The organism is Syntrophotalea acetylenica (assembly GCF_001888165.1).
GTDB lineage: Bacteria > Desulfobacterota > Desulfuromonadia > Desulfuromonadales > Syntrophotaleaceae > Syntrophotalea > Syntrophotalea acetylenica.
Genome location: NZ_CP015455.1, coordinates 2,469,435 through 2,580,551, shown reverse-complemented (window position 1 = coordinate 2,580,551; position 111,117 = coordinate 2,469,435). Strand labels below are relative to the sequence as shown.

The window sequence follows — 111,117 nt, the reverse complement described above, 5'->3', positions numbered from 1 at the left end:
CCGAGGCTCGCTGCTATGATCAAACAGGCTATCGCCCGTGTCGTTGAAGGGGAGAATCTCAGCGAAGCGGACATGATTGAAGTCATGAACCTGATCATGGGGGGGGAGGCGACCTCCGCCCAAATCGGGGCTTTTATCGTGGCACTGCGCATGAAGGGGGAGACGGTCGATGAGATTACCGGTGCGGCCCGGGTCATGCGTGACCATGCGACGCCGGTAAGGGTCGGCAAGGTACTGGACATCGACCGCGAAGAGATCAATCTTGATCAGGAGACCATGTCAGCTGTTCTCGATACCTGCGGTACCGGCGGCAGTGGCACGAAATCCTTCAATATTTCAACGACGGTTGCGTTTGTCGTGGCCGCCTGCGGCGTGAAAGTCGCCAAACATGGCAACCGCAGCGTTTCTTCGCTGTGTGGCAGCGCCGATGTGCTGGAGGCCCTTGGCGTCAACCTGGATGTCAGTGCGCAAACGGTGGAACATTGTATCGCCGAGACCGGCATCGGTTTTCTATTCGCGCCGGCTTTGCACGGGGCCATGCGTTACGCCATAGGCCCGCGGCGGGAAATCGGCATCCGTACGATTTTCAATATTCTCGGCCCTCTGACCAATCCGGCTGGTGCCGACCGCCAGGTGCTTGGAGTTTACAAGGACGACCTGGTGCCCACGCTTGCGGAGGTGTTGTGTCGGCTGGGCTGCCGACGGGGATTTGTCGTCCACGGGCTGGATGGCATGGATGAGGTGACCCTCACCGCTGGGACGCGTGTTGCCGATATTGACGATGGCGTTTTTCAGCTGAAAACGATCACCCCTGAAGACTTTGGCCTGAAGCGCTGCCGCCTTGAAGATCTGACCGGAGGCGATGCCCGGTGCAACGCCGAGCTCGTGCGTGCGATACTGCGTGGCGACAAAGGTCCCCGGCGCGACATTGTCCTGTTGAACGGTGCTTTTGCGCTGGTTGCCGCCGGCATGGCCGATTCCATCGGGAAAGGCCTGTGTATGGCCGCCGCCGCCATCGACGAGGGCCGGGCAATGGAAAAACTCAACGCATTGATCAGGATGACGCAGACGTGATACTCGACAAGATACTGACGCATAAGGCCGGGGAGGTTCAGGCGGCCCGGCAGGTGCTGCCGCTGGCGGATTTGCAGGCCCGGCTGCAGGAATGCGACGCGATTCGACCTTTTTCAGAAGCTTTGCGAAGGCGGGCTCAGAATGGCACGGCGGTAATTGCCGAGGTTAAAAAAGGGTCACCTTCCAAGGGCGTGATCCGCGCTGATTTCGACCCCGTGGATATCGCATGCCGTTATCAGCGCGCGGGGGCTGCCTGCCTGTCCGTGCTCACCGATGCGAGGTTTTTTTTCGGGAGGATCGATTATCTGGCCGCTATCCGGCATGCGGTCCGACTGCCCTTGCTGCGCAAGGACTTTATCATCGATCCTTACCAGGTTTATGAGGCTCGGATATGTGGTGCCGATGCCATTTTGCTGATCGCCGCCGCGCTGGACGATGGGGCCCTGGCCGATCTGGCCGGTCTGGCCGCGGAGCTGAAAATGGACGTGCTGCTGGAGGTGCATGACCAGGCGGAGCTGGAGCGTGCGTTGCGGGTGCCGACGCCGATGCTCGGCATCAACAACCGGAATCTGAAAACCTTTCATACCGACCTGGCGGTGACGGAGCGACTTTTGCCGAGCGTCCCGGCCGACCGGCTGGTGGTCTCCGAGAGCGGTATACATTGTCGTGAAGACATCTGTCGTTTGCAACGTGCTGGTGCCGATGCATTTTTGATCGGCGAAAGTCTGGTGCGCGAACAGGATATTGAAGGCAAGCTGGCTATGTTGCTGGGCGATTCTCTCGCTTGAGGACTGCCCGGCACAGATTTGTAAGGGAGGCCGGTTCGGGCGTCGCGATCGACACCGCCTGTCGCTTCGGGCCTCTGAAGGTGAAAAAACGTGAATCCGACCAGGATTAAAATATGCGGCATAACCCGCATCGATGACGCAATACATGCCGCGCGTTGTGGTGCCGATGCGCTCGGATTCGTGTTTTATGAACGCAGCCCACGCCATGTTGAACCGGCGCGGGTGCGGGAAATTGTCGAAGCACTGCCGCCTTTCGTGACAACTGTCGGGCTTTTCGTGAATCGGGAGGTCGGGCAGGTGCGGCAAATTGCCGATTTCTGCGGGCTGGATGTCATTCAGTTGCACGGTGACGAGTCCCCTGCCATCTGTCGTCAGCTGGCTCCCTATCGGGTAATCAAGGCGTTGCGCTTGCGCGATGAAAAAATCCTGGACCGGCTGGACAGCTATCCCGCGAGGGCGATTCTTCTCGATGCATACGTTCCGGACCAGTTCGGCGGTACCGGGCATCGCTGCGATTGGCAGCTTGCGGCACGGGTCGCTCGGGAGTATCCCGTTATCCTGGCTGGTGGCCTCGATTCAGATTGCGTGGCCGAAGCGGTAGCCAGGGTACGGCCGTATGGCGTTGATGTCTCCAGCGGGGTGGAGCAGGCACCCGGCATCAAGGATCCGCACAAAGTGGCGGCCTTCATTCATAAAGTTAAAAGCGTTCGCAATTGCGGCGCATCAGCATAGGGTGAACGCCCGGTCTGTACCCACCGGAAATCGGGCTGCGATCACTTCCCGCCGAATAATTTTTCCACCCGGGGCGATGATCGGCTGTCCAATGGGTTCTCTTTTCTAATCCTTCATATCTCAAACACAGGAAGCTTTTCCGTCCATTTCGGGCGGAGGCCAGCCATAGGAAAATTTTATGCAGTTTACCGAACTCGATCTTCCCCAGCAGGTGCAACAGGGCATCGATGCCATGGGTTTTACCGTCCTGACTCCAGTGCAGGAACAATCCATCCCTCTGGCGCTCGATGGCAAGGATGTGGCCGCGCAGGCGCAGACCGGCACCGGCAAAACCGCCGCATTTCTGATTTCCCTGTTTGCCCGGTTGATTGCCGAGCCCTGTCCGAAACCAACGGCGCCGCGAGCGCTGATTCTTGCTCCTACCCGGGAATTGGTTGTGCAGATTGCCGAAGATGCCACCGGACTTGGGCGCTTCAGTAATTTTACCATTCAACCGATTTTCGGCGGTGTCGATTATGAAAAGCAGCGACAGGCCCTGCACGGCGGCGTGGATATCATCATCGCAACGCCTGGCCGTCTTATCGATTATGTCAAGCAAGGCGCCGTTTCTCTGGGCAGTATTCAGACTCTCGTCATAGACGAAGCGGATCGCATGTTCGATATGGGATTTATTCGGGATCTAAGGTATATTTTGCGTAAATTGCCGCCCTTCGAACGTCGACAGACCATGCTTTTTTCAGCCACTTTGTCCCAGCGGGTGATGGAACTTGCCTATGAGTTCATGAACCTTGCCGAAAAAGTCAAAGTGGCGCCGGAAATGGTTACGGCCGAACAGATTGAAGAGGTGCTCTACCATGTTGCGCGCCGTGAAAAGTTTGCCCTGTTGATGGGGCTGCTGAAAAAGGAACCGGCAACCTGCGTGATGCTGTTTGTCAATACAAAACGGGAAGCCGAACGTCTGTCCGGTCGTTTGCGGGCCAACGGCTTCAAGGCTGCCCTCATCTCCGGTGACATCCCCCAGAAAAAGCGGATGCGCATCCTGGACGATTTCAAGGAAGGCCGCATTCATTTCCTCGTCGGCACCGATGTGGCGTCCCGGGGGATCCATGTCGACGGCGTTACCCATGTCATCAATTACGATCTGCCCCAGGACCGTGAAGACTACGTGCATCGCGTCGGGCGCACGGCGCGCGCGGGTGCTGCCGGCAAGGCCATCAGTTTTGCCGATGAGGATACCGTTTTTTACCTGGCCGACATCGAAGACTATATTGGCCATCGGGTTCCCTCCGTGTTCCCCGAAGACAGCGATTTCTGCCATGATTTCAAATCCTACACACCTGCGGCCAAAAAGCCCGTCCGGCCCCGCGGAGGGGCCCCTGCCGCAGGCGCCGGCAAGGACAGGCCACGGCGGCGGCGCCCGTCAGGGCGAACCAGGAAGACCTCATCGCAGGCTTCGGAAAAAGACAAGCCGTGAGCGGTTACGATCTGGAAAAACTTTCGGATTGTAGCCGTTGTCCCAGACTGGCTGGTTATATGAGCGAACTTGAGCCGGCGAAGGGGCGGCAGCGCGTGGAATACTGGAATCGGCCAGTGCCCGGGTTCGGTGATCCCGCCGCGCGGGTTTTCCTGCTGGGCCTGGCGCCGGGTGCGCATGGCGCCAACCGTACCGGCCGGCCGTTTACCGGGGATGGCGCGGGAGATTTCATGTATCCGTTGTTGCATGCCGCAGGTTTTGCCAGCCAGCCGCAAGCCGAACACCCCGGAGACGGACTGACGCTGCAGGATCTTTATATCAGCAATGCGGTTAAATGTGTGCCGCCACAAAACAAACCGCAGCATATCGAATTCAGACAATGCCGGCCCTTTCTGGCCGCGGAACAGAAGCGCCTGAAGAATCTGAAGGTGGTAATGGCTCTGGGCCGTGGGGCTTTTGACAGTTACCTGCGTCTGTGCCAGGAGTCCGGAATTGTTGAGCGAGCTGCCGATTATCCCTTTGCGCATGCAGCATGCTACCAGTTGCCGACCGGGCTTTGGGTCGTCGCCTGCTACCATACCAGCCGCTACAATGTGAATACGGGGCGGATCAATGCAAAGATGTTCATGGATTTGCTTCGGCAGGTACGTATTCTGGCAGAAAACGGTTGAAATCGCTTTGAGTCTTTCATAAAGTTACGTTTTTTGACTGATCAGTGCGGGAGTTGCCATTCGACCGGAGGGCTCCCCCGGTGGCCCGATGCGGGATCCGGGGCGCTGTCTGCCGATTCCGAAACTCATCGTTTCGCATCCGGACACCTGGATAGAGACGACAACGAGGTGAGAGATGGCCTGGTTTAAAAAATCAAAGGCGCCAATTGTGCCTGTCGAAAGCAAAAAGGTTAAAATGCCTGAGGGGGTCTGGCGAAAATGTCCCCATTGCAATGAAATTATTTATGCCAAGGAGATCGAACGCAATCAGAACGTCTGTCCCAAATGCGATTACCATTTTCGGATTTCGGCGCGTGAGCGTATTGCCCTGGTATTGGACGATGGTTCCTTTGCCGAACGCGATGCCGCCATGCGTTCCGTCGATTTTCTCGACTTCAAGGATGGCAAGCGTTATCGGGATCGCATCGGTTCGGCCATTAACAACAGCGGCCTGAATGACGCCGTGATCTGGGGCGAGGGAACGATCGACTCCCTGCCGGTGGTGATCGCCGTATTCGACTTTTCCTTCATGGGTGGCAGCATGGGATCCGTGGTCGGTGAAAAAGTCACACGGGCGGCGGAGAAAGCCCTTGAAAACCGTTGTCCCTGCCTGGTTTTTTCATCTTCCGGTGGCGCGCGCATGCAGGAAAGCATCATGTCGCTTATGCAGATGGCCAAGACCAGTGCGGCTCTGGCCCGGCTCAAGGAAGCCGGCCTGCCTTTCGTTTCGGTTTTGACCGACCCGACCACCGGCGGCGTCACGGCGAGTTTCGCCATGCTCGGCGATATCAACATGGCCGAACCCCGCGCCCTGATCGGGTTTGCCGGCCCGCGTGTTATCGAGCAGACCATCCGGCAGAAACTGCCCGAAGGTTTTCAGCGATCCGAATACCTGCTGGAGCACGGCATGGTGGATATGATCGTGCGCCGTCCCGAAATGAAGGCGCGCCTGTCGCAGATACTGCATATTTTCATGAAGCAATAACCTATGGATTATCAACAGAGTCTGGATTACCTGTATGGTCTGCAACGCTTCGGCATCAAGCTGGGACTGAGCAATATCCAGACCCTGCTGACCCGCCTGGGGCACCCGGAGCGGACGATGCGCATCGTCCATGTGGCCGGCACCAATGGCAAGGGTTCCGTATCGGTGGCCACGGCCTTGATGCTGCAGTCGGCCGGGTTGCGCACCGGATTGTATACCTCCCCCCATCTGCATTCCTTTACCGAACGCATACGGATCGACGGTCGGGCGATCCCCGAACCCGATATGGTGGCGCTTGTCGATCTGGTGCGCGCCGTGGTTGGTACCCTGCCGGTTACCTTTTTTGAATTTACAACTGCCATGGCGCTGCTGCATTTTCACCGTGAAAGGGTCGACTTTGCGGTGCTGGAAGTCGGCATGGGGGGACGCCTCGACGCCACCAATGCTGTAATGCCCGAAGTCAGCGTCATAACTCCCGTGTGTATGGATCACGCTGAACATCTTGGCCCGGACCTGGCCGCTGTCGCCGGGGAGAAAGCCGGCATCATCAAGCCGCAGGTGCCGGTGGTCATAGGCCCTCAGCAACCTGAAGCCAAACGTGTCCTGTTGGCACGGGCCGAGCAAAGCAATGCTCCGGTCTGTCTTTGGAATCGTGATTATCGGATTGTCGAGCATCCGCCGTGCTTCGATTTTCATCATGCCGACCTGGTTGTCGAGAATCTGCGTCCCGGTCTTGAAGGGGGCCATCAGCGCCAGAATCTTGCGGTCGCGCTGGCTGTCGCCACAGTGTTGCGCGATCACGGCCTGCCCTTGCCGGTAAAGGCTTTGCGCGACGGGGTGGAAAACGTGCGTTGGCCGGGCCGGCTCGAATGGTGGCGTGGAGATACGGATGTGTTGCTCGACGGTGCGCACAACCAGGGCGGGGCCCTGGCTCTGGCGCGTTATCTTGAGGATCTGGGCCTTGGCAAAGTGCGTTGGGTGGCGGGGATCAAAGCGCCGAGAAACCCCGATGAGCTTCTTGCCCCGTTGCTTCCCCATACGCTTCGCTTGTATGCGACCGTGCCTCCGGTTGCCCCCTCGGTCGAACCCGATAAACTGGTTCAAATAGCGCGTCGCGCAGGGGTTCCTGCCGCTGTCCATGAATCTTCTGCCGAGGCTGTGGCAGCGGCTCTGGCCGATTGTGAAAAGGGGGAAGTTGTGCTGGTGGCGGGCTCCCTGTTTCTGGTTGGCGAAGTGCGGGATTTTTTGATGAATATGGAGAGGACCCGGTGAAAGACTTTTTCCCTGTTATGAAAGTGGCGGTGCTGCTACTGGCAAGTATCCTGTGCGGCAGTGGCCCTGCCTGTGCCGTCGAGGAAAAACAAGCTCCCCTGCCTATTGCGCTTGAAGCCGATGAACTGGTTTTCGATCAGAAGGAAGGGGTTTATCAGGCCCAGGGGGATGTTCATCTGCGCCGGGGGGAAGCAACCCTTGCCGCGGACCGCATGCAATTCAATGAAGAAACCGGCGATGCCCAGGCCTTTGGCAATGTGCGGTTGCTGGATCCGGAAGCCGTGGTTAGCGGCGAGGCTCTGACCCTCAATATTGACAGCGATGTCGGTTCGGTTCGCAATGGGCGTATTTTCCTGCCGAAACCGAATTTTCACGTGGCGGGCAGCGAGATCGAAAAGCTCGGAAAATATCAGTACCGCATCGCCGATGGCACTTTTACCACCTGCGATGGCGAACGTCCTTCCTGGAAATTCAGTGCCCGGCAGCTGGATGTGACTGTCGGTGGTTATGCCTGGGCCAGGCACGTATTTTTCCATATTTACGATGTGCCCGTATTATATCTTCCGGTCATGGGCTACCCGGTCAAGGTCGAGCGGGAATCCGGCTTTCTGACTCCGCGCTTCGGCCTGTCGGACAAACGTGGCACGGAGCTTTCCCTGGTCTATTATCAGGTCCTCGACCGCCACATGGATGCGACCTTTTTTCTCGATTATTATTCGCGGCTCGGTGTGGGTAAAGGGGTAGAGTACCGATATTTCCTGGGACACGACAACGATGGCCAGGCCAAGTTGTACCATGTGTCCGGTCTGGACGGGAACAGCGATCAGGTTGCTCTTGCCTGGCAGCATATGGGGACCTTGCCGGGGCAGATATGGCTGACCGCGGATGCCCAGTATGTCAGCAGCCGCCGCTATTTTTCCGATTTCGGTGAGGTGGCCGGTGAATATAATCGCGCTCGTGCCGAATCGGTGATCGCCGCCAGCCGGCATTGGGGCAATGCCAATCTTGCCGGCCAGTTCCGCTACCTGCGTCAGTTGAATGAGGACGACGAGGAACTGCCGGTTGATGACGATCTGACTTTACAGCGCCTGCCAGAGGTGCGCTTCGATATCTTGCGCCGCCGGTTTGGCTACACACCGTTTTATTTTCGACTCGATTCTTCAGCTGCGTATCTTTGGAAAAAACAGGGAGAGAAGGTCGGTCGCATCGGCTTGCGCCCGGAAATATCCGCGCAATTCAATCCGGGCGGCTGGCTGGAAATCGGGGCCTCCATGGGCTATCTCGAGAGAGTTTATGCCTGGGATGGCGAGCAGGAACACAAAGGTGTGCCGGATGCGAGCCTGCGCCTCGGAACCCGCCTGAGCCGGGTTTATGCTGTCGATGGTGAAGTCGTCCGTAAGCTTCAGCACGTGCTGCAACCCGAAATTATCTACGAATATGTGCCCGGCGTCGATCAGGAGGATCTGCCTCGACTTGAGTTTGAGGATTTCATCGGCCGGCGCAATACTGTCAGTTACGGCCTGGTTAACCGCCTTATCGCACGACAGGAATCGGAACAGGGCCAGGTTGACTATCATGAATACCTCTATCTGCGCCTGGCCCAGGAGTACGATATTTCCCGATCCGATCACAGCGATCTGCTGGCGCCGCAGCGGGATGAAGCCGAGCGCTGGAGTGCTCTGCGTACCGAACTTGTCGTCCGCCCGACGCGGCACAGTTACCTGGATATCGATTCGCGTCTTGCCACCAGCGGCGGCGGTCTGGCAACCTTTCATGCCGAGGGTGGACTGGAGGACGGCCGGGGCAATGGCCTGGCGCTGCGGTATCGATACTGGCGTGACGAGCAGGAGTATCTGAGCGCCAACCTGGATTTGGCCTGGCTTAAACCTGTTTATATCAACTACGAACAACGTTATTCGCTCGACTCGAGCGTAACCCTGGAAAATGTTCTCAATCTGGAATACCGTGCCCAATGCTGGAGTCTGTTTCTATCCTGGCGGGACCGCCGCGATGAGCAGGAAATATCATTCAGCTTTGCTCTGACCGGCATCGGCAAGACTTCGCATCCAGGCAGCCGGCTGGATGAAACCTTGTAATCGGTGCCTGTAGCGTGCCTTCTCCTTGCAGAAGATGTGTAAAATTTCATTGACGGATAATATGAAAAGATGTTAACAACAATGTGCCCGTTTATATTTCTGACGGGCATGCGGGCTGTCGGCATCTATCAACCGTAAGGAGGCACGATGAAAGTACTGGTAAACTGGCTGTTGGTGGTGGTATGTTTTCTCATTGTTGCACCCGGGGCCGCTTTTTCAGCTCCGGCCGCATCCGAGAAAGCGCCGTCGGCGGCTGTATCCATGGTCGCCGTCAACAATGCCGGCGTTAAGCAACTGCGGGCCCTGCCCGGTATTGGCGCGGTGACGGCTCAGCGTATTGTGGATTACCGTCAGGCGCACGGCCCTTTCACCAGGGTGGAAGATCTGCTTAAAGTCAAAGGCGTCGGAAAACAGACCCTTGAAAAGATTCGCGGGCGGATTTCCCTGAACTGATTGTTTTCCAAATGCCGGCATCCATGGATGCCGATCCGGCTTTTATCTGGTAAACTCTGGTGCGAGCCTTGGCAGGAGCACGCGCATGGCAGCCACTAAAAATACATCCAGCGAAAGTGGTTCGGGCCGTCGGATCCCATGGCTGCCTGTGTCCATCATTCTCTTTATTCTGGCGGCTGCGCTGTTTGGCGAAAAGGGTGTTCTGCGCATGTTGCAGTCGCGTCGACAGAAAGTCGACCTGGAGCAGCAGGTTGCCGAAAAACAGAAGACAATCAGCGACCTGAAGACCGAAATCAGCAAACTCAAGACAGACCGCATATATATTGAAACTCTGGCCCGCAAGGAGTTGGGCATGGTCGGTGACGGGGAGATCGTTTACCAGTTTCCCGGTGAGGCCCCCCCGTCTTCCGGTACGGCAGGCAACTCTGGAACTTTACCCTGAGATGGGCTTGCTGCGAAAAGGAAAAAGCTTCACCCGGCCTCGGCCGGGTTTTTTTATGGGCATAGCACCGGCTTGACAGGAGCGTAGCCGCAAGGCTAACATACGACGTTTGAAAATGCGGCCCGGCGGGCGCCGCAAGGACTTTTCCCGCGGGTTTCTACCCATGCCGGAGAGGACAATGGGGCAGCATCTCCGCGGCCTGTAAATATTCCCATACAGAAAGTAGCTTTCATGAAAGAACGGTTGCGTCAGTACATTGGTCAGGCCTTGCAAACCTGCTTCGATCAGCAACAGCTGCATTCCGGGCAGATCCCCGAGATCGGATTGGAAGTGCCGGCCCATGCCGAGCACGGCGACTTTTCCACCAACGTTGCCATGATCCTTGCAAAAGCAGAAAAAAAAGCTCCGCGCAAAGTCGCCGAGGCCATCGTGGCGGCACTCGGAGAAGGTGCTGGAATGTGGAACAGGGTCGACATCGCTGGCCCGGGATTCATCAACTTTTATCTCTCGCCACGATGCTGGTTCGGGGTCCTCGACGAAGTGGTGCGCCAGGGTGAGCAGTACGGCCGAACTCATTCCGGCGCCGGGCGCAAGGTTCAGGTTGAATTCGTCAGTGCCAATCCAACCGGGCCTCTGCATATCGGACACGGGCGGGGTGCGGCTACTGGCGATGCGGTGGCCGCAGTGCTCTCCGCCGCCGGTTATGAGGTGCAGCGCGAATACTATATCAACGATGCCGGTAATCAGATGCTGACGTTGGGGCGATCCCTCATGTTGCGATATCTGGAGTTGCTCGGTGAGACGGTCGATTTTCCGACGGATTGTTACCAGGGTGTTTATGTTATCGATCTTGCACGGGAAATTCTGGAGCGTGAAGGGGATCGTCTACAGCATTTGCCCGAGGAAGAAGCCCTGCGTTTTTTCGCGGAACAGGGCGGCGGAAAGATTCGTGAAGGCATTGAGGAAGACCTGGCGGCCTTCGGAGTGCGCTTTGACAACTGGTACAGTGAACAGAGCCTCTACGATCGGCAGTCAGTGGATCGAGGCATCGCCCTTCTCAGGGAGCGTGGCCTGACCTACGAAAAGGAAGGGGCAATCTGGTTTCGCACCACGGATTTCGGAGATGACAAGGACCGCGTGCTGGTGCGTTCCAATGGTGTCATGACCTACTTCGCCTCGGATGTGGCTTATCATAAGGAAAAATTCGAGCGCGGCTTTGATATGGTTATCGACGTCTGGGGGGCTGACCACCACGGTTATGTTCCCCGCATGAAGGCTGTGCTTGCCGGCCTCGGACGCAATCCGGAGGATCTGCAGATTATTCTGGTACAATTGGTCAATCTGTTGCGGGATGGCCAGCAGGTCGCGATGAGTACCCGCTCCGGTGAATTTGTAACGCTGCGCGAGGTTATCGACGAGGTTGGCCGAGATGCCTGCCGGTTCTTTTTTCTGATGCGCCGTTCCGATAGTCAGCTCGATTTCGATCTTGAACTGGCAAAAAAACAGAGCAACGAAAATCCGGTATTTTATGTTCAGTACGCCCATGCCAGGGTCTGCAGCATCAACCGCAATGCCGTGGAGCAGGGTCTGGCTGTTCCGGAGATGGGCAAGGTTGATTTCGAGGTTCTTGCTCTCGAGGATGAGCTGGCGCTGGCCAGGCTTCTGTCTCGCTACCCCGAAGTCGTCGATGGGGCCGCTGCACAATTCGAACCCCACAGGGTGGTTTTCTATCTCCAGGAACTGGCTGCGCGCTTTCACAGTTATTACAATAAGGGCCGGGTGCTGGTCGAGGATCCCGAAGTTAGCCGTGCCCGGCTCTATCTGGTCAATTGTGTGCGGATTGTTCTGCGTAACGCGTTGCTCTTGCTCGGAGTTTCCGCTCCCGAGCGGATGTAGACAGGAGGAAAAGTCATGAATCGTCAGGTCGTATCCCGCTCACAGAGGCGCCTTGAAAAAAAACAGACGATGGTCCTGATCGTTCTGGGACTGATCATCTCCCTGGTCAGCTACGGGCTGGGCGTGATGGTTGGTCGCAGCGGAGAGGATAATGTCATCGTGAAGGAGGATCTGACGACTTCCGGGCGTATCGCCATAGCCGTGCCGGAGGCCGGAACCGAAACCGGGGCGGCCACAGCCCCTGCCGAAGAACCAGCGGCGAATCCGGCGTTGACCTTCTACGAAACACTTCCCGAAGGAACGCAGCCTCCCATGGGCAGTGGCATCAACCTTCCGCCCCAGCCTGCCGAGGTGACTCCTGCTCGCGTAGATAAGTCGCGAGATTCCGCGCTCCAGCCGCCGTCCGCAGTGGCTAAGCCGGTCGTAGCGGAAGCCCGACCCAAGGTTTCCGCACCCAAGGTAGAGCCGGTTACGGCTCCGTCACCCAGGCCCGTCACGGCCAGCGCTCCGGTGACATCATCCGGTGGTGGGTTCATCATTCAGGTCGCTTCGGTACAGAAGCAGGCCAGTGCCCAGGATCTCAGTTCTCGTTTAACGAAAAGCGGTTACGCCGCCTACGTGGAAAAAACCGATCTTGGAGCCAAGGGGATCTGGTATCGTGTGTATGTTGGACCATTTGCCTCTCGGTCAGCTGCCGACGGAGCTGCTTCCACTTTGAAAGCGGCGCGTCTGGCAAATGCCCCCCTGGTGAAAAAACGCTAGATACAAAGTAGTATCCTCAAGGGGTTGACATGTGCCAGCTAAAAGCGTATAGTTCATCTTCTTGACGCGGGGTGGAGCAGTTCGGTAGCTCGTCGGGCTCATAACCCGAAGGTCGCAGGTTCAAATCCTGCCCCCGCTACCAAAACATTCAAAGGACCTGCCAACCGGCAGGTCCTTTTTTTTGGACTCATCGTACCTTTTGCCGGCGGCGTATATGGAAGAAAGAGTAGGGTGCCCGTGCAGAAGCCTCCAAAATAAGGAGCGAATGGGCAGGTCGGGCTAGCCCGCCCCGGGCTGGCTCGCCCGGGGCTGGGCCTGCTGCGGCTGAATGGTGCCATCCGCAAACTCCGGATTGGCGCCGCACGGCGGAAAAGAGCCGTTTCTGGCTGAAGACTAATTGGCGGGACTTTGCATAAGGGAGGCGGCAATCTGGCGATAGGTTTTGCTGGTTTCCGTTTCCCCTCGCAGGGCAAGATAGGGTTTGCCATTGTCGCCGGCCTGTACCATGGCCGGGTCCATGGGAATCTTGCCCAAAAACGGAGCCTTCATGCTCTCCGCAACCTGGAGGCCACCGCCCGATTTGAAAATATCAATGACTTCGCCGCATTTGGGGCAAACAAAACCGCTCATGTTTTCGATGACGCCGAGGACCGGCATCTCCAGACGTCGGCAGAAGGTGATTGATTTTCTCACGTCAAGCAGGGCGACTTCCTGGGGCGTGGTGACGATAACCGCGCCGCTGTTCTGATCATTTCCCAGCAGCGTCTGGACGGCGGTCAAGGGTTCGTCGCCGGTGCCGGGCGGACAGTCCACAATTAGAAAATCCAGGTCACCCCACTGCACGTCACGCAGAAACTGCTGGATGAGCCCTGTTTTTGCCGGGCCTCTCCAAACCAGGGCTTCATCGTCGCTGCTGAGCAGAAATCCTACCGAAATAACTTTCAGGTTTTGCAGATATTCGATGGGCAGAAGTCCGTCGGGTCCGTTTCTCAGCTGCTTCCCCTCCAAACCGAGCATTTTTGGAACACTGGGGCCGTGCAGGTCGATATCAAGCAGTCCCACCGCATAACCCTCCTGGGCCAGCGCCAGAGCGAGGTTCACGGCCGTGGAACTTTTGCCGACGCCACCTTTGCCTGACATGACAAGAATCTTGCGGTTAATGCGTCCAAGGCGTTGCTTCATTTTGGCTTGCAGTTCGCATGCGGATGGTTGCCCGGAGGCGCATTGGTCGGATGAGGTGCATGAATCCATAATCCTTTTCTCCTTCTTCTCAGAACCGCCATTGGGAAATAAGTTGCATTTTCGTGGCGGCGACAACAATGTTCCGCCCATCTGGCGGCCGGTTTCTGTCAGTGATCGCAGCAGTTTTCTCCGACTTCCAGAGTGTTCTGCAGATAGGCGTTAACAAGCTTTTCAGGGGCGTCCGCTGCTGCGCCAACGACCACCTTGATGCCGTTTTCCGTGAAAAGTTCCTGGGCGCGCCGGCCCATGCCACCAGCAATGATTACCTCGGCGCCGAGTTGATTGAGCCAGCGGGGCAGCATGCCCGGTTCATGGGGTGGCGGTTGGTGCAGGCTTTTTCCGGTAATCGTTTTGGCATCGGCGCAGATTTCGAGCAGGACGAATTCCTCACAGTGACCGAAATGTTGACTGAGTTTTCCTCCGACCAGGGGGATGGCGATTTTCATAATAGGTTCTCCTTTGTTGTTGCGGAACATGGTGTTCGCAGTACGGGATTTTTACGTTCCAGGGTGCAAAACTTTTTGTACCGAGTGCCACAGATTTTCGAGGTCGGCTGCGGCTGGTGCTTCGGCCAGCTCGACCACGGCCCGGCCCCGGATTTGTGCTTCAGTGACGCATCGGTCATATCGAATCCTTCCACCCACCATGAGATGGCGGTGGGCAGCGGTTGCCTCGATGCGCGAGGTCAGTTCCGGATTAATGTCCCATTTGTTGATGGCAATCATCGTCGGAATCCGAAAGTGCTCGGTCAGATCGGCGACACGTTCCATGTCATGCAGACCACTCAGGGTCGGTTCCGTTACCAGCAAGGCGAGATCCGTGCCGGTGATGGAGGCGATAACCGGACACCCGGTGCCCGGCGAGCCGTCGATAATAATGGTATTGCGTTGTTGCCGGTTGGCAATTTTGCGGGCTTCGTCTCTTACCAGCGAAACCAGTTTTCCGGAATTTTCCTCGGCAATTCCCAGCCGTGCATGAACCATGGGACCGACCCGCGTTTCCGAAAGGTACCACTCACCGTTTTGGGCATCCTCGAAACGGATTGCTCCGGTTGGACAGAATCGGGCACAAACGCCACAGCCCTCGCAGGCTGTGCCGTCGATGCTGCAGGTCTCCCCTGAACAATGCACTGCTTCGAATCGGCAGAGTTCCACGCAGTGCTGGCACATTGCGCAGATGGATGCGTCAATCCAGGCCTGTTTGCCGCCGCTGAAGGGCTGCCGGGACAAAATCCGCGGAGCCAGGACCAGGTGCAGGTCGGCAGCGTCCACATCACAATCGGCCATTACCACCTTCTCCGTCAGCACCGCCAGGGAGGCTGTCACCGATGTTTTGCCAGTACCGCCTTTGCCGCTGATAACCGTCAGCTGTTTCATGGTCGCTCTCCGCTTACGGTGTGGCAGGCAACCTGCGGTAATGACAGCAGGGTATCCAGCAGTTCGGCAAACGGTTGTGCAAAGCCGGACACGGCATCGGCGATAAGTTTGCCGCGCGAGTAGGCCTCGGCCGCTTTGCGGTCGTCGGGCAGGCTGGCCAGTATCGGCAACTGCCGCGTTTCACACCAGGCCAGGGTTTCCCGGTCGTTGTCGGAGGCACGGTTGATCACCACCCCGCAGGGGATATCCAGTAGTCGTACCATGTCGAACGCCAGGCCGAGGTCGTGCAGGCCGAAGGGCGTCGGTTCGGTCACCAGAACCACGAAATTGCAGTCGCGAAGGCTCTCTACCACCGGACAGGATGTGCCGGGAGGCGAGTCGATGAAGGCCATGCCCGTGGTCGGCATCCGGCTTTTGACGGCGCGAATCAACGGTGGGCTTTTTGCCTCTCCAATGTTCAGACACCCGGATATAAAATCAGCCTGATCCGCACGGCCTGACTGGCAATAGCCGATGTCCCTGGTTGTCTCCTGGATAGCGTCTTTCGGACAGAGCAGCCGGCAGCCCCCGCAACCGTGGCAGAGTTCAGGAAACAGCAGGGTCTGCTCGGGCAGGCACAGGAGCGCGTGGTACTGGCAGAAGCGCGCGCATTCGCCGCAGTGGTCGCAACGTTTCTCATCCACGGCCGGAACCGGCACACGCACTACTTCCCGCTGGGTTATTTCAGGACGCAAAAACAGGTGGCCGTTGGGAGCTTCGACGTCGCAGTCAATATAGGCTGCCTGGTAGCCCCTTTGGGCCGCCATCCGCACCAGGTTGGTGGCGACAGTGGTTTTGCCGGTACCGCCCTTGCCGCTGGCGATCGCGATTTTTATTGGCATGGCGAATCCATGGTTCGAGGGGCGCGGGCGACTGTCCGCAGGTCGCGGCAAGTGAGCTTGCAGTGCCCGGGCGCTCTGCTTGATGGGGGTGCGCTCAAACCCCGCCCGTTGCATCCTGTTCAGAGGCCTCTTTGAGTTTGCCGGCCTTGAAGGCGGCAAGGGCCTCTTGCGCGGTGCCGGTCGCACCATGATAGATACGTATGCGGCCGGCCGTCAGGGAGGTAAAGGCCTTGGGTCCGATGGCTCCTGTAATCAGCGCTTCCACGCCATGGTCCGCAACCTTTTGCGCGGCTTGAATGCCGGCTCCATGGGCGGTGTCACGCCCGGCGATATTGTCGATGCTTTCCCAGCTGTTGTCGCAATCATCGTGGATCAACAACCAGGCGGCGCGACCGAAGCGCGGATCCACGGTGCTTTGGGGAGTTTGGCCTTGGGCGGTGATGGCAATCTTCATGGTTTTTTTCTCCTTGGGCAGGGGGTGTTTGATATTTTGTTTGATGCCGCTGCATGCTGTATCCGGCAACAACTCACGAAACCAAAGCCATCGGCCAGCTTATCAGGGTGCTTTTCGGCATCGAGCCACTGGTTCAGGACCGCTTCTATTTCTCCGCGGAATCCCCACGCCACCCACATGCCTTTGGCTTCGAGAGCGATTTGATAACGGGGGTGAATGCCGCCGCACAATACCCCTTCGACGCGCTGCTGTTGCAGCCATGCCGGCAGGTCCATCGGTTGGCTTGACTCCCAGTTCTTCTCGGTAATGGCCGTGATCTGTTTTTTGCTGCGATTGATATCCGCAAAGATGAAGGTTCGAGCCATGCCGAAACGGGGCATGACCCTGTTTTCATAACAGGGCAAGGCGATGCGGCACGTTGATGTTTGTGGGGAGTGCATGTCCATGACCTGCTTGTATAACAATGATCATGCCAAGTTTTATCAAAGTGGAAAATTTTAAAATACGAGTAAAAACGGCATGTTGGGATGGTTGGTAGGGATTCTTTCGGAATTATGCATCGGTGCTGTTCGTTGCAACACTGCAACATTTAGGACTTTGTTGTTTAAAAACAATAGGTTTAGCGTTGCATTGGGTGTTGCACTTGTTGCGTATATTTGCAACGGTCAATCGCCTGTTTCCAGTCGTTTGAGCCAGCGCCATAGCGTGGTGCGGTTAACTCCAAGTTTTTGAGCGGCGGCGGCGCGATTGCCGTTGCATTGCGCCAGCAATGCGTGCAGTTGGGAGCGGGAGGGGGTTGCGGGTGATCTGTTCTCGTCGTTTTTGCGGGTCAAAGGCGGGGTGCGCAGCCCTGTGGGCAGGTGCTCAGGCTCGATCCATTCTCCACGGCACAGTATGGCTGCACGTTCGACGATGTTGAGAAGTTCCCTTATGTTGCCGGGGTAGTCGTGGTCCATCAGCACAGACAGGGCTTCCGGGCTAAATCCGCGCAGTTTTTTGTCGTAAAGGGCATTGAACCGGTCCAGGGCCATGTCGAGGAGCAGCGGGATGTCCTCGCTGCGCTCCCGCAGGGCAGGGATGCGTAGCGGGACCACATTGAGGCGGAAGTATAGATCCTGCCGGAAAAGTTTCTGCCTCACCATGGATTCCAGGTCCTGGTGCGTGGCGGCCAGAAACCGCACATTGGCTTTGCGCGGGCGCCGTGCGCCCAGTGGCTGATACTCCCGATTTTCAAGAACGCGTAACAATTTTACCTGCAGGGGCAGGGGCAGGTCGCCGATCTCATCAAGAAACAGGGTGCCCCCTTCGGCTTGCTGCAGACGCCCGGGCCTGTCTTCGGTGGCGCCGGTGTAGGCTCCCTTGCGGACTCCGAAGATTTCAGCCTCGAGCAATTGCTCCGGCAGGGCGCCACAGTTGAGAATCACCAAGGGGTGGTGACGGCGGGGACTGAGGTTGTGGAGAGCCCGGGCAAACAGTTCCTTGCCGGTGCCGCTGTCTCCCTGAAGCAAAACAGTGGCCTGGCTGGCCGCAATGTCGGGCAGAACATCGAACAGCTTGCGCATGACGGGGTTGCGGCTGACCATGTCCTGGAAACGATGCTTTTCCGAAACCTCTTTCTGCAGAGCATGGATGCGGCTCAGGTCGCGAAAGGTTTCAACGCCGCCAACCGGCTCTCCCCGGGTATTGCGCAGCACCGAGGCCGACACGGAGATGGGGATTTCACGATTGTGTCGATCGAGGATGTCGATTTCCCGGTTTTCCACGTTGGAGCCCGTGGCCATGGCCTTGCGCACAGGACATTCGGAAAAACAGATGGAGCTGCGGAAAATTTCACAGCAGCGCTGCCCCAGGGCTTCTTCGCGGCTGAATCCGGTAATGCGTTCCGCAGCGTGGTTGAACCAGGTTATGCGCATTTCGCTATCGACGGTAAAAACGCCGTCGGCAACGCTGTCAAGAATTGTGGACAGGTGCTCTTGTAAATCGCAGGTATGTTCACTCATACGCCCAGCATAGCCAATTTTTCGGTGAAGATCCAGTGTGGGGCATCCCGGATAGCAAAAAGCCCGTACCTTTACGGTACGGGCTTCGATACGGGTTGTTGGGGTGGCATCAATTCTGTTGTTTCAGATACTCGTCGATGGCCTGGGCTGCCATTTTGCCGTCGCCCATGGCCAGAATGACGGTGGCGCCGCCTCGCACGATGTCGCCGCCGGCAAACACGCCGGGCAGGCTGGTGGCGCCCCGCTCGTCGGTTTCGATATTGCCCCACTTGTTCAGTTTGAGATCGGGTGCCGTCGCTGTCAGCAGTGGGTTGGCACGGGTGCCGACGGCGTTGACCACCACGTCGACATCCAGAACGAAGGTGTCGCCTTCAATGGGCACCGGGCGGCGCCGGCCGGAAGCGTCGGGTTCGCCCAGCTGCATGCGCTGGCAAAGCAGTCCCTTGACCCAGCCTTTTTCATCGCCGAGAATTTCAAGCGGTGCCGCCAGCAGAAGGAATTCGATGCCTTCTTCCTTGGCATGGTGGATTTCCTCGACGCGGGCCGGCATTTCGACCTCGGTGCGCCGGTAGACGATGATCGAGCGCTCCGCGCCGAGGCGCCGGGATGTGCGCACCGCATCCATGGCGGTATTGCCTCCGCCGATGACCGCCACCCGCTTGCCACGAATGATCGGGGTGGGGACGTCGTCGCGCCAGGCCGCCATCAGGTTTACCCGAGTCAGGTATTCGTTGGCGGAGTAGACCCCTTTGAGGTTTTCGCCGTCAATGTTGAGCATTACCGGCAGGCCGGCGCCGTTGCCGATGAACACGGCATCGAATTCCTGACGCAGTTCATCGAGGGTGACGGTTTTACCGACCACTACATTGCACTCGATCTGCACACCAATGTCTTGAAGGCGTTTCACCTCGATATCGACGATGCGCTTGGGCAGGCGGAACTCGGGAATGCCGTAACGCAGCACTCCGCCGGTATCGTGCAGCGCCTCGAACAAGGTCACGGCGTGCCCTTTGCGCGCCAGTTCGCCGGCCATGGTGAGCCCGGCCGGTCCAGAACCGACGATGGCGACTTTTTTGCCCGTGGGTGCCGGCAGGATTTCCTTGTGCAGCTTGTCAGGATGGGCAAGCGCCCAATCGGCAACAAACCTTTCCAGGTAGCCGATGGCCACCGGCGCCCCCTTGGCTCCGCGTACGCAGACCTGTTCGCACTGGGTTTCCTGTGGACAGACCCGTCCGCAGACGGCCGGCAGGGTGTTGTCCGCCAACAGGATGCGCGCCGCTTCGGGCAGGTCGCCCTCGGCCAGGGCGGCAATGAAATCAGGGATGCGCACGCGCACCGGGCAGCCGGCCACACAAGGGCGGGACTTACACAGCAGGCAGCGTTTCGCTTCCTGAATGGCCTGCTCTTCGGTGAGACCCTGGTTGACTTCCTCAAAATTACCGATGCGGCGCCGGGGGGATTGTTCGGGCATTTTTACCCGATCAATGGCCATGCGTTCTTTGGGTTTCAACTCATTTGTCATGATGGATTATCGTTTCACCTTGATGATTTTTTCACGCAGTTCCTCGGGCAGTTCCGCCAGAATCTTGGCTTCGGTGTCCCGATACATGGACAGTCGGTCCATCAGCAGTCCGAAGTCGACCAGATGGCCGTCGAATTCCGGGCCGTCGACGCAGGCGAATTTGGTTTCGTCACCGACCTTTACCCGGCATCCGCCGCACATGCCGGTGCCATCGATCATGATGGGGTTGAGGCTGACGATGGTTTTGATGCCATACGGGCGGGTGAGTTCGGCGACGGCGCGCATCATCGGCACCGGGCCGATGGCGAACACCGCGGCCGGACGCCTGTCCGGGGCATCGATCAGTTCCTGCAGGACGTGAGTGACAAAGCCCTGCCGGCCGAGACTGCCGTCTTCGGTAGCGACGAGCACTTCATTGGAAAACGCACCGAGTTCATCGGCCAGAATGATGAATGGCTTGGAGCGCCCCCCGATAATGGTGGTAACTTCGTTGCCGGCTTCCGCAAGGGCTTTGGCCAGAGGATACAGAACCGCGGTGCCAAGGCCACCGCCGACACAGACAACCCGTCCCCATTGTTCTATTTCGGTCGCTTTGCCCAAGGGGCCCGCGATGTCGCGCAGGGAGCTCCCAACGGGGGTGTTGACGATCTTCAGGGTCGAAGCTCCGACCGCCTGAATAAACAGGGTGATGGTGCCAGCCTGCGGATCGGCATCGCCAATGGTCAGGGGGATGCGCTCACCACCCGCTTCAGGGTGGACAATGACAAACTGGCCCGGTTGCCGGGCTTTGGCGATGCGCGGGGCGCGAATGACCATGCGGTGCACGTTGGGCGCCAATATGTCGTTTTGCAGAACTTCGAACATGTTCTCTCCAGCAGGTTGAGAAGGGTCGGCTAAAACTTCCGCACTCAAGTTTAAAAAATAATCAAAATTTGTCAGATTTGCGGGTTTTAGCCCAAAAAACAGGCAGTCAAGCGGAAAAGTAAACGTGCGGATCATAGCAGTTTGGCAGGGGCAATTCAACCAATACGTTGCGTTGCGGACAATTTATTGTATACGGTGTGCGCCCTGAAATAGGAAAGGTTCTCTTTCGTGTGCGGTTTTTCCGTGCTGCGGCCTGGCTTTTCGGCCATTATGGCAGACTTCCCGAAGAGATAAAACGATGTTTTTATTCTGGGGCGTTGTTTGCCGGGAGCTTTTCTGCTACGTTTTTCGGAATTGTTTTATGCTGACTCTATTTCGGGCATGCGTGATTATCTGCCGTCAGGTGGAGGGGGCCGATCGGTTTCGCACCATGCCGTGATAACCAGAAAAGGTGAATGGTGATGCTGGAACGCCGGCGACAGGTTTTGCAGGAAGCGTTGCGCGACAAGGATGAGGAGGTCCGGGTGGCGGCGGCCGAGGCATTGGAGCGCCTGGAAGCGGTGCAGAGCCTGGATGATATCCTTCAGGTTCTCAGGGCCGGGAATCGTGGCCAGCAGGTGCGGGCTATTTTCGCGCTTGAAAAAATCCACAGTCCGAAGGTTTTTCCGCCTTTGCTGGCGGCGCTCAGGGTCGCCGATGCCGACCTGCGCTGCGCAGCTATTCAGGTGCTTGGTGAAAAAAGGCATATCAAGGTGCTGGAATTTCTTGTGCGTCATCTCAAGGATCCACACCCGGCGGTGAGGGTGCATGCCGCAACCGCTCTGGGAAATTTCTGTGATCGCCGCCTTGTGCCCTGTCTGTCGACCGCGCTCGCGGATGAAGACGAGGAGCTGGTTGTTGCGGCGCTGGAGTCGCTGGCACGAATCGGTTTTGCCGAAGCCGAAGGCGCCGTGCTGCGCCTGGCGGACGACAGCAGAACCCGGGTAAGATGTACTGCCATGAAGGTTCTGGGCTGTTTGGGGGGGGGCGGCGCCGGTTACGGCTGAAGGTTGAGCCTTGACCTTGAATCTGGCCATTGCGCACTACAGGTAGTCGACGACATCGACGCCCTTGAGGAACGGATCGACTTCGGAAACGATCCGTTTTTTTTCGTCCGCGGCAAGGTTGATCAACCTCGGTTGATTCAGCTGCGCACCTGCGCCGTCGAACAGAATTTTCACCTGGACGCAATCGGGGTTGTCGGTGCCGACGCGGCCAACGACTCCGATTTCGTTGCTGTCGAGGCGCACCAGGGTTCCGACCGGGTACGTGCCGAGGGAGGCGACGAACTTTTTCAGATAGTCCGGATGCAGCATGGTTCCGGATTCTTTCATCAGATGCCTGATGGCTTCGCGCGGGGTGGTGGGACGCTGATAGGGGCGCAGGGTGGTGATGGCGTCATAGCTGTCGGCGATGGTGGTCATGTCGATCAGGTCGTAGGATCCGCTGATTGTGACATCGCCGGGATAGCCTTTGCGGTCGAAGTGCAGGTGGTGCCCAAGGACAATGGCGATTGCCGCTTCGATCACATCCCCCATTTGCTGAATTATATCGGCTCCGATGCGTGGATGTTTGCGGATTTCGGCAAATTCGCTTTCAGAAAGCCTGCCCGGTTTATTGATGATCGATATATCGATTTTAAGTTTGCCGATATCGTGCAGCAGGCTGCCGATGCCAAGAATGCGCAGTTGTTCTTCCTGTAAACCGGCTGCCCTGCCGATGGCCAGAGCAAGGACGGACACGTTCACAGAGTGGGTGAAGGTATAATTATCGTAATTTTTCAGAAGACTCAAAGCCAGCAGTGCATGGGGGTCGGCCAGGGTCATGCGGGCCATGTCTTTGACGACTTTGTGAGCTTCAGCCGAGGACGGAATGCGGCCCATGCGCACATCCTTGAAAATAGTGTTGACCACCTTCAGCGCCCGGCCGAAGATTTTGCGCGCGGATTGGCGGTCATCGTCCTCCTCGGCTTCATCCGGGAGAAACCGGATATGGCGCACCTGGTGTTTGTCGAACAGTGCCTGAAAATCTTCCTGGCCCAGAGCCGGGCTGTTCATGAACTGCAGAAAATGCCGGAACTCAAGTTCTGGAATGCCCTTCAGAAACTCCAGCCCGGCAAGCTGCTTTTCCTGAAACAGGCGGCACAAGCTCTCCGCGGCAGGATGCGGATCGGCAAACAGGTGGTCGTTGATAAACAGGGTGTCCTGCAGAACGCCGATGCGCAGATGTTCATGTTCCTGTAAAAGGGTGCCCGCTGCGCGCGCTGTTTCGCGCAGCTGTTTCTGGATGATCGGATGTTCGACAGGGTAAAGGCGCAGCCCTTTGAGTGCGCCGGACAGATTGTTGGCGAGTTGTTTCAGGGGATCAAGATGCATGTTATCGGTCCGGCCACAGTTTCAGTGTTCTTGCCGCGCATTGGGCGATACGCTGATCGCGCTCCTGGCTGATGGTTTCCAATACCGGACGTGAAGCAGGAGCGCGGATCTGGCCGAGTGCAGCGATGGCCTGAATACGCAGCGCGGCGCGCCGTCTGTCGCTCCAGAAAAACCGGCGCTTCGCCATGCGTTCCAGGTCGGGGGCCGCATCGATGCAACCGATGCGGCCCAGCGCTTTTATGGCTGCAATTTTCATTTCGGTTTTTTTCCGAAATGGATCGCGGCATGTCATGATCCCGACCAGCTTTGATACGGCCATCGGATCGCGCATGATGCCCAGGGCAATGATGGCTTGAGGATAAAGGTCTTGCTGCCCGCTGTCAATCAGTTGCAGCAGGGCTTCGAGCGCCTGCGCGCCTCCGATTCGCGCAAGAGCCCGGACCGATTCCCGAGCAATGCGCAGATCCTTGTGCCACAGCAGGGGCTTTAAATAGGGCACGGCGTGCTGACTTCCGATCTGCCCCAGAATGGCGACGATATTGCGGATCACATACCAGCGCTCGTCCGTCATGATCCTGAGCAGGTCGGGTACGGCGGGAGTGCCGATCTCCACCAATGCTGTCGACAGGAATTTGCGTGCCAGCGGATCATTTTCTTCTGTCAGTCGCTCGATCAGTGGCAGGATGGTTCTGTAGCGCAAGAATATGAGCGTTTGCATGGTTTGCAACCGCAGATTCTTTGCCGAGGTACGGTTGCACAGGGCTTCGATCAAAAAGGCGATGATGTCGGGTCGGGTCAGCAGGTCCAGACACTTGATGATTTCACTTCGCCGGGACTGGTTGATTCGCCGGTTGCCGTGTAGTCCGGCAAGTGTTCGATAGGTCTGCAGAACCAGAGTCAGATCCTTATTGACAAGCTGCCGGCGCACCAGGTCCGGAAGCACGCCGAGCAGTTGCCGGAAACGGTTTTCCGAGGCTTCCCGGGGAAGCTGGACGAGGACCTGTTCCAGAGATAACTGGTCGAGCAGGTGTTTGTCGAAGGCAGTTTCCTGGCATGCTTCAGTTGCTATACCTTCCTGATGCAGCATCGGGTTGTCGCTTTTGTTCTCCGATTCGGAAGTTTCTTCGCTGCCGGCCGAAAGGGCCTCTTCCCGCTGTTGCAGCCGCTGTTTGACGTCGCGTATGACGGACAGGTCGATCTCGTTGATCCATATGCCTGTGGCCTGTTCCGCCAGCAGCGCTTCCTGCAGGCCGCCCTGCTGCTGAATGTCAGAGGTTTTGCGAACCACATTCCGGGAAAACACCATCAGGTCCCTGACCGTCAGTTCGGGCAGGAATAGCAGTTGTTGGATGCGCCTGGCAAACAGAAAGTGCGCCAGGCTGCGGATTCCCCCGTGGGAGCGCCCGATTGTTTCGCCCTGGTGCAGAATCCCGTCCTTTCGCACCGTTACCGCAAGGTTGCCGTTTTGCAGCAAGGGCCGAAATGCTTCCAGTGTTTCGTCTCCAACCAGTTTGAGGGTCGGGTGCTCGGGTGGGTAGAAACGTACCGCCTTGATCAATTTGATCAAGCGGGTCAGGGCTGCCAGCGCCAGGTCCAGAGATTGTTGGGGGGGCTTTCTGTGGTCACGGGGCCGTTTCCAGAAAAACTTGTGTTTTTTAATTGAATCTTTACCTTAGCGTTTCGTGCGGTGGTTGTAAATAGCTTTTGTGTCGGGCAAAATAGGCCATCGGCGGGCGGTAGGCAAGAGGCGGTCTGAAAGGAGTTGCCATGATGATTCTGGGTTTGACTGGCGGCATTGGCAGTGGCAAGAGTGTTGTGGCAAAGATGTTTCGGGAGTTGGGGGCTGACGTGGTCGGTGCCGATGGCCTGGCTCGGGAGATTGTCACACCCGGTGCGCCTGTTCTGGTTTGTCTTGTTGAGCGTTTCGGCGACGCGGTGCTTTGCGCGGACGGATCCTTGAATCGGTCCTGGCTGGCGCAAACGATTTTTTCCGATTCCCGGGCGCGCCGTGACCTTGATCGCATAACCCATCCCGCCATCGCCGAACTGGCCCGTCAGCGGTTTGCCGAACTGGCGGAACACGGCGCTCGGATTGTCATCTATGATGCGCCGTTGTTGTTTGAAGCTGGCGCCGACAAACAGGTCGACGCCGTGGCGGTCGTCGCAGTCAGGGAAGATATTCAGTTGCAGCGCCTGATGGCCCGCGATCATCTGGACGAAGCCGCCGCGCGCGCGCGCATCGCCTCCCAGATGCCCCTGCCGGAAAAGATTCGCCGTGCTGACTATGTCATCGATAACAACGGCACCCTGGCACAAACCCGTCGCCAGGTGGTGCTACTTATGGCGCGCCTGGTTTCAATGGCCGGGGAGGGTCCAGTGCGGCCAGAAAACGCAGAATGAGGTCCAGCATGGCTTGCCAGGATGGCTGGTCGGGGGCGGCCAGGCCATGCCCGGTCCCGGGGCCGAACATGTGGTATTCCCGGCAAGGGCTGGACAGTCGCTGAAACAGGGCGTAGCCACTTTCAGCGCGGACCGTGCGGTCGCCAAGGGCGTTGATCGCCAGGGTCGGCGTGGTTATGCGGGGCAGGAGCGGTTTGATTTTGCCGATCAGTCGGCAGATCTGATAGATGCCGTTCAGGGGGCGGCGGTCGTAATAATATGGAGAGAGATGATCGGGCAGCTCGCGGTGCTGGTAAGAGCGGAAATATCGCAGCAGGCCGGTTAGAGGCGCAAGCCGGTGCTGCATGGCCAGAAAAGGCGACAGCAGGACCATGCTGCATAGCTCCCTCTCGGCGGCCAGCGCCAGGCAAACCAGGGCTCCGGTGCTCAAACCCATAGCGTGGACCTGACCAACTTCTCTGCCCAGGATGTCGAGAGTTTCGCGGGCTGCCGCGATCCATTCCTCACAGCGGCGCCGGCAGAGGTCTTCGGGGCTGGTGCCATGTCCCGGCAGGCGGACGGCAGCGACATGGTACCCGGACCCGCACAGATGCTCTGCCAGGGGGCGCATTTCCCAGGGGGAGGCGGTAAAACCGTGTATCAGCAGCACGCCCGGTTTGCCTGATTGTGCCGGGCGCAGCTGAAATGCCTGGTTTTCTGCGATGGGCTGGGGGCAACCCGGTGCATTTTTTTTCCCGCGTGTCATGCTTGCTCCGCAAAAAGCGATGAGCCGTTTCCCCTGTTACATTACGCAACGTGAAAAACGGCTCTATATGGTGCAGCCCGGAACATTTTCGGGCTGCTGGCATATGTTCCGGTGGTACGGTTGGCGGTAGTTTTCAGCTTTTATGAAAACCCAGGCGGGTGGAGAGTTCGTCAGCAGCCTTGACCACCAGAGGCATGAGTTCTTCCTGGATACGTTCGTCGGTAAACCGGATGGACGGTCCGGAAATGCTCAATGAACCGATGATCCTGCGGGTGTAGTCACGAATAGGCGCGGCTACGCAGCGGACTCCGAGGTCGAGTTCCTCGTTGTCGAGAGCATAGCCTTTTTCCGTGACCTCCTTGAGGTTTTCCTTGAGCTTGCCGCGGTCGGTGATGGTGTATTCGGTATAGGCCTTTAGTTCTTCCGTGGGCAGCAGGTTGTCCAGTTCTTCTTCCGACATGTAGGCCATGTGCACTTTGCCGGCGGCGGTGGCATATGCCGGCAGGCGGGAGCCTACGCGGGAGACGACGCGCACCGTAAGGTGTGTTTCGACCACGTCAAGGTAGACGATGTGGCCTTCCTTGAAAATTGCCAGATAGGCGGTTTCGTTGCACGCCTCCACGATACTGTCGAGTACCGGCTTGGCCTGGTGCAGCAGGCCCATCTTTTTGATGAAAGTCTGGCCGAGTTCAAGAGATTTAAGCCCCAGGCGATAGTTCTCCGTAACCTTGTTCTGCTCGATGTATCCACGGGATTCAAGCGTCGCCAAAAGCCGAAAAACATTGTTTTTATGTAATCTTAGGCGCTTGCTGAGTTCCGTAACGCCCAATTCGTCCACATCGTCGCCGTGAAATTGTTCAAGCAGGTCGAGGGCATGCGATACCGCTTGAATCATATACTCGGATTTTTCTTTTTTTGCCATGTTTCGGATCCCTCTTGGGTGCAGATTGCCGGCCAATGCCGGATAAATGTAATGTTAGGGGTGCGTGTTGTCTGGGAGGGGGAAGCCGGTTGTTCTAAAATCTTCCCCGCCTTTTCGCAAGAATACTCGAATGAATATTTTTTTGAATATAAAATCATGTTTTACAAATGTCAACAATAACCATGGGTATTTCCCCGACCTTTTTTCTGTGGTGCGCTTTAACCGTTTATTTGCGGAACCTCTTTTGATTTGCAGGCGGAACCAAGATGGGTGAGCAAGTGGCGTGCCAGTTTCAGGGGGCTTGATGCTGCTGTTCCGTTTTCATGATTTCCCGTAGCACGGTGGTGGCGAAACAGCCTTTTGGCAGAACGAAGGACAAGATCAGTTGGTCGCTTTCCTGACGCGCGTCGATTTCGGCAACGGGGATTCTCAAAGGTCTGCGTTCGCCGGGCATGGACAGCCCGGTGCCGATGCGAAAGTCTTTCAGGTCGATCGCTTCTTTGCTCAGAAGTGCTTGCTCGAGAATGCCGGCCTGGCTCTCTGCCAATTTGACCTTGTAGCCGAACAGGGGGCAGACGGGCTGATTTCCAGGCGGTCGGCGCGGGGTTGTTCCGCGGCCGGGTCTGTTACCAGAAAGCAGGCGCCGTTGTCGTGCTTGTAGGCAAGATCCCCGGGCCAGAGCGTGTCGAGGCTGTCCAACCGCATGGTTACCAGGCGGTCAAAGAGGTGTGACTGATAGGCGGACAGATACAGCCGCAACAGCTTTGCGGGCAGGCGGCGAAGCGCTTTTTCAGCGCAGGCGCCCTGTTGCAGGCATGTTATGAGGTCGCGCTCGTGGCGCATCCGCCGGGGCAGGGCGGCCACAGCTTCGCTCAGGCGGCCGGCGCAAAACAGTCGGGCGGCATGCTGCCAGTCCGGGTTGGTGATTTTTTCCGGATCGCCGATGATCTGGGCGATGGCTTCTGCATAATTTTGGCGCACGATGGCCTGGCCGATCCTGTGCGAATTACCCAGCACGCCGTAGCGCTGTTCTCCAAAAAAGTTGGGTACACCCGCCATTTGCAGCACATGCAGTATGTCGAGGGCCTTTTCCCGGGCCTGGTGGTCAACCTGCCGCACGGTGATTGTGAAGCGGTTGCCGGCCAGATGCCCCAGGCGCAGCTTGTTGCGGTGCCGGCGGGCCGAAAGAATGCGTATGTCATCAAGATCGAGGGCCAGGGCGCGCTCTTCAGGGCATCCCGGCACCGAGATGAACTGCCGCGTCGTGGCCTGGGCATCCTTGAGCCCGGCGTAGCCCATGTCCCTTTCATTGACCTGGAGCGCGCGTGCGAGGCGTTTGAGCAATTCAAAGGTCGTCAGGCCGCGTTTTTCCACCTCGAGATAAAGGTGATCCCCCTCGCCGCAGGCAGGGTAGAGTGGCAGTTCCTCCACCAGAAAGTCTTCGGGAGATGTTTTAATGGTTCCCCCGATGCCGGGAAAGTTCGCCGTCAGATATCTAGGCATGGTGTTCGCTCCAGGCACTGCGAAATCCCCTGCTCACCGGCTGCGGGGGCATGGCGTGGCCGGTGTCGCCGACCCGCCGCCGATGGTGGATGAAATGGATCGGCTGACCCTGGGCCAGAAACCGGCGCATGTATTTTGATAAGGGGTAGTCAGCCAGTTCAAATGCAACGGGGGCTGACATTCGGTTTTCAAACCCGGGCAGGTTCTGTAGCTGGTCAGCCACGTCCAGAGCATAATCGGCGACGTCGCTGCTGAAAAACAAATCGGCGCCGGGGCGCATCGCGCGCAGCAGGGCCAGCAGGAATTCGCCATTGACCAGGCGTCTTTTGCGGTGGCGCTTTTTGGGCCAGGGGTCCGGACAGTTGATGTAGACCGCCGCCAGGCTTTCAGGCGTCAGAAATTGTGCCAGCAGATAGCGTGCTTCCGTGCGGATGACGCGGACATTGCTCAGGCCGTTCTGTTGGAGCCGGTTGCAGGTTTTTAGACAGCCCTTGTTGTAGATGTCGATGGCAATAAAGTTTCGCTGTGGCTGCCGGGTTGCCAGTTGCGTGATGAAATCCCCGATTCCGCAGCCGATTTCGAGGGCCAGGGGATTCTTGTTGCCGAACACCGCACTGAAATCGGTCGGGATGGCGAGTGTCTCCTCCGCGAGAAACCAGGGCGATGTGATTTCGATCATGCGCTGTGTCATGTTTAATCCTGATCGTTTGGAAAAGCCCGTAGAATATAAGCAGACTTTATTCAAGGCAAGAAGTTTTTGCAACCCACAGCCAGGCGGCCCTTCGTCCGCGTGGCTGAAAAAAGTTGTGTTTCACTGCTTTCGGAGCTAGTCTTGTTTTCATCCGGGAACGGCCCTTTCCCGCCGTGGCGGCGTCAATCCGCAGGTTTGCTTGTGCGGTTCCGCGCAATCCCCTGATTCCCTTGCCACAAGAAATAAATGGCTCGTTTCCCATATGAAAGCTGCGCTGTATCCATCCGGAGCTCGGATCTATGCCAGTCTTGTGTGCGGCTGGAGCCTCGGAGCATGGACGGGCCTTGTGCCCTTCCGGAAAAGGTTGCGCGGCTCGGGTCCGGCGGCATCCTGTTTATGTTACGTTCCCGGCGTGGAGGTTTTTTTATGCTTATCGTCATGCATCACAGCGCGACCGAAGAGCAGGTTCGTTGCGTAGCGCAGGCTGTGGCCGCTCTCGGATTGACGGCCCAGCCGATTCCCGGTGGCCAGCGTATCGCCATTGGTGTGCTTGGCAACCGGGGTTATGTGGATGATGCCACAATCCGTGATTTGCCCGGCGTGATGGAGATTATCCATGTCAGCAAGCCCTACAAACTGGTATCCAGGGATTTTCATCCCGCGCCGACGGTAGTCAGGGTTGGTTCGGTAAACCTTGGTGACGGTTTCCCGCCGGTGGTGATGGCGGGGCCCTGCTCGATTGAGAGCCAGGAACAGATTTTGGAAGCCGCCCGGCAGGTCAAGGAGGCCGGAGCGCATATCCTGCGGGGAGGAGCCTTCAAGCCGCGTACCGGGCCTCACACCTTTCAGGGGCTGGGCGCGCAAGGGCTGGAGTTTTTGCATGTCGCGGCGCGGGAGGTGGGGTTGCCGGCGGTGACCGAGGTGATGCGTATCGAGCAGCTTGAGATGGCCTGCCGTCATGTCGATATGCTCCAGATCGGTGCCCGCAACATGCAGAATTTCGATTTGCTCAAGGAAATCGGAAGATTGCGATTTCCGGTGCTGCTCAAGCGCGGGCTGAGCGCAACCGTAGAGGAGTTTCTGTCGGCGGCCGAGTACATTGTGGCCGAGGGCAACGACCAGGTTGTTTTGTGCGAGCGCGGGATCCGCACATTTGAAACCGCCACCCGCAACACCCTCGATCTGTCGGTGATCCCGCTGGTGCAGTCCCTGAGCCACCTGCCGATCATTGTCGATCCCAGTCACGCTACCGGACGTCGTTTTCTGGTACCGGTCATGGCACGGGCCGCGCTGGTGGCTGGTGCGAATGGCCTTATGGTCGAAGTCCATCCTGCTCCCGAAAAGGCTTTGTGCGATGGTGCGCAAAGCCTTACAGGCGAGGGGTTTTGCCGGTTGATGCATGAGCTGAGGTTTTTGCAGGAATGCCTGGCGGGGATGGCTTCGTCGGTAGCGGGGCCATCAGCCTGAACAGGGTGATCTCCGGAGGGCACAGGCAGCGAACCGGCAAGGCACTGGTGCCCAGACCGCGATTGACGTACAGGGGGGTGCCATTCCGGCCCACTTTGTAGAAACCGGCGACGAAGGCGCCGGAAAACCGTGGCAGATACAGCGGTGGCAACCAGGGCAGCCGAATTTGCCCACCATGGGTGTGTCCGGCCAGAATCAGGTCGATGCGCCCGTCGAGCCGCTGATGGTCGAAGGCCGGGACGTGGGACAGCATGATGTTGAAGCGGTCGGGGCTGCTGGCATGGACCAGGCCGGAAACCTGATCCGCGGAGGAAGGATAGTCAAGGCCCAGGATGGACAAAGCCACTCCGCGTATCTGAATGTCCCGGCGCCGGTTGATCAGCAGGGTGACGTTCGCTCTGGTGAATTGCCGTCTCAGGTTTTCCCCTTCGAGGCGGGCCCAGTACTCCCAGTTGCCCTGTACCGCAAAAATTCCGGAGGGTGCCCTCAGGGTTCTCAAAAATGTGAGCACCCCTTCCAGGTTGCGGCTCTGTTCAAAAAAATCTCCGGTCAGCAGGATGATGTCGGGGCGTAGAGACGCGACCGTCGCGGCGATGCGTTCGTGATACTTTTCCGGCTTGTGCAGGTGCAGATCGGACAGCTGCACAATGCGCAATTCCTTGTTCGCAGGCATCTTTGCGGTGTGGAAGGCGTATCGTTCCACGCGCAGGGCCTGTGGCTGGCGCAAGGTGACGTCCGCCGCCAGCAGGCCGCCGAGCAAGGTCGCCCCGCTGATCAAAAAGCGCCTCCGGGACAGGGGTTTTATGGAAAGCCGGGTGCGAGGCATGGTTGTTTTTACTCCTGACGGCAGCTCTGCCGTTACCTGTGAAATCGACGCTCTACTATAGCATGATCGCGGAACCTGACCAACCCTCCCCAATCCCCTGCTGACCAAGTTTCCGACAGGGGGTGTCACACAAGAATCAGGAGCAGTAACCGATGCGCGGACTGGTTGCAGAGGTGGCGGTAGCGGCCCCCTTGGACAAACCCCTTTCCTATCTGGTCGAGAAGGCCCTGGCCGATTCGTTGCGCATCGGCATGCGGGTGAAAGTTCCCCTGGGGCGGCGCACCGCCATCGGCTATGTCATTGCCATAAGGTCGGGTGAGACGGATCGCCTGAAGCCGCTGCTTGAGGTGCTTGGTGAGGAACCTTTGTTTCCGTCGGGTATGGTCGAGCTGCTTCGCCGGGCGGCGGATTATTACCAGTATCCTCTGGGAGAAGTGATCCGCACCGCCTTGCCTGTCGGCCTCTCCACGGGGAACGAGGCCAGCGTGCTGATGGAAAGCCATTATCAGCCTGCTCCAAAAGATGGTGAACCGCGCGGGCCCCGCCAGCGTACTTTGCTCGCGCATCTGCGCCGCGTATCCTGTGCCTCCCGCACGGATCTGCTGGCGTTGTTCCCCGGCTGCCACGCCAGCCTCAAGGCTCTCGTCGGGCAAGGGTTTGTGCTGGAAGAGCAGCGGGAGCGTTTGCGCGACCCTTTTGCGGACCTGCCGCCGGTTGCCGATGTCCGCCTGGCGATGACCGAAGCCCAGAAGCAGGTATTCGCGGAGGTTGAACAGGCGATGCATGCCGGGGGATTCGCGCCGATGTTGCTGCACGGGGTGACGGGCAGCGGCAAGACCGAGATTTATCTGCGGTCCATTGAAAAGGTCCTGCAGGCAGGACGCCAGGCTCTGGTGCTGGTACCCGAAATTGCCCTTACGCCGCAGTTGGTCAGCCGGTTTCGATCCCGGTTCGCCGGCGATCGTGTCTGCCTGGCGGTGCTGCACTCCGGACTTTCCGCCGGGGAGCGATTCGATGCCTGGCGCAGCGTGGCCCGCGGTGACGTCGATATCGTCATCGGCGCCCGTTCGGCGGTGTTTGCGCCTCTCGGGCGACTGGGAATGATCGTAGTCGATGAAGAGCACGAATCGAGCTACAAACAGGGAGACGGTTTTCGGTATCATGCCCGGGATCTGGCCTTGATGCGAGGGCAGATGGAGGGGGCGTTGGTGCTGCTGGGCAGCGCGACGCCGGCACTGACCACCTTTTACCGTGCCCGCCAGGGCAAGCTTGCCTACCTGTCGCTTCCGGAGCGTGTTCTTGACCGGCCGCTCCCGGATGTGGAATTGATCGACCTGGGCCGGGAACGCCCCGAGGGGATTCTTGCGCAACCACTCAAACAGGCGCTGCTGGCCAACCTGGAGCGCGGTGAGCAGTCTCTGCTGCTTTTGAACCGGCGCGGTTTTGCGCCGTATCTTCTGTGCGCCGATTGCGGCAATGCCTTGCGCTGTCCCCATTGCGACATTACCCTGACATTTTACCTGTCCCAGAAAGTGCTGCGATGCAACTACTGCGATTATCGCCAGCCGCCGCCGGAACAGTGTCCCACCTGCCATGGGGCGGCTTTGCTGCCGGAGGGGGCCGGCACCGAACGTCTCGAGCAGGAGCTGCGCGATTTGCTGCCGACGGCGCGGATTGCCCGCATGGATCGGGACACGACCGGGCGCAAGGGGGCGCATCAGTCCCTGGTGACAGCCATGGAAAACCGCTCCATCGATGTTCTGGTCGGCACCCAGATGGTGGCCAAGGGGCTTGATTTCCCTGGCGTAACCCTGGTGGGGGTGGCGCAGACCGATAACCTTCTCAATCTGCCGGATTTTCGCGCCGCGGAACGCACCTTCACGCTGTTGACCCAGGTGGCGGGCCGGGCGGGCCGGGGCGAACGTCCCGGGCGCGTCTATGTGCAGACCTATGCCCCGGAGCATTTTTCCCTGGCCTGTTGTGCTCGGCACGATTATCTGGCCTTTGCCCGGGAGGAACTGCGCCTGCGGCAGGAGTTGGGGTATCCGCCCTTCGGTTTTCTTGCCCATTGTGTCTTTTCCGGCACGGATCGTCAGCAGGTCGAGTCGATGGCGGAAAGTCTGGCAGAGGGGCTTGCGGACGCGGCCATTGGCCTGGGGGTTGAAATTCTCGGTCCTGCTCCTTGTCCGCTGGCGCGGTTGCGCGGTAAAAACCGGTATCAGATACTGCTCAAGGCGCCTCTGCGCCCGCCTCTGCGGCACCTTCTGGCGCATTTGGCCAGGCTGCGGCGCATTCTGCCGCGCGCGGTGATCCTGACCGTCGATGTCGATCCGCTGGATATGCTCTGAGCATCGCAAAAACCAGTGACATCCGGGCCCATGTCTCTGGCGCAAGGCATGCCTGGTACCCCTTCAGGGACACAAGGGCAGGGGGAAGGTTAGGTGTTTCAGGTTAAGAGAGTCTTGCCCCACGATTGCAGTTGCTTTATTATGGCCCGGGCGACAAGGCGGCGACGGCAAGTCAATCGGAGCGATGCAACGGGTGGCGACGTGAAAAAAATTCTGGTAGTCGATGATCAGCCGACCATCCGGCAATTGCTCAGGATCACGCTGGAAACCGCGGACCGGGAGGTGTTGCTTGCCGAGAGCGGTGAGCATGCCTTGGAGATAGCCCGACGCACATCGCCCGATCTCGTTATCATGGATATCATGATGCCAGGGGGCATGGACGGTTTTGAAACGATTCGCAGCCTGCGGGCCGATGTCCTTTTGAAAAAATGTCCGGTCCTGGTGCTGACGGCCAAGGACCAGAAAGCCGAACGCAGCAGGGCGGAGGAAATGCAGGTGGCGGGGTTTTTGTCCAAGCCGTTTCATCTCGATGAACTCCAGGCTCAGGTTGATCGGCTTATCGTCTGAAGAAGATCAGGTTTTTTGCCGTTTCCACAATGCACATTATATGAAGAGGAGATTCCATCATGAAAAAAGATCTGCTGGAAAAGGGCGCCATTGTCCAGCGCGACCAGGAAACCTTCGCCGTTGCTCCGCATATCCCCGGGGGCATCACTTCGCCCGCCACGCTGCGCAAAATCGCGGATGTGGCCGAGCAGTTCAACGCCAAGGCCCTGAAACTGACCAGCGCCCAGCGCATTGCCATCGTCGGTCTTGCCGAAGACCAGCTTGACGCGGTTTGGGAAGCTGTTGGCGAAAAACCGGGCGCGGCCATCGGCATGTGTGTGCGTTCCGTGAAAATCTGTCCGGGCACCACCTTCTGCAAGCGTGGTCAGCAGGACTCGGTCGGTGTCGGCCTGGAACTGGACAATGCCTACCATGGCATGGAGTTGCCCTGGAAATTCAAAATCGGTGTTTCCGGTTGCGCCAACGATTGCGGCGAAGCCTGCATCAAAGATGTCGGGCTTATTGGCACACCCAAGGGCTGGAATGTAATGGTCGGCGGAAATGGCGGCGGTTTGCCGCGGCTGTCCCAGAAACTCGTGGAACATGTGCCTACCGACGAGGAGGTTATCGAAATTGTCGGCAAGGTCGTTGCCTGGTTCAAGTCCCAGAACCGCAAGGGCCGTATCGGCAAGTTCGTGCAGGAAATGGGGCTGGATGCGTTCCGGAAGGAAGTTCTTGGCGAATAATGCAGCCGTGCGTTGACGGGATCGATCGCGGGAGAGTTTAAAGCTCTCCCGTTTTTTTATGCGTCGCCGGATACAGCGGTGCCGTTGCGGCAGAATTTATAGCCCCGGCCGCGTATCGTGAGAAAATGCCGCGGATGGCCGGGCGTGGCTTCGAAGTATTTGCGCAGCCGCACAATGAAATTGTCCAGGGTGCGGGTCTCGGTGTCCGGAGACAGACCCCAGACCGACGCCAGCAGCTCTTCGCGTGACAGTATTTTACCTTCATTTTCTAAAAAGATCCGCAGCATGCGCACTTCCAGATCGGTGAGATCCAGATTGCCCTGCGCGGTGGTGGCGCGCCGCTGGTGCAGGTAGACACAATTGTCGCCGAAGCGGAAACCCTGAGCGTCCCCGGAGATGTCGCGATACCACCTCGAGCGGTTGACCATACCGCGCACCCGCAGCAGAAACTCGGTCAGGCTGAAAGGTTTGGTCAGATAATCGTCCGCCCCGGCTTCAAGACCGGCGATGCGGTTCTGCTCCTTGCCCATGGCGGTCAGAATCAAAACCGGCAGCCGGGGGTCCAGGTCGCGAATCCGGCGGCAGACGTCCAGTCCGCCGATTCCCGGCAGCATCAAATCAAGTATGACCATCAGACAGCGGTGCCACGGGGCCTGTTCCAGGGCCTGTTCCCCGGAGGTGACGTGTATAACCCGGTAGCCTTCCTGTTCCAGATTGAAAACAAGTCCGCGTGCGATGTGGAGTTCATCCTCCACGAGCAGAATATACGGTTCTTTCATAGCGTGCCCGCCCCCGCCGGGGGGAGGCTGCGGGGCAGCAGGATATGCACGGTGGTGCCCTGGTCCCTGCCCTTGCTTTCCAGCCAGACCTTGCCCCGGTGCCGCCATACCAGGGTGCGCACGATGAACAGGCCGAGCCCCGAACCGCGAATGGTTTCGCCATCGTGCCAACCTCGATAAAACATCCGAAATACCTTTTTCTGCTCCTTGGGGTCGATGCCGCGCCCATGGTCCGCTACGGTCAGGTGGCAGCGGTTCCCGGTTTTGTGCAGCTCGACACGGATGCGGGGTTTGCCATTGGCGTAGAGGATGGCGTTTTCCAGCAGGTTGCGCAGGATGGTTTCAATTGCCAGAGGTTCAAAATAGCAGAACAGCTCCGGTTCAATGGCTGTTTCCAGCAGGCAGTCGGCGGGCAGGGTGGCCGACTGCCCTTCAAGATACTGTTCGATGGCTGCAGACAGGTTGCCGAGACGCAGGTCGAGGCGCGGCCAGCGTTGTTCCAGGCGGTTGGCGGTCAGCATGTTGTCCACCATATTGTTGAGCCGTACCGTATCCTCCAGCATGGTGTCGAGAAACGCCTGCAGGCGGTCCGGATCCGGTTGCCGCATGCGGATGGTTTCCAGGTGCAGCTGCAGCGATGCCAGCGGTGATTTCAGTTCATGACTGACCTGGGATATGAACTGTTTTTGCGCACGATAGAGCGAGACCTGCCGGCGCCAGTAGATAAAGATGACATAGACCCCGGCCAGAATCGCCACCAGCAGCACGAGCCCTTCGACAAGCAGCAGCCAGTCGTAGCGACCCAGCAGCAGCTCCGGGTGGTATTTTTCCGCCAGGGAGCGCAATTTGCGATGGTTCTGCAAAAACCAGGTCACCCACGAAACAACCACCAGCACCCAGGCCAGCTGGATGCCGATCAGCGCCATGAGGGGATTGAAAATGCGTCGCCAAGTTTTCATGGCATCCTGTTTACCATCGCAGGCCGTCCCGGACAAGAGAAAAGGCGGGTGGAAACACCTGTGCCGGTGCGGGGTTTTACACAACTATTACATTTGGCGGCGCGACTTTCTGGTACCATGACGGACGTTACAGTATATGAGAGATTTTTACCCGGAGATGCGATCATGAAAGACACCGCCGTAAAAAAACTGGTCATCGGCCGATATTCCACCCCGTTTCCCCTGATTCTAGGCGGCATGGGGGTGAGGATATCCGGTGGGCGGTTGGCCGGACACGTCGCCCGCTGCGGTGGTTTCGGCACGATTGCGGCCGCCGGAATCGGCGTCAACAGTCCCTACTACACCGGCCGCAATTTTTTCGCTGCCGATATACAGGCCTTCAAGGATGAGATCCGCAAGGCCTACGCGATTGCCCCTGACGGCGTCATTGGCGTCAACTGCATGGTAGCCGTGACCAATTATGATGCTATGGTTCGGGCCGCCTGCGAAGCCGGCGCCAAATATATTGTCAGCGGTGCCGGACTGCCCATGAGCCTGCCGGCCTTGACCGCTGATTATCCCGATGTGGCGCTGATTCCGATTGTCTCTTCGGTGCGTGCCGCTCAGCTTATCACACGCAAGTGGCTGCAGAATCACCATCGCCTTCCCGATGCGGTTGTGGTCGAAGATCCCGATACGGCCGGAGGACATCTGGGGGAAAAGCCGGAAAATATCGGCACCGGTTGCTATGATCAGTATGAAACGGTCCGCCAGGTCAAGGCCTACTTTCAGCAGGTACATCAGCGTCATGTGCCCGTTATCGCCGCCGGAGGCATCTGGGACCGGCAGGATATACTGCAGGCTCTCGCGCAGGGGGCCGATGCGGTACAGATGGCCAGCCGCTTTGTGTGCACCGAAGAGTGCGATGCCGATCCGGCTTTCAAACAGGCCTATCTTGACTGCCGCCCCGAGAACATCGGTCTGATCATGAGTCCTGCCGGCCTGCCGGGGCGGGCGCTGGTCGGCAATATCGACCGCATCCGCCAGCGGGATCTCGACGCCGGCTGCGATTGTGCTTGTGCCTGTTTGAAAAAATGCACTTTCAAGGAAACCGGGGAACGCTTCTGTATTATCGGCGCTCTCGACAGGGCTCAGCGCGGCGATGTCGACACCGGTCTGGTGTTTTGCGGAACCAACGCCTGGAAGGCCGACCGCATTACCACGGTGCAGGCCATTTTCGACGAACTGTTTATGCTGTCTCATCAGCAAAAACAGAGCCTGGCGGTCAATGCCTGATTGCCGGAAAATACAAATCGAAAACGACGGGGCGAGCCATGGCGGACCCCGTTTTTTTATAGGTCCTTGTGCCAGTCTGGCGGCAGCGCTTGTCGCGCCCCCCGGTTGTGATGTACTATTGCGCGATCAGGCCCCTTTTTTCCGGTGAGGATGCCAGTGAGTGATCTCGTAACAGAATTTCTGCCCAAGTGGATTGCCTGGGAAACAACCCGGCGTTGCAATCTGCAATGCATTCACTGCCGTTGCTCCTCCGATTCGCACGCTTCCGAGGGCAATTTTTCGACCCGGGAGGCGTTTGCACTGATCGATGACATCTGCACCGTGTCGCGCCCGGTGATGGTTTTGTCCGGTGGCGAACCGCTGTTGCGCAAGGATATTTTCGAGATTGCCGACTACGGAACCGCCCAGGGCCTGCGCATGTGCATGGCGACCAACGGCACCCTGATAACCGACAGTGTCTGCAGGGACATGCTGGCCACGGGGATTCGCATGGTTTCTTTGTCTCTTGACGGTTCCAGTGCCGCCGTGCATGACGATTTCCGGCGCTGTCCCGGGGCTTTCGATGCGGTGGTGCAAGCCGCCGGCATTTTGCGCCGCAATGGCATACCGTTTCTGGTAAACTCCTCTTTTACGAAGCGCAACCAAAGCGATATCGCCGCCACTTTCCAGTTGGCCAAAAAGCTCGGGGCGCAGGCCTGGTATCTGTTCATGATCGTTCCGACCGGACGGGGAGAGTCCATCATGGAGGAACTGATCAGCGGGCCAGACTACGAAGAGATACTGGCCTGGCACTACCGCCAGGAACGGGACGAAAAGGATATTCTGATGCGTCCGACCTGCGCGCCCCACTATTACCGCATCGCACCGCAACTGGCGCAGGCCGAGGGGCGCTCTCTGGAGCGGCGCAGCCTGTCGTTTTCCACCGGCGGCGGGAAGGGATGTCTGGCCGGACAGAGCATCTGCTTCATCGATGCCTTCGGCGAGGTTAAACCCTGCTCCTATTTTCCACGTTCGGCGGGCAACATCAAAAATACACCTTTCCGCCGGTTGTGGTTCGATGCGCCGATCCTGCGGCAGTTGCGGGATTTCAGCCTTTACCGCGGCAAATGCGGCAATTGCGAATACTTGAGGGTCTGCGGCGGTTGCCGCGCACGGGCCGATGCCGTCTATGGCGATTACCTTGCGGAGGAGCCCTTCTGCAGTTATCAGCCGGGCGCGCGCAATATTCCGAAGGATCAGGTCGATGGCAGAAAATCATGATTTCATACGGGCCTGCTACGGCAAACCGGTAAGCCGCACTCCCGTGTGGCTGATGCGGCAGGCCGGGCGTTATCTTCCCCAGTATCGAACGATCCGGGAGCGGGTTGCGTTTCTCGACCTGTGCAAGACCCCGGAACTGGCCGCCGAGGTCACGCTGCAACCCGTCGACGCCCTGGGTGTCGATGCCGCCATCCTGTTTTCCGATATTCTGATTCCGGTGGAAGCCATGGGGCAGCATCTGCATTACCAGCCGGCTCCCGTGTTGAATCCGCCGGTGCGCACGGCGTCCGATGTGGAATCCCTGCGCCTGCTGCAACCGGAGCAAGATGTGCCATTTGTACTGGAGACCATCCGCTTGCTGCGACGGGAACTGGAGGGACGCGTGCCTCTGATCGGATTTGGCGGCGCTCCTTTTACCCTGGCCTGCTACATGGTTGAAGGCTGCGGCAGCCGCCATTTTCTGGCTCTGAAAAGCCTCATGTTCCGGATGCCCGAAATCTATGCGCGGTTGATGGATAAAATAACCGATGCCAGCATCGTTTATCTGCGGGCCCAGGTCAGCGCCGGTGCCCAGGCCCTGCAGATTTTCGATAGTTGGGGGGGGATTCTGGCTCCGACCGATTACCGACGTTACGTTCTGCCTTACAGCCGTCGGCTTCTGTCCGCGCTCGAGGATCTGGAAGTGCCTCTGATCCATTTTGTCAAAGGCGCCGGCACCATGCTCGATCTTGTCGCCTCGGCCGGTGGACATGTCGTCGGTCTTGACTGGGGAATCGGTCTGGGACAGGCCCGGGAAATTCTCGGTGACGGTGTGGCGGTGCAGGGAAATCTCGATCCCGCGGTATTGCTGGGGACGCAAGCCGTCATCGAGTCTGAAGTACGGCGCATTCTGGATGAAAATGGCGGCCGGCCCGGGCATGTTTTCAATCTCGGCCATGGGATTGTGCCCGAAGTGCCGCCCGCAAACGCTGCATTTCTTGTCGATTGCGTCCATCGCCTCAGTCAGCGTTGAGGGAGGTTGGCATGAATCGCCCCCTATGGCGGACCGAGGCCGGGATGGCCGAAAAGACCGCCCTGGTGCTGCTCAATATGGGAGGGCCGGATTCCCTTCTGGCCGTGGAGCCGTTTCTGCGGAATCTTTTCTCCGACCGGGAACTGATCCGACTGCCTGGCGGGGCTCTGCTGCAGGGTCCCTTTGCCCGGCTTTTGGCGAGACTGCGCGCGCCCCGGGCGCGGCGCGCCTATCAGGCGATCGGCGGGGCTTCACCTTTGCGGCACTGGACGGAATACCAGGCCCGTGGTATCGCCGGGCTGCTCGGCGAAGGCTGGCAGCCGGAGGTCATCATGCGCTACTGGGGGCCGCGCGCGCCGCAGGTTCTCAACCGGCTACGGCAAGAGGGGGTGCGGCGTGCCGCGGTTGTGCCTCTTTACCCTCACTTCACCACGGCCACAAGCGGCAGCAGCATTAACGATTTCTGCCGCAACGCCGTGCGTTTCTGCCCCGATCTTGATTATCGCCTGATTCCCGAATGGTTCGATTGGCCGCCGTATCTCGATGCCCTTGCCGATGCCGTACGGGAAGGATTACGCCGATTTGAGGCCGACCGGCGCCGCCAGGTGGTGCTGGTGTTCAGCGCCCATTCGGTTCCGGAAAGCCTGATTCTGCGGGGCGATCCTTATCTGAACCAGGTGCGGGCCACCATGCGGGGGGTTCTGGAGCGGCTGCCGGAGTGTTCCTCCAGGCTGGCTTTCCAGAGCCGTAGCGGACCGGTGCGATGGATCGGGCCGAGCGTTGCCGAAACCCTCGATGCCCTGGCGGTCGAAGGGTGCCGGCAGGTGCTGATCGTGCCGATTTCCTTCGTGTCCGACCACGTCGAAACCCTGTATGAAATTGACCATGGCTACAAGAAGTATGCCCTGGGAAAGGGCCTGGAGCGGTTTGAACGCATTGCTGCGTTCAATGATGATGCCGGCTTTATGCGCGCCATGGCGGCGCTGGTGGCATCCAGCGTACCCGCTTCCTGGCACAAGCGGCCGACGGCCATCGGAGCTCCCTGCCGGAATGCGCCTTGATCCGCCAGGCGCGTTCGTGGATCACAGGCCGGCTTCGGCCAGTTTTTGCAGGAGTTGCCGCTGCTCCGCCGTCGGTTTGCGGGGTATGGCGATTTCTATGACGGCGAACAGGTCACCGGCCTTTTTGCGGCCGTGGGTCGGCACGCCGTAGCCTTTCAGGCGGATTTTGCCGCCACTGGCCATGCCGGCCGGCACCTTTACCCGTTTTTCCCCTTCCAGGGTTGGCACTTCCACGGTGGTGCCGAGGCAGGCGCCGCTGAACGGAATACGCACCGAGACATAAAGATCGCGATCCTGGCGTGTGAAACGGCTGTCGGGATCGACCTTGATCTCCAGAAACAGGTCGCCGTGTGGTCCACCTGTCGGACTGGCGCCCCCTTTGCCGGCCACGCGCAGTCGCTGTCCCGATTCAACCCCCGGGGGGATGTTGACCTGCAGATGTTCGATCCCGTTTTCGCCGCGGAAATCTACCCGTCGCTGCCCGCCCAGTACGGCCTGGCGAAACGGCAGGTTAAGGTGCATGACGTAATCCTGCCCCTTGACCGCGCGGGCGCGGCCGCCCTGGAAAAAGGATGCGCCCCGGCCGCCGCCGCCGAACAGCCGCCCGAAGATGTCGTTGGTGTCGAAGCCGAACTCACGGAACATATCGCCGACGTCGAAATTGCGGTAAATGTCTTCCTGGCTGAAGCGCTGGTGGAAGCCCGCTTCGCCGAATTGGTCGTACTGCCGGCGTTTGTCGGCATCCGAGAGCACAGCATAGGCTTCGGTGATTTCCTTGAACCGCTCTTCGGCCTGCTTGTCCCCGGGGTTTTTGTCCGGGTGGTATTTGAGGGCCTGCTTGCGGTAGGCTTTTTTGATGGTGTCGGTATCGGCGTCCTTGGCGACGCCCAGAATGGCATAATAGTCCTTGGCCATGGTTTCTCCTGAATAAAAGGCGATGTCACTGGCTAATATAAGTAGCGCAAACCCGTGCGTCAAGGCTCCTGTAATGGCTGATTTGTACACTTGCAGCGGTGGACGTCGACAGGCAAGGGAAAAAGACAATGAATGTAACCATCATCGGCGGCGGTCTTTCCGGGCTGGCCACGGCTTTTGCCATTCAGCAGGGTGCCCGTCGTCTTGGTCTGGAAATCAATCTCACGATTCTGGAAAAGCAGCGCCGTGCCGGCGGCAAGATCCGCTCTGAGAAGATCGGCGGTTATCTGTGCGAATGGGGACCGAACGGTTTTCTCGACAGCAAGCCGGCGACCCTTGACTTGTGCCGGGACGCAGGTCTTGGCGGAGACTTGTTGCCTTCCAGCGACGCCGCCCGCAGGCGTTTCATTTTCTCCGATGGCCGCTTGCAGCGGGTACCGGATTCGGCCGGGGGGTTTTTCCGATCACAACTGGTTTCCTGGCCGGGTAAATGCCGTCTCGTCGCGGAACTTCTGGTGCCGCGCCGTGCCGACGGTGCGGATGAAACCCTGGCGGAGTTCGTGCGGCGGCGTCTGGGGCGGGAAGCCCTTGATCAACTGGTCGGACCCATGGCCTCCGGCATCTTCGCCGGCGACCCTGAGAGCATGAGTCTACGCAGCTGTTTCCCCCGCATTTACGAGCTGGAACAGCAGTATGGCGGCCTGATCCGGGCGATGCTGCGCCTGGCGCGGCGCAAGCGCGCCGAGATCCGGGCCGGCAAAGTGGTGTCCGGGGCGGCCGGGCCGGGCGGCATTCTCACCTCTTTTGCCGGCGGCATACAACAGTTGACCGATGGCCTTTCCCGGCACCTGGAAGGCTGCCTGCGGCTGGGTATCGATGTCGAGGCTATTATTCCCGAAAAACAGGGGTTTGTCTTGCAGTGCCGCGACGGCCAGGTGTGCAGGACGCGGATCGTCGTAGCGGCGCTGCCGGCCATGGACCTGGCTTTGCAGCTTGAAAAATCCGTTCCGGCCATGACCGCGTTGCTGCAACAGATTCCTTACGCACCGCTACAGGTGGCCTGCTTCGGGTACCGCAAAAATGCCGTTCCCCGGGAGCTTGACGGCTTCGGATATCTGGCTGCGCGCCGTTCGGGGCTGAACAGTCTCGGGACGTTGTGGTCTTCCAGCATTTTTCCGCAGCGAGCCCCCGACGGACACGTGTTGCTGCGGACCATGTTCGGCGGCGCCACCCGCCCGGATGCCGCGCAGATTAGTGCCGAGGATGTGCAACGCTGCGTCAGGGAGGATCTGGCACGAACCCTGGGGATCACAAAAGCACCGGATTTTGTTAGAATCATCCGTCACGAGGCGGCAATTCCCCAGTATGTAGCCGGCCACGGCGCGCGCCTGCGGGCTCTGGAGGCCGCGGCCGGTCGTTATCCCGGCCTGTTTCTTGCGGGAAATGCCTTCTTCGGTGTCGGCCTCAATGATTGTGTTGCGAGGGCCAACAGGGTGGCCGCAAGGGTTCTGGAGGCTTTGCAGAACACCCGCTAGGGATTTCGCCCCCGTGAAGAGAAGCATGGCGGCATGATGCTTGCTGCTTGTCCGAAACGTCAACTTGAAAGGACCGGTCCCCGGAGGGTCCGGGACATACGGTGAAAAGCTGAATGATTAATTGGTTCCCAGGACATATGCACAGTGCCCGGAAGCAGATAGCCGGGGACATGCCGAAAATCGATCTGGTGGTCGAGGTGCTCGATGCACGCTTGCCGGTCGCCAGCAGCAATCCGCTTCTGGAGGAATTGCGCGGCGCCAAACCCTGCATCAAGGTTTTGAACAAGAGCGACCTGGCCGACCCCGAAATCACCAAAGCCTGGGTGCGTTATTTTGAACAACACGCCAAGGGGGTCAAGGCCCTGGCTATCGACGCTACCCAGAAAAACGAGGCATCCCGGCTGATTCGCCTGAGCCGCGGCCTGGTGCCGCATCGCGGTGGCCCCGGCAAACCGCTGCGCATCATGATTGTCGGCATCCCCAACGTCGGCAAATCGACGCTGATCAATACCCTTTGCGGCCGCAGGATTGCCAGGGTCGGGGACCGGCCGGCCATCACCCGCACTTCGCAGCAGGTCGATCTGCGTAACGGTATCTTCCTGTTCGACACCCCCGGCGTGCTGGCCCCCAACCTGGAAGACCAGCGCGGGGCTCTGTGTCTGGCCGCCACCGGAGCCATCGGCGACAACGCCATGGAGCATGAGCGGATCGCAATTTTTGTTGGCGATTTTCTTCTGGAGCGATATCCGCTGCAGGTTTCGCAACGCTTTCGGCTGAAGGAGCTTCCCGAAAACGGCGAAGCGCTGCTTGTTGAAGTGGGCCGCCGGCGTGGCTGTCTGGCGGCCGGCGGTGTCGTTGATCGGCAACGGGCCTCTGAACTTCTGCTGCACGAATTGCAGGCTGGCCGACTGGGCCGCATCAGTATGGAAACGCTCGGGGATGTTGCCGCCGAATGATCGTCGGCAATGCAGGGCGGTCCTCTTCATCGACGGCGTTTGCAGGGTGCACAAGGAGAATTGGCGCCCCGATTCATAAAGGTATTTACAGTTTCTCTGACTCAAGGTAGTCTGACGCGTCTTTTTCAGAAACAGTCCTTTTTGCCCCTGGAGGTAAGGCAATGAAACGCACAATGGGAATCTTTTCGATCGCGGCCCTGGTGCTGCTTATGGGCAGCGGTTGTTCCGGCAAGGAGCAAGCAGCCGTCAAGATGGAGTCGCTGCAGGACAAGGTAAGCTATGGTATCGGGTTGCGCATCGGGCGAGACTTCAAGGCCCAGCAGGTGGAATTGAATCCCGATTTGCTCATGAGGGGGATAAAGGATGGCCTGGGCGATGCCGAACCGCTGCTGACCGAGGAGCAGATTCGGGAAACCATGGTAGCTTTTCAGCAGGAAATGATCGAGCGTGAGAAGACGCGCCTTGAAGAAGCCTCGACTAAAAACGCCGCAGAAGGCAAAAAATACCTGGAAGCCAATGCCAAAAAAGAGGGAGTGGTCACTCTGCCCAGCGGTCTTCAGTACAAGGTGATCACGGAGGGTACCGGCAAACAGCCGACCGCCGAGAATATCGTCAAGGTTCACTATCGCGGCACGCTGATCGACGGCACGGAATTCGACAGTTCCTACGAGCGCAATGAGCCGGCCGAATTTCCTGTTGGCGGGGTCATCCCCGGCTGGACCGAGGCCTTGCAGTTGATGAAGGAAGGCGCCAAATGGCAACTGGTGCTTCCCGCTGAGCTGGCCTACGGCGAGCGTGGCGCCGGCCCCCGCATCGGCCCCAATGCCACCTTGCTGTTCGAGGTGGAACTGCTGGAAGTCAAACCGCCCCAGGCGCAGGAATAAGACGCTTTGCGTCCGGATGTGCAATACGAAAAAAGCGAATGTGCAGACAAGAACCTCCGCATCCTCGGGATCCGGGGTTCTTGTTTACAAGGTGCGCGATGCAGCGTGGCTGCATTACGATGGGTTGAGCGGTACCTCACCACGGTTATGGGAAAGGCGGTTTTTTGTTGCCTATGAAAACGACAGCAACCTCATCCAACACCATGCTTTGGGCGGCGGGGTTCATGCTTCTGGTCGCGGGCGCCATCGGATCCTGCTCCGGACAGTTGCTGGCGGCCTGCGTCGCGGCGCTGTTTGCCGTTTACCCCCTTTACGCCTGTCGCAATTGGCGCCGTCTGGCCGCAGCCCTGGTTTTGCTGCTGGCGGTCGGGGTTGTGGCGGCCAGTGTCGATGATTTCCAGCGTGAAATGGAAGGATACAGATTGCGGGCGCGCACGGGACAGCCGGCGGCGGGGCGATAAGGGTGCAGGGGGAGAACAGCAGGACCAAAACGTCGAGACCATGGCCGAGGCCGGCAGCCCGGCCGAGGACTGCCGGCCAGGTTGCTGGCGGCGGACTCCGCTGAATTACGAAGGGTTACTGGTTGTCGGTTTCCACGGGTGTCGGTTCGGGAACATCGGGCACCTGAGGGGGGTCGTAGTCGATGCAGCCGGACAGGCAGCTGCGCATGCACTCTTCATAACCCTTGCCTCTGGCGGCAGAGCAACTGCTGGCGCAGTCGGAACCACAATCGGCAATCGCCTGGGTCGATAGGGCTATCAGCAAAGTCAGCAACAGCAGGCCGGTCATGCATTTTTTCATGGTGTTCACCTCCGAAAAAAGGATAAAGGGCAGCATGGTCGGACCGCCCATCGTGGTGGCTCCCCGACCGTGCCGTAAACAAAGAAAAATATATAGGCAGTCGATAGTGGAAAGCCATATAAATTTGTGGCCTTTGACAACGGTTTTCTGAGATTATCGGTATCACCCGGCGTTTTTCTTGAAGGTGCGGGGTTTTTTCAATCTGGAATGAGAGGCAGGTAATGAGACGGATTGTTTGCAGCGCCTTGTTGGCATGTTTTCTGGTTGCGCCGGCTGTGGCCGGGCAGGATCACCCGGAACTTCTGCTTGGTTTGAATACTGATTTTGAGAACCAACAGATCGTCATCGAAGTGGCGAGCAGCGGTTGCACGGTCAAGCAGGACTTCCGCGCGGAATATAAGGATGCCACCCTGACCTTTTTCCGGCTGCGGCGGGATGACTGCAAAGCCATGCCCCGGAAGATCCCCATCCGCTTTTCCCTCGAAGAGCTGGAACTGTCCGCGCACCAGCCTTTTTCTCTGGGTAATCCCATTGTTGTTAACGAAAATTTCGCCGGCCAGTGGCTTCGTCCCTAGCTCTGGAGGTTTTGCATGACGCGCAAAGTGCATGTGGCTCCTGGCGGATTGACCCAGGTGCAGGCGAAGGCGGGGATAGTAATTGCCGTTCTGTTTCTGTTTTTCGGGCTGATTTTTGGCGGGGTGGTGTGGTACGACATGCCCCGTTCCGAAGTCGCCCTCAAGCTGCTGACGGGCGCCTTCTTTCTGATATGGGTGGTGGCCTGCGTGGCTATCATCCTGTTTAATGCGAAATGGCTGGCGGCGAGCCGACGCTCCCAACCGGACACCTTGCTCGATCTGCAAATCGAGGCCTCGGGCGACGGCCCGGATCAAGACAATATGCTGGATTTCGAACAGCGTCTGCGCAAACTTGAAGTGCTCAAGCGTGACGGACTTATCTCGGATGCCGAGTATGCACACAAGCGTCGCGAGATCCTGCGGCAAAAATGGTGAGAACAGGGCCGGACGACAGGGGGCTGTCAAGGCCCGGGCATCGGGGTGCGCGATATGAAAAAAGGCCGGGACTGTAAGCTGTACTGGTTTTTTGTTTTGCTGATAGCGTTGGGGGCGGGCTGCGTCAGGGACGTTGCGTCGGCGGTTGATATGGCCCGGCCGCAGGATGCCGTTGAGCGGTGGACCCTCGATGAATTTTTCACCTGTGAAGTTCCCGTACAGTGGATCAAAGAGAAATCTTTACCGGAAACCGGCATGACTGTCGGCGAAGGGCATGGCGTGATTCTCCACAGCCCCTGGCCCGGGGAGGTGCCGGTGACGATATCTCTGCATTATTACGCTGAAGGAAGGCCTCGCGGCCATTCCCTGGAAGCGTTTGTCCGGGAACATTCCCGCCCGTTCCCGGGAAACATGGAAAATGCTCGCAGCGAAGCGCCCCGCGAACTGCTTGTTGATGGCAAAAAAGCCCTGAGCTTCACCCGGCAACAATACCGTTTTGTCCCCCTTGTGAATATCCTTGGCCCATCCGGCGAACCGTCCGACACCAGGGATCCCAGGGTTTACGAATCCCGCGAACGCATGGCCCGTGCGGTGACGGTTCTCGAACAGGTGGTGGTTGTCCCGGTATCATCGGGGTTTTATGCCCTTGTGTACAGCGCCCCGGAAGCCGATGCAGAAGTCTTCGGCGGCGTTTTCCGAAGAATCCTTTCCACCTTCCAGACGTTGCAACCGTAGTCAACATCGTTTCCTGCACTGAATTTCCCATTGACATTATTGTAGCGCGGTGCCACTATCATGGCGCCATGCGCCGAATAACGGTGCCAGTGCAATCGGCAGGTCTTCTGCAGGTTGCGGCAGTCTGGGAAAAAGCTCTTCATTTCAGTGTGAAAGGATTCTCTCCATGCGCTCCCTCCTGGTTGTTCTGCTCTTGTCCCTTGCCTTTTGCTCGTCTGCTTTTGCTACGGAAGTCCGGCTTTCCGTGGCGGCGAGTATGACCGATGCGATCAAGGAAATCGTCACTGTCTATGCGAAGAAAGGGGAGGATGCCACCGTCCTGCCTAACTTCGCGTCTTCCGGGGCTCTCGCCAAACAGATCGTTCAGGGGGCGCCTGCGGACATTTATATTTCAGCCAATCCCAAGTGGATGAATTACCTGGTAGAGAATAATCGGGTGCCGGGCAAAGGCGTAGGCACCCTTGCCTACAACACGCTGGTGTTTGTAGGGCCCCAGGACCTGCCGGTCAGCTCCCTCAAGGATATCGCCACGCTGCAACGCATCGCTATCGGCAGCCCCAAAAGCGTGCCTGCCGGCCAGTATGCAGAACAGGCCCTTGGCAGGGCAGGTCTGCTCGGACAAATTCAGCCCAAACTGATTCTTGCCAAGGATGTGCGGCAGGCACTCATGTATGCCGACCGGGGTGAGGTGGACGGGGCCTTTGTTTATCGAACCGACGCTTTGTTGGCCAAAAGGGCGGCCATTTTGCTGGAAGTTCCTCAACGTCTCTACGATGAAGTGACCTATCCCATCGCCCTGACGACGGATGGTGCCCAAAACCCCTCGGCAATCGCCTTTTTCAATTTTCTGAAAAGCGGCGAGGCTGCCGGTTTGTTGAAAAAACACGGATTTGTCGTTCGTTGACAGGTTGAATAATTGTCCGGATGGTGCCCAGTCATGATCGAATTTTCTCCCACGGACATTCAGGCCATTGTGCTTTCCGCCAGGGTGGCGTTTACCGCCACCCTGGTTTCCATCCCCTTCGGTTTCGCGGTCGCCTATCTGTTGGTTTTTTCACGGTTCCCCGGCAAGCCCCTTATTGCTGGCCTGGTCAATCTCCCCCTGGTGCTGCCGCCGGTGGTGGTCGGCTATCTTCTGCTCCTGTCCCTCGGAAGTCACGGCTGGTTTGGAGAAATACTCGCCAGATTTGGCGTGCGTGTCATTTTTACCTGGAAAGCGGCAGTGGTTGCCTCGATGGTGGTCGGTTTTCCCCTGCTGGTGCGTGCCATATGCATCGGCATGGAGGATATTGACGGCCGCCTGATCCAGGCGGCCCGCACGCTCGGCGCGCGATGGTACGATGTGTTGTTCACCGTCATCCTGCCGCTGTCGGGACGGGCCATGCTGGCCGGTGCGACTCTGATGTTTGCGCGCAGCCTCGGCGAATTTGGTGCGACCATTGTCCTGGCGGGCAACATTCCGGGCGTGACCCAGACCATTCCGTTGGCCATTTTCGATTATTCCAGCAGTCCCGGCGGTGACCCCATGGCCCTGGGCCTGTGTCTGGTATCCATCTCCCTGGCGCTGGCTGTGCTGGTGTTCAATGAAGGTTTGATCAAACGTTTTCGGCGGAGAATGCGGCCATGACTCTCGAAGTCGCGCTTGAAAAACAACTGGGTGCTTTTTGCTTCGCTTCAGAATTTTCCCTCAACTGCCGGCGGGTCGGGGTGTTCGGCCCTTCAGGCAGCGGCAAGTCAACCCTGATGCACATGCTGGCCGGGTTGCTCAGGCCGGATCGTGGCTTTATCCGGCTCGACGGCGAGACGCTTTTTGACGGCAGTTCGAAGATCAACCATTGTTCGGAAAAACGACGCATCGGCGTGGTTTTTCAGCATGCTCACCTGTTTCCGCACATGGGGGTTCGACGCAACCTGCTGTACGGTTACAAGCGCCTGCCGGCCCGGCAGCGCAGGATCGTGCCGCAATCCCTGATCGAAGTACTCAACCTTGGTCCATTGCTCGATCGCGGTGTCGAGTCCCTTTCTGGTGGTGAGCGTCAGCGCGTGGCTCTCGGCCGCACAATCCTGTCGTGCCCGCGGCTCATATTGATGGACGAACCCCTGAGCGGTCTGGACGAGGGGCTCAAGTATCAGATTATCCCCTATCTGAAAAAGGTATTTGCCGAGTTCGGCATCCCCTTTATGTTCATCAGCCACTCTCTCAACGAAATGCGGCTGATGACCGAGCAGGTGCTGGAACTCGCCGATGGTCGCCTCTGCTCCCGGACCTCCCCGCATCAACTGGCTCTGCGTCGCATGGGAAGCGCACCGACGGGCTATGTCAACCTGCTGGAGCTGCAGGATCCCCGTCCGCATAACGGTTTGTGCATCTACCGGTGGGGCACGCAGGAGTTCGTTTTGACGGCCGATGAACAGGAGTCCTCGGGTATGTTTGAACTTTCTTCCAGGGAGATAACTTTGTTCAAACGGCACCCTGAAGCAACCAGTGCGCGCAATATGCTGCGGTGCCGCGTCAAAAAGATCTTTGAGGCCGGAAACCGGGTCGGCATCGAACTCGATTGTGGCGACGGGCATCTGATATCCCAGGTAGTCGGTGAGGCCGTCAGGGATTTGGGTCTGGAGGAAGGCGGGGAAGTTGTTGCGGTGATCAAGGCTTCGGCTTTTCGCAGGCTCTATTGACGGTTGTCCGATATTTTTATTTTTTTATGTGTATTTATGCCTTGCTCTTTCAAACCGTACCGTGCTATGGTGCTTTTACTTAAGCAAGTTTGTGTAAGAGTATTACGCTCGCCAGATTGACAAGGTGTCAACATGGATCAAGCACACAAACCCCTTGGGTTGTGTGTTTTTTTATTTTCCGGGTGAGTGTGTTTACACAACAAAAAAGTCCCGATCGGGAGCATGGAGAAAAAATGGCTGAAGGTACTGTGAAATGGTTTAACGACGCAAAAGGTTTTGGTTTTATCGAGCAGGATAACGGACCTGACGTGTTTGTTCATTTTTCTGCGATTCAGGGTGATGGATTCAAGTCCCTTGCCGAAGGTGACCGCGTGGCTTTCGATGTCACCCAGGGTCAAAAAGGCCCCCAGTCTGCCAACGTGCGCAGAATCTAAGCAAGTCCATAAAAGTGGATCATCAAGGAGCCCCGCGAGAAATCGCGGGGCTCTTTTTTTTTCGCTCCAGACCTGGCGCATAGTGCCGTGACTGGCGCGGGCCCTGGTCATTGAAGAATCGAACTCCTGCTATCCCCGCTGTTTCATGCTCCTGATCTTTTGTTTATCTGTATCCTGGCGTATCGGTAAAACCGTCATTTCGGCGAGATTCACCCGCCGAGGTGACGAGAATGGCGCTACGGCCGGGAAGGGGGCACTTGTTTTCGCAGATGCCACAGCCGATGCACAGTTCGTCGACCACGTAGGGCTGCCTGATGGTGACAGCCTGACCCTGGTCGTTGAGGACCGTGGCCTGGCGAAAGCGGATGGCTTTTTGCGGGGTTGGGCAGTGTTCTTCGCAGACCATGCAGGGCACGGCTCTGGCAAAGGGCAGGCAGCGGTTGCGGTCTATGTAGGCCTGGCCGATGGTGACCGCCTGCTTTTCGTTGACCGACAGATGCTTGATGGCGCCGGTGGGGCAGACCTGGCCGCAGAGGGTGCACTGATACTCGCAATAACCGATGCGGGGCACCAGGCGCGGGGTGAACATCCCCTCGACTCCGGCTTCGGTCAAGGCCGGATGCAGAGCATTGCCGATGCACACCTGCATGCATTCGCCGCAGCGCACGCACCGGTTCAGGAACGCATCTTCCGCCAGGGCGCCCGGCGGCCGGATCAGATTCGGTTGCGGCTGCCTTTTGAGGGGGCGCACAGCGAACAGAAAAGGCGTCGCCAACCCCGTCAAGGCTGTGCCGAGGAAGGCCCGCCGGCTGAGGCCTTCGGCCAGCGAAAAGGCAGTCCTGCGTGAGGGGCCGAAGGAGAAGTTCTGCTGTGGGCAATGGATGAGGCAGTCGAGGCAGAGAATGCAGCGCTCGGGGTTGACCTGCCTTTGATGGTTAATAGCGCCGCTTCGGCAAAGAGTGCTGCACTGACTGCAGACGGAGCAGGTCGGCTGGCGGTTGGCAATGCGCCAGGGAGCAAAACGTGCCGCCAGTCCAAGCAGGGCTCCAAGAGGGCAGAGGTTGCGGCAGAAAAAGCGGCGCTGCATCCATTCCAGGGCCAATAGCGTCAGGAGCATGGCGGCAGCGGGCAAAACGTTGGTGAATACTTTCTGCTGAAAGGGCAGCACTGTTTCCCGAAGGAACTGATAGACGGGTTCGCTGGCCGCGTTGAGCCAGGCAGGCCCGTGTTGGTAGGTGATGGTAAACAACTTTTCGATGGCCAGGCCGAAGGCCGGATAGATGGCCATGGTCAGCCCGCGCACGAGGATCGAAAAGGGATCCAGGAAGCCGACCAGGGGCAGGCCGAACAGGGCGCTGACCAGGGTTAAAAGCAGCAGGACATAACGTAATTTCGGCAGGGCGGCGGGCAGGGACCGGTCGCGGCGCCCCAGCAGGGGGCGCGACCAGTCGAAAAGAGTGCCCATGGGGCAGACCCAGCCACAGAACCAGCGCCCCAGCAGCAGGCTGGCCAGCAGCACGAAAAGCGCCGGCAGCAGCAGGGTGATGAAGGTGCGGTTTGCCAGGGAAGTCGCCAGCGCGATCAGCGGGTCGATGCGAAAGATCAGGTTGACGGCGCCGGACAACTCGTCCTGCCCCTGGTAGTCAGTACGCACGAACAGGAACAGGAATGCGGCAAAACACAGAAGCTGGCTAAGGCGCCTCCACAAGATTGGCAGGTATGGCTTCTTCATGGTCCCTCTAGCCGCTGAATCTGGCTCAACCGCAGCGTTCCAAGTCCCATGTTGGCTGCAGCGACCGAGCTTCCAAGATCGTCAGGATCACGTCCGAACAAGAGGGTGGCGCAGGCATCGGCCGCTACTGGATCAGCGGAGGCGAGCACCGTATCCTCGATGCGCACGTCCCGCAGGTCGCCGCCCGACGGACCGTTGCGCAGCAACAGACGGGTGGCGTCGATAACCGTCAGAGAGGGACGGATAACCGTGGCCAGATCGGCAAGATTCTGGTCCAGCTTGTGATGCAGCCGACCCCGATTGCCTCCCAGTACCCCCATGCTGTTTTTGAGACCAAGGGTCAGGCCGGCCAGACCGTGGTGCTTGGCCACCGGTACATTGATATAACAGTCAGCTTCCAGCGCATCGCGATAGATCGACCAGCTTTTCAGCACCCGTCCCCGGGGGATGGGTGTCTCGACGAACTTGCGCCGGTCGATGTACTCGCAGCGCACCTTGCCGCTGTTAAGGGCTTCGATGGCCGGCAGGATGCCGCTGTGAGTATAACAGCGGCGCGCCTCGTTGCAGGGCCGGTCAAAGATGCGCACTTGCCTGGCGCCGGCTTCAAGGGCCATTTCCGCCAGGGTGCGCACCACCAGCGGATGAGTGTTGGCTCCCTGTTCCGGACTGCGGTCCCAGCCAATGTTAGGCTTGATCACCACCCTGGCGCCCGGCCGCACAAAAGCCTGCATGCCTCCGATAAGGGTCACCGACCGACGCACCAGATCCGCGTAGTTCTTGCCCCTGGCGATCCCGACCCGTGCTCGCGGTAACCGGGCCGGCGCGACCTGTGCTTTTGCCCTGTTGCCATTGCAGGTGAAGGGCCATTGCAATACCAGGGAAAAGGTGAGAGACCAGAGGGCTGCTTCCTGCAAGAAACGCCGTCGATTCATACCGTCTCCTCTGCAAAAAAACCATCGTAAAAAGTACAGACGAATTCTCTGGGAGCTGTCGCTCGGGCTTTTCTGGCTGCCTGGTATAGCCTGTCCGGGGAACTCGTTACAAGCTACCCCATAGTCAGAATACTATCACAAGGAAAAGCAGTATTGCCGTTTTGCAGTTGTCCTCTGTCATAATGCGTCGTACCCAATAAAATCCCCCGAACCGATTCCGGGTCGGGGGCGGTTTGCATCCTGGTACTGTTTGTGGCCCACTTTTTGAGTTTATTCCATTAGTTTAACTTCGGCATTAATTGTCATCTTCACCTTGGCCGGGAAGCTCCAATAGTTGTGTATTCCTGCCGATTGGATAAGCTTTGTTGAAGACTCAGTTGTAGGGTTGGTTATCTGTTGTTTTATCGGTACGCGGGGCATCCTCGATCAAGATTGTTTCGATCCGTGGCAGGAAGCGCAGAGGATGCGAGTCGCCGGTGAAAACCAGCGTTGCCAGCATCTGATCATTTTTGGAGCTATGGGAAAGTGCTTTGGCTTGAGCAGCAGAGCCTGAACAGAGGTCGGCGCCATGAACTTCCCGCGAAACCCTTGGCGACCAAAGGTTGCCAGCCTCCATCGTATTAACCTGCGGCTTTTGCTCAGCGTGTTGTTTTCCGGGGTGATCATCTGTTCCGCTTTTGCCCAACGAAAACCTTCCCTGGAAACCAGTGAGTCGCTCTTCACCGAGGAGACCACTCAGGTTGCCGAACGAATCGAGGTTCAGCCGGTCTCCAACGATCAGGCGATCGACACACGCCTGACCAGAATCATGGAGGCGACCGGATGGTTTTCGGACATTGCTGTGCAGGTCGAAGAGGGAGTGGTTTTTCTCGACGGACATACCGGTTCTGCGGACTACCGAACCTGGGCCGGGGATTTGGCCAGAAAAACCAGCGACGTGGTAGCGGTGGTCAACCGTATTCAGATAGCTGAAATTTCTCCTTGGGATTATTCCCCCGCAGTAAATGAGCTGCAGGCCCTCTGGGAGATGACCCTGCAAAGAGTGCCGCGGCTCCTGCTTGGCCTGCTGGTTCTGTTTATGGCCGGAGTCACCGCCTGGATGGTGGCCCACGGGGTGAGGAAAACTTTTGGGAACAGGCTGAATCCTCTTTTGCGCGATGTGGCGGCGCGGTTGCTGGGGGTTTTTGTTTTTCTGCTCGGGTTGTACCTGGTCCTGCAAGTCGTCGGTCTCTCAGGTCTTGCCGCCACGGTCCTTGGCGGCACGGGGGTAGCCGGTCTGGTGGCGGGGATTGCCTTTCGCGATATTTTGGAAAACTATCTCGCGAGCATCCTGATCAGCCTTCGTAATCCTTTCCGGATCGGGGACATGGTGGAGATTGTCGGGCATACCGGCCTCGTGCAACGGGTAACGACCCGCGGCACGGTGCTGATGGATTTGGACGGCAACCACGTACAGATTCCCAACGCGACGGTATATAAGAGCATTATCCACAACTACACCGCCAATCCCAACCGTCGGGAGAACTTCGAGGTGGGGATCGGCTTCGAGAACAGCATTTCCCTTGCCCAGAATTTAGTCAGGGATATTCTCAATGAGCACCCTGCGGTACTCAGGGACCCTGAGTTCCTGGTTCTGGTCGACCGGCTTGGTTCAGCCACTGTGAACCTCAAAATTTACTTCTGGTATGACGGCTCGGCTTACAACGGACCCAAGGTCAAATCCTCGCTGATCCGAATGGTCAAGCGGGTCTTCCAGGAACATGAGATTTCGATGCCCGACGAGGCCAGAGAGGTGCTTTTCCCCGAAGGGGTATCGGTCCGCATGTCGGAGGCGTTGCCTGTCAGGCGAACGGAGGAATCGCCTGCCAAGACCACCCCGCCGTTCGTCGGTACGGAAGCGGACACCACTGAGGCTGAAGGGAATCTTGCCAGCGAAGACAAGCAGCTTCGTGAGCAGGGCCGCAACTCCAGAGTCCCTGAGGAGGGCGATAACCTTCTCGAAGAAAATCCAGCGTAAATGAACTCCTTGACCGACAGGTAGTGGAGCCGCCTGGGTGTGAAGGAGGGTCAGGCAGGGGGTGGCCCTTTTCTGTTGACCCGCTATTTTGAATGATACATCCAAAAAGCGCACAATTTTGTCCGGGGATACTTACAAAGGAGAAAAATCATGAGCATGAAAGAAGCATACCAAAAGAAGCTTCAGGCTCAATTAGACGAGTGGAATGCAGAGATTGACAAACTCAAAGCGAAAGCTGATAAAGTGGAGGCCGATGCACAAATTGAGTACTACAAAAAAATTGAAGATCTTCGCTCCATGCATGAGACGGCCAACAGAAGACTTGCGAAACTTAGGGAAGCCAGTGATGACGCATGGGATGATCTCAAATCAGGTATCGATAGTGCTTACAACTCGCTCGGCAACGCTTTAAAGTCGGCTGTTTCCAGGTTTAAGTAATTAATTATTTAGATTTTGGACATTTAAAGTAGAAATCATTTATTCTAAAGGTCATTTACCCAAGACATGTCAAGGAGATAGCAAATGAAGTACATAAAAACTAACAACTCTATACTCATGTTAGTTGCTCTGCTCTTAATTACACTGACAAGCTGCACAGATACATCTGAAGAAAAAAAGGCGATACCTGAAGACGAAACTTCCATAAATGAGGTGAAACAGGAAACGCAGGATTTGATTCAAACACTTGAGGCCTATACCGCCGATCAGCGGGACGAAGCGGTTCAGAGGGCCAGAACGGCTTTAAGTAATCTGGATGAGCGTATAGATGCACTGGAAAAACGTATCGACGGCAACTGGAATCAAATGAACGAGGCCGCTCGTGAAAAAGCGCGTGCCAACTTGGAAGCCCTTCGCAAGCAACGGAATCAAGTTGCCGAATCGTATGAGAGCATGAAGGCCAGTTCAGTCGATGCCTGGGACCACATGAAAGATGGGTTCTCTGACGCATATAAGGCTCTTGCGGATGCCTGGGAAAAATCTGAAAAAGAATTTAGTCCCTAAAAAGTGTCAGCGAATTTGAAATACAAAAAACAGGCACTTGGAAATTCATCCTAAGTGCCTGTTTTTATTGGAGCCACCCATCGGATTTGAACCGACGACCTACTGATTACGAATCAGTTGCTCTACCAGCTGAGCTAGGGTGGCAATTAGTAATTGATTTAACATTTTGTTTTTACAAGTGATTTTCTCTGTTTTGGTCTACAAAAACGGGCCAAAACATGGCAAAAACCTCTGTATTTTGTACGGGGATTTGTACCCGATAACCGTTTTGGTGTCAAGCACAAAGCCTCGTATGGTCACACCTGATACACCACCTCACCATCCAGGTCGGCGAGGGGGGCTTCGCCGGTGACCTGCAGGCTTCGTCCGTCGGTGCGCAATTCGAGGCGGGCGCCGGTGTTGTAGGTGGTGGCGGCCGGTTTGAGGGCGTCGCGGATTTCGCCTTTGCTGGTGCGGATCCGGACGGTGTGGGTGCCGTCGCGGAGGACGGTGCCGATCAGGATATTGCGTTGATCGATGGCCAGGCGTTTGCGCAGTTTTTTCAGACTCATGTGACGGCCTCGTAATAGGCGATTTGCAGCGTGAAGGTGATATCGTCCTGATCATCGATTTTGCGCTGGATGGCGAGAACTTCGCATTTTTGCGCGGTCATACCGATGGCGGGGCATGTCATGGTGACCACCTGGCCCGTACGCAGGTCGCGGGTCGGCAGGCCGTTGGCGTCGGCAGGCATGACGGTCATGGTGCGGATGTGGCGATGGTAGGTGACTTCGTCGATGGCGAGGGTGCCGACGGCCACGGCTTGTGCATCGGTGACAACCAACGGCCCGGCGATATCCTCCAGCCAGATCACATTGACCCCGCCGACCTGCTCATCGGCTTCGGCGGTTGACAGACCGATGTCGCGGGTGCAGACGACGTTTGGCGGGGTGCTGTCGGTGACCGTGGCGCCCGGGGCCGTCGCGGCGACGAACGACCAGATTCTGCTGACGGTGTTGCCGTCGGCGTCCGTGCCGGACAGCTCGATGGCGACGCGCTCCGCATACCCGCTGCTGCTGCCGGGGGTGTAGGCGACCGCGTAGCCGTTGGTGATGGCGCTGGTGGTCGGGGTGACCGCCTGACCGTTGATCGTGAGGGCGACGGTGCCGGCCTGGATGCCGCCCAGGGCGTCGGTGATTTCGGCGTAGAAGGTCCAATCGCGTCGCACCGCGATGGCATTGGCGCCGGGGCTGATCTGCGCCACCATGCGGTAGCGCTCGTGGGTGTTGTTGTAGATCACAGAGGTCAGGGCGTCGTCAACCCAAACCGCGCTGCAGTCGCCGGAGACAGTGGTTTTGTTTGTCGGTGTACCGCTAATATCCAGAACCCCGAATCGGCCGCCGCCCTCCCCGTCGGAGGTGCCATATGCCAACAACCCGGCAATCAACAATAAATCCATGCAATTTACAACCGCGCCAAGGTCTGTGGCCCCGTAATCCGGCTCGTCGCTTGGAGAGGATAGCCACACGGCAGCGGACTCGACGACGTCGTTGGAGCTGGAGGAGTATGCCGTAAGCCCGGCCCATCCGGACGCGATGCCGTAAATGCTGGTCCCCTCGATCGTCCAACCGATCGGCGGAGGCTCACCGTCGATCCAGATGGCGGCCTTGACTTGCACGGCTCCCGCATCCCCAGTCACCGCCAAGACAATGCAATAGGCGGCTCCGGGAGTAAACGTCATCGTCACCTCGGCTACACCATATAGCGCTCCGGCGTTGTATTGCCGGATTCTCAGCAGGTTGCCGGAGGGGTACCACGTTAAGATGGTCGCTGTTTCCGCGCCAGCAGATCCTGCTCCCCTGGCGCATATCCCACGCTCTCCAGTACTACTACCCATGGTGATACGGTAGAAAAACAGCGCGTCAGACGGCTCGCCAAAGTCATCAAACGCCACCGACCATCTATTATTTTCAGTTTTGTTGAGTTGCAGTTTTTTATCACCGTTATCGTCGACAATGGTGACCGAACCGGCGGTGGTGTTCCAATGCTCCGACCAGTTGTCTGGGATGCCGGGCTCGTACTCCTCAAAATCGGTGTGGACTTGGCCCGTCGAACCATCGGCGACGGTGACCCCATCAGCACATGCTATGTAGAGGTCGCCGTCATAAAATCGTAGACGGTTGGCAGCCCCCCATCGGCATGGCGCTACCTCCGTCAAGGCGCCACCAGCGGGGATGCTCCGCATATAAACGGCCGCTGTATCACACCAGGCCATGTGGGCCGCGTCGAGAGCGACACACCGTGCGCCGCCCGCTATTGACAGCGACTGGCCGATGGACGGGGACGGCAGGTAGGTCACTCCGCTGCCATGGGCGACTGCCAAGGCCGTCCCGTGGCCGGCAATGTCGCGAATGTCGTCGTTGCCGATGAGGCTCCTAAAAACGTTGGTCATATCACCGTTAGCTGCATCCGCGATAGTCAGCGGCAGCCGGTAGATACCGGCATCCGAGGTACCGACATAGATGCCGTTGTTGTTGGCGGCGCCGCAGGTGACGTTGCCGATGGCGGCCCAGGCGACGCGCTGCATATCGCTGGCACGGTAGACATCCACCCCCTGGGTGCTAAACACGATGATGCGCGGCAGGGTCGGATGATTGGCAAACCCGACAACGGTGGCGCTTTGCAAGGCCAGGGTGGTGCCCATATTATCGCTCCTGGGTGGCGAGAAAATAGCTGCCGCCGTAGATCAGCAGCAGGTCGGTCCATGGCAGGTTTAGTACCAGCGTGATGCCCAGCGAGACCCAAAAGCCGAGGCACAGCCGGCACTCGATAAAATGCGGATGCTCCGGCACCGGCCGCAGTCGCGGAGTGCGCCGGACGATCCAGGCCCGGGTGGCGGCAAACAGGCTGCTGCCGGTGATCACGGCGGTGATGATGTAGGCGCCGAAAATGGCGACGATGCGTGTCATCGGATTTTCCCTCCTCCGCAAGCGCGGCATTTTACGGGGGCATGTCGCCCGGACGCAGGGCGGCTGGTGTGCTGCCAGGCTCCCCCGCTGTCTCCTCGGGCCCCGGTCTCGTCCGCGGCCAGCCAGCGCAGATAATCGCCCGGCTCGAAACGTCCGCTGCTTTGCCGCAGATACCGATCCAGTGTCTCCTTGCGGCTGTCGTACTGCTGTGCCGTAATACCGATCTGCGCGGCGGTTTCGCCTCGATAGATTCGCTCAACAATCATGGACATTGCCATTCGTCAATCCTCTGGTGGCTGCGACCGTAGCCTCTCCATCCGACAATCGCTGTCCCAGCGGGGTTATAGAGCACATAACAGTTGCCCGTATAACTGGATGAGTGGTCACAACTCATGGTTCCGGGCAGGTTATGGGATGGTGGGTGGTCGCCGTTTTCGTCCACATAGTAGGCTGGCGCCGGATAAATGATGCTATCGTATCCCAGGCATTGGTTGGCGTAATACGATGTGTACCCGTTGCAGACCGGAACCCAGGTTATTCGATACCGCCTACAGCCAACAATGACGGTCTGGATACACCAACAGCTGTAGATATCGTCGTAATACTCCAACGGCTCGGTGTCCACCTGCACCCATTGCCCGAGGGGGAATCGCACGTCTATGCTGGCGGTGTTGCCGCAGGCGTCGGTGACCGATACCGAGCCGGTACCACAGGCGCCAGACAAATTCGTGACGACGCCGGTTTTTGTGTCGATCTCGCCGGCGCTGATGTGCCAATCGTACGGTGCTTTTCCGCCAGTGGCTGCGTATTTATCCCCGAGGTCAGGAGTATCCGGGCCGGCAACCCTCAGCGGAGGCAGGCCTGCGCACCTTTGGCAAAACACGATTTCCTCCGGCTCTGACGATTGTTGCGCCGGATCGCAAAACACGACCTCCTCCGGTTCCGGCGATTGCTGCGCCGGATCACAAAACGCGATGCGGTCAATCTCACCCATCGCGGCATACCTCGTACCAGCGATCGCTGCTACCGGGGACCCATCGCATGTCGCCACCGGCGGCGACATGGAATGTCGTCTCGATGCCGTCGATTTTGACCGTATGCGAGCCAGACTCGGTCACCGAAAATCGAAAATACCCCTCACCGTCCGTACTGCCGGAATCCTCTCCATCAACGAGGACATCCTCCCCGCAGATCGGCTCGCCGTCACAGTCGACGGCTTGTCTCCGCCCGCGAATGTTGCCGTCGGCGTCCTCCCAGTCCTTGAGCACCAGCCGGCAGATGCGGCCATCGCTGCGGACGTATTCGTCCTCGTCGAGTTTTAGTTTTGGCTCTTGGTCCTGGCTATCGTCTGTTTGCTCCGGGTCGCTGTTGCCGCTGGACACGCTGCCGCTGCTGGTGCCGGCGGTCTGCTCGGCGGCCAGCGGCTGGTCGGTGACGGTGATCGCCACCCTGGCGCGGTAGGGGCCGGCGGTCACCAGCACCTCAAACTGCGCGACGCTGCCGGCGGTCAGGGTGACGCTGGCGGTGCCGCCGCTGGTGGTCTGCTGCTGGGCGCTCAGGGTCGCGCCGCCGGTAGCGCCCAGCAGCTCGAACTTGACCTCGGTGCCGTCGCTGACCGGGCTGCCGGCGCGGGTCAGCACACTGGCGATAATATCACTGGTCTGGTCGGCCTCGTCGATGATCTCGCGGCCGGTGTAGGTGGCGCTGCCCGCGACGCCGGCCGGCGCGCTGGTGGCCAGATAGATGCGGTAGTCACCGGAGGCGGCGTTGTTGGTCCAGCTCAGCACCGGCGCGTTGCCCCAGCCGCTGAGCAGCACGCTGCCGCAGTAGGTGACCAGGTTGTCGACCGCCACATAGATATGCCCGTCATCATCGGCGGCGGTCTGGCAGGCCTCGCCGGTGAATGTCGTGGTGGCGGTCGCGCTCTGTTTGGCGCGGATGGTCTGCGGATCGGCGGTCACCGTCAGCGCCCCGACGGCATCGCCGGTCAGGCTGAGGTTGGCGCTGCCGCTCTGGCCCAGGGCGCTGGCGACAATGGCGATGGTGCCGACGCTGGTGCCCGCGCCGACCGTGGTGCGCGCCTTGCCTTCGGCGTCGCACAGGCTGGTCGCCGGGCTGATGTTGACCGCCGGGGTGGCCTCGTACTGATCGTAATCGACGATAACGGCGGTGCCGGCCGGGCCCGGCGAGATGCCCAGCGTGATGCTGGTGCCGCCCGCCGTGGCGCTGCCGCCGGTGTAGTAGTTGGTGCCGCTGCGATTCGTATCGGTGGCGCGGTAGACGCCGCGCACCGTGCCGATGGCGTAGCTGGTGGCGACGGCCAACAACCCCGCGGTGGCATGCGCCTCGCCATCGATCTGCCGCTGCACATCAGCGCTCGACCAACTGACCGACTCGGCCTGCGTGTAACTGACGATAAACAGCTGGGTGCCATTATCCGGCACGGTGATGGTGGAGGCGTCAAACCCGGTCGGGGCAACTTTGGCCCCTTTGACGGGGCTGTCCTGCGTGCCGGTGTTGAGCCACACGCCGTCCACGGCAAAACATCCGGAAACAGGGATCTGCGTATAGCTGCCAGCACTGATCGCCTCATCGACGATGGCTTTGTGCTGCGCCGGATTGCCGCCGCTGTCATAGACACGCGCCACGGCCGAGGCCTGGTCCGAGCCGTCGGCCTCGATATCGCCCGGCACCAGGGTGACACGCACCACCGGCAGACTCGGCCGGGTGTAATTGAGGACTTCGCCCTGCACGCGAACGGCGTTGGCCGGTTCATCGACGCGGGCCATCTCGTAACTCAGGTCCAGCGCCTCGGTAAAATTGCGCACGGCCGCAGCCGTGAGTGCCCGCGACGGCCGATCGTACACCTCAAGATACCGACCATTGGCCGAGACGCGCACACGGGCCGCACACGCCTCGGCCAATTCGGTGATGATGTCGCGGCGGCGTTTTTTGCTGATCTTGTAGCGGCCGCCAGGGATGGTCGGATCGAGCGATGCCTGCCAGACCACGCCGACCACCTCGCCGGACTGGTTGGCCACATCGCGGTGGGCGACCTGCGCGGCAATGGCGCTGCACAGCATATCCTCCGGCCAGGTGTAGGAGAGCGGCCGCCAGTTGTCGAGCACGCCGGCCCAGGCGCGGCCGGTGACGGTCGGATAGCGCAGGCCCTTCTGGACCGTGCCGGATTGTTTTTCCATCAGGTAATAGGTGGCCAGAGCGCCATCGGTAATGCGGATCCGCGCGCGGGACGGGTTGATCTGCGGATTGAGCAGTGCGGTGAACTCGGCGTCGACATCAGCGGCAAAGGTCAAATGGACGGTCGGGATGATCTGTGACTCGCCGCTGGTACCATCGTTCAGACCGCGCAGCTTTTCGGTCACGTCGATCCACGCCAGTGAGGCATCCTCGATGTGGACGTAAAAATCGGCAGGGATCATTCGGTGCGCTCCGCGTCATCCAGCGCCTGGTCGAGCCCGGCGACCGAAAAACTGCCGCCCCGGCGGCCCGCCGCCTCATTGAGACGGCGGTATTTTGCGATCAACGCTTCAATGGCGCGCCCCTCATCCTGCATGGCGTTGATCGCCACGGCCGAGCCTTCTTTGGCCGCCTCCCCGGTTTCCTTTTGGGCGGCGGCCGCGGTGTTGACCTGGGCCACGAAATTTTTAAACGCCCCTTCCATTTCCGCGACCTTGCGCTTGTAGCCTTCGATCTCCTGCTGCTCTTTGGTGTATCCCGCAATGGTTTGCTGTTGTTTGCGGATCTCCGCGTCGCGGTCGGCATGCAGCTGTTGGGCGACGAGTTTTTGATTATCGGCGAACGATCGCAAATCGTTGATCAGGTCATCTGACTGCCCGAAGATATTGGTGATGGACCAGACCTTGGCGGCGCCCTCGGCGATGCCGCCGAGAACGGATTGCGCGATCCGGGCGAAGCCGAGAAACGCGATCTTCAGTTCACCGATCAGCATTTGCCAGCCACGGAACCCCATGGTGATTTTGCTGATCACTTCCAAGGTCATGATCAGCACTCGCGGAATGCTCTCGACAATCGCCCGGGCGACGGTAAACACGGCTTCGCCGGCCTGCTGGGCCCATTTCTGGAAATCGCCGGCTTTTTTGGCCTCGTTGATTTTGCCGATGACGACCTGCAGTCCGTTTTTGAGCAATTCGAAGGTGCCGCTGTTGGCGATCGCCAGCTTGAATTCGTCCCACAGGCTCTTGGCGGTGCTGGTCAGGCCCTTCCAGGTCGTCCCGAATTTCTCCATGCCGCCCTGGTACTTTTCGTTCCAGATGGCGAGCAGGGTCTGCTGGATAATCTCCGGGCTGTTTTGGGCGACGGTGTTTCGCACCTTGCCCATGGCGTCGACCCAGGTATAGGTGATCTGGTCACCGGCAATCTTTTGCTTGATGCCAAATTCCTTGAGACGCTCCCCTTCGCCCTGCAGGGCGTCGGCCAGGGCTTCGACAGCCTGTTGCAGTGGTTTGCCCATGCTGGCGGCGGTATCGCCGACGGTTTGCATGACGGCAGCGTAGTCGATACCGTAGGCCGACAGGGTCTTGATCGCTTCGCCATACTCCAAAACGGTGTAAGGACTGGCGGCGGCCTCTTTGTTGGCGTAGGCGATGGCCTGCCGCGCCAGGTCAAGACTGCCCAGAGTGGTGGTCAGCGACGCTTCCAACCCTTCGAAACTGCTGGCCGTCTCGATAAACGATGAGGCCAGTTTGCCCAGGCCCAGCGCGCCGAGACCGCCCAGGATCAGTCCGGTGGGGCTGAAGAGCTTTTTGGCCAGGCCGCCAATGTCAGACAAACCCTTCTTGACCGACGCAAAGGCTCCCTTGGCCTGATTTTTGGCGCTGATGATCAGCGATATTTTTTTATCCTTGGCCATTGGCCATCCTCAGTTTGCGGTGGTTGCCACGCCAGATCCGGATAAAGCCGCGCCGGTAGCGCAGCAGGTAGCCGATGTATTTAAAAGGTTTGCGCATGATCAAAACCTCTCGCGTTTTACCGCAGAGCACGCAGAGAGATGCAACCCCCTTGTTTTTGGTTTTAACCTCGGCGGTCTCTGAGATCTTTGCGGTAAATAATCGCCCTTAGAAAAACCCGATGCAGATCCCGCCGGTGACGGTCAACGAATCCTCCCAGGTAAAATCGCCGTCGTCGTCGCCAATGCTGGGGCCTTCGCGTTGCACGTCTTCGATGAGGATGTGCAAGATGTTGCCGGCAGTGGCGCCCTTGGTCATCTCGACATCGGCCAGAGCCCCGGCAAAGAAATTGGTAAAGGGAGTCTTGTCTTCGACCCAGGGAGTGAGCTTGCAGGTTGCCTCGAACTTGCTGCTAAAAGGCAGCTCGCTGATGCCTGTGGAGTTGACGCCGCCACGCTCGCGGCGGGTGCCGAGACTGAACTCCATGCTCTTCATGTTGAGAGCGGTGCCGTCGAGCAGCAGGTTGCAATCGGTGCCGATCAGCGGGTCGGTATCGTCGTAGGCCGGGGTCAGACTGTCGCTGTCGTTGCTCTCGGCACAGCCGATGGCGCGGATCGCAAAGGTGCCTTTGATGACCTCTTTTTCGGTGGTGGCGACGTCGAGCTTTTCGCATACCGCATCGGTGCAGAGCAACTTGAGTCCGTCGAGATACTGCTCCAGGGTCATGTAGCTCTCGGTCTCGGTGCCAAGATGATGGTAGGTCACGCCGGCTGCGATCACCGCGCCGTCGGCTGGTGACTGGGAGAAGGCCCGATGCACGGTATAGGTGAAGGGGCCAACACCGTCCTTGGTGGCGATGCGCCGCACCTCGTAGCCGCTGCCGATCTCGACCCGCACCAGCTGGCCAACGGTCAGATCCAGCGCACTGTCAAATTCGGTGGTGGTGGCCGCCACGTCGGCCACGGTGCCGGCGCTGTTGGTGGTCGCGGTGCCGAGCAGGGTCTGGAGCAGTGGGCCGAACTCCGGCGCGGTGCCGGCGGTGCCGCTGCCGCGTATCTCCAGATTGAGGGGACCTTCGCCCCAGCGACCGCCGACCACCTTTTTGCTGGGCCAGCGGCCGCCGCGGATCAGCCCGCGGTCGATGAGATTGCCCTTGGGCTGCACGAACGCGGAATCCTGCAGCACGTCAATGGCATTGGCGCCGTCCACCACAGCCGCAGCATCTTTGGCGGCCTGCATCTTGGCGTAGACGGTGGTGTTGGATTTGCGAAAAATGGACATGGTCAAAGCTCCTTATGCGGGCCGCAAAAATCTACAGGGACCACTTGGTGGTGCGATACATGACGGTCAGGTCGATCTGCGCCCCGGAAAACAGGTGTTGGTGCTGTTCGACGGCAATCTGCACGCCGGTCGCCGTGGTATCGACGGCCAGGCCGGACCAGGTCGGATCGGTGCCGATGGCCTGGAGTACATCGCCGGCCAGGGCGCGGACGATGGCGGCCGTACCCTTGACGATCAATTCGATCTCGATCTCCAGCTGGTGATCGAGGCGGCCGGAGACCCCGGCATCCTGCATGCCGCCGCCGGGGTCGGAGACGATGGCGGCCGGCACTTTGTTGGGGCCGATGTTGGTGGCGGGCCATTCCTCGACGTTGGCCGACAGGTCAAAGCCGTAGCCGTTGTCGGGCGTGATGGTCTGCAGCCGCGCGATGACGGCGGACATGATCTGCTGCCGGATCGTCATACGGCCACCAATGTCAGGACAGTGTCGCCGAGGCCGTTATCCTCCATACCGGCGACAGTGTAAGGTTTGCCGCGCACCGCAATGGCGGTGCCGTGATCGGTGCCTGCAGGCAGATCCGTGGTTTTGCAAACAAGCAGTGGGCCAGAGGATTCGACGCCGTAGTCGCGCGGCGAGGCGACGGCGAACGGCACGTCGAAAATGGCGGTGATGGACTGACCGCCGACCATGACCGTCTCGCCCCAGTCGCCCAGGGCCAGGTCAAACACCTCGCCGGCATCGATCATGCCAGCACCTGGTAGCGTGGCCCGCGGGCGGCGTTTTTGGCGGCGGCGCTGCCGGATCGGGCGCGGGCGGTTTCGGCGATCCAGCGCAGGACCTTGGCGGCGCGGATCTTGCGCTCGTTGGGGTCGGTCAGGCCGGCGGCGTCCAGCCTCTGGGTGATGGCCTGCGCGGCGGTATCGATGACGCTGACAATCAGGCTGTGCTCGGCCGGGGGCAACGCGTCCCAATCGATATGGGCGGACACTTGCTGTTGCAGGGATGCCAGGCTGGTCAGACCTTGTGTCTCCAGTTCGGCGGCCACGGTTTCGGCGATGCGGGCGGCGGGCACCGCCCATGCCGGATGCGCGGTGAGCCATTGGCCGACGGCGATGTTGACCGCTAGGCGCAGGGCGGGCTCGTGGCGGTCGAAGGCCGCGCCGACGGGGTCGTTGGCCGACGGCGTCGTGCAGCAGCCGACCACCAGCAGGGTCAGGGTGCCAAGCAGCAGCAATCCGATCAGGGCAAAGGTTTGCGGACGCATGTTATCTCCATAGCGGGTAGAGGGTTTGACAGTGTTCGGCGATGTCTCCCGGGTCGGCAGTGCGGCCGATGGCATCAAACCCGGCGGCGCGCCAGATCTCCTGCGCATAGGTCGAGCAGACCTTTTGCCGTACCGGGATGCGGCAGCGGATCAGCTGGCTGAGCCACACCTTGACCAGGCTCAGATAGCCGTAACCGCGCTGCAGCCGTGAGGCGGTGGTGTAGTATTCCGCGGCCGTGCGGGCCCTGGTCGGGGCGGCATGCACGGGCTCGGGCGCGACACCGTAAAACAGGGCCTGGGATTCGCGCTGCGCCAGCCAGTCATCGAGCGGCAGAGTTTGGTGGCCGACGCCTTCGGCAAACTCGTAGACCCGCAGCGTAAATCCGTAGAGACCGGGCACCCACACCAGCACGGCCACATGGCTGTAGCTCTCGCCGGTCAGGCAGCGGATCGCCTTGCCGACGGCGCTGTCGCTTTTGACCAGCAGCACATCACCGTTTTGGGCACGTTTGATCAGTTCGGTCTGAGTCATCGGTCTCCTTATGTCCCGGGCAGGAGGTCGCGGCGCAGATCAGCGCACCTCGCCCGGCTGCCGGACAGCGGCCGGTGGCGCTGTAGACGCAGCGGCCCCATCTGGCCGGATCAGTGGCCGGCATGCAGCACCTGCCCCTGGCCAGACAGCGCGGTGCGCAGGTAGTGCTGATAGCGTGCCTCGATTTTGGCAACATAGCCCCACATCTGCCGGGCGTCGGCGCGGCGGCCGCCGGGTCGGCAGCGCGGATCGTCCAGATACGGCGCGCTGTTTTTCCAGGTCTGCCACTGCCCCGGCAGGCTGCCGAGCTTGCGCCAGCGGGTAAAGCTGGCGGGCAATCCTTCGGCGTCGCGAGCCAGCACCAGGGCGAAATTGACGTAGCCGCGCCCGCCGTTGTAGGCGGCCAGGGCAAAGCGTATGCGCTCGGCAAACGTCGGGATCTCGGTCATGTGGCGATACTGATCCGCCAGGTAGCGCACCCCGGCATCGATGTTTTGTGCCGGGTCCCACGGCGCGGTCACGTCCAACTCGGCGGCGGTGTCCGGCATCAGCTGCATCAGGCCCATGGCCCCCGCCGGGGATTTGGCGCGGGGGTCAAACCGCGACTCCTGCCAGATCTGGGCACGGATCCACAGCCAGCCGAACGGGCCGAAGTCGGTCAGCAACTCGGAGAAATGCCGCAGCACGGCGGTTTTGATGCGTTCGTCGTATCGGGTTTCGCGGTTAGCGATCATCGTTCTCCCTTATGCCTCGCCCTGTGTTCGCCCAGCAGTTCAAAAAACTGTCTCTCCAGAGCCGTTTGCCGCTCGAACAAAATTGTCTGATTGGCATCCACTTTGGCCATGGTGCGCGCCACGAAAAAACCGATGATCGTGGTGGCGATACTCAGTAGGCCAAGCAACCCGAGGACGGCTATTTGCAACAGTTCCGGCGGCATAGATTCTCAAAAATGCGCGGGGCCCGGCGTGGAGAAGAGGACCGCCGATAGTGCGGCCCCGCGCTGTCGTTGGGGACAGGGGTTAGTTGTCGCCGGTGGCGTGGGCGTGCACGATCCAGCCGAGGAACTGGTGCTGTTCGAGTTGTGCGTGGCAGACCCTGATCGTCTGGCCGTTCTTGGTGACGGGGATCAACGCATCAACCTGTGGGGGTGGGGACATATCGACGACCATCTTTTTGTTTTTGGGTGGCATGTGGTCTCCTTAAAGTGCGTTCAGGGTTGGGCCGATAGGATCGGCCCTCGATCAACGGCCTCCCTAGTTACCAAGCAGCAGGGCGGTATGCTCGGGGACGGCGTTTTTGACGCCCCAGGCGATGCCGACCTCGAACTGGTTGGCGTGATATCCCTTGTACTGCGCAAAACGAAAGGGCAGGCCGGTTACCGGGTCCTGCACGATGAGTTCGTCAGTGGCTGCGTCGCCACCTGTGGGCTGCTTGGGCAAACGGGCCAGCAGGTGGATGGCCGAGCGAGCGAAAATCATGTTGCGGGTGCAGGTGCCGACCACCACGATGGCGTCACCGTCGGAGAGGGCGTTTTTGAGGCCCGGGGCGTTGATGGTGATGTCGCCGGCGGCAGCCAGGCCAACTTGGACGACGTACTTGTCCTTGGTGTTGCTGCCGAAGGTGACCACGTCCCCGGTCAGGATGGTGCCGGTGCCGGTCTTGAGGGTGATGGTGGTGGCGCCAGCGGCGTGGGCGCCGTTGACGACGTAGGGGCCGGTGTTGTTGCCGACGGCGGTGGTAGTGACGATAGCGGCCGACTCGCGCAGCTTGACGCCGTAGATGTCGATCAGCTCGCCTGTGTTGAGCATGCTGGCGCCCTGAAAAGAACCGAGGCCGACCAGGGTCCGGACGGAGGCGCCGGCCACGGTGTCGAGGGCCAGTTGGATGTCGTTGGCCGGCGCGCCGTTATCGACGAGGATTTTGCGGGCCTGGGCCACCTCGCCGAGGTTGCTGGCGAAGAGTGCCGCCGGGGTGGTGGCGTGGGCGGCGTAGGCGCGGGACGCGTAAAGTTGCAGAGCAGCCAGGTCGATCTCAATCAGGTTGCGCAGCCGGCGGATCGCTTGGGCGATCTTGTTGTCCTGAATGCCGTTTTTGGCTTCCATGCCGAGTTTGGCCTCGTCGTCGCCGGTCCAGTAAAACGGCACTGATTTGGCCTTGGTCAGCTTCATGGTGCCGGTGGCAACCGTCTCATCGACGAATACAGGAGGCGTGGCGGCGGGGGTGATGTTGCGCTCAGCGCCGACGGCGGTGATGGGATAGGTGATGTCCTGGTTGAGCGCAGCCTCTTCGGCCTTGCCGCTGACCGACACGGCGTTGATCAGCCCGGTCGGCTCGTTGCTGACGTTATCTACGGTGTCGTAGATGTACTGGATGAGCCCAGTGAGGGTGTTGGCCATGGTTGTGCTCCTCTATAAGATTTGTCGTTAATTGCGATTAGTCAACGATTTTGACGCCGGCAGCTATGGCCGTTCGGCGGCCCGGTTGGTCCAAAGCATTGAATTCGGACCGTTTCATGGTCTGTGCGCCGTCGCCGAGGGCGGCGGCGGGCACCACGAGGTTGCCTTCTCCACTGAGGTCGGCCAGGGCTTTGGCGCGGGCGCCTTTTTCGGCGGCCAGCACCTGGGCAGCGGCTTCAGGTCCGGAGGTTTTACCATCGAACTTGAGCCCGGCGATCAGCACTTCGTGGCCGGGGATCAGCTGATCTTCGACGGCCTGGATGCGGGCGCGCTCGGCGGCGGCCCCTTCGGCTTTGACGGTGGCGAGCTGTGTTTGCAGATCGGTTGCGGTGATCATCCCCTCGGTGGCCTCGGCAGCGATTGCCGCGACCAGGTCGGGATGCTCTGCTCTCAGTTGGTCGAGAGTCATGATCTTTTGTCCTTTCTGGTTTGCGACCCGGGCGACACCGGCCGGGGCCTTGGTTTGATATTTTGCCGGCGCTGCAATCTTGCCGACGGTTTCTGTTATGGCGTCGATAAGGCCGACCGCCAAAGCGTCGGCAGCGACTCTGACCCCGCCCTTGAGCCCGTCAATGGTCTCTGCCGAAATTTTCCCGGAGCGGCCCTTAACGACCCGGTCCTTAAAAACCGAGTAGATGGCGTTCAACTCTTCCTGGATGACTTTCTGCCCTTCGTCTGTGCTTATATCCGGAACCTTGTTACTGGCTTCGTGGTTGGTTATGACCACCCTTTTTACGCCCAGCTTTTCCAGCATGCCGGTGACGTCGTAACAGGAAATAACGACGCCGATCGATCCGGTAAAGGCGACCGGGGTTGATGCTACGATCCGGTCGCACGCCGCACCGATCCACATGCCACCGCTGGCGACCATCCCCTTGTTGATCATCACCGTCTTGAACGTGCAACTTTTCAGTGCCTGGTATACATCGTCGACCATGCTGACCGTTCCACCGGGGGTGTTGGTGTGCAGATACAGCTGGCCATTCTGAGGGTCGATGTCCTGTTTTGCTTGCGCTATACTATCCAGAATATCCGCGTAGGCCACCCCGCCAAAACCGTAAAAAAGATCATAGAGGTCCGGACCTTCCGGGGACATCGGGCCATTGATGCGGATATGGCCATTGACACCATCAAATTGATAGATGTCTTTCGCGGCAGCTATTTTCGATTCGAAATGTTCTTTTAAAAAGTCGTCGATACGACCGGCGTTGGCCGGGCTGGTGAAAGACTCAACATGCGACAGGTATGTTGTCGCGAAAGAGCTTGAAAGAAGCAAAAACTTATCTGTAAGCATTGATATCCCTGCTCCTTTTTTCATGGCGCGCTCCCTTCGGGTGTCGGTTCAACCGGCAAGCGCTTGGCCTCGGCTTTCTGCTCTTTGGCCCTCTGGCGTTCGTCGCGCTCCCAGTCGCCGCCGTTGAGGCCGGCGGTCTCGCGGCTGCGGGTACTGAACCCAGCCTCGACCTTGAGCTGGGCGGCGGTGACTTCCTGAACCGGGTTGAGCTGGCCCATGGCGTCGCCGGTCCACTCACAGCCCAGGTACGCCATGCGGACCAGCGGGTCGCTGAAAAATCCCGGTGCGGCCAGACGCCCGCGGGCGACGGCCTCGGTGATGACGGCCTCCCAGATGGGCTGGCAGTATTGCTCGGCCAGCCAGGTGCGCGAGGTCATGAAAAAGCGCCAGGCTTCCAACAGGGCAGCGCGGCTGGCGCTGTAGGACGCGGTGAAGTTTTTAACCAGCAGCTCGCGCGGCAGCTCGAGGGCCACGCCGATCTGTTGTGCCATGGCGCCCAAAAAGGCTTCAGCGGCGGTGTTGGGTCGCTTGGGGTCGACAACTTCGATGTCTTCGCCGGGCAGCAGCCCGAGCACGGCGCCGGATCCGAGCTCCATGCCTTCGGTGTCGATCTGGTCCTGTGTCTGGCTGATGCCACCTACGGCGGGCATGGCGATCTGCGGGTTGCCAGTGGTGTTTTTGATAAACACGGTGAGCAGCGAGCTGACCACCGCGGCCTGGATCTCGTGATCGGTGTATTTGCTGTACTGCTTGAGCAGCTCGATGACCGGAGCCAGGTCGGGCACGCCGCGGGTCTGTCCCGGGCGCAACTTGCGATAGATGTGCAGCACCAGGCGCCGGCCGTCTTTGCTGTAGTATTCGAGGGGGATCCACTCGCGCTTTTTGGCGGCGCGCAGGTTGCCGGGGTGGTGCTTGGTCACATGGCAGCGCACCGGGGCACCGTCGGAGTCCTTACCGATGCCGGCCACCAGGGTGGCGGTGTCGGGCTTACCGTCGGGGTTGCAGACCCTGTCGGCCTCGATGAAGTTGACCCGCAGGGTGTAGGGGTTGCCAGGGCGGGACTTGCGCGGCAGGTTGACAAAGATATCGCCGGCGCTGAGCACCCCGCGCAGCACCAGCGCCTGGCTGGCCAGAAAGCTGTGGCTGCGCTCGATGTCGAAGTCGGCGGTGCCGGTGGCGAGCTTGAACTCGCGCTCGGCGGCGCGCTCCCATGCGTCGGCCTGCTCTTCGGTGAGTCCGGTGAGGATGTCGCGATCAATGGCGGCGCGCGGCTTGAGGCCGCTGCCGACGATACTGGTGACTTTGGTATTGATGGCCCCGGAGGCCAGGGGCGCGTTGCGCTCCAGGTCGCGGGAACGTGCGCGCAGGGTAGGCAGGTCGCCAAGAATGGCGCTGTCAGCGTCGCTGTCGCGCAGACCCCAGTTGTAAGTCTGGCGTCGGTCGGTGCGGGCTCCGGTGTAACCGCCGGAAATGGCCATGGCCATGCGCGCCTGCAGCCGCCGTGCGCCGGTGGCCGGAGAGATGAAGCCGATGGCCTTGTCCAGCCAGGTGGGCGTGATTTTCGGCAGGCTCATCGTGTGATCACCCCGATAGCCTGTATGCCGAGCCTGCTGCTGTCGAGGCGTCGGCACCAGTTATCCCAGTAGTCGATGTTGTTGCGGATCTCAAGGGCGTCTGCACGGGTGACAGTGCGCTTACTGCCACCTGTGTCAATGGTGTAGGACTGATTGGAGCTGACCGCCGCGTCGGCGGCCAGCCACAGGGCGAGTTGAGCTTCGGCGTGTTCTGATGTGATCCCAGCCAAGAGCAGCTCCGAAAAGTTAGCGGAAAGATTTTTTCCCTAAAATCCCGGATATTTTAATGGAGGGCAAAACACAATGGAAAGTATCTATTGCAGGTATTTGCACGATATCTTGTGGTTTTTAAAAATTACGTTACCCCATGGGCCGAAGCTCGCTCCACACAGCGACACTTGTATTGCTCTACTGAACGAGCGGTGATTCTCAACCCCTTACGGGCCGGGGTATCGTTTGCCGCGGTCAATTCGCCAGCGTCGATCAGATAGTAGACCTTTCGCACAGAATAGCTGAGAATCTCGGCAACCTTGCCCGGCGTGAGAAGGGTGTTGTCCAGAATAAACTCGCGCTTGACGCGATCGATGTCGGCACGGCTGATCGTCTCAGTCACGGTGCGCTCCTTTGGAATAGATGCGCCGCTGCGGCGCGACATTGGCAGGATCGTCCGGTCGCCTTGGGATCCGCGTCTTGAGTATCTCGCGTAGGGCAATAGCGTACACGTTGCAATCCCAAAAGTCGTTCCGGCCTTTCTTTTTGTCGTGTTTCCACTCGCCGCTCTCTTCGTCTTTGACCTCGGCGGTGTAGTGCTTGGCAAAGGCTTCGTCGATATCGTCGTGGTACAGCGGCGCGCCGGGGTCGTCCGGCTCGATGGCCAGGCGTCTGGCCAGTTCGTCTTTGAAGTAGTCGACCTTGAGGTTAGCGCGCACTAGGCCGCCAGGGATGCGCTTACTGGTGCCTGGAAAGGTCTCGACGGTTTTGTAACTGATCATATCTCCATCTCGGCGCGACCAGATGCCCTTGATCGGGATCATGATGCGATGCTTGCTGCACCAGTCGTACACCTCGACGGTGCGGCTGTGTTTTTGCCATCCCTTGCGCGTGCCTCCGGAGTCGATCAAGCCGATCTGTACGCGGAACTCTTTACCATCGGCATCGGCGAACACCTCCTGGTGGAGCAGGTATTCCAGGTCGACGAAGCTCGGCAGGATGCCGTGTCGAATCATACGCATGTCGATCTCCGGCGCGTATCCGTAGGCCCACAACTCATAGTAAAAACTATCCTGCTGGGTATCCGCCAGCAGTCCGAGCATGGCGGTACCGAGCGGCACGGCGTTGCGCGGCAGGCCGGAGCGATAGCGCAGCAGGTGGTCGTCTTCACGGGCAGCGGTGGTTTCGGGTTCATAGTCGATGCACTGGATGCCGTGGGCTAGGTCGCGCTTGGCGGAAAGGTCACCGGCCTCAGCCTGGACAATGGTGCAGGCGATGTCGGCCAGCTTCATGTCGGGCGTGGCGATACCGCTGAGCAAAAACCCGACATCGACAGGTCTGTGACAGTCGGGCCCCTTAACGATGATCCAGTCCCCCTGTTCAAATGATCGCGAGCGGTCGGCCTCATTCCACAGGGAACCGCACGAATTGCAGGCATAGCCAATCGCGCCGGGATCTCGCTTGATATCATCGACGCTTGCGCCTTTCGGGATGATGATATGATCGGTATCCATAATGATCAGTTCACCGCAATGGGGGCAGCGGTTAGCATACTGTTGTACCTGCTGACAAGCCATGGCCCCAGAGTAGATGTATTTGCCGGCTGGGGTGCTTCCGAAAAAGTGCTTGTGAAAACGATATTTTTTGGCGCGTTTGCGCAGGCGACGGATGGGGTCGGTCTCAGTACCGACCATCTCCCACTTATCGACCTCATCATTGAATGTATATTTGGCCGAAAACGTTGCTGTTGACGTGGCTGAGTTGGCCCAGGCCGGATAGATGGCGACGCCGTTGGCCATGCGGATCATGCCTTGTGAGGTGTCGTCGGCGCGCTTACTGATCAACTTGGCCAGGGGACGGGTGAGCTGCAGCATGGGGATCAGTTTTTGCCCCAAAATCCTTTTGGCTGCATCTTGGCTGGGCATAGTGTAAAAGATGTTGCCCGGGGCCCGGTCGATGCTGTAGCCCATACAGCCGAGCATGGCGTTGGTTTTACTCGCCTGGTCAGGGCCGCAAAACCATACTTCGCGCACCCAGGGCAGGGCCCAGGTATCCATGACACGCACGGCGTGCGGTGCCAGCTCACGCCGCCACTTGCCTGGCATGGCATCGGCCGACGGCATGATGCGGTAGGCTTCGCACCATTGGCTGACCGGCATCCGTTCGGGCCGCCGCAGGCGATGCCGCACTGCAGCCGTGATGCACAGTTGAATCCGATCGGGAATGCGGCCTATCAGCTCAGATCGCAGGTAGCGAGCGACGGTCGACCGGCTAAGAATTCTGTCGGGCAGAAGGGCGCCTTGAGTGTTGAGGTCCCGGCCTTGACTCATTCCTCATCCTCCTCGATGTCGACATCGAACTGTCTGCCGTTGGCCAGCTCGTTAAACGCGCCAGCCACGACGTCCTCAAGCGCTTGGGCGAATTCAGCGACGCGGCCGTGATCGCCACCACAGGCATGCAGTAGTTGGGCCTGATGTTGGGACAGGTGGTGGTTGAGGGAATCCTGCAGCAATCCGACCAGCGTGGCAGTTTGAATTTCGGCGTCTTCCTTACGCACCCAGCGGGCATCCTCTTTGCGATTTTCCAGATCGCTTTTTTTGACCTGCTGTTCGAGCTTTTGCACTTCGAGTTCGGCCTTGCGGCGCTCGAGATGCTCCATGTTGGCGATCTTTTTCCGGTCGAGGTCAAGGGTCGTGGCATATTCGAGCAGATCGGCCCTCCGCACACTCCCATCGCGTTGGACCCTTACCTTACCGTTGTTCCAGTCCGTTGAAAACTTGCCGGCACTGACTTTGTAGCCTTTATTCAGCAGGTAATCGCGGGCGGCCTTTTGCTGGTCAAACCTTTCGGGATCCACTGACGCCTCTTCGGAGGGGAAATACACCGGCCAGAGCCGGTCGAGGCACTCCTGCAGGCCGGATTTGGCGGCGTCCCAGTTGCGTTTGTTGGCGGCGGTGCTGGCGTCGCGATACTCCTGCATGCACTGGATGACGGCGTTGTGCAGGGTGCCCAGCTCGATTTTGTCGTGCTGGGCGGCGACCTGGATCAGTTGTTGTACGCGTTGGAACATGTCTATCTCCTGCGCAGGTCCCTGGTTGGCGGCCAGATGTTCAGGGTGTCCAGTATGACGCGGGTGCCGTCTTTGTCCCACGGCTGGCCGTGGACGATACCCATGGCGATTTCGCAGAGCCAGTGATCATCGTCCAGTTGCTGCAATATTTTGCAGCGCTCCATGTAGGCGTAGATGCAGGACGGCCCGCCGGCGGCAGGTGTGGCGAGATCGGCGCAGAGCTGGTTGACCTCGCAATATCCGCCGACCGCTGGACCATCCCACCCCCAGCAGACACGCCACAGGTGTTTGTGCCGCGCGATGGCGGACCCTTTGTCCTGCGGCGCGGTTGTGGTTTCAAATAATCCGAGTTGCGTTGTTGGCATGGCTGGTTTCGTTGGGGTCATTAAATTTCGAGTTGTGGACTTTACGGTATTACCGAAAAGTTCCTATTACGGGGTTTTGCGGTTCGCCACCGAAAATGGTGAACTCAATTTTTCCCGTCCTGATCGCCTGGCGTATCTGCTCCCGGTCGTGGCACTGGATAATCAGCAGGTCAGGAAAATCCTCGTATTCGTCCTCGTTGACTTCGATCTTTGTGTCCCCAGCGATGATGCAATTCGGTTTCTTCATATCGTTTCTCCGTAGTAAGAGCGCCGTTTAATTCACTCGTTATGCCTTTAAAATCTCGAATATCATTTGCCGGGCTGGATCTGGCTGATCCGGCACGGTTATATATCCAAGCTCGGTCGCGTTTTTGATGAATTGTTCGAGTATTGCAACTCTGTACCTGGTGTACGCCAATTCGAACGCGAGGTCTTCCGCGTCCTCGTTAAACTCGCACAACTCCGTCTCTGCATTGGCAATGTTTCCGGCCTCGAATGACTGGGCGTCGGACAGGTAGTCTTTTCGATCAAATCGGCATGGTTTGTATGGCATAACCAATCACTCCAGCGGACGGGGATAAGCGGGGTTCTTCGAGCCGTCCGCATCGGCTCGCCCGCTGAGTTCAAGTTGTTATGCTGAAAAATCACTCTTCGCGCCGGGTCCGCCGCTTAATTCCAACGTTCTAAGGCTTTTGCCGCAAAGGCATCAAATCGTCCGGCCATAACTTCGTCACGGGCCACCATCCGATCACGGTGTAATCGTCCGGCATGAGTTTGTTTTCCGGGAAGTGTGGATCAATAATCCTTTTCCCATCCCAGAGCACGCAATGAACGACATCGGGCCGAACAGACATGACATCGACCAATGCGGGTAAACGCTCCAGGTCTACGCTGAGAGTCTGCGTTCTGGGGTCAAAACCCTCCCCGGGCACACATCCCCAGCCGATAGTCATGTCATGGCTGAGCAGGTAGCCATACAATTCTCGGCATGAAAAGCATCTCTTGCCGAACGGGCGCTTTTTCGTCGGTTGCACGTCTTCCGATCCATCGTGCCCGCAGTATACGTAGAACTCTTCCAACGTGGTGCCGGTCAACATGCATACGCAAGCTGCGGCACAGGTCCAATGGTTCGGTTGTTTGATTAAATTCATATTGACCTCCACAGATAACCAATCATTCAATCGGCCCGCCCGCTGAGTTCAAGCGTTATGCCGTCGTTGGTGCGGGTTCGGCGACCTTCGCCGACCTCGGGCGCGGCCTACCGGATTCCCGTGCGACGACGTCGCGGGCCCAGTTGATGACCATGGCCAGCAGGGCCCCTTCTAACTTCCCGCTCATCGGTCCCCAATCTCGGGAGTCACGGGCCTGCCGAATCATGCGGGCGCAGGCGGCACGAACCGCGGCAATCCGGTCAGGGAATACCACCTGACGGCCGTGGCTGTCCGTCCCTCTCTCGATGGCCGTCACCTGGCCTACCGTGGAAAACCGACCGTCGGCCAGCGCCACGACATCAAAATGCCAGCGGGGATCAATACGGGTGCCCAGTTCGTAATTGGCCCACCAACTATCACCGGGCAGGGGCAAAAGAAACATGTTGTACGGCCCCTCGCCGTCGGCGCGGGCGATGGGACCAACATAGGGCCACGGGTCTCCCCCAACGGATTTACAGGTGGCTTTTTTCGCAGACATTGCACGCCTCCACTGTCGAAAACTCCTGGCCGCAATATATGCATCTGAACCCGATCTTTTTGGTTTTTGGTGCGGAGGCTATAACGGCCTTTGCCTCCTCGATGGCGCCGAACCATTCGCCATTCGTGACCGGCTGGCACGCTTCGCCGAATTCTTCCATATCGGATCGCTCCATCAGATCGACCAGGGTGGCAATTATTTTCCGCAGCGCCGTTTGGGTGGCCTCGACGCGTTCGAGCATGTTTGCGGCCATGGTCGGGTCGTTATGTTTATTCATCCTCGCACCCCTCGATGTGCATGTCGTTGGTCAAATCCAGGTCAATAAACACCTGTGCCGGGTCTTTATCCTCACCGAAAACAAACACCTCGCGGCGCTGTGAAATAGCACCTGATATAGCAGCCTCTATAGCGTCGCGGTCCGTGACGGCGTCGTCGATGTCACAGCAGTTACGGTCCTCACCGTCATCGGGTAGGGGCAGGTGGACCGTGGCGTAGATCTCTAGCCGGATTTCATAGGTTCTGATGGGCATGGCTTCTCCTTGTTTCGTTACCTGTCGCCACGGTCGCGCGGTGCTGGATGGCCCGGCGCATGGCTGCGTTCCAGGCATCGGCGGCGTATTGCTCCGACAGCGGCACCAGGTAGCGGCTGTCAAAATGCCGCACGATGTAGATGATCAGCTCATCGGGAGCCATGGCCGGCCTCGATGTCGTCAAACACTACGGGGATTTGCTCGCGCAGGGCGGCCAGGGCCAAGTCGGCCAACTCGCGCATCTGGGGATGGGCCGCCGGGGCGGTGCGCAACGTAAAAAAATGCCGCCACTGGCGCAGGTTGGCCGTCATGACAATCTCGGTTTTGAGGCTGTTGGGCAGCACGGTGCGGGCCTGCTCGGGCGTCCATCCGTCCTGGCGCAGGGATCGATACGTTTGCTCCGCATAAGAGCACGCCAGCAGCCAGCCATAATCCTGCGGCTGCTGCGCCAAGAGGGCTAGCCCCGCATCGGCGTCCGGAACAGTCATATCGACAACGTCAGGATCAACATCCACCCACGGCGGGATGATAAATGTCACGTGACCTCTGGTGTAATCGCAATACCGGGTGCTCTCCTGGCTGTAGCTGGCCAGACGGTGGCGGACGATCTCGTGGGACACGCCGCGATCGCAGACGATGCGCAGGGTGGCGTGGGCGTGTTCGAGGACCGACTCGTGGCCACGCCGGACCAGCATCTGCGCGAACTGGCCGGCGGTGGTGATGGTGATCGGATGGGCTTGGCTTTTGTAGCAGGTGCGCCCGGCGGCCTCGATGAGGTGCAGGGGACGTTCTGTGATGTGTAGGACCTCGACCGATGGCGTGACCAGGATCATTCCGCACCTCCTCCGTAGGGCATGTGCCCATAGGGACCGTCGAGGCCGGGGCACGGTGCGGCCTCTGTGGCGATGTCATAGTAACCGCGGGCGCGGTTTTTGTTCTCGACGGCTTGAAAGATTGCGTCGATGTGCTCCTGGCCGTAGCGTTTGGCAGCGATGCGCCAGTAGGTCTCGATACTGTGGTGCAGATCGGCGAGCTCCATATGCAGCAGTGGGCCAAAAAACGGGCCGATCTCGTTGATTTCGTCGATCTCGCTGAGGATGTGCGCGAACTGGTCGGCCTGGCTGTTGGTCTGGGAAAACTTGACCGCGGGCCAGTTGTAGACAACCTCGGGAGTGCCTCGCTCCATGAGCGCTTGCTTGAGGTACATACAGTGATCGAGCTGCTCCTGGTAGGCGTCCATCAGCGGATCGCGACCGTTATGGGTCTGCAGGGTGGTGCCGTATTTTTGGCGGCCGAGTGCGTCGCGGGACTGCAGGTCGGCGATGACCTCGGGCAGCACGTCGCGGCGGCCGGCGGTGGGCATCGGTTGCGGCGTGGCGGCGGGGTTTTGCGGTGACGGTTCACGGGTGTCAATCTGCATGGTTTGTGTGTCCTCTTGTGGGTTATTTTTAGCCAGAAAGCCGCATTGTTCGCATTCGCGCAGGCCGCTGCCGATGTTGGCCAGGTGGCCGCCGCAGTTGGGGCAGTTGGCGCGGCCTGGCTGCTGATCGGGGGTTGCGCAGGTCAACATTTCGCGGCCTCTTTTTTGATGGCGCGGATGCGGCGCTGCAGCACCTGACGGCGGGTTTTGCCCTCGATGTCGTTTTGATCCATATAGTCCAGGGTGGCCTGCATCAACGCGGCATCGTCCATCAGGGCGATGGTGGCGCGGCAATCGTCGACGCTGGTGCCGACCAGGCTGATGATTTGTTTTTGGCGGTGTTTTTCGGCCTCGGGCGACAGGGTGTCGTTGAACAGCGCCTGGATTTTCCCGAAAAACTCCCCGGCCAGATCCTGTACCTGCGGCGTTAACTCGGTGGGCGGGTAGAACGGGATCGTTTTAAAGGCGGCCTCTTCGATCCGCGCCAGCCGGTTGGCCCGGGCGCTGTGGTTGACCGGTTCGGCGCGCTGCAGGCCGTCGGCCAGCGCGCAGATCAGCGACAGAATGAAGGGCCCCTGCCAGTCGGCTTTTGATGTGTTAATCATCCTCTCCTCCGTTTGGTTTAGATTTTGGGGATCGGCTTGGTCCCCAATACTTGCGTGCCCGGCCCGAAGATCTGTTTGGCCCGCAGCACTTTTTCGGCTTCTTGTTTGGTCATCCCTTCCAGAGCTTTGATCTCGGCGGGCGAAAACACCGGAATATCCGGGTACATCTGCACCAGGGCGTCGACATGATCGGCGTGGTGGGCGATGACGAATGGGTAGCCGCCGGCGCTGATGCCTTTGTGGTGGTGCGGGAAGTTTTCGGCAGGCGGTTCCGGTTTTTCTACGTGATTTGAGGCGGGGCCCGGTGTCGGGAGGGCGAAGGCCGGGCAGAGTTTGCGCAGGCCGGCCTCGACCCAGGCGCGCAGATCGCCGCCGTGGTCTTTGACGTAGTCGCCGGGATCCTTGCCGGCGGGTACGGGCCAGCGGTCGGCGCGGGCGTAATGGTCGCGCCACCATGGCCAGTTTTTAGTGCCGGCCTGGTCGACATCGAGGGCCACCAGGATACACAGGGCACGACCGAGGACCTCGTCGGCGTGGGTTTTGGGTCTGGCGCTGCAGGTGCCCAGGGGGACACCGCCGATCAGGTCGCCGGTGGCATGGACGACCGCGAGCGCGTCGAGGTCGGATTCCACCACGACAAATGCCCGGGCGCTGGGGTTGATGATGACAACATCGTTACCGCTGCCCGGCAACCAGTAATAGCGCGGCTGGGTGCCGTCGGCCTTGTGGCGCCGGATCCGGATGCGATGGATGATGCCGTCGGCCATAAACGGGATCAGGAGGCCCTGGGGTATCCAGAGTTTTTTAGGCTTGCCGGTGCGGTCGCTGGTTTCGGCGGGCAGCCCCCATGCGGCCCGCTCGCGATACAGATCGGCCGGCACGTAGCCCAGCCGGAAGCGTCGGACGGCAGCGGCCGGCAGGCCCCTGGCGGCCAGGTAGTCCAGCTGGATCTCGTTGCCTAGTAGTTGCTGATGAGCCCATTCGGTCAGTTTTTCGGCTTTTTGAGCCCATGCATCGGCGGGTTGCGTAGCGGCGGAGGGCTGCCAGTCCTGGCGGGGTGGTTGTTTGATGGCCGGGGTGGACAACATCGGGTCGCGAGGCGCGGCCCCAGGCTTGCCATCGCCCAGTCGGCATTTTTCGCGGGCCGGACAGCAGGCGGCACTACAGGGCAGACCGAGGGCCTCGTGGGCGTCGGGGCAGGAGAGGCCCTCGGTCATACGCAAAAATTCAATGGCGTCGCCGCCCTTGGCGCAACCGCGGCAATACCAGGCGTCGCGGTCGGTCCAAACAACAAACCGGTCAGTGCCACCACAAGCAGGACAGGGGCCGGCCCATTCTTTGGCGGTTTTCTTTTTCAACCCGGCGATGCGGTTCTGTGCGAGATCAAGGACAGTCATTTTTTATCCAGCCATGATGATGATGATCTTGTTTTTACTGCAAAAATCATCATCTTGGTTTTAAGTTATTGTTTTTACAGAGTCTTTTTATCAAATATGACGATATGATTATTTTCCTAAAAACGGTAATATATAAAAACCTATCCGCTATTGGCCGATCCCCTTCTACTTAACGCGCGCGCGTGCGCGCACGTGAGGGTTTCTAGGAAAATCATCATTTCATCATGGTTGCTTAAAATGGTGAATGTTTTTGGTGGTTTATGGCCATGATGATGATTTTTTGCGGTTTTTTGAATTGTCATATCATCATGCCCCTTTCCCCCTTGACAGTATCCTTCAGCAACCTCATGGTCATCATGCCAGCAGGCCTTCGACGTCGAGACCGTAGACGTAGGTCTGCCCCCCGGTGTTTTCGACTTGATAGCCCTTGCGGCGCAACTGGTCGGCGATGGATTTCTTGGTTGGCTTGTAGCGTTTTTCCTCGTCCACATTTTCGGCGAACCACTCCTCAAATTTGCCGTAAAAGAGCTTGAACAGTAGCCGACTGTCGTTGTCGATGCGGCGGCAGGATTCTTCGATGAACCGTGCGAGATGGTCCTCGTTGCGGCGGATCGCTTCGGCGGCGGCGCGTAGTTTGTCGGGGGGCTTGAGACCGTCGCGCTGCCATTCGAGGCAGCCGCGCACCAGCCAGGCGAGGATCCCGGGTTGATTGGCGAGCAGTCGTCGCGGCAGATCGGGGTCTCGCTGACGATATATAGCCGCGTTTTGGGGATCGCTGCGGGCTTCGAGCGCGGGATCGGCCACGTAGCGCAGCGGATATTCGAGGTAGAGCAGCCGCCGAAACAGCGCGAAGTCGGCTGCCAGCCCTTTGGGTGCGTGGTTGGTCACCAGGGCCAGGGTGTGCGTCGGCGTAAAGTTGACCTCGTATTTGTCGTGGGGCGCCCGGCCGGTGAGGGTGTCGGAGCCGGTCAGGCGTTTAACTTTGGCTCCGCTGATGCGGCGATGTTGTTCTGTCTCGGAGGCAACGACCAGCCTTCGCCCGTAGAGCGATATGATATCTGGCGAGGGCCCGGCGGAGCTTTTAGCGTTTTTTTGCTCGAGGATCATCTCGGGGTCAATGGACCAGGCGAGCTCCCCGAGAACTTCGTGGAGCGTTTCGAACATCGTTCCCTTGCCGTTAGCGCCCTCGCCGATGAAGGTTGACAGGTACTGTTCCGTGGTCAGGCCGGTGATGCTGTACCCAAAATAGCGCCGCACGAAATCGACCAGGGTGTTTTCCTCCCCGTGGATCTCCCTCTGGAATTTTTCCCAGTCCTGGTTGACGCAATCGATGCCGTGATACTCGACGGGGATGGCGCGCACCAGGTAGTCGCTGGGATTGCCTGGGTATAGCCGGCCGGTTTCAAGGTCGATGACGCCATTTTTGCAGGCCAGCAGCATCGGTTTTTTGTCAATTTCGTCGCCGACGATGGCGAGTGGTTGCTCGACGCAGTGGGCCCAGGTGAGGCAGTTGGCGGCGCCGCGCACACTGCGCAGGCGCTCAACCCGCTTTTTGAGGTTTTTGAGCTTGGAGTTGACGCGATCGATCTGTACGGCGAGTTGGCCAGCTAGTGCCGTGGCCTTTCGGGCCCCGGATTCGTCCTTGGCCGTGCGACAATTTTCGGCTTTTTCTTCCGCGGCGGCCATGTCGGAAGACAATGCGTCGACCTCCGCCCGGAGTTTTGCCGCCTCGTCGAGATATTTGACCGCAACGCTCTCGACGGCTGTTGTGGCGCGGTTGAGCTTATCGATGCTCCAGTGGTGACCTTCCCACTGGTACCACAGGCCATTTGTTTTGTTGTAGACGTACTGGTCCCGCTGCAGCGCGGTGAACAGTATCCCGTCGCCACGCTCGTTGTTTGCCAGGCACCGCATAATAAATCGTGGGTCGTCGGGTCCGCCAGTTGCCGGCGGGGCCTCGTCTTTTTTCGGCTCTGCCGCCGCGAGTTCGGCGGCTTCCTGCCGGAGGCGTTCTTCGACCTGGGCGGCCAGATCGACCACTTTGTTTTGTGGGTCGGTCACTGGCAGACCTCCGCCAGGGCGCGGACCTTGTCACGCCAGGTCAACACCGTCGCGGGGGTGACGCCAACAATGCGGGCGATGGCCGCCGGATCGGCGCCGAGGCCGAGCATGGACAGGGCGATAAATAGCTGGCGAGGATCGATGCGGGCTTCCTGGAGCAGGGTCCCCGTGGTCGCCTTGACTTTGCGGCCGCAATGCGGACAGGTCAGGCGCTGCAACGCCCGCCAGCGCGCCAATGCCCGCTCGCCGGTGATCGGCGCGCCGCAGCGAGGACACTCCGGCCCGTCGGGATAACAGCGGCCCAGGAACCAGTCCGTGCAGGTGTCCGCGTCAAAAAACCGGGCCGACAATTCAGCCACCACATCATCGGGCAACCAACTGACAGGCCCCTGCAGCCCTTCGCTATTTGCAACCTCCCGAAATTGCGCCATTTTTTGCAACCCTCATTCAATTTTTCACGACCAACAAAAAATTTAAATGGACTCAAAGCCCGGGGCTTTGCCGCCCGTAATCACCGGATCGCCAGGGAGGACCCGCGATCATTTGTCCATGAGCCGGTCAATGTGGTGCCCAAACCGTGACTGGAACCGTGCCTCGACAGCATTGACCGTGGCTTGCTGCACGGGGACCTGGTTGAACATGGTGGCGATGGTGACGGTCGACATGCTGACCACAGGCGTCCTGCCGCGCTGCCCGGCGTACCTGCCCCGGGTCGGCTTGTTGTACCCGTAATCGCTGAGGCCAAAGAATCGCTTCTCAGTCATGAACACGCCATTGTGTCCGCTGAGCATGGTTGCCGTGAAGGCGCCAGGGTAGGACTTGCCACCACCGGCCTTGAGCACCGAGCCGGTGACACCCTTGACCTGCCGATACTTCCCGCCCTTGCCTTTGACCGTGCGGCGCACTTCCTTGAAGCCAAAATACTGCAGGCTGATCGGGCGGCCCTTCGCCTGGATAGTGGCGGTCAGATCCCCGATCCTGGCAAACTTGATATTCTTGAGTTCGGCGTTGACCTTGCCCGCTTTCAGATTCCATTTGCCCAGCAGAGCACGTGCCGCTTCCGCCCGCCCCGCTCGGGCCGCATCGTTGATTGCCTGGCTGGCGGCGGGGCTGACGACCTTGGGGTCAAACATCCGCATGGCCTGCTCTATACCCTCGAGCTTGATGCTCAACATGCCGAACCTCCATGATTAATACTGGTGACGCCACGGGGATGGGAGGGGCGCGGGGAGGGAGCGACATCGAGGACACCATCAACACCACGAGAGTAGCGAGGCTGGTAGTCCCGACAGACTGGTGGGGTAACCCCGCGACCATGGGCAAACAACGCCTCGCGGCAATGCTCGGGCTTGGCCGGGCAGAGGGCTTGCTGACGACAGGTCAGACAATCGCGGTAGATCATATCGTCTCCTTATCCGCCGCGGCCTTGGCGTTGTCGAGGATCGCGAGTATCTGCTGCTCGACGGTGCGACGCTCTTCGCGTGCCCAGCCCTGCAGAAACGCCAACAGATCCGCGTCACCCGGCAGGAAACGGACGTGGACAAAATCAAGGCCATCGATCAGTACGTCTTCCGGGGTAACCCCACTTAACCGATTCTGTATGCTGGCTATCGCGTTTGAGACAAATTGGTCAAAGGCACTGACCCCTTGCTGGGAGTCAGATAATGGGCCCTCCACCTTCACCGGCCGTGGCGTTGTGGGCGGAGCGACGGTCTCTTCAGTACCAACTGTAGGTGAGGGATCAGCACCTTCTTCAGGGCATAGCCGGGATTCGGCCCACTCGCGGGCGGCGGTAATTCCAGGACAGTCGTCATACCGCGTGGCGATCGTTGCCACAGGCTGCCCCGCTGTGGGCTGTTCCACCTCCTCGTCAGTCTCGACCGTGGGCGAGGGAGTGACACCGGTTTCAGGGTTACTGGCGGTAGCCCTGCCGCCCTTGGGATACTTTGCGTCCAGACCGCCGGAGGCGCGGAGGCGGCTGTAACACGCCCCGCAAAGACCTCGCCCGATGATCCTCTTGCCGGTTGCTCTACACTCCAAACATGCCTTTGTTTCCCCTGTACCCACATCCACCTCCTCTTTGATAATCTCTTTATGACCCTGTGCCAGCCTATCCATCTCCGCGGCCTGCAGGCAACCATGACAAGCAATCCTGTCCTGCCGGTAGCTCTTGCAAAAGCCCGGCTCGATACGCGATCCCAACCGCTCACATCTCACCGTGTGCGCCGCCATCCAGTCATCGATATCTGACGCCGTAAAAATACGGGTCGCTTCGGACGACCCGCGGCGGCTCGAGGGTCTTTGCAATGACATCGATCTCCTCCCGCGTATAAACTCTGACCTGGCCCGACAACGAAGCCCTGATCCGGGCCTCTGCTTTGTGCATCGCTGCAATCATCTCGTTACGCGCCACAAAACCCCCTGATGATTTGCCCGGCAAATACCAACACACCCATCCAGGTGGCAAATATCGCCAGAGCCTCAACCCATTGGTCCAGCAGATCATCCATGAGCCACCGCCTTACCCCGGGGGACAGGGGGACGCTGACACAGGGCCCCGCCATAGCATCGAGCGCTGCAAAGCCCAGGGCCGCACAGCGCGGACACGTACCATGGCTTGGCTCTGGAGTCCGCGCCGCGCCAAACAGCGCACCGCACCAGCAACAAACAAACCGGCTCATTTGCCGGCCTCCTTGACCGACAACAACCTGCCTGCCTCTTCCTCGGTCACAACCCGACTGGGCGACACCGTGAGCTCCAAACACCGCCGGGTAGCCCCCTCGACATAGCACGCATCGTTCGGCAGGCGGTGATCCCACCGGACAGGCTTGCCCCGGGAAATGATCCCGAGCAGCGCTTCGGCGTCCTGCAGCGAATCCAAAACAAGAACTTGTCCACTAAAATCGGCCACAATCATGATGCCTCCAGCTGCCCTCCCGAGGGATAAACCCGGCGCTCGAGGCCGGAGGGTCAAAAACCTCGAGCGCCTTGACAACTTCCCTTTTTTTGGGGCCCGGGAGGGACGGCCCGGGGCGGATCTAGCCAGGAGCAGGCAGGTCGGGGTGATCAGCGGCCGCACGTTCCGCCGCCGCGGTCAGGATGCTGTCCATCGGGCCCAGCACATGACAGGCCGTACAAACCAAAATGTCACGATCGCCCGCGGCCGTCGTTTGCACCTTACGGAACACCGGTCCCGCAATCGGGCGGCCGCAGACAGGGCAATTCGTTGGTACCAGCTTTGGCGAGTGAGCTAAGGATGGCCGCAGGTTCATGCGGGACAGGCGCTTACTCACATGCCGCCGCTCCATAATCATCCGCAAAAACCCAATCATTGCGCCTCCGAACGGCCCATGCGCTCATGGGCCCGCCGCGCCATTTCGCGCAGCAGCGGGAAAACAACCCCCTCCGCATGCGCCCACTGCTCAGCACTGAACCATTCCCGGCGCAACTGCTCCGATCTTTTACGACGGTCCGCAGCCATCAGTAACGCTCCATGCGGTCCTTCACCGCTTGCAAAAAAGCAAACGCCTGACGGACCATCTCGTTAATTTCCTGCTCGATGCGCTTCACTTCGTTCCGCTGAACTCTTCCGTCCTCCAGAGCCGTGCCCGAGGCCGCGATCACATCTCCAAACTCTTTAATCGTGCGCGCCAGCTCCGCCTGCAGATTCGCCACGCACTCGGGCGCCTGGGGCAGATCGAACGCCACACGGCCCACACACGCCTCCAGATAATCCAACGGCGCCAGGCTATCGTTCAGGAGCATGTGCGGGATCAGCCAGGCCAGCTTGTATTCCATCGCCTCGATGTGAGGATTGATGCTGTTCCCCAGCGTGCTCTCGGCCAGGCCCAGGTGCTCCGCCTGCCGTTTCAGCGTCAGAGGCCGGGCCTTCGCCCAGCGATACAGCATTTCCCGCAACGTCTCTTCCGGTGGATTGTGTGCGATCCCCGCCATAATTAGCCCCCTTTAAAACATCCTAAAACTGTCCCATAAAAAACTGCTATGCTGGTTTTTTTACCAGCAGACCCTGATCGTCCAAGCGTCGGATAACCTGCGCCGCGATGCTGTTCGCGCGGCGCCGGCCGCGCTCCCCGTTGAGCGCCGCATCAAACGTCCGGCGCTCAACTTCAAAACGCCGACACGCCTCCGCCACGCTCCCGTAATAGGAGCGGATGTTCGCCACAGTAGCCGGCTTGTCAAAATCAGGAATGTGAGAAACCGTCTTGTTTTCCATTTGCCAAAATCCTTCATTATTGCTAATGTTCCTAGAACATTACCCTTAGTTTTTTTGCGGATTCCCTGATGGCAGCGCCAACTATTCAAAACCGCTATATAATTCGTTACCGAAACGAGCTTTGATACGCTTAAGCAGTCGCAAAATTGTTAGGCATCCTTTGTAAAGGACCAAAAATGACCCGACTTGAGCTGTACACCAAAGTGTTCTCCGAATTTTTTGGCAAACCAGAGGCTGAGCTGCTGGCATGGGCCAAAGAGAACATGTCGGCGAAAGTAAAAACCGGCATGAGCAAGCAGGTCCCCGATGACATGGTTGAAAAACTACTGGCCGAGTTCCGATACGATCCGCCCGGAGTCATCGCAACCATCGCCGGATCGCTTTTCGGCATAGGAGAAAAACCGGCGTAAAAAACAGGCGGCGCCGGGAGTTCGTAGAGATTCACCAAAAAACTTGCTCCATGCACTGCTTTGGACTGTCGCCATCTCCGCCTCCGTGTTTAGGGTTTTGGGTGTTTCCTCCTCGTGCTTGGAACAGTAACCTGACATCTGTCAGGTGTCAACAAAAAAAGCGAACATATGTCCGGTGTTTTGCAGATAATTGAACGAATGATTCAGGCGACAGGGGCCAAGAATATGGCCCAAATGCTTGAATCTATGGGATTTTCAGACAGCGCAGGGAGCGCGTGGAAGAGGCGAAAAAAAATCCCAGATGGGAGCATTGCGAAGGTAGCCGAGCTGACAGGTGTAAGCTTCTCTTGGTTAAAAACCGGCGACGGAGAAATGCGCCCATCGGGGGCCGCCAGCGACACCAACGAGTCCGAGTTGGTGCGGGCCTGTGATATCGAGTGGTCGGCAGGGCATCCATCGACCGAACCTCTCAAACTGACCCAGCAGGAAGCCATGATGGTGGAGTTTATGCGCGAGCTCGATCCACAGGATCGCGCCGATGTCATGGACACCCTCCGCGAACTGTGGCTGCTGCAGCGGAGCAAGCAAAACCCTCAAGAATAGCGGATCGCCAACAGATTAAAAAGTCTATATTTTTTTATCTTTTGCCTTAATAATCGCCCATGATTTTGAATTAGCATTGCGTCAACATCATGGAGGGATTCATGCAGCTAGAGGTAACAAACGAGGAAGCTGACGTTATTTTTTGCCTTCGCATATTGCGGTCTGCAGCACGAGATAGGGCGTTGAGGATGATTAAAAGGATAAGAGAGACGCAGGAGGCGCTTAGGGGCAGAGGTTAAATCCACTTGGAGAAAGGCAGGCATCATGCAACGCATGGTTTTTTTCGTCGTGGCACTCTTTATAGCCATGTCATTATCTACCGTACATGCTGATCAAAAACAGCAGCGGCAAGAGGTTCTTCGATACTTAAAAAGCGGCCAGGAACCGCAGGTAAAAGACGCCATGTGGGCTACCGATTTCCTCCTGAAAATTGGCGTTTTTGACAATGGCTCCCAGCGCGACGGGTTTGCAGATTATGTTTGCCTTGTTTTGGCAGAGCATGGAATGTCCGGTCAGTCTATACGCATTGAAATTATTGATTACGGATCTGTCGTCCGTGGAGAGAATTGGAAAGTTCTCGGCGGGGCAGAATGCAAATAGTATTTCTAGCGAAAGAAGGGTAGGACCATGAAAAAACTGATCATTATCGCAAGCCTGATACTGTTAGCCACCCCGGCCATAGCCCATCGCAACGACGTCTGGCGCGTCAAGGTCAATCAGATGTACCGCAACGGCTACGGCGCCAGCTCCGCCAACATCACCATCACCCTGGCCAGATCCGGCGCTCGATCCTCGCTGCTACAAACCGTTTGCGGAGTGACGGGCAATAATAAAAAAGTTTGCGTCGAAGTGGACGGCGGCCGGATGAAACAAGGCGAATCCGTACACATGACCGTCGAGTTTCCCTCTACAAAATACCCCGTCGAACGGATTTATGTTGATAACTGATTAGGGAAAAAACTGTTGTCCTAACCAAATGAAAAATGAACAGTGATAATGTGGAATGTTATTAAAAGGAGCATTAACCAGTGGCAACAACTCTCACTATTTCAAACGAAGAAGATGCTTGGGAATTTTTAAAAGAATCCGTCACTGATGGCTTGACAAAAGGGCTGGTTGAAATTGAATTTGACGGTTGGCCGGTTTTGGAATTTAAGCTGCAGGGCGATAAATTTAACTCATCCTTGACCGTTAAGGTTATGGAGAGCTTTATCGATCTTCAAAAAAATCTTAACCGAACATATGCTCAAATGCGTTACAATAAATCAACAGCTAGAGCACTTAGCGAAGCCGAACGCAATGAGCTGGAAATTGTTGTTAAAGTTGAAAAAGGCTCATCCTTTTTTCAAGTTGACCTGCAATCTGCACTTGAAACTTTTGCCAATGGAGCGGTTACCAAAATGACTGGCACAGAGATTGTCTCCGTTGTTCTAGGAGGTGCCTTGATTTGGGGTGGGGTCACCATAACCAAAGCTTACCTTGATCATGTGCGCCAGAAAAAGCAAATCGAAATGACCTCTCTTTTGAGCGAACAAGAAACAAAGCGTATGCAAATCTTTGCTGACGCTATGCAAAAAAATCCCGTATTGGTTCCAGCATATGAACGAGCAGAAGACACAATTAATAAGCTGTTAAAAGGAGCAAGTGAGGCCGATCATCTGGAAATCGGCGGGCACAGTATTTCGCAAGACGTTGTCCGAGAACTTGTGAGACAGACTCGAACTCGCAGCATAAAGACCCAACTTAACGGCATGTATCGTATTCAAAAGGTCGATTCCTCCAAACCTGAGGCCTTTTACATCGGGGTGAAGTCGGAAAAAGACGGGCGAATCTTTACTGCCACACTCGAAGATAAATGGGTTTTTCGCAAGGCCGCCCACCTTAAAGAGTTAAAAGATGCCGAGTGGGGGAAATCGCCAATTTTTCTAAGAATAAACGGGAAAGAAATTGACGGACAAGTAACTCAGGCCATGATTGTTGATGTAGGTGAAGACAAAGAGTAAGACCAAAAACCCATGATCGCAGCAGTCTATATCCGAAAATCCCGCGAAGATAAAAATAAACCCTCCCACCGGCTCACCGTCCAGCGCGAGCAGTTGCCAGCATATGCCCTGGCCCAAGGCTGGCAGGTTGAAATCTACGACGACGGCCACGCCAGTGCGGCCCGCGGCAAGGTCGAAGAACTGCACGAACGCGCCCGCCTTGAGAGCGACGTGCGATCCGGAAAGATCAACCTGATCCTGGTCATCGAGCTATCGCGCCTGAGCCGCGATGATAGTCTGCAAGATTACGTCTCCTGGTTGTACCTGTGCTCACAACACGGTGTAAAACTCGCCACACCATCACGCCAGCTGGACCCATCCCAACATAGCGACTGGATGCTACTTCTCATGGAGGGCGGTTTCTCCAGCGTAGAAATGAAGGTATTGCAGGCGAGGATGGCCGAGGGCAGGGCAGAAGCCTACCGCGCCGGGAAATGGCTGTCCGGAAACCCACCAATGCCCTACAAATACGACCGCGGGGCCGGAGGGCTAATCGTCGATCCCGATCAAATGCCGACCTTTCGCAAGATGATGCGCCTGGCCGAACTCTACCCCGCATCCCAAGTCGCCGACAGGGTAGGGATACCATCCGTTACCGTGCGCCGGGCGATCAGCGACGATCGGCTCCTGATGTATCAAGGCGCCCGCCGCGATCCCGACTCCGGGGCCACTATCGACGGGCAATGGCCCGCCGTTATCGACCACTTACAAGCAGAGCGGATTCGCCGCAACCGCGGCAGCCGCCGCAAAGCCCCGCGCAGACAATACGCCGCCATGCTCAGCAATCTCGATATCCTCACCTGCGGATATTGCGGACACTCCTACCGCGCATGGAAAAACGGCCGCACCCGCGTCGACGGAACCCGCCTCGATTACTACGGTTGCCGGCACAAAGACAAAAGCGACGCATGCCAGAGCCGCATGATCCCGACCCACATCCTCGAGGAGAGAGTATTGACCAACCTGTTTGGCCTTCTGTCAAAAGCCGCCGAACTGCAGCGAGCATGGGAGGCCAGACAAGATTCGGATGACACACCCGGCAAACTCGCCGACATCGATCGCGAAATCGAAAAGTGTCACACCAAAAAACAGCGCCTCGTAGAAGCCGTCGCCGACGGCCTGCTCAGCCCCGCAGACGTCCGCCAAAAAAGAAATGAGATCGACAACACCATCGGGACCCTTAATCAAAAACGTGCCGGGCTCCTTTCCGCACAAGCCATCGCCCCCGACTGGGACGCTCTCAAGATCACCCGGCAGGCCTTCGACCATCTTTACCAGGCCGAACAGCGCGAAGTCATCGCCTCACTCATTGCGCAGATCAGGATCTTCCCGACCTACGCCCTGATCACTTATCGATTCCCCCGCAACGAAAACGGCGACAATATCGCCAGAATCCACCTGCCAGAGAGGCAAAAGCCCGCCGGACCCCGCCAAGTCTACAAAGTCAAAAAACAATAATAACAACAAGTTACGCGAATTTTTAAATTAACAAAATTTATATTTGTAGCAAAAAAAACAAAAAAACGCTGCAAACCCGAAGGGATGCAGCGTTTGTCATTTTTTAGCTATGCACCTGCTCTACCAGCTGAGCTAGGGTGGCGAAACTCTATGAGGTCCATGTATTTAGCCTAAATCGGGCGGGATGTCAATCTCTTTCGGGGTGGGGGCAGGGCTCGGGCGGTCAGGCTTTTCTGCGGATCTGAACAGCCGTCCAAGGGACCCGAAGATTTTTTTGATTATTGTCCATATCCGCGGAAGCAGCCAGATCATGAGTAAAATGAACAGAATAAGCAGGCCGATGAACAGCAACGGGTGATTCAGGGCGACCCAGAGGCCGGCAACGACCACAAGATCCTCGCTCAGAGAAGCGCCCCAGTTGCTCAGCGGTTCCGGTGAGGTGTTGATCAACACCCTGGTTCCGGCCTTGGTCACGTGAGTGGCGGCGGCGAGGCCGCCGCCGACGATCGCCGCCGCCAGGGCAAGCGGCGGATGCACCTCGCCAACGGCGCCCGCAGCCAGCAGGGCGCCGGCAGGTATGCGAATGAAGGTGTGCAGGCCGTCCCAGCCGGTATCCACCCCCGGAACCTTGTCGGCGAAAAACTCCACGGCATACATCAGGCCTGCCGCTCCGATGACCATCGGCTCGGTCAGAATCATGAGGTTTTCCGGAAGAACCATGCCGCCCGTTGCGCCGAGCAGGCCAAGCACCAGGATTGTGGCGTACAGGTTGATTCCGCTGGCCCAGGCTACTCCCATGGTCAGAGCGATGATGCTGGCAATTTCATGCAGTTGTTCCATGGTGTCTCCTTGTCGTTTTCTTATCCCGGGAAGGGTTTTCTTGCTACATATACCTTGGTAACCGACGTTTTCACAAGGGCTGCGGTTTACAAGGACAACGGTTTTGCCGTTTTGAACTCTTGGGCTCCCCGGATCCGGAGGTGTTCTCCCTCGATGACAGGGATTCTGTTTAAAGGGCAACGTGGTGCTGTCCCCGCTTCAGGCTCTGGCTCGCTTCCGGCTTTTGTTGAGGAGTCGGAGCAGCAGTTTTCTGGCTTCGTCGGTCAGCAATACGCTGGAGGCTACCGCTGTGCTCAGCAGCCAGTCGGCAGCGCTCAAGGAGGCCGTGCCGAATACCGCCTGTGCCAATGGCCAGTGGACCACCACCACCTGCAGCAGCAGCACGCCGCTCAGGGCAAGCCAGAGCTTGCGGTTATGCAGGAAGTTGGCGTTGAAGGTGGTTTCGTGTTCCGCACGGGCGTTGAAGACGTTGAAAAACTGGAACAGCACAAAGGTAGTGAAAGCCATGGTCAACGACGCGGTGCCGGTATCTCCCCGCTTCAGACTGTAGGTGAAAATCGCAAGGGTGCCGGCCATCATAATGCAGCCGTAGACAACCAGGCGCAGCAGACGTTCTGTCGGGAGGATCTGGGTTCCCGGCGTGCGAGGCGCTTCTTTCATCAATCCTGCCCTGGCGGGTTCGACACCCAGTGTCATGGCGGGCGGCCCATCCATGATAATGTTGATCCAGAGCAACTGGATAGCGGTAAAAGGTACCGGCAGACCCGCCAGGGTAGCGCCAAGGACGGTGAGAATTGCGGCAATGTTGGTGGACAGCTGGAAACGCACGAATTTGAGAATATTGTCGTAAATCAGGCGGCCTTCTTCCACGGCATGCACAATAGTAGCGAAATTGTCGTCCGTAAGGACCAGCGTTGCCGCTTCCTTGGCCACGGCCGTGCCGGTGATGCCCATGGCGATGCCGATGTCGGCGGTCTTGAGCGCCGGCGCGTCGTTGACGCCGTCGCCGGTCATGGCGGTTACGTGACCGATGGCTTTCAGGGCTTTGACGATTTTTACCTTGTGCTGCGGCGCGACTCGCGCAAAAACCGTGATGCCGGGTATGGCCCGGCACAGTTCCGCTTCGGTCATGCGCTCCACTTCGGCGCCGGTGGTCACCTCGCCATCGAGGCCGAGCTCCAGTGCGATGGCGGCTGCCGTTGCCTTGTGGTCGCCGGTGATCATCTTGACCTGCACGCCTGCTTCGCGGCAGCGGGCGATGGCTTGTGCCGCCTCCGGGCGCGGCGGATCCATCAGCCCCACCAACCCCAGGAATGTCCAGCCTCCGGCCCATTGCCACAGGTCAGCCGCGGGATCGAAGGTGTTTGCGGGGATTTCGCGCCGGGCCATGGCGATAACACGCAGCGCCTGTCCGGCCAGGTTTTCATTCTCGGCACGGATCACGGCGCGCGTTGCTTCATCCACCGGCATCGGAACATGGTCACCCAACCAGTGATCAACATGATCCAGAATCACGTCGGGCGCCCCCTTGATGTACATGTCCACGATGTCGCCCCGATGGTGGAAGGTGGCCATGAACTTGTGCTCCGAATCAAAGGGTATTTCGGCGATACGGGGGTGGCGTTGCTGCTCGATCAGGGGATCGATGCCGCCTTTTTCGGCGAGCACGTAGAGCGCACCCTCCGTGGGGTCGCCGATGAGCTGGCCATCGTTTACCCGCGATTCGTTGCACAGGGCGGCAGCCAGCAGCAGGGGTGTCAAGGGACGTTCGTCACAGCCCGATATGTCGCCTTGCGGTTCGTAGCCCTGGCCGGTTACGGTAAAGTGATGCCCGGCGCACCAGCCGGCGCGAGCCGTCATCTGGTTGAGGGTAAGGGTCCCGGTTTTGTCGGTGCAGATCACCGTCGTGGAACCCAGGGTTTCCACGGCGGCCAGTTTTTTCAGAATGGCCTGCTTGCGCCCCATGCGCCACATGCCGACCGCCAGGGTGACCGTCACCACCGCGGGCAACCCCTCGGGTATGGCCGCAACGGCAAGGGCTACCGAGGTCATGGCGGCATCGGTCCAACCGGCTCCGCGTAGAACGGTGAGGGTGAAAATCACCGGCACCACGATGCCGGCGATGGCGGCCAGGCGTTTACCCAGAACGTCGAGCTGCCGCTGCAACGGCGTCGGGGAATCCGGGGTCAGGGCAATGGTTTCGGCCAGCCCGCCCATGGCGGTCTGCATGCCCGTGCCGGTTACCAGCATTTTTGCCCGGCCGCGCGTCACAACGGTGTTCATGAATAACATGTTGTTGCGGTCACCGAGGGGCAGATCCTGTTGCCGCAAAGCCGCGCTCGATTTGCCAACGGCCTGGGATTCCCCTGTCAATGCCGATTCCTGAATTTCCAGGCTGTGTGCTTCGAGGAGGCGGCCGTCAGCCGGTACCCGCTCGCCCGCTTCCAGCAGGACGATATCGCCGGGGACCAGGCCAGCCGCCTCCACCTCCTGCATCCGGCCGTCGCGCCGCACCCGGGCACGCAGGGCCAGCATGCCTTTCAGGGCCGCCAGGGTCTGTTCGGCCCGATGCTCCTGGTAAAAGCCGAGCAGCGCGTTGAGCACCACGACGACCAGGATCACGACGGCATCCTTGGCCGCCCCGATGCCCAGCGACAGCACGGCGGCAACCAGCAGGACGATGACCATCAGGCTCTTGAACTGGTCGAGAAATTTCAACCAGAGCGGGCGTGGAGTCTCCTCCCGCAAGCGATTTTCGCCAAACCGGGCCAGCCGCTCGCCGGCCTCCTGCGCGCTCAGGCCGCTGTCGGCATCGGCGCCAAGGGCGGACAGGGTTTCGGCCGCCGAGAGGACATGCCAATGCTGCATTTCTGTGTTGTTGTCCATGGGTACCTGTCCCGTTGATCTGTTGCTTGAGGCACGCTAGCTGTGATTTCGGTCTGTCATTCAGACCCATGATATCATGTCAGAAGATCCGTCGATCATCAAAATTGACGGGGCAAATGCAGCGGATCCGCCGGATGCCCATGGTTTCAAGGAACCGCAGGGTAATTTTTTTGTCATCCGGGAAATGGCCCCTTTTTCATAAGAAAACCACGCTGTATCCATCCGGAGTATCAGGATGGACACCCCTTTGTTGACGTCGCCCGGGGACGGTTTTTTTGAGCGACCCTTGAAAAGGCGGTGTCGGGCAGACCCATCGCCTGTTTCAAGGCAGCTTTCGGAGCGATCTTCTCGGGGGCTCTTCCTGCCGGGGATTTTTTGTGCATTCTATCCATATTTCCTGCAATATCTTCTGTTATCAGTTATTACCGTCACGCTGTTTCGCAGGGGGCGGGTTTTTATCGATGATTCGAAGGATGTCGCAATAGATGAGGTTCTGCAAGGTGAAGAAAAAACTGGGTTCATGCATGTTGGCGATATTTGCCGGTTCGGGCCTTGCGGCATGTGTTGCGGTCGGCCCCGATTATCAAACGCCGTCGGTGGATGTGCCTTCGGCCTGGAGTCGCTCCGACCCGGGCGCCAACGCGGAGCGCACTGTCTCCGCCCCGACGGATATGGCGCGCTGGTGGCGCGAGTTGAACGATCCGGTGCTTGAGGCATTGGTGGCCGATGCGCTGGCGGCCAACCTCGATTTGGCCACGGCCCGGGCGCAGCTGCGTGAGGCGCGGGCGCGGCGGGCTCTGGCCGGGGCGCAGCTCGGACCGTCGGTGGATGTGTCCGCTTCGGCTTCCCGCAGCCAGTCCAGCGAGGAAACCGGCGGAGGCAATAGCCGTGAACTGTACAGCGCCGGTTTCGATGCGGGCTGGGAGGCCGATGTGTTCGGCGGTCTGCGTCGCGGGGTCGAGGCTGCCGAGGCGGATGTCGAAGCCAGCGTCGAGAGCCTGCGCGATACGCAGGTATCGCTGGTGGCCGAGGTGGTGCTGAATTACGTGGATCTGCGCACCGCGGAACGTCGCCTGGCGGTCACTGAGGCCAATATCGCGGCGCTGGAGGAGATTCGGCAGCTTGCCCAGTGGCGCCTGCAGGCCGGTCTGGTCTCACAGTTGGATGTTGCCCAGGCGCGCACCGAGGTCGAGAGCGCAGGTGCCGGGTTGCCCGCCCTGCGTACCGCCATGGTAGAGGCCCGCAACCGGTTGGCGGTATTGCTTGGGAGCGCTCCGGGCGCATTGATGAATCGCCTGGCAGCCACCGGGGTCATCCCCCTGGCGGAGCGCTCGGCGGCGCTTGGCATCCCGGCCGATATGCTGCGTCGGCGCCCCGATGTGCGGGCGGCTGAACGCCGCCTGGCGGCACAAACCGCGAGGCTGGGCGAGGCCCAGTCAGAACGCTATCCACGCTTTAATCTTTCCGGGTCCATCGGGCTGGAGGCTTTTGCCCTGTCAGCGCTTGGCAACAGCGGTGCGTCTGTCTATTCACTGCTCGCTTCCATCACCGCGCCGATTTTCGATTCGGGCCGCATTAAAGCCAACATCGCGACGCAGGACGCTCTGCTCGAACAGGCTCTTCTGGGGTACAAATCCGCGGTGTTGACCGCCCTTGAAGATGTGGAAAACGCGCTGGCTGCGCTGGCGGATGCGGACGAGCGGCGGCAGCGGCTGGAGCAGGCGGCGGAGTCCGCGCGTGAAACCCTGCAACTGGCCGAGCAGCGTTACGCCGGTGGATTGACGGATTTTCTCACCGTGCTTGACAGCCGACGTACCCTGCTCAATCTTGAAAACGATCTTGCTTCCAGCTCCGGCCAGCTGAGCGGCGCCCAGATCCAGCTCTACAAGGCTCTTGGCGGTGGCTGGTCGCCTAACTCCCAACCCGAAGACACCAGGAACGCGTCATGAACGATATCTCCCCCCCAATGACAACACGTCCGAAATCGCATTCGAAACGCTTCTTTCCGCTGAAAAGCGCGGCGGCAGGCGCCGCTGGCGCTGGGCCCTGGTCATGTTGCCGGTTCTGTTGCTGGTAGCCGGTTATTTTCTGCTGCGGGGCAGCGGTGACAGCGGAGAGCCGCGCTATCTGGTTGAAAAGGTGGCCCGCGACACCCTGATTGTGACGGTAACGGCTACAGGAAATCTCGAGCCGACCAACAAGGTGGAAGTCGGCAGCGAAATGTCCGGCACTATCGACGCAGTGTACGTCGATGACGATGATCGGGTCAGCAAAGGCCAGGTGTTGGCGGTACTCGATCTTTCGAAGTTCGAGGATGCCGTCGCCAAATCAAGAGCAACGGTGCAGGCCGCCGAAGCAAGTCTGCAACAGGCTGGCGCCACGGTCGAGGAAACGCGCCTCAAACTCCAGCGATACCGGAAGGTCAGGGATTTATCCAATGGCAAGGTGCCGTCCAGCACCGAGATGGAAACCGCCGAGGCCGAATATTCCCGCGCCCAGGCCAATCTGGCGAGTGCCCGGGCGAGCATCGCCGAGGCCAAGGCCGCATTGCGCAGCGATGAAACGAATCTCGATAAGGCGCATATCCGCTCGCCCATCGACGGCGTGGTGCTGGAGCGGGCGGTCGATCCGGGGCAGGCGGTGGCGGCTTCACTGCAGGCGGTGACGCTGTTCACCCTGGCCGAGGATCTTTCCCAGATGGAACTGGAGGTGGATGTGGATGAAGCGGATGTCGGTCAGGTGAAAGCGGGGCTCAAGGCCCGCTTCACCGTCGATGCCTGGCCGGGCAGAACCTTTGAGGCGACGATTACCCGGGTCGGGTTCAACGCGGCCGACGACGATGGGGTTATTTCTTATCCCGCGGTACTGCAGGTTGACAATAATGATCTTATTCTGCGCCCGGGCATGACCGCTACAGCCGTGATCACTACCGTCACGCGCAAGGATGCCCTGCTGGTGCCGAATGCCGCGCTGCGCTTCAGTCCCTCGGAAGCCGCGCCGGCCAAATCGTCGGGCCGGGGGCTGGTCGGGTCACTGATACCGCGTCCGCCCCGTCCGACACAAAAATCCCAAGGGTCGGCAGGCACGCAAAACGGCTTGCAGCGTGTCTGGGTGTTGCGTGACGGACAGGCTGTGTCGGTACAGGTGAAAGCTGGCGCCACCAATGGCCGCTACACCGAGATTTTGGGCGATGAATTACAAGAAGGTGTGGAAGTGATTACCGAAATGCTGAGTTCAAAATCATGAACGCATCGTCACCTCTGATCCGGCTTGTCGGGATCACCAAGACTTACGGTAGTGGCCAGGCAGCGTTCCAGGCGCTTAAAGGTATCGATCTGAGGATCAATGCCGGCGAGTTCGTGGCGGTCATGGGTCCCAGCGGCTCTGGCAAGTCCACCACCATGAATATCCTCGGTTGCCTCGATACGCCCAGCGGCGGCAGTTACCAGTTCCAGGGGGTGGCTGTCGAGGCCCTGTCGCGCAACCAGCGTGCCTTGCTGCGGCGGCATTTTCTCGGTTTCATTTTTCAGGGGTTCAATCTGCTGTCCCGCACCACCGCTCTCGAGAATGTGGAATTGCCGCTCATCTATCGCGGCGAGCCGATCGCGGCGCGGCATGCCGCGGCGCGGGCTGCTCTGGAACAGGTGGGACTCAAGGGATGGGAACATCACACGTCGGCCGAACTGTCCGGAGGCCAGCAGCAGCGCGTCGCCATCGCCCGCGCCATGGTTACCCGTCCCAGGGTGTTGCTGGCTGACGAGCCCACCGGTAACCTCGACACCTGCACCAGCCGGGAAATCATGGAGCTGATAGGGCGTTTCAATCGCGAACAGGGCATCACCGTGTTGATGGTTACCCACGAACCGGACATGGCGGCTTACGCGCGGCGGGTCATCAGCTTTGTCGATGGCCGGGTAGAATCGGATCGTTCCAGCGGGGAGGTGGCCTGATGCTGTGGAATACGCTGCTGCTTGCTCTGCGGGCGATTCGGCGCAACCTGATGCGCTCTTTTCTGACCATCCTTGGCATCGTCATTGGTGTGGCCGCCGTCATTACCATGGTGACCCTCGGCAATGGTGCCACCAAGTCGGTAGCCGATCAGATTTCCAGCATGGGGAGCAACCTGCTGATGGTGATGCCGGGCCAGCGTTTCGGCCCCGGTTCGGCGGATGCGCCCAAATTCAAGAGTGCCGATGTCGAAGCCATTCGCAACCAGATCAGTGGTGCCAGTCTGGTGGCGCCAGTGGTCAACGCATCGGCGACCGCCGTATACCAGGCTCAAAACTGGTCGACCTCCATTGCCGGCAGCAACGATGATTATTTCGACGCGGGCAGCTGGGAGTTGGCATCCGGGAGGATTTTCAGCGAAGCCGAGCAGCGGTCGGGCAAAGCGGTGTGCGTCATTGGCGAAACGGTGCGTGAAAAGCTGTTCGGCCGACAGAATCCGCTGGGTGCCGAGATTCGCATCAAGCAATTTTCCTGCGAAATCGTCGGTTTGCTCAAGGCCAAGGGGCAATCGGCCATGGGATCGGATCAGGACGACACCGTGGTGATGCCCCTGCGTACCGTGCAGCGCCGGCTGGCCGGCAGCCAGGACATCAATCGACTGATGATTTCGGTGCGCGATGGCGCCTCGATCGACAAGGTCAAGGAGCAGCTGGCCCTGCTGATGCGGGAGAGGCGCAATATTTCCGAAACCGAAGACGACGACTTCCGGGTCATGGACACGCGGCAGATCGCGGAAACCCTGACCGGCACCACCAAAATACTCACCATGCTGCTGGGCGCTGTGGCGGCGGTAAGTTTGCTGGTTGGCGGCATCGGCATCATGAATATCATGCTGGTGTCGGTGACCGAGCGCACCCGGGAGATTGGCATCCGTCTTGCCATCGGCGCGCTGGAGAGAGAGGTGTTGCTGCAGTTTCTGATCGAGGCGGTGGTGCTGTCGAGCCTCGGCGGTCTGGTCGGGATCGTGCTGGCCACCGTGGCCTCCATGCTTCTGGCCGGGCTGATGGGAATTCCCTATCTCTTCAATCCGGGCATCAACCTGCTGGCTTTTGTGTTTTCTGCGGCCATCGGCGTGATTTTCGGCTATTTTCCCGCCCGGCGCGCCGCGGCCCTCAATCCTATCGACGCTCTGCGCCATGAGTGAGAGGGGGGTGATTCGCTGATAATACGGGGTTGACGGAATTTAACAGGTTTGGAGTGGACATTCGTATTGCCGCGAAGGCATAATGCCGTTCTGCTTGGACAGGCATTCCTTCAAGATTCTTTCAACTGGTCCGGTACGTTTTGAATACACTCCATCAATTTCGTTTTTGCCTGCTTTTGGCCGCCCGGGATCTGGCCGCCGTGTTTTGTTCACTTTCCGGTTCGAGGCGATCGGCGCGGCGGCGGGGGGATGCTTTATCTATTCCCGAGGATTTTTTCGGCATCAACATTGCGACCTCCGAAGATGAACGCTGCGATGATTACGTGATCGCCCGCTTGCGGGAGCTCGATATCCGCAATGTCCGATTGGCTTTTTCCTATTGCAGTTTGAACGGCCCGGCGCAGAGGATGCTTGACAGACTTCTGTCCGCCGAGTTCACGGTCAGCCTGGTGCTGCTTCCTCCACGAGAGGACGCCGCGCGTATGTTGACCGATAACCAGAGCCGGGAGCGCTGGCGGCATTTTGTTCGCGGGGTTTTTGGCCGCTATGCCGGAAAAGTCGCGGATTTTGAGATCGGCAGCACGCCCAACCGCCGTCGGTGGTCCGGCTTCAGGCCCAGCGGCTACCTGCGGGCCTGGCAGATTGCCTGCGAAGAGGCCGCGCCCCGCGCTGTGACCCTGGCCGGTCCCAATGTGCAGGATTTCGAGCCTTTTTATAATGCCGTCATTCTCAACGCCATGCGGCGCATGGGCCACGTGCCGCGGATCCATACCAACAACCTGTTTGTGGAGCGGGTTATCGAACCGGAAGCACGCGATCATCGTGTGCTGGGGCGTTGGGCGACCGATCTGCTCGGGTTCGATCTGGTAAAAAAAGCCCGCCTGCTGCAAGGCCTGGGAAAAAGAGCCGGGTGCCTGAAGACCGTTGCGACCTGTCAATTCTGGTCCACCAGGCGCCTGATGCGCTGGTCCGTGTTTCCCCAGGAAAAGAAGGTCGACTATCTGATCCGCTACCTGCTGCTGGCCGCCAGCAGTGGTGCTCTGGACCGGGTTTTCTGGGGGCCGATGATCTGTGGCCGGGACGGGCTGATCGACGATCGGGCCTGCGGCTATCCCAAGGTCGACCAATCAACCTTTTACCGGTCGGTACGCGGCGCGGTCGACGCATTGGTCATTATGCCTGCGTTTCACGCGCTGGGTCATGTCGCGCGCCGGCTGCGCGGCGCCCGTTGCGACCTGGTGTCGGGTCACAGCCGGGGGGCGAGGCTTTTTGCCTTCACCGGTTCCGACGGACGGCTCTTTCACGTTGGCTGGTGCCGCGACGGCCAGGCGTTGCGGCTGTCGGATCTTTATGGTGCGGATCAACTGCAGGGTGCCGTTTTCTCGGATTTTCGCGGCAATCCCGTCGCTTTTCCCACGGTTATCAACGAGCGGCCCCTGTTCATCGATTTTCCGGGGCTGCGTGAGCAACTTCTGCCGGAGCATCTGTCTGTCATGAACACTTGCGATTCGAAAATCATATATCCCCATCTTCCCGACCTGCAGGGCATGCCCTGGCGAAACCAGGCGTGGCGCGGCGCTTTTATTCGCAGCCGTCATTGCCCGTCCGGAGATCTCGGGGATCTTCTGGCCCCGGAAAATCTGACCTGCCTTCCCGAGCGCGAAGTGCTGCGCGACCGGCGCAACCGCTTGTGGAATATCGCACATCCGCAGGATCCGGCAAAGCAGCTCACCGTGAAGTTCAACCGCCCCCGGGGCATCAAGCGACTGGCCTATCTTTTCAAGCCCAGCAAGGGCGTGCGGCACTGGAATACGGCAGCGCACATGCTCAGGCACGGCATCGGTACCCCGACGCCCATCGCTTTTTACGAGCGTCATCGCTTCAGCGGCATCCGGGACAGTTATTATATCTGCGAGTATATTCCCGACGCTTTTTCCTCCCGTCACGTTTGCCGGGCCTTCAGCCAGGGGGAGTCCGGCTACCGTGGCTACGATAAGCAGCAGTGGTTCGATATGCTGAGCGGCTTCATATTCCAAATGCACCAGGCCGGCATCCTGCATCGGGATCTTTCCGTCGGCAACCTGATGCTTACCCAGAAGGCCGACGGCCGCATAACACCCTACCTGATCGACATCGGCCGCGCCCGGGTGCTGAAGGAGGTCAACGACAGGCATCGCGTGCTGGATCTGATGCGGATCTGTTACAAGCTGGATTGGCCGGATCGTGAACTCTTTATCCAGACATACTGCAGGCGCCTCGGGCATCCGCTGCCCGCGTGGTGGCGATGGGCGGTGCGGTACTACGAATTCAAGCAGGGCGGCAAAAAATCCGCCAAGGGCATGTTTCGCAAGCAACGCTGAAACGCCAGCCGCTTTGTTGATCCACCCGTTGGCCGTCCCTGTGGCAGGGACGGCCATTGTCCACTCTGGATTAAAGCGGGCCCTGCACAATGGGCGAGGCATTGCGGTCAAAAGGGTTTTTTCGCAAGGACAGTGAAAAAAGGTAGGGGTAAGCCGCTTCAAGGTGCTGCATATAGTTGAGCCACTGCCGGCTCAGTTGCCCGTAGACGCGCCCTGCATCGCCACACAGGTGGGTGCTGTCGGAAGCCGGCAACCCATCGAAGGTTTCCCGGGCTTCAAGCTCCTCGGTCAGATGAAACACCGCCCAGAGAACATCCGTAAAGGCTCCATGTTCCAGAAGATTCGGGTTTTCCAGCAGTCTCAGCAGAAAATCGCGCTTCGGCCCCAGGAATTCTTTCAGTTTTGTCAATTCAGCCTTTTTCTGATCAATCTGATAGCTGTGCTTCCTGAGATATCCGCACAACTTTCTGTAGCCTTCACTGGCGGTGTCCTGCCGCGTATCAAGGGCTGCTTCGATATTTTCGGACTGAGCGTCCCATCCTGAAATCAGGCGTAACAGGCCGATTCCCACCTCGCTGAAAAAAGCCCCGATCACCATGTTCAGTTTTTCAAGGCGCTTCTTTTTCTCCCGCTCCTGCAGTACGCGGTGAATGATGAGGGTAACCAGCAAAACTTCCACAAATACAAACGCTATGTCCTCCACCAGGAAAATAAGAATATGGTGAAGATCCTTGAAGATCAGGTAATGCAGGATATAGACGAGAATGGACAACAGCAGCAACGTGGCACCGAGCAGCACCTGCCAATTGAACGATTTCATAAAGAACCATCCCGGATCTGAAAGTTGGATTTCGATGGGGCCCTCGCGCAAGAGGCGGTCCCCATAAAAAGGCCGGGGTTTCGGTGCGCTCAGGCAACCTGGCCCCGGCCATAAACGACAGGTCTTCCATCTTTTTGGAGAGTGCCCTTGCCGTGCGATGACGCTTATTCGGGGATCTCCTCCAGCGGAATGCCCATGGCTTCGGCGACGCCCCGGCCATAGGCCGGATCGGCTTTCATGCAGTTGCCGATGTGGCGGATCTTGATTTCGCGCGGGGCGTCCCCCATGGCGCGGGCGGTGTTGCCGAACAGGGCCTGCTGCTGTTCGGGGCTCATCAGTCGGAACAGGTCGCCCGGTTGGCTGTAGTAATCGTCATTATCTTCCCGGTGGTTCCAGTGCGCCGCCGCCCCCGAGAGTTCCAGCGGCGGTTCGGCGTATTCGGGCTGTTCCTGCCATTCGCCGTAGCCGTTGGGCTCATAACCGAGCGTACTGCCGTAGTTGCCATCGACGCGCATCTGACCGTCGCGATGGTAGCTGTGGAACGGGCAGCGGGGGCGGTTGACCGGGATCAGGTGGTGGTTGACGCCGAGCCGGTAGCGTTGTGCATCCCCATAGGAAAACAGTCGCCCTTGCAGCATCTTGTCCGGCGAATAGCCGATGCCCGGTACGATGTTGGCCGGGTTGAACGCCGCCTGTTCGACTTCGGCGAAGTAGTTGTCCGGGTTGCGGTTGAGTTCGAATTCACCGACATCCATTACCGGGTAGTCGCCGTGGGGCCAGACCTTGGTCAGGTCGAAGGGGTTGAAGGGACAGGTGCGCGCCTGCTCGTCGGTCATGATCTGGATCTGCATCTTCCAGCCCGGAAAATCGCCTTTCTCGATGCTTTCGTAAAGATCGCGCTGATTGCTTTCCCGGTCCTTGCCGATCACTGCTTCGGCCTCGCAGTCGGTCAGGCACTTGATGCCCTGCCGGGTCTTGAAATGGAACTTGACCCAGAAACGCTCGTTCTTGGCGTTTATAAGGCTGTAGGTATGGCTGCCGTAGCCGTTCATGTGCCGGTAGGAGCAGGGGATTCCGCGGTCGCTCATGGTGATGGTCACCTGGTGCAAGGCTTCGGGAAGCAGGGTCCAGAAATCCCAGTTGTTTTTGGCGCTGCGCAGGTTGGTGCGGGGATCGCGCTTGACCACATGGTTGAGGTCGGGGAATTTCAGCGGATCCTTGAGGAAAAACACCGGCGTGTTGTTGCCGACCAGGTCCCAGTTGCCTTCTTCAGTGTAGTACTTCATGGCAAAGCCACGGATATCCCGCTCGGCGTCGGCCGCACCGCGCTCGCCTGCGACGGTGGAGAAACGCACGAACATCTCGGTTTTCTTGCCGACCTCGGAGAAAATTTTCGCTTTGGTGTAGCTGGTGATGTCATGCGTTACGGTAAAAACGCCGTAAGCCCCCGACCCTTTGGCATGCATGCGGCGTTCGGGGATCACCTCGCGGTCGAAATTGGCCATTTTTTCCAGAAACCAGGTGTCCTGCAGCAGCACCGGGCCGCGCGGACCGGCGGTCATGATGTTGTTGTTGTCCACCACGGGAGCGCCGGCGTTGGTGGTGAGTTTTTTCGACTTGTCGGATTTATCCTCTGCCATGGAAAACTCCTTTTTGCGTATCTGACGCATTCTTTCCGTAAGGTTTGACCCGAACCCGGCTATAAAAAGCCATCTCAGGCCGTGGTTTCATACCAACCCGAATGCTGCGGTAGAAACACATTGTCGATGATGTGGATGACACCGTTGGCGCATTCGATGTCCGGTTCGATGATGTGGGCGTTGTCGATCATGATTTCGTTCTCATCGAGATACACCGACAGGCTCTTGCCCATTTCAGTGGCCAGGGTAAAGATGTTCTGGGCGTCCAGCGCGGCTGCGGCGTGTTTTTCGGCCACCAGGTGGTATTGCAGAATGGTGGCGAGCTTGTCCTTGTCCTCCATGATCACTTCGATGTTCAGCCGTTTGAACGCATCATCGTTGGGCGCGAAAAAGGTGAAGCTGCCGGGCTTGTTCAGCCAGTCGGTCATGCCGGCAGTTTTTAGGGCGGTGGCCAGCGTTTTGAGGGTGCTGTTGGCCTCGATGGTCTGCATGATGGACGGCATGGGGTCTCCTTTCTCCCCGAAGGGAATCTTCTTAAATTTTCAGTAGTTTTCTCCAAGCAGTTCGAAGTGGGCCTGGGGATGGGCGCAGGCCGGGCATTCGGCGGGCGCCTGCGTTCCTTCATGCAGGTAGCCGCAGTTGCGGCAGCGCCAGACCGCCGGACTGTCTTTTTTGAAGACCTTGCCGTTTTTAATGTTGGCCAGCAAGGCACGATAGCGTTTTTCGTGCTGTTTTTCGGCGACCGCAATCGCCATGAAAATATCCGCGATGGCTTCGAATCCCTCTTCCCGGGCGATTTTGGCGAAGCCGGGATACATCTGGGCGTGCTCGTGGTTTTCCCCTGCAGCGGCTTCCTCCAGGTTGGTGGCGGTGTCGCCAATCACTCCGGCCGGAAAGGCCGCGCATATTTCCACCTCGCCGCCCTCGAGCAACTTGAAAAGCCGCTTGGCGTGTTCCTTTTCCTGATTGGCGGTTTCTTCGAAAATGTCGGCAATCTGCACGAAACCATCTTTTTTGGCCTGGCTGGCGAAGTAGGTGTAGCGGTTGCGGGCCTGGGATTCACCGGCGAAGGCGGTAAGGATGTTCTTCTCGGTTCTGCTGCCTTTAAGGGTCATAAGCTGTTCCTTTCTATCGTGTTACAGGTGAAAAACGCATGGTCGGAAAACGCGATGTCGCTTACACTTAACTGAAAAAATAAATGATGCAACATGCATTTCAAGGGTCGTAATGCGGATTTGGCGGAATTGCCCTTGTTTCCGAAACCCGGATGTAGAATAGTAATTATTACTATTGAACATTTCTACCAAAAGTCAAGGTGATGGGGGTGGTTTTTCCCCGGTTTTGTTTCGACAGTCATGGCAGACGCCCCGCACCTCGACGTGGACGGAGCGGATGTCGCCGAACTCGACCACTTGTTCCGGAGCGGTGAGGCTGTCAAATGCGTCGCTGTAAAAATCCCGTACCGAGCCGCATTCAGTGCAGATGAAATGGTGGTGGTGCTGCAGATTGCCGTCAAAGCGCATGCTTTCTCCGGGCGCACTGACGCGGGAGATGATGCCTTGTTGTTCAAAAAGGCGCAGGGTGCGGTAGACCGTGTCCAGGGAAATTGCGGGAAGGCGTTTTTTTACCTGGCCATAGATGATTTCCGCGCTCGGATGATCCTCTCTCGCCCGCAGCTCCCGGTAGATTTCGATGCGCTGCCGGGTCGGTTTGATGCCCTGCCGACGGCAGAATTCGGTAAAAGCCGCAAGGTCCGGGCCCGCGGTGTCACGGCATGGGGTGGTTTTCAAGCTTGTGGGTCCTTTCACCTGTTGTTATGCTTTTGTGCAAATGATATCAGGTTTCGCGCAACTTGATATCGCCAGACACCATGGCGGGTATTTTCCCGCCTGCCGCGGGGGGCGAGTGTTCCCTGCCGCCATGATGAACTGCCCTTCAACCCGGAGGTTGCCCTATGAACAGGCAGTCGATTGCCTCGACGGGATTCTTTGGTCTCGATGATATCCTCGACCATTTGCGGGTGGGCGACAATGTCGTGTGGCGTGTCGACAGCGTGGCCGACTACGATTATTTTGCGCAGCGCTTTGTGCAGCAGGCGCTGGGCGAGGGCCGGCAGGTCGTCTATATGCGGTTCGGCCAGCACCCGTCTCTGGTTGAGCCGGCTCCGGGGGTTACCATCCACAAACTGGATGCCTATAAAGGGTTCGAGCCCTTTGCCACCAAAGTCTATAATATCCTTACCGAGACAGGCCCCGGGGTGTATTACGTGTTCGATTGCCTGTCGGACCTGCTGCTGGCCTGGGCGACAGACGCCATGATCGGCAATTTTTTTCAGGTGACATGCCCATACCTTTATGAATTGGATACGGTGGCCTATTTCGGACTGATCCGCAGCAGCCATTCCTTTAAAACGATTGCCCAGATCCGCGAGACGACCCAGGTGCTGCTCGATCTCTACCGGTTTAACGGCCTCATGCATGTGCACCCCACGAAAGTCTGGCAGCGGCACTCGCCGACCATGTTTCTGCCCCATGTGAAGCAGGATGAATGCTTCGTGCCGATCGCCAACAGTTACGATGCCACCAACCTGACCCGGATCTATCTGCGCAATTCCGAGAACGCCCACCGGCATCTGGATTACTGGGATCGCCTTTTCCTGCGGGCCGAAGCGCTGGCCGCTACGCCATCCTCCCGTAGTGAGCAGGAGGAAATGGTCGATCAGCTATGCCGCATCATGATCGGGCACGATGACCGCATGTTGAGCCTGGCGCGCAGCTATTTTTCCCTGGAGGATTTGCTCGAGATCAAATCGCGCACTATCGGCACCGGTTATATCGGGGGCAAGGCCGTTGGCATGCTGCTGGCCCGCGGTATGCTGCTGCGTGATTTTTCCTTTGACTGGCAGCGTTATCTGGAACCGCACGATTCCTTTTACATCGCCTCGGATATCTATTTTTCCTATATTGTCCATAACGGCTGGTGGAAACTGCTGATGCAGCAGAAAACTCCGGACGGCTATTTCCGGCATGCCCCCGATCTTGCCGAAAAATTCCGCCATGGCTCGTTCCCGCCGGAGGTGCGGGAAAAATTTCGGGAAATGCTCGAACATTTCGGGCAATATCCAATTATCGTGCGTTCCAGCAGCCTGCTCGAGGACAGTTTTGGCAACGCCTTTGCCGGAAAATACGAGAGTTACTTCCGCGTCAACCAGGGGGCGCCGGAACAGCGCTACGAACAGTTCGAAGATGCGGTGCGCCAGGTTTTCGCCAGCACCATGAGCGAAGATGCCCTGACCTATCGGCGGCAGAGGGGGCTCGACAAGCGGCAGGAGCAGATGGCCCTGCTCGTGCAGCGTGTGTCCGGAGCCTACCATGAACACTTTTATTTTCCGGAACTGGCCGGGGTGGGGGCCTCCTACAACACCTTTGTGTGGGATCG

General features: G+C 58.9%; 120 protein-coding genes, 2 tRNA genes and 1 pseudogene (1 of these 123 cut by a window edge). 49 read left to right on the top strand and 74 right to left on the bottom strand.

Going from position 1 to position 111,117, the window contains the following annotated elements; genetic code table 11:
- The first annotated feature begins 15 nt into the window (after positions 1–15).
- The 13 genes from trpD to A6070_RS11955 all read left to right on the top strand — a co-directional run bounded on the left by trpD (position 16) and on the right by A6070_RS11955 (position 12,826).
- Positions 16–1,074: an anthranilate phosphoribosyltransferase gene (gene trpD / locus A6070_RS12015; protein ID WP_072285983.1), complete on the top strand. Its 1,059-nt coding sequence runs from the start codon at positions 16–18 to the stop codon at positions 1,072–1,074.
- Complete coding sequence (gene trpC, locus A6070_RS12010) at positions 1,071–1,862, top strand: indole-3-glycerol phosphate synthase TrpC (protein ID WP_072285982.1); 792 nt, start codon at positions 1,071–1,073, stop codon at positions 1,860–1,862. The genes trpD and trpC overlap by 4 nt, the downstream gene beginning before the upstream one ends.
- Before the next feature lie 90 nt (positions 1,863–1,952).
- Positions 1,953–2,594 carry a phosphoribosylanthranilate isomerase gene (locus tag A6070_RS12005; protein ID WP_072285981.1) on the top strand — a complete coding sequence of 214 codons (642 nt, stop codon included), beginning with the start codon at positions 1,953–1,955 and terminating at the stop codon, positions 2,592–2,594.
- A gap of 178 nt (positions 2,595–2,772) precedes the next feature.
- Positions 2,773–4,068 carry a DEAD/DEAH box helicase gene (locus A6070_RS12000; protein ID WP_072285980.1) on the top strand — a complete coding sequence of 432 codons (1,296 nt, stop codon included), beginning with the start codon at positions 2,773–2,775 and terminating at the stop codon, positions 4,066–4,068.
- A 59-nt stretch (positions 4,069–4,127) separates the two neighbouring features.
- Positions 4,128–4,739 carry a uracil-DNA glycosylase gene (locus tag A6070_RS11995; RefSeq protein WP_235605459.1) on the top strand — a complete coding sequence of 204 codons (612 nt, stop codon included), beginning with the start codon at positions 4,128–4,130 and terminating at the stop codon, positions 4,737–4,739.
- A 175-nt stretch (positions 4,740–4,914) separates the two neighbouring features.
- The gene (accD, locus tag A6070_RS11990; RefSeq protein WP_072285978.1) at positions 4,915–5,763 is read left to right on the top strand and encodes an acetyl-CoA carboxylase, carboxyltransferase subunit beta; all 849 of its coding nucleotides are present in this window, start codon (positions 4,915–4,917) and stop codon (positions 5,761–5,763) included.
- 3 nt (positions 5,764–5,766) lie between these two features.
- Positions 5,767–7,035: a bifunctional folylpolyglutamate synthase/dihydrofolate synthase gene (locus A6070_RS11985; RefSeq protein ID WP_072285977.1), complete on the top strand. Its 1,269-nt coding sequence runs from the start codon at positions 5,767–5,769 to the stop codon at positions 7,033–7,035.
- Entirely contained in the window at positions 7,032–9,131 is a 2,100-nt protein-coding gene (locus A6070_RS11980; RefSeq protein WP_072285976.1) for an LPS-assembly protein LptD, read from the top strand. The genes A6070_RS11985 and A6070_RS11980 overlap by 4 nt, the downstream gene beginning before the upstream one ends.
- Positions 9,132–9,278: 147 nt before the next feature.
- Positions 9,279–9,584 (top strand): ComEA family DNA-binding protein, encoded by a 306-nt coding sequence (locus A6070_RS11975; protein WP_072285975.1) that lies wholly within the window; start codon positions 9,279–9,281, stop codon positions 9,582–9,584.
- A gap of 85 nt (positions 9,585–9,669) precedes the next feature.
- The gene (locus tag A6070_RS11970) at positions 9,670–10,026 is read left to right on the top strand and encodes an FtsB family cell division protein (RefSeq protein ID WP_072285974.1); all 357 of its coding nucleotides are present in this window, start codon (positions 9,670–9,672) and stop codon (positions 10,024–10,026) included.
- Positions 10,027–10,257: 231 nt separating this feature from the next.
- The gene (gene argS, locus A6070_RS11965) at positions 10,258–11,922 is read left to right on the top strand and encodes an arginine--tRNA ligase (RefSeq protein WP_072285973.1); all 1,665 of its coding nucleotides are present in this window, start codon (positions 10,258–10,260) and stop codon (positions 11,920–11,922) included.
- Positions 11,923–11,937: 15 nt separating this feature from the next.
- Positions 11,938–12,684: an SPOR domain-containing protein gene (locus A6070_RS11960; RefSeq protein WP_072285972.1), complete on the top strand. Its 747-nt coding sequence runs from the start codon at positions 11,938–11,940 to the stop codon at positions 12,682–12,684.
- A gap of 65 nt (positions 12,685–12,749) precedes the next feature.
- A tRNA-Met gene (locus A6070_RS11955) sits at positions 12,750–12,826 on the top strand.
- Positions 12,827–13,077: 251 nt separating this feature from the next.
- Here A6070_RS11955 and A6070_RS11950 read toward each other — a convergent pair.
- From A6070_RS11950 to A6070_RS11910, 9 genes are all read right to left on the bottom strand, one after another.
- Positions 13,078–13,935: an Mrp/NBP35 family ATP-binding protein gene (locus A6070_RS11950; protein ID WP_083558464.1), complete on the bottom strand. Its 858-nt coding sequence runs from the start codon at positions 13,933–13,935 to the stop codon at positions 13,078–13,080.
- Positions 13,936–14,033: 98 nt separating this feature from the next.
- Positions 14,034–14,372 carry a NifB/NifX family molybdenum-iron cluster-binding protein gene (locus A6070_RS11945; RefSeq protein ID WP_072285971.1) on the bottom strand — a complete coding sequence of 113 codons (339 nt, stop codon included), beginning with the start codon at positions 14,370–14,372 and terminating at the stop codon, positions 14,034–14,036.
- Positions 14,373–14,423: 51 nt separating this feature from the next.
- Positions 14,424–15,302: an ATP-binding protein gene (locus A6070_RS11940; protein ID WP_072285970.1), complete on the bottom strand. Its 879-nt coding sequence runs from the start codon at positions 15,300–15,302 to the stop codon at positions 14,424–14,426.
- A complete protein-coding gene (locus A6070_RS11935; RefSeq protein ID WP_235605458.1) occupies positions 15,299–16,183 on the bottom strand; it encodes a nucleotide-binding protein in 885 nt (294 codons plus the stop codon). Before A6070_RS11935 ends, A6070_RS11940 begins: the two co-directional genes overlap by 4 nt.
- A 94-nt stretch (positions 16,184–16,277) precedes the next feature.
- Entirely contained in the window at positions 16,278–16,637 is a 360-nt protein-coding gene (locus tag A6070_RS11930; RefSeq protein ID WP_072285969.1) for a NifB/NifX family molybdenum-iron cluster-binding protein, read from the bottom strand.
- Positions 16,634–17,077, bottom strand: a complete 444-nt coding sequence (locus A6070_RS11925; RefSeq protein ID WP_158513975.1) for a NifB/NifX family molybdenum-iron cluster-binding protein — start codon at positions 17,075–17,077, stop codon at positions 16,634–16,636. Before A6070_RS11925 ends, A6070_RS11930 begins: the two co-directional genes overlap by 4 nt.
- A 225-nt stretch (positions 17,078–17,302) precedes the next feature.
- Positions 17,303–18,637, bottom strand: coding sequence for a sigma-54 interaction domain-containing protein (locus A6070_RS11920; protein ID WP_072285967.1), 1,335 nt, complete (start codon positions 18,635–18,637; stop codon positions 17,303–17,305).
- Between the two features lie 109 nt (positions 18,638–18,746).
- A complete protein-coding gene (gltA, locus tag A6070_RS11915) occupies positions 18,747–20,159 on the bottom strand; it encodes an NADPH-dependent glutamate synthase (RefSeq protein ID WP_072285966.1) in 1,413 nt (470 codons plus the stop codon).
- A gap of 6 nt (positions 20,160–20,165) precedes the next feature.
- The gene (locus A6070_RS11910) at positions 20,166–21,023 is read right to left on the bottom strand and encodes a sulfide/dihydroorotate dehydrogenase-like FAD/NAD-binding protein (RefSeq protein ID WP_072285965.1); all 858 of its coding nucleotides are present in this window, start codon (positions 21,021–21,023) and stop codon (positions 20,166–20,168) included.
- Between the two features lie 455 nt (positions 21,024–21,478).
- On the opposite strand from A6070_RS11910, the gene A6070_RS11905 reads away from it, so the two are divergent.
- Positions 21,479–22,069, top strand: coding sequence for a HEAT repeat domain-containing protein (locus tag A6070_RS11905; RefSeq protein WP_072502092.1), 591 nt, complete (start codon positions 21,479–21,481; stop codon positions 22,067–22,069).
- Positions 22,070–22,105: 36 nt separating this feature from the next.
- Here the strand turns inward: A6070_RS11905 and A6070_RS11900 are convergent, their stop codons facing one another.
- Positions 22,106–23,437: an HD-GYP domain-containing protein gene (locus tag A6070_RS11900; RefSeq protein WP_072285963.1), complete on the bottom strand. Its 1,332-nt coding sequence runs from the start codon at positions 23,435–23,437 to the stop codon at positions 22,106–22,108.
- 1 nt (position 23,438) lies between these two features.
- A complete protein-coding gene (locus A6070_RS11895) occupies positions 23,439–25,004 on the bottom strand; it encodes a HEAT repeat domain-containing protein (RefSeq protein ID WP_072502091.1) in 1,566 nt (521 codons plus the stop codon).
- 200 nt (positions 25,005–25,204) lie between these two features.
- On the opposite strand from A6070_RS11895, the gene coaE reads away from it, so the two are divergent.
- On the top strand, positions 25,205–25,837 hold the full coding sequence (coaE, locus tag A6070_RS11890) for a dephospho-CoA kinase (RefSeq protein ID WP_072285961.1): 633 nt from the start codon (positions 25,205–25,207) through the stop codon (positions 25,835–25,837).
- Here the strand turns inward: coaE and A6070_RS11885 are convergent.
- The 4 genes and pseudogenes from A6070_RS11885 to trmB all read right to left on the bottom strand — a co-directional run bounded on the left by A6070_RS11885 (position 25,776) and on the right by trmB (position 29,698).
- Positions 25,776–26,582: an alpha/beta hydrolase gene (locus tag A6070_RS11885; protein ID WP_072285960.1), complete on the bottom strand. Its 807-nt coding sequence runs from the start codon at positions 26,580–26,582 to the stop codon at positions 25,776–25,778. The genes coaE and A6070_RS11885 overlap by 62 nt on opposite strands.
- A 133-nt stretch (positions 26,583–26,715) precedes the next feature.
- Entirely contained in the window at positions 26,716–27,504 is a 789-nt protein-coding gene (locus A6070_RS11880) for an IclR family transcriptional regulator (protein WP_072285959.1), read from the bottom strand.
- A gap of 292 nt (positions 27,505–27,796) precedes the next feature.
- Positions 27,797–29,007, bottom strand: a pseudogene (truD, locus tag A6070_RS11875) (tRNA pseudouridine(13) synthase TruD).
- A complete protein-coding gene (gene trmB, locus A6070_RS11870) occupies positions 29,000–29,698 on the bottom strand; it encodes a tRNA (guanosine(46)-N7)-methyltransferase TrmB (protein ID WP_072285957.1) in 699 nt (232 codons plus the stop codon). Before trmB ends, truD begins: the two are co-directional and overlap by 8 nt.
- 426 nt (positions 29,699–30,124) lie before the next feature.
- Between trmB and aroF the strand changes: the two genes are divergently transcribed.
- On the top strand, positions 30,125–31,165 hold the full coding sequence (gene aroF / locus A6070_RS11865; protein WP_072287989.1) for a 3-deoxy-7-phosphoheptulonate synthase: 1,041 nt from the start codon (positions 30,125–30,127) through the stop codon (positions 31,163–31,165).
- Here aroF and A6070_RS11860 read toward each other — a convergent pair.
- On the bottom strand, positions 31,068–31,991 hold the full coding sequence (locus A6070_RS11860; protein ID WP_072285956.1) for a metallophosphoesterase: 924 nt from the start codon (positions 31,989–31,991) through the stop codon (positions 31,068–31,070). The genes aroF and A6070_RS11860 overlap by 98 nt on opposite strands.
- Before the next feature lie 152 nt (positions 31,992–32,143).
- Here A6070_RS11860 and priA point away from each other — a divergent pair, with 152 nt between their 5' ends.
- The 3 genes from priA (at position 32,144) to A6070_RS11845 (ending at position 35,631) form a co-directional block, all read left to right on the top strand.
- The gene (gene priA, locus A6070_RS11855; protein ID WP_072285955.1) at positions 32,144–34,339 is read left to right on the top strand and encodes a replication restart helicase PriA; all 2,196 of its coding nucleotides are present in this window, start codon (positions 32,144–32,146) and stop codon (positions 34,337–34,339) included.
- 201 nt (positions 34,340–34,540) lie between these two features.
- Positions 34,541–34,906 carry a response regulator gene (locus tag A6070_RS11850; RefSeq protein WP_072285954.1) on the top strand — a complete coding sequence of 122 codons (366 nt, stop codon included), beginning with the start codon at positions 34,541–34,543 and terminating at the stop codon, positions 34,904–34,906.
- A gap of 59 nt (positions 34,907–34,965) precedes the next feature.
- Positions 34,966–35,631, top strand: coding sequence for a nitrite/sulfite reductase domain-containing protein (locus A6070_RS11845; RefSeq protein WP_072285953.1), 666 nt, complete (start codon positions 34,966–34,968; stop codon positions 35,629–35,631).
- 56 nt (positions 35,632–35,687) lie between these two features.
- Here A6070_RS11845 and A6070_RS11840 read toward each other — a convergent pair whose 3' ends face one another.
- Together A6070_RS11840 and A6070_RS11835 are read right to left on the bottom strand one after the other, a co-directional pair.
- A complete protein-coding gene (locus tag A6070_RS11840; RefSeq protein WP_072285952.1) occupies positions 35,688–36,410 on the bottom strand; it encodes a response regulator transcription factor in 723 nt (240 codons plus the stop codon).
- Positions 36,407–37,369: a sensor histidine kinase gene (locus A6070_RS11835; protein ID WP_072285951.1), complete on the bottom strand. Its 963-nt coding sequence runs from the start codon at positions 37,367–37,369 to the stop codon at positions 36,407–36,409. Before A6070_RS11835 ends, A6070_RS11840 begins: the two co-directional genes overlap by 4 nt.
- Positions 37,370–37,534: 165 nt before the next feature.
- Between A6070_RS11835 and A6070_RS11830 the strand changes: the two genes are divergently transcribed.
- From A6070_RS11830 to hemH, 4 genes are all read left to right on the top strand, one after another.
- Positions 37,535–38,644, top strand: coding sequence for an NAD(P)H-dependent flavin oxidoreductase (locus tag A6070_RS11830; protein WP_072285950.1), 1,110 nt, complete (start codon positions 37,535–37,537; stop codon positions 38,642–38,644).
- 156 nt (positions 38,645–38,800) lie between these two features.
- Positions 38,801–39,904 (top strand): radical SAM protein, encoded by a 1,104-nt coding sequence (locus A6070_RS11825; protein ID WP_407703132.1) that lies wholly within the window; start codon positions 38,801–38,803, stop codon positions 39,902–39,904.
- Positions 39,888–40,916: a uroporphyrinogen decarboxylase gene (gene hemE / locus A6070_RS11820; protein ID WP_072285948.1), complete on the top strand. Its 1,029-nt coding sequence runs from the start codon at positions 39,888–39,890 to the stop codon at positions 40,914–40,916. Before A6070_RS11825 ends, hemE begins: the two co-directional genes overlap by 17 nt.
- 11 nt (positions 40,917–40,927) lie before the next feature.
- Positions 40,928–41,977: a ferrochelatase gene (gene hemH, locus A6070_RS11815; protein WP_235605457.1), complete on the top strand. Its 1,050-nt coding sequence runs from the start codon at positions 40,928–40,930 to the stop codon at positions 41,975–41,977.
- A 21-nt stretch (positions 41,978–41,998) separates the two neighbouring features.
- Here hemH and A6070_RS11810 read toward each other — a convergent pair whose 3' ends face one another.
- Positions 41,999–42,892, bottom strand: a complete 894-nt coding sequence (locus tag A6070_RS11810) for a DnaJ C-terminal domain-containing protein (protein WP_072285947.1) — start codon at positions 42,890–42,892, stop codon at positions 41,999–42,001.
- Between the two features lie 128 nt (positions 42,893–43,020).
- On the opposite strand from A6070_RS11810, the gene hemG reads away from it, so the two are divergent.
- The 4 genes from hemG to A6070_RS11790 all read left to right on the top strand — a co-directional run bounded on the left by hemG (position 43,021) and on the right by A6070_RS11790 (position 46,728).
- Positions 43,021–44,427, top strand: a complete 1,407-nt coding sequence (hemG, locus tag A6070_RS11805; protein ID WP_072285946.1) for a protoporphyrinogen oxidase — start codon at positions 43,021–43,023, stop codon at positions 44,425–44,427.
- 113 nt (positions 44,428–44,540) lie between these two features.
- Entirely contained in the window at positions 44,541–45,383 is an 843-nt protein-coding gene (ylqF, locus tag A6070_RS11800) for a ribosome biogenesis GTPase YlqF (RefSeq protein WP_072285945.1), read from the top strand.
- 161 nt (positions 45,384–45,544) lie between these two features.
- A complete protein-coding gene (locus A6070_RS11795) occupies positions 45,545–46,267 on the top strand; it encodes an FKBP-type peptidyl-prolyl cis-trans isomerase (protein ID WP_072285944.1) in 723 nt (240 codons plus the stop codon).
- A 173-nt stretch (positions 46,268–46,440) separates the two neighbouring features.
- Entirely contained in the window at positions 46,441–46,728 is a 288-nt protein-coding gene (locus A6070_RS11790) for a hypothetical protein (protein ID WP_072285943.1), read from the top strand.
- A gap of 115 nt (positions 46,729–46,843) precedes the next feature.
- Here A6070_RS11790 and A6070_RS11785 read toward each other — a convergent pair whose 3' ends face one another.
- A complete protein-coding gene (locus A6070_RS11785) occupies positions 46,844–47,068 on the bottom strand; it encodes a hypothetical protein (protein WP_145926357.1) in 225 nt (74 codons plus the stop codon).
- Between the two features lie 221 nt (positions 47,069–47,289).
- Here A6070_RS11785 and A6070_RS11780 point away from each other — a divergent pair, with 221 nt between their 5' ends.
- From A6070_RS11780 to A6070_RS11750, 7 genes are all read left to right on the top strand, one after another.
- A complete protein-coding gene (locus A6070_RS11780) occupies positions 47,290–47,643 on the top strand; it encodes a hypothetical protein (protein ID WP_072285941.1) in 354 nt (117 codons plus the stop codon).
- 15 nt (positions 47,644–47,658) lie between these two features.
- Entirely contained in the window at positions 47,659–48,078 is a 420-nt protein-coding gene (locus A6070_RS11775; protein ID WP_072285940.1) for an SHOCT domain-containing protein, read from the top strand.
- 54 nt (positions 48,079–48,132) lie between these two features.
- A complete protein-coding gene (locus A6070_RS11770) occupies positions 48,133–48,813 on the top strand; it encodes a hypothetical protein (protein WP_072285939.1) in 681 nt (226 codons plus the stop codon).
- A gap of 166 nt (positions 48,814–48,979) precedes the next feature.
- Complete coding sequence (gene modA / locus A6070_RS11765) at positions 48,980–49,717, top strand: molybdate ABC transporter substrate-binding protein (RefSeq protein ID WP_072285938.1); 738 nt, start codon at positions 48,980–48,982, stop codon at positions 49,715–49,717.
- 33 nt (positions 49,718–49,750) lie between these two features.
- On the top strand, positions 49,751–50,440 hold the full coding sequence (gene modB / locus A6070_RS11760) for a molybdate ABC transporter permease subunit (protein WP_072285937.1): 690 nt from the start codon (positions 49,751–49,753) through the stop codon (positions 50,438–50,440).
- A complete protein-coding gene (gene modC, locus A6070_RS11755) occupies positions 50,437–51,492 on the top strand; it encodes a molybdenum ABC transporter ATP-binding protein (protein ID WP_072285936.1) in 1,056 nt (351 codons plus the stop codon). Before modB ends, modC begins: the two co-directional genes overlap by 4 nt.
- Positions 51,493–51,725: 233 nt before the next feature.
- Complete coding sequence (locus A6070_RS11750) at positions 51,726–51,926, top strand: cold-shock protein (protein WP_072285935.1); 201 nt, start codon at positions 51,726–51,728, stop codon at positions 51,924–51,926.
- 163 nt (positions 51,927–52,089) lie between these two features.
- On the opposite strand, the gene A6070_RS11745 is transcribed toward A6070_RS11750, so the two are convergent.
- The 3 genes from A6070_RS11745 to A6070_RS16165 form a co-directional block, all read right to left on the bottom strand.
- On the bottom strand, positions 52,090–53,658 hold the full coding sequence (locus tag A6070_RS11745; protein ID WP_072285934.1) for a 4Fe-4S binding protein: 1,569 nt from the start codon (positions 53,656–53,658) through the stop codon (positions 52,090–52,092).
- Complete coding sequence (locus tag A6070_RS11740) at positions 53,655–54,590, bottom strand: DUF362 domain-containing protein (protein WP_072285933.1); 936 nt, start codon at positions 54,588–54,590, stop codon at positions 53,655–53,657. The genes A6070_RS11745 and A6070_RS11740 overlap by 4 nt, the downstream gene beginning before the upstream one ends.
- A gap of 373 nt (positions 54,591–54,963) precedes the next feature.
- Positions 54,964–55,470, bottom strand: a complete 507-nt coding sequence (locus tag A6070_RS16165) for a hypothetical protein (RefSeq protein ID WP_235605503.1) — start codon at positions 55,468–55,470, stop codon at positions 54,964–54,966.
- Between A6070_RS16165 and A6070_RS11730 the strand changes: the two genes are divergently transcribed.
- The 3 genes from A6070_RS11730 (at position 55,399) to A6070_RS11720 (ending at position 57,609) form a co-directional block, all read left to right on the top strand.
- Entirely contained in the window at positions 55,399–56,607 is a 1,209-nt protein-coding gene (locus tag A6070_RS11730; protein WP_235605484.1) for a mechanosensitive ion channel family protein, read from the top strand. The two genes, A6070_RS16165 and A6070_RS11730, sit on opposite strands and share 72 nt — an antisense overlap.
- Positions 56,608–56,757: 150 nt before the next feature.
- Positions 56,758–57,045, top strand: coding sequence for a sll1863 family stress response protein (locus A6070_RS11725; protein ID WP_072285931.1), 288 nt, complete (start codon positions 56,758–56,760; stop codon positions 57,043–57,045).
- A gap of 93 nt (positions 57,046–57,138) precedes the next feature.
- The gene (locus A6070_RS11720; protein WP_145926464.1) at positions 57,139–57,609 is read left to right on the top strand and encodes a sll1863 family stress response protein; all 471 of its coding nucleotides are present in this window, start codon (positions 57,139–57,141) and stop codon (positions 57,607–57,609) included.
- A 68-nt stretch (positions 57,610–57,677) separates the two neighbouring features.
- Here A6070_RS11720 and A6070_RS11715 read toward each other — a convergent pair.
- From A6070_RS11715 to A6070_RS11510, 44 genes are all read right to left on the bottom strand, one after another.
- A tRNA-Thr gene (locus A6070_RS11715) sits at positions 57,678–57,753 on the bottom strand.
- 152 nt (positions 57,754–57,905) lie between these two features.
- Entirely contained in the window at positions 57,906–58,160 is a 255-nt protein-coding gene (locus A6070_RS11710) for a hypothetical protein (protein WP_072285929.1), read from the bottom strand.
- Positions 58,157–60,292: a hypothetical protein gene (locus A6070_RS11705; protein ID WP_072285928.1), complete on the bottom strand. Its 2,136-nt coding sequence runs from the start codon at positions 60,290–60,292 to the stop codon at positions 58,157–58,159. Before A6070_RS11705 ends, A6070_RS11710 begins: the two co-directional genes overlap by 4 nt.
- A 1-nt stretch (position 60,293) precedes the next feature.
- A complete protein-coding gene (locus tag A6070_RS11700) occupies positions 60,294–60,557 on the bottom strand; it encodes a hypothetical protein (protein WP_072285927.1) in 264 nt (87 codons plus the stop codon).
- Positions 60,554–60,835: a hypothetical protein gene (locus tag A6070_RS11695; protein WP_072285926.1), complete on the bottom strand. Its 282-nt coding sequence runs from the start codon at positions 60,833–60,835 to the stop codon at positions 60,554–60,556. The genes A6070_RS11700 and A6070_RS11695 overlap by 4 nt, the downstream gene beginning before the upstream one ends.
- Positions 60,820–61,551 carry a hypothetical protein gene (locus A6070_RS11690; protein ID WP_072285925.1) on the bottom strand — a complete coding sequence of 244 codons (732 nt, stop codon included), beginning with the start codon at positions 61,549–61,551 and terminating at the stop codon, positions 60,820–60,822. The genes A6070_RS11695 and A6070_RS11690 overlap by 16 nt, the downstream gene beginning before the upstream one ends.
- Positions 61,544–63,997, bottom strand: coding sequence for a hypothetical protein (locus A6070_RS11685; protein WP_072285924.1), 2,454 nt, complete (start codon positions 63,995–63,997; stop codon positions 61,544–61,546). The genes A6070_RS11690 and A6070_RS11685 overlap by 8 nt, the downstream gene beginning before the upstream one ends.
- A complete protein-coding gene (locus A6070_RS11680) occupies positions 63,994–65,448 on the bottom strand; it encodes a tape measure protein (RefSeq protein WP_072285923.1) in 1,455 nt (484 codons plus the stop codon). Before A6070_RS11680 ends, A6070_RS11685 begins: the two co-directional genes overlap by 4 nt.
- 205 nt (positions 65,449–65,653) lie before the next feature.
- A complete protein-coding gene (locus A6070_RS11675; protein ID WP_072285922.1) occupies positions 65,654–66,766 on the bottom strand; it encodes a phage tail tube protein in 1,113 nt (370 codons plus the stop codon).
- Positions 66,767–66,797: 31 nt separating this feature from the next.
- A complete protein-coding gene (locus tag A6070_RS11670) occupies positions 66,798–67,229 on the bottom strand; it encodes a hypothetical protein (RefSeq protein ID WP_072285921.1) in 432 nt (143 codons plus the stop codon).
- Positions 67,226–67,513, bottom strand: coding sequence for a head-tail joining protein (locus A6070_RS11665; RefSeq protein WP_072285920.1), 288 nt, complete (start codon positions 67,511–67,513; stop codon positions 67,226–67,228). Before A6070_RS11665 ends, A6070_RS11670 begins: the two co-directional genes overlap by 4 nt.
- Positions 67,510–68,106 carry a hypothetical protein gene (locus A6070_RS11660; RefSeq protein WP_145926356.1) on the bottom strand — a complete coding sequence of 199 codons (597 nt, stop codon included), beginning with the start codon at positions 68,104–68,106 and terminating at the stop codon, positions 67,510–67,512. The genes A6070_RS11665 and A6070_RS11660 overlap by 4 nt, the downstream gene beginning before the upstream one ends.
- Entirely contained in the window at positions 68,033–68,563 is a 531-nt protein-coding gene (locus A6070_RS11655; RefSeq protein WP_072285918.1) for a C40 family peptidase, read from the bottom strand. The genes A6070_RS11660 and A6070_RS11655 overlap by 74 nt, the downstream gene beginning before the upstream one ends.
- 110 nt (positions 68,564–68,673) lie before the next feature.
- The gene (locus A6070_RS11650) at positions 68,674–69,297 is read right to left on the bottom strand and encodes a transglycosylase SLT domain-containing protein (RefSeq protein ID WP_072285917.1); all 624 of its coding nucleotides are present in this window, start codon (positions 69,295–69,297) and stop codon (positions 68,674–68,676) included.
- Positions 69,294–69,500: a hypothetical protein gene (locus tag A6070_RS11645; protein ID WP_072502090.1), complete on the bottom strand. Its 207-nt coding sequence runs from the start codon at positions 69,498–69,500 to the stop codon at positions 69,294–69,296. Before A6070_RS11645 ends, A6070_RS11650 begins: the two co-directional genes overlap by 4 nt.
- 82 nt (positions 69,501–69,582) lie before the next feature.
- A complete protein-coding gene (locus tag A6070_RS15620; RefSeq protein ID WP_158513972.1) occupies positions 69,583–69,753 on the bottom strand; it encodes a hypothetical protein in 171 nt (56 codons plus the stop codon).
- Between the two features lie 63 nt (positions 69,754–69,816).
- Entirely contained in the window at positions 69,817–70,959 is a 1,143-nt protein-coding gene (locus A6070_RS11640) for a major capsid protein (RefSeq protein WP_072285915.1), read from the bottom strand.
- Between the two features lie 37 nt (positions 70,960–70,996).
- Positions 70,997–72,313, bottom strand: a complete 1,317-nt coding sequence (locus A6070_RS11635) for a S49 family peptidase (protein WP_072285914.1) — start codon at positions 72,311–72,313, stop codon at positions 70,997–70,999.
- Between the two features lie 20 nt (positions 72,314–72,333).
- Positions 72,334–73,887, bottom strand: coding sequence for a phage portal protein (locus tag A6070_RS11630; protein ID WP_072285913.1), 1,554 nt, complete (start codon positions 73,885–73,887; stop codon positions 72,334–72,336).
- Complete coding sequence (locus tag A6070_RS11625; RefSeq protein WP_072285912.1) at positions 73,884–74,117, bottom strand: DUF6148 family protein; 234 nt, start codon at positions 74,115–74,117, stop codon at positions 73,884–73,886. The genes A6070_RS11630 and A6070_RS11625 overlap by 4 nt, the downstream gene beginning before the upstream one ends.
- 125 nt (positions 74,118–74,242) lie before the next feature.
- Entirely contained in the window at positions 74,243–74,500 is a 258-nt protein-coding gene (locus A6070_RS15455; protein ID WP_072285911.1) for a helix-turn-helix domain-containing protein, read from the bottom strand.
- The gene (locus A6070_RS11615) at positions 74,493–76,427 is read right to left on the bottom strand and encodes a terminase gpA endonuclease subunit (protein ID WP_072285910.1); all 1,935 of its coding nucleotides are present in this window, start codon (positions 76,425–76,427) and stop codon (positions 74,493–74,495) included. The genes A6070_RS15455 and A6070_RS11615 overlap by 8 nt, the downstream gene beginning before the upstream one ends.
- A complete protein-coding gene (locus A6070_RS11610; RefSeq protein WP_072285909.1) occupies positions 76,424–77,167 on the bottom strand; it encodes a hypothetical protein in 744 nt (247 codons plus the stop codon). The genes A6070_RS11615 and A6070_RS11610 overlap by 4 nt, the downstream gene beginning before the upstream one ends.
- Positions 77,168–77,169: 2 nt before the next feature.
- The gene (locus A6070_RS11605) at positions 77,170–77,532 is read right to left on the bottom strand and encodes a hypothetical protein (protein ID WP_072285908.1); all 363 of its coding nucleotides are present in this window, start codon (positions 77,530–77,532) and stop codon (positions 77,170–77,172) included.
- Between the two features lie 49 nt (positions 77,533–77,581).
- Complete coding sequence (locus A6070_RS11600; RefSeq protein WP_072285907.1) at positions 77,582–77,779, bottom strand: hypothetical protein; 198 nt, start codon at positions 77,777–77,779, stop codon at positions 77,582–77,584.
- A 39-nt stretch (positions 77,780–77,818) separates the two neighbouring features.
- On the bottom strand, positions 77,819–78,085 hold the full coding sequence (locus A6070_RS11595; RefSeq protein ID WP_072285906.1) for a hypothetical protein: 267 nt from the start codon (positions 78,083–78,085) through the stop codon (positions 77,819–77,821).
- 130 nt (positions 78,086–78,215) lie between these two features.
- The gene (locus tag A6070_RS11590; RefSeq protein WP_072285905.1) at positions 78,216–78,683 is read right to left on the bottom strand and encodes a hypothetical protein; all 468 of its coding nucleotides are present in this window, start codon (positions 78,681–78,683) and stop codon (positions 78,216–78,218) included.
- Positions 78,684–78,738: 55 nt separating this feature from the next.
- Positions 78,739–79,221 carry a hypothetical protein gene (locus tag A6070_RS11585; RefSeq protein ID WP_072285904.1) on the bottom strand — a complete coding sequence of 161 codons (483 nt, stop codon included), beginning with the start codon at positions 79,219–79,221 and terminating at the stop codon, positions 78,739–78,741.
- A complete protein-coding gene (locus tag A6070_RS11580) occupies positions 79,196–79,498 on the bottom strand; it encodes a hypothetical protein (protein WP_072285903.1) in 303 nt (100 codons plus the stop codon). The genes A6070_RS11585 and A6070_RS11580 overlap by 26 nt, the downstream gene beginning before the upstream one ends.
- Positions 79,491–79,751: a hypothetical protein gene (locus A6070_RS11575; protein ID WP_072285902.1), complete on the bottom strand. Its 261-nt coding sequence runs from the start codon at positions 79,749–79,751 to the stop codon at positions 79,491–79,493. Before A6070_RS11575 ends, A6070_RS11580 begins: the two co-directional genes overlap by 8 nt.
- Positions 79,732–79,914: a hypothetical protein gene (locus tag A6070_RS11570; RefSeq protein ID WP_072285901.1), complete on the bottom strand. Its 183-nt coding sequence runs from the start codon at positions 79,912–79,914 to the stop codon at positions 79,732–79,734. Before A6070_RS11570 ends, A6070_RS11575 begins: the two co-directional genes overlap by 20 nt.
- The gene (thyX, locus tag A6070_RS11565; RefSeq protein ID WP_072285900.1) at positions 79,901–80,584 is read right to left on the bottom strand and encodes an FAD-dependent thymidylate synthase; all 684 of its coding nucleotides are present in this window, start codon (positions 80,582–80,584) and stop codon (positions 79,901–79,903) included. Before thyX ends, A6070_RS11570 begins: the two co-directional genes overlap by 14 nt.
- On the bottom strand, positions 80,581–81,321 hold the full coding sequence (locus A6070_RS11560) for a hypothetical protein (RefSeq protein WP_072285899.1): 741 nt from the start codon (positions 81,319–81,321) through the stop codon (positions 80,581–80,583). Before A6070_RS11560 ends, thyX begins: the two co-directional genes overlap by 4 nt.
- Positions 81,315–81,776 carry a hypothetical protein gene (locus A6070_RS11555; protein WP_072285898.1) on the bottom strand — a complete coding sequence of 154 codons (462 nt, stop codon included), beginning with the start codon at positions 81,774–81,776 and terminating at the stop codon, positions 81,315–81,317. The genes A6070_RS11560 and A6070_RS11555 overlap by 7 nt, the downstream gene beginning before the upstream one ends.
- A 17-nt stretch (positions 81,777–81,793) precedes the next feature.
- Entirely contained in the window at positions 81,794–83,173 is a 1,380-nt protein-coding gene (locus A6070_RS11550) for a CHC2 zinc finger domain-containing protein (RefSeq protein ID WP_072285897.1), read from the bottom strand.
- Positions 83,174–83,527: 354 nt separating this feature from the next.
- Positions 83,528–85,234, bottom strand: a complete 1,707-nt coding sequence (locus A6070_RS11545) for a DNA primase family protein (RefSeq protein WP_072285896.1) — start codon at positions 85,232–85,234, stop codon at positions 83,528–83,530.
- On the bottom strand, positions 85,231–85,665 hold the full coding sequence (locus A6070_RS11540; RefSeq protein ID WP_072285895.1) for a hypothetical protein: 435 nt from the start codon (positions 85,663–85,665) through the stop codon (positions 85,231–85,233). The genes A6070_RS11545 and A6070_RS11540 overlap by 4 nt, the downstream gene beginning before the upstream one ends.
- 108 nt (positions 85,666–85,773) lie before the next feature.
- Complete coding sequence (locus A6070_RS11535; protein ID WP_072285894.1) at positions 85,774–86,409, bottom strand: phage tail protein; 636 nt, start codon at positions 86,407–86,409, stop codon at positions 85,774–85,776.
- Positions 86,403–86,636, bottom strand: coding sequence for a hypothetical protein (locus tag A6070_RS15450; RefSeq protein ID WP_145926354.1), 234 nt, complete (start codon positions 86,634–86,636; stop codon positions 86,403–86,405). The genes A6070_RS11535 and A6070_RS15450 overlap by 7 nt, the downstream gene beginning before the upstream one ends.
- The gene (locus A6070_RS11530) at positions 86,633–87,547 is read right to left on the bottom strand and encodes a hypothetical protein (protein WP_072285893.1); all 915 of its coding nucleotides are present in this window, start codon (positions 87,545–87,547) and stop codon (positions 86,633–86,635) included. The genes A6070_RS15450 and A6070_RS11530 overlap by 4 nt, the downstream gene beginning before the upstream one ends.
- A 364-nt stretch (positions 87,548–87,911) precedes the next feature.
- Positions 87,912–88,151 (bottom strand): hypothetical protein, encoded by a 240-nt coding sequence (locus A6070_RS11525; RefSeq protein ID WP_072285892.1) that lies wholly within the window; start codon positions 88,149–88,151, stop codon positions 87,912–87,914.
- A gap of 411 nt (positions 88,152–88,562) precedes the next feature.
- Positions 88,563–88,715, bottom strand: a complete 153-nt coding sequence (locus tag A6070_RS15615; RefSeq protein WP_158513971.1) for a hypothetical protein — start codon at positions 88,713–88,715, stop codon at positions 88,563–88,565.
- A complete protein-coding gene (locus A6070_RS11515; RefSeq protein WP_072285890.1) occupies positions 88,715–89,188 on the bottom strand; it encodes a phage regulatory CII family protein in 474 nt (157 codons plus the stop codon). Before A6070_RS11515 ends, A6070_RS15615 begins: the two co-directional genes overlap by 1 nt.
- Before the next feature lie 46 nt (positions 89,189–89,234).
- A complete protein-coding gene (locus A6070_RS11510; protein ID WP_072285889.1) occupies positions 89,235–89,468 on the bottom strand; it encodes a hypothetical protein in 234 nt (77 codons plus the stop codon).
- 146 nt (positions 89,469–89,614) lie between these two features.
- On the opposite strand from A6070_RS11510, the gene A6070_RS11505 reads away from it, so the two are divergent.
- From A6070_RS11505 to A6070_RS11480, 6 genes are all read left to right on the top strand, one after another.
- Positions 89,615–89,878 carry a hypothetical protein gene (locus tag A6070_RS11505; RefSeq protein ID WP_145926353.1) on the top strand — a complete coding sequence of 88 codons (264 nt, stop codon included), beginning with the start codon at positions 89,615–89,617 and terminating at the stop codon, positions 89,876–89,878.
- Positions 89,879–90,046: 168 nt separating this feature from the next.
- Entirely contained in the window at positions 90,047–90,481 is a 435-nt protein-coding gene (locus A6070_RS11500; protein ID WP_072285887.1) for a helix-turn-helix domain-containing protein, read from the top strand.
- A 264-nt stretch (positions 90,482–90,745) separates the two neighbouring features.
- A complete protein-coding gene (locus A6070_RS11495; protein ID WP_072285886.1) occupies positions 90,746–91,081 on the top strand; it encodes a hypothetical protein in 336 nt (111 codons plus the stop codon).
- Between the two features lie 27 nt (positions 91,082–91,108).
- Positions 91,109–91,429 carry a hypothetical protein gene (locus A6070_RS11490; protein ID WP_072285885.1) on the top strand — a complete coding sequence of 107 codons (321 nt, stop codon included), beginning with the start codon at positions 91,109–91,111 and terminating at the stop codon, positions 91,427–91,429.
- Positions 91,430–91,509: 80 nt separating this feature from the next.
- On the top strand, positions 91,510–92,484 hold the full coding sequence (locus A6070_RS11485; protein WP_072285884.1) for a hypothetical protein: 975 nt from the start codon (positions 91,510–91,512) through the stop codon (positions 92,482–92,484).
- A gap of 12 nt (positions 92,485–92,496) precedes the next feature.
- Positions 92,497–93,981 (top strand): recombinase family protein, encoded by a 1,485-nt coding sequence (locus tag A6070_RS11480; protein WP_072285883.1) that lies wholly within the window; start codon positions 92,497–92,499, stop codon positions 93,979–93,981.
- 165 nt (positions 93,982–94,146) lie between these two features.
- Here the strand turns inward: A6070_RS11480 and A6070_RS11475 are convergent, their stop codons facing one another.
- Both A6070_RS11475 and A6070_RS11470 read right to left on the bottom strand, forming a co-directional pair.
- Positions 94,147–94,821, bottom strand: a complete 675-nt coding sequence (locus A6070_RS11475) for a DUF4126 domain-containing protein (protein WP_072285882.1) — start codon at positions 94,819–94,821, stop codon at positions 94,147–94,149.
- Positions 94,822–95,019: 198 nt separating this feature from the next.
- Positions 95,020–97,707 carry a cation-translocating P-type ATPase gene (locus tag A6070_RS11470; protein ID WP_072285881.1) on the bottom strand — a complete coding sequence of 896 codons (2,688 nt, stop codon included), beginning with the start codon at positions 97,705–97,707 and terminating at the stop codon, positions 95,020–95,022.
- Between the two features lie 485 nt (positions 97,708–98,192).
- On the opposite strand from A6070_RS11470, the gene A6070_RS11465 reads away from it, so the two are divergent.
- The 5 genes from A6070_RS11465 to A6070_RS11445 all read left to right on the top strand — a co-directional run bounded on the left by A6070_RS11465 (position 98,193) and on the right by A6070_RS11445 (position 105,219).
- Positions 98,193–99,656 carry an efflux transporter outer membrane subunit gene (locus A6070_RS11465; protein WP_072285880.1) on the top strand — a complete coding sequence of 488 codons (1,464 nt, stop codon included), beginning with the start codon at positions 98,193–98,195 and terminating at the stop codon, positions 99,654–99,656.
- A gap of 103 nt (positions 99,657–99,759) precedes the next feature.
- On the top strand, positions 99,760–100,953 hold the full coding sequence (locus A6070_RS11460) for an efflux RND transporter periplasmic adaptor subunit (RefSeq protein ID WP_083568962.1): 1,194 nt from the start codon (positions 99,760–99,762) through the stop codon (positions 100,951–100,953).
- Positions 100,950–101,657 carry an ABC transporter ATP-binding protein gene (locus tag A6070_RS11455; protein WP_072285878.1) on the top strand — a complete coding sequence of 236 codons (708 nt, stop codon included), beginning with the start codon at positions 100,950–100,952 and terminating at the stop codon, positions 101,655–101,657. Before A6070_RS11460 ends, A6070_RS11455 begins: the two co-directional genes overlap by 4 nt.
- Positions 101,657–102,859, top strand: coding sequence for an ABC transporter permease (locus A6070_RS11450; protein WP_072285877.1), 1,203 nt, complete (start codon positions 101,657–101,659; stop codon positions 102,857–102,859). The genes A6070_RS11455 and A6070_RS11450 overlap by 1 nt, the downstream gene beginning before the upstream one ends.
- Positions 102,860–103,059: 200 nt before the next feature.
- Positions 103,060–105,219 (top strand): lipopolysaccharide kinase InaA family protein, encoded by a 2,160-nt coding sequence (locus A6070_RS11445; protein WP_145926352.1) that lies wholly within the window; start codon positions 103,060–103,062, stop codon positions 105,217–105,219.
- Positions 105,220–105,289: 70 nt separating this feature from the next.
- Here A6070_RS11445 and A6070_RS11440 read toward each other — a convergent pair whose 3' ends face one another.
- The 5 genes from A6070_RS11440 to A6070_RS11420 all read right to left on the bottom strand — a co-directional run bounded on the left by A6070_RS11440 (position 105,290) and on the right by A6070_RS11420 (position 109,469).
- A complete protein-coding gene (locus A6070_RS11440) occupies positions 105,290–106,039 on the bottom strand; it encodes a hypothetical protein (protein WP_072285875.1) in 750 nt (249 codons plus the stop codon).
- 164 nt (positions 106,040–106,203) lie between these two features.
- Entirely contained in the window at positions 106,204–107,679 is a 1,476-nt protein-coding gene (locus tag A6070_RS11435; protein WP_072285874.1) for a catalase, read from the bottom strand.
- A 74-nt stretch (positions 107,680–107,753) separates the two neighbouring features.
- Positions 107,754–108,182 carry a fasciclin domain-containing protein gene (locus A6070_RS11430; protein ID WP_072285873.1) on the bottom strand — a complete coding sequence of 143 codons (429 nt, stop codon included), beginning with the start codon at positions 108,180–108,182 and terminating at the stop codon, positions 107,754–107,756.
- 39 nt (positions 108,183–108,221) lie between these two features.
- Positions 108,222–108,794, bottom strand: a complete 573-nt coding sequence (gene rbr / locus A6070_RS11425) for a rubrerythrin (protein WP_072285872.1) — start codon at positions 108,792–108,794, stop codon at positions 108,222–108,224.
- A 195-nt stretch (positions 108,795–108,989) separates the two neighbouring features.
- A complete protein-coding gene (locus A6070_RS11420; protein ID WP_072285871.1) occupies positions 108,990–109,469 on the bottom strand; it encodes a Fur family transcriptional regulator in 480 nt (159 codons plus the stop codon).
- Positions 109,470–109,633: 164 nt separating this feature from the next.
- On the opposite strand from A6070_RS11420, the gene A6070_RS11415 reads away from it, so the two are divergent.
- Positions 109,634–111,117, top strand: partial view of a PEP/pyruvate-binding domain-containing protein gene (locus A6070_RS11415; RefSeq protein WP_072285870.1) — the 5' portion only. Its footprint extends 1,102 nt past the window's final position; the window shows 1,484 of its 2,586 coding nt (coding positions 1–1,484); it begins with the start codon at positions 109,634–109,636; its stop codon lies beyond the right edge, outside the window.

Bases quoted from the DNA above. Each gene is read 5' to 3' on its own strand.
- trpD (WP_072285983.1), top strand. From the start codon at position 16: ATGATCAAACAGGCTATCGCCCGTGTCGTTGAAGGGGAGAATCTCAGC.
- A6070_RS12000 (WP_072285980.1), top strand. From the start codon at position 2,773: ATGCAGTTTACCGAACTCGATCTTCCCCAGCAGGTGCAACAGGGCATC.
- A6070_RS11995 (WP_235605459.1), top strand. From the start codon at position 4,128: ATGAGCGAACTTGAGCCGGCGAAGGGGCGGCAGCGCGTGGAATACTGG.
- accD (WP_072285978.1), top strand. From the start codon at position 4,915: ATGGCCTGGTTTAAAAAATCAAAGGCGCCAATTGTGCCTGTCGAAAGC.
- A6070_RS11985 (WP_072285977.1), top strand. From the start codon at position 5,767: ATGGATTATCAACAGAGTCTGGATTACCTGTATGGTCTGCAACGCTTC.
- A6070_RS11975 (WP_072285975.1), top strand. From the start codon at position 9,279: ATGAAAGTACTGGTAAACTGGCTGTTGGTGGTGGTATGTTTTCTCATT.
- A6070_RS11970 (WP_072285974.1), top strand. From the start codon at position 9,670: ATGGCAGCCACTAAAAATACATCCAGCGAAAGTGGTTCGGGCCGTCGG.
- argS (WP_072285973.1), top strand. From the start codon at position 10,258: ATGAAAGAACGGTTGCGTCAGTACATTGGTCAGGCCTTGCAAACCTGC.
- A6070_RS11960 (WP_072285972.1), top strand. From the start codon at position 11,938: ATGAATCGTCAGGTCGTATCCCGCTCACAGAGGCGCCTTGAAAAAAAA.
- A6070_RS11950 (WP_083558464.1), bottom strand. From the start codon at position 13,935: ATGGATTCATGCACCTCATCCGACCAATGCGCCTCCGGGCAACCATCC.
- A6070_RS11945 (WP_072285971.1), bottom strand. From the start codon at position 14,372: ATGAAAATCGCCATCCCCCTGGTCGGAGGAAAACTCAGTCAACATTTC.
- A6070_RS11940 (WP_072285970.1), bottom strand. From the start codon at position 15,302: ATGAAACAGCTGACGGTTATCAGCGGCAAAGGCGGTACTGGCAAAACA.
- A6070_RS11935 (WP_235605458.1), bottom strand. From the start codon at position 16,183: ATGCCAATAAAAATCGCGATCGCCAGCGGCAAGGGCGGTACCGGCAAA.
- A6070_RS11930 (WP_072285969.1), bottom strand. From the start codon at position 16,637: ATGAAGATTGCCATCACCGCCCAAGGCCAAACTCCCCAAAGCACCGTG.
- A6070_RS11925 (WP_158513975.1), bottom strand. From the start codon at position 17,077: ATGCACTCCCCACAAACATCAACGTGCCGCATCGCCTTGCCCTGTTAT.
- A6070_RS11920 (WP_072285967.1), bottom strand. From the start codon at position 18,637: ATGAGTGAACATACCTGCGATTTACAAGAGCACCTGTCCACAATTCTT.
- gltA (WP_072285966.1), bottom strand. From the start codon at position 20,159: ATGACAAATGAGTTGAAACCCAAAGAACGCATGGCCATTGATCGGGTA.
- A6070_RS11910 (WP_072285965.1), bottom strand. From the start codon at position 21,023: ATGTTCGAAGTTCTGCAAAACGACATATTGGCGCCCAACGTGCACCGC.
- A6070_RS11905 (WP_072502092.1), top strand. From the start codon at position 21,479: ATGGTGATGCTGGAACGCCGGCGACAGGTTTTGCAGGAAGCGTTGCGC.
- A6070_RS11900 (WP_072285963.1), bottom strand. From the start codon at position 23,437: ATGCATCTTGATCCCCTGAAACAACTCGCCAACAATCTGTCCGGCGCA.
- coaE (WP_072285961.1), top strand. From the start codon at position 25,205: ATGATGATTCTGGGTTTGACTGGCGGCATTGGCAGTGGCAAGAGTGTT.
- A6070_RS11885 (WP_072285960.1), bottom strand. From the start codon at position 26,582: ATGACACGCGGGAAAAAAAATGCACCGGGTTGCCCCCAGCCCATCGCA.
- A6070_RS11880 (WP_072285959.1), bottom strand. From the start codon at position 27,504: ATGGCAAAAAAAGAAAAATCCGAGTATATGATTCAAGCGGTATCGCAT.
- trmB (WP_072285957.1), bottom strand. From the start codon at position 29,698: ATGACACAGCGCATGATCGAAATCACATCGCCCTGGTTTCTCGCGGAG.
- aroF (WP_072287989.1), top strand. From the start codon at position 30,125: ATGCTTATCGTCATGCATCACAGCGCGACCGAAGAGCAGGTTCGTTGC.
- A6070_RS11860 (WP_072285956.1), bottom strand. From the start codon at position 31,991: ATGCCTCGCACCCGGCTTTCCATAAAACCCCTGTCCCGGAGGCGCTTT.
- priA (WP_072285955.1), top strand. From the start codon at position 32,144: ATGCGCGGACTGGTTGCAGAGGTGGCGGTAGCGGCCCCCTTGGACAAA.
- A6070_RS11845 (WP_072285953.1), top strand. From the start codon at position 34,966: ATGAAAAAAGATCTGCTGGAAAAGGGCGCCATTGTCCAGCGCGACCAG.
- A6070_RS11840 (WP_072285952.1), bottom strand. From the start codon at position 36,410: ATGAAAGAACCGTATATTCTGCTCGTGGAGGATGAACTCCACATCGCA.
- A6070_RS11835 (WP_072285951.1), bottom strand. From the start codon at position 37,369: ATGAAAACTTGGCGACGCATTTTCAATCCCCTCATGGCGCTGATCGGC.
- A6070_RS11830 (WP_072285950.1), top strand. From the start codon at position 37,535: ATGAAAGACACCGCCGTAAAAAAACTGGTCATCGGCCGATATTCCACC.
- hemE (WP_072285948.1), top strand. From the start codon at position 39,888: ATGGCAGAAAATCATGATTTCATACGGGCCTGCTACGGCAAACCGGTA.
- hemH (WP_235605457.1), top strand. From the start codon at position 40,928: ATGAATCGCCCCCTATGGCGGACCGAGGCCGGGATGGCCGAAAAGACC.
- A6070_RS11810 (WP_072285947.1), bottom strand. From the start codon at position 42,892: ATGGCCAAGGACTATTATGCCATTCTGGGCGTCGCCAAGGACGCCGAT.
- hemG (WP_072285946.1), top strand. From the start codon at position 43,021: ATGAATGTAACCATCATCGGCGGCGGTCTTTCCGGGCTGGCCACGGCT.
- ylqF (WP_072285945.1), top strand. From the start codon at position 44,541: ATGATTAATTGGTTCCCAGGACATATGCACAGTGCCCGGAAGCAGATA.
- A6070_RS11795 (WP_072285944.1), top strand. From the start codon at position 45,545: ATGAAACGCACAATGGGAATCTTTTCGATCGCGGCCCTGGTGCTGCTT.
- A6070_RS11790 (WP_072285943.1), top strand. From the start codon at position 46,441: ATGAAAACGACAGCAACCTCATCCAACACCATGCTTTGGGCGGCGGGG.
- A6070_RS11785 (WP_145926357.1), bottom strand. From the start codon at position 47,068: ATGAAAAAATGCATGACCGGCCTGCTGTTGCTGACTTTGCTGATAGCC.
- A6070_RS11780 (WP_072285941.1), top strand. From the start codon at position 47,290: ATGAGACGGATTGTTTGCAGCGCCTTGTTGGCATGTTTTCTGGTTGCG.
- A6070_RS11775 (WP_072285940.1), top strand. From the start codon at position 47,659: ATGACGCGCAAAGTGCATGTGGCTCCTGGCGGATTGACCCAGGTGCAG.
- A6070_RS11770 (WP_072285939.1), top strand. From the start codon at position 48,133: ATGAAAAAAGGCCGGGACTGTAAGCTGTACTGGTTTTTTGTTTTGCTG.
- modA (WP_072285938.1), top strand. From the start codon at position 48,980: ATGCGCTCCCTCCTGGTTGTTCTGCTCTTGTCCCTTGCCTTTTGCTCG.
- modB (WP_072285937.1), top strand. From the start codon at position 49,751: ATGATCGAATTTTCTCCCACGGACATTCAGGCCATTGTGCTTTCCGCC.
- modC (WP_072285936.1), top strand. From the start codon at position 50,437: ATGACTCTCGAAGTCGCGCTTGAAAAACAACTGGGTGCTTTTTGCTTC.
- A6070_RS11750 (WP_072285935.1), top strand. From the start codon at position 51,726: ATGGCTGAAGGTACTGTGAAATGGTTTAACGACGCAAAAGGTTTTGGT.
- A6070_RS11745 (WP_072285934.1), bottom strand. From the start codon at position 53,658: ATGAAGAAGCCATACCTGCCAATCTTGTGGAGGCGCCTTAGCCAGCTT.
- A6070_RS11740 (WP_072285933.1), bottom strand. From the start codon at position 54,590: ATGAATCGACGGCGTTTCTTGCAGGAAGCAGCCCTCTGGTCTCTCACC.
- A6070_RS11730 (WP_235605484.1), top strand. From the start codon at position 55,399: ATGGAGGCGACCGGATGGTTTTCGGACATTGCTGTGCAGGTCGAAGAG.
- A6070_RS16165 (WP_235605503.1), bottom strand. From the start codon at position 55,470: ATGTCCGTCGAGAAAAACCACTCCCTCTTCGACCTGCACAGCAATGTC.
- A6070_RS11725 (WP_072285931.1), top strand. From the start codon at position 56,758: ATGAGCATGAAAGAAGCATACCAAAAGAAGCTTCAGGCTCAATTAGAC.
- A6070_RS11710 (WP_072285929.1), bottom strand. From the start codon at position 58,160: ATGAGTCTGAAAAAACTGCGCAAACGCCTGGCCATCGATCAACGCAAT.
- A6070_RS11705 (WP_072285928.1), bottom strand. From the start codon at position 60,292: ATGGGCACCACCCTGGCCTTGCAAAGCGCCACCGTTGTCGGGTTTGCC.
- A6070_RS11700 (WP_072285927.1), bottom strand. From the start codon at position 60,557: ATGACACGCATCGTCGCCATTTTCGGCGCCTACATCATCACCGCCGTG.
- A6070_RS11695 (WP_072285926.1), bottom strand. From the start codon at position 60,835: ATGGCAATGTCCATGATTGTTGAGCGAATCTATCGAGGCGAAACCGCC.
- A6070_RS11690 (WP_072285925.1), bottom strand. From the start codon at position 61,551: ATGGGTGAGATTGACCGCATCGCGTTTTGTGATCCGGCGCAGCAATCG.
- A6070_RS11685 (WP_072285924.1), bottom strand. From the start codon at position 63,997: ATGATCCCTGCCGATTTTTACGTCCACATCGAGGATGCCTCACTGGCG.
- A6070_RS11680 (WP_072285923.1), bottom strand. From the start codon at position 65,448: ATGGCCAAGGATAAAAAAATATCGCTGATCATCAGCGCCAAAAATCAG.
- A6070_RS11675 (WP_072285922.1), bottom strand. From the start codon at position 66,766: ATGTCCATTTTTCGCAAATCCAACACCACCGTCTACGCCAAGATGCAG.
- A6070_RS11670 (WP_072285921.1), bottom strand. From the start codon at position 67,229: ATGACGATCCGGCAGCAGATCATGTCCGCCGTCATCGCGCGGCTGCAG.
- A6070_RS11665 (WP_072285920.1), bottom strand. From the start codon at position 67,513: ATGATCGATGCCGGCGAGGTGTTTGACCTGGCCCTGGGCGACTGGGGC.
- A6070_RS11660 (WP_145926356.1), bottom strand. From the start codon at position 68,106: ATGCCATCGGCCGCACTGCCGACCCGGGAGACATCGCCGAACACTGTC.
- A6070_RS11655 (WP_072285918.1), bottom strand. From the start codon at position 68,563: ATGACTCAGACCGAACTGATCAAACGTGCCCAAAACGGTGATGTGCTG.
- A6070_RS11650 (WP_072285917.1), bottom strand. From the start codon at position 69,297: ATGATCGCTAACCGCGAAACCCGATACGACGAACGCATCAAAACCGCC.
- A6070_RS11645 (WP_072502090.1), bottom strand. From the start codon at position 69,500: ATGCCGCCGGAACTGTTGCAAATAGCCGTCCTCGGGTTGCTTGGCCTA.
- A6070_RS15620 (WP_158513972.1), bottom strand. From the start codon at position 69,753: ATGCCACCCAAAAACAAAAAGATGGTCGTCGATATGTCCCCACCCCCA.
- A6070_RS11640 (WP_072285915.1), bottom strand. From the start codon at position 70,959: ATGGCCAACACCCTCACTGGGCTCATCCAGTACATCTACGACACCGTA.
- A6070_RS11635 (WP_072285914.1), bottom strand. From the start codon at position 72,313: ATGCTTACAGATAAGTTTTTGCTTCTTTCAAGCTCTTTCGCGACAACA.
- A6070_RS11630 (WP_072285913.1), bottom strand. From the start codon at position 73,887: ATGAGCCTGCCGAAAATCACGCCCACCTGGCTGGACAAGGCCATCGGC.
- A6070_RS11615 (WP_072285910.1), bottom strand. From the start codon at position 76,427: ATGAGTCAAGGCCGGGACCTCAACACTCAAGGCGCCCTTCTGCCCGAC.
- A6070_RS11610 (WP_072285909.1), bottom strand. From the start codon at position 77,167: ATGTTCCAACGCGTACAACAACTGATCCAGGTCGCCGCCCAGCACGAC.
- A6070_RS11605 (WP_072285908.1), bottom strand. From the start codon at position 77,532: ATGCCAACAACGCAACTCGGATTATTTGAAACCACAACCGCGCCGCAG.
- A6070_RS11600 (WP_072285907.1), bottom strand. From the start codon at position 77,779: ATGAAGAAACCGAATTGCATCATCGCTGGGGACACAAAGATCGAAGTC.
- A6070_RS11595 (WP_072285906.1), bottom strand. From the start codon at position 78,085: ATGCCATACAAACCATGCCGATTTGATCGAAAAGACTACCTGTCCGAC.
- A6070_RS11590 (WP_072285905.1), bottom strand. From the start codon at position 78,683: ATGAATTTAATCAAACAACCGAACCATTGGACCTGTGCCGCAGCTTGC.
- A6070_RS11585 (WP_072285904.1), bottom strand. From the start codon at position 79,221: ATGTCTGCGAAAAAAGCCACCTGTAAATCCGTTGGGGGAGACCCGTGG.
- A6070_RS11580 (WP_072285903.1), bottom strand. From the start codon at position 79,498: ATGAATAAACATAACGACCCGACCATGGCCGCAAACATGCTCGAACGC.
- A6070_RS11575 (WP_072285902.1), bottom strand. From the start codon at position 79,751: ATGCCCATCAGAACCTATGAAATCCGGCTAGAGATCTACGCCACGGTC.
- A6070_RS11570 (WP_072285901.1), bottom strand. From the start codon at position 79,914: ATGGCTCCCGATGAGCTGATCATCTACATCGTGCGGCATTTTGACAGC.
- thyX (WP_072285900.1), bottom strand. From the start codon at position 80,584: ATGATCCTGGTCACGCCATCGGTCGAGGTCCTACACATCACAGAACGT.
- A6070_RS11560 (WP_072285899.1), bottom strand. From the start codon at position 81,321: ATGTTGACCTGCGCAACCCCCGATCAGCAGCCAGGCCGCGCCAACTGC.
- A6070_RS11555 (WP_072285898.1), bottom strand. From the start codon at position 81,776: ATGATTAACACATCAAAAGCCGACTGGCAGGGGCCCTTCATTCTGTCG.
- A6070_RS11550 (WP_072285897.1), bottom strand. From the start codon at position 83,173: ATGACTGTCCTTGATCTCGCACAGAACCGCATCGCCGGGTTGAAAAAG.
- A6070_RS11540 (WP_072285895.1), bottom strand. From the start codon at position 85,665: ATGGCGCAATTTCGGGAGGTTGCAAATAGCGAAGGGCTGCAGGGGCCT.
- A6070_RS11535 (WP_072285894.1), bottom strand. From the start codon at position 86,409: ATGTTGAGCATCAAGCTCGAGGGTATAGAGCAGGCCATGCGGATGTTT.
- A6070_RS15450 (WP_145926354.1), bottom strand. From the start codon at position 86,636: ATGATCTACCGCGATTGTCTGACCTGTCGTCAGCAAGCCCTCTGCCCG.
- A6070_RS11530 (WP_072285893.1), bottom strand. From the start codon at position 87,547: ATGTCATTGCAAAGACCCTCGAGCCGCCGCGGGTCGTCCGAAGCGACC.
- A6070_RS11525 (WP_072285892.1), bottom strand. From the start codon at position 88,151: ATGATTGTGGCCGATTTTAGTGGACAAGTTCTTGTTTTGGATTCGCTG.
- A6070_RS15615 (WP_158513971.1), bottom strand. From the start codon at position 88,715: ATGGCTGCGGACCGTCGTAAAAGATCGGAGCAGTTGCGCCGGGAATGG.
- A6070_RS11515 (WP_072285890.1), bottom strand. From the start codon at position 89,188: ATGGCGGGGATCGCACACAATCCACCGGAAGAGACGTTGCGGGAAATG.
- A6070_RS11510 (WP_072285889.1), bottom strand. From the start codon at position 89,468: ATGGAAAACAAGACGGTTTCTCACATTCCTGATTTTGACAAGCCGGCT.
- A6070_RS11500 (WP_072285887.1), top strand. From the start codon at position 90,047: ATGTCCGGTGTTTTGCAGATAATTGAACGAATGATTCAGGCGACAGGG.
- A6070_RS11495 (WP_072285886.1), top strand. From the start codon at position 90,746: ATGCAACGCATGGTTTTTTTCGTCGTGGCACTCTTTATAGCCATGTCA.
- A6070_RS11490 (WP_072285885.1), top strand. From the start codon at position 91,109: ATGAAAAAACTGATCATTATCGCAAGCCTGATACTGTTAGCCACCCCG.
- A6070_RS11480 (WP_072285883.1), top strand. From the start codon at position 92,497: ATGATCGCAGCAGTCTATATCCGAAAATCCCGCGAAGATAAAAATAAA.
- A6070_RS11475 (WP_072285882.1), bottom strand. From the start codon at position 94,821: ATGGAACAACTGCATGAAATTGCCAGCATCATCGCTCTGACCATGGGA.
- A6070_RS11470 (WP_072285881.1), bottom strand. From the start codon at position 97,707: ATGGACAACAACACAGAAATGCAGCATTGGCATGTCCTCTCGGCGGCC.
- A6070_RS11465 (WP_072285880.1), top strand. From the start codon at position 98,193: ATGAGGTTCTGCAAGGTGAAGAAAAAACTGGGTTCATGCATGTTGGCG.
- A6070_RS11460 (WP_083568962.1), top strand. From the start codon at position 99,760: ATGTTGCCGGTTCTGTTGCTGGTAGCCGGTTATTTTCTGCTGCGGGGC.
- A6070_RS11455 (WP_072285878.1), top strand. From the start codon at position 100,950: ATGAACGCATCGTCACCTCTGATCCGGCTTGTCGGGATCACCAAGACT.
- A6070_RS11450 (WP_072285877.1), top strand. From the start codon at position 101,657: ATGCTGTGGAATACGCTGCTGCTTGCTCTGCGGGCGATTCGGCGCAAC.
- A6070_RS11440 (WP_072285875.1), bottom strand. From the start codon at position 106,039: ATGAAATCGTTCAATTGGCAGGTGCTGCTCGGTGCCACGTTGCTGCTG.
- A6070_RS11435 (WP_072285874.1), bottom strand. From the start codon at position 107,679: ATGGCAGAGGATAAATCCGACAAGTCGAAAAAACTCACCACCAACGCC.
- A6070_RS11430 (WP_072285873.1), bottom strand. From the start codon at position 108,182: ATGCCGTCCATCATGCAGACCATCGAGGCCAACAGCACCCTCAAAACG.
- rbr (WP_072285872.1), bottom strand. From the start codon at position 108,794: ATGACCCTTAAAGGCAGCAGAACCGAGAAGAACATCCTTACCGCCTTC.